This window comes from Rhodosalinus halophilus (assembly GCF_003298775.1).
Taxonomy (GTDB): Bacteria; Pseudomonadota; Alphaproteobacteria; order Rhodobacterales; family Rhodobacteraceae; genus Rhodosalinus; species Rhodosalinus halophilus.
In genome coordinates this window covers 163347-275148 of record NZ_QNTQ01000002.1, presented here as the reverse complement: position 1 = coordinate 275148, position 111802 = coordinate 163347, and the positions used below count along the sequence as shown (strand labels likewise).

Sequence of the window (111802 nt, the reverse complement as noted above, 5' to 3'; positions counted from 1 at the left end):
AGCGTGATGCGGCAGGGCGAGATGACGGCCACGGTGCCGACCTCAGAGACCAGCCCCGAGCATCTGGCCGAGCTGATGGTGGGCCGCAAGGTGCTCTTGCGGGTGGACAAGACGCCGGCGCGGCCCGCGCAGACCGTGCTCGAGATCGAGAAGCTGCGCGTGACCGATCAGCACGGCGTCGAGCGGCTCAAGGGGATCGACCTTGCGGTCCGCGCGGGCGAGATCGTGGGCATCGCGGGGGTCGCCGGCAACGGGCAGTCGGAACTGCTCGAGGTGCTGGGTGGCACGCGCGAGGCCACGGGCCGCGTGCGGATCAATGGCGAGGAGATGGCGCTGACCGGGCGGCACGCCGACGGGCGAACGCGGCGGGGCCAGGGCATCGCCCACGTTCCCGAGGATCGCCAGCGCGCGGGCCTCGTCATGCCCTTCGCCGCCTGGGAGAACGCGGTCTTCGGCTATCACCGCGATCCCGCCTACAACCGCGGCGTTCTGATGGACAACGAGGCCATCCGCCGCGACGCCGACAACAAGATCGACCGCTTCGACATCCGGCCCGCGAACTGTCGCCTCTCGGCGCGCAGCTTCTCGGGCGGCAACCAGCAGAAGATCGTGCTGGCGCGCGAGATCGATCGCAACCCGGACCTGCTGCTGGTGGGCCAGCCCACCCGCGGCGTGGACATCGGCGCCATCGAGTTCATCCACCAGGAGATCGTGCGCCTGCGCGACGCCGGCAAGGCGATCCTGCTGGTCTCGGTCGAGCTCGACGAGATCTTCTCGCTCGCCGACCGCATCGTGGTGATGTTCGACGGCCGCGTGATGGGCGAGCGCGACCCGGCGCAGACCGACGAGCGCGAGCTCGGCCTGCTGATGGCCGGCATCGAGGGCGAGCCCGACAAGCCCGAATGGCAGGCCATCGACGAGCAGTGGGAACGCGTCGAGGCAGAGGAGGAGGCCGCGCGCCATGGATAGGATGCCCGCCTGGGCGGATGCCGTCCTCGTGCCGCTGATCTCGCTGCTGCTGGCCGCGATCCTTTCGGCGCTGGTGATCCTCGCCATCGGGGAGAGTCCGGTGGAGGCCTTTCGGCTCATGGTGGAGGGCGCGCTGATGCGCTCGGCCGGCTGGGGCTATACGCTCTACTACGCCACGAACTTCATCTTCACGGGGCTCGCCGTCGCCGTGGCCTTTCACGCGCGGCTCTTCAACATCGGCGGCGAGGGGCAGGCGATGCTGGGCGCGCTGGGGGTCGCGCTCGTCTGTCTCTACATTCCCTGGCCGCACTGGTCCCTGGCGCTCCTGGCCGCCAGCGCGAGCGCGGCCCTCTTCGGTGCGCTCTGGGCCTTGATTCCCGCCTACCTTCAGGCCACGCGCGGCAGCCATATCGTCATCACAACGATCATGTTCAACTTCATCGCCGCGGCGCTCCTGAACTACCTGCTCGTCAACGTGATGAAGCCGGCGGGCATGATGGAACCCGCCACCGCCACCTTTCCGCAGGCGGTCCATCTGCCGACCTTTCAGGACATGTTCTCCACCGCCGCGACGCCGCTCTTCCGCGGCTCGCCGGCCAACGTCACCTTCTTCGTGGCGCTGCTCGCGTGCCTCTTCGTCTGGGCGCTGATCTGGCGCACGCGGCTGGGCTACGAGATCCGCGCGCAGGGGCATTCCGAGACGGCGGCGCGCTACGCGGGCATCCGGCCCGTGCGCATCGTCGTGATCGCCATGCTGATCTCCGGCGCGCTCGCGGGCCTCATGGGCATCAATTCGACCATGGGCGAGGCCGAGCGGCTGATCCTCAACTCGACCGAGGGCGCAGGCTTCATCGGCATCGCGGTGGCGCTGATGGGCCGCAACCATCCGCTGGGGGTGCTCCTGGCCGCGATCCTCTTCGGCTTCCTCTATCAGGGCGGGGCCGAGCTCGCGCTCTGGACGAATATCCCCCGCGAGCTGATCGTGGTGATCCAGGCGCTGGTGATCCTCTTCACCGGGGCGCTCGACAACATGGTGCGGATGCCGCTCGAACGCGCCTTCCTGGCCGCGCGCCGGCGCCGGACGCGCCGCGCCGAGCCGGCGGAATAGGAGACGCGCGCAGATGGATTTCCTCACCGCCCTGCAGGTGCTCGACTCCACCGTCCGGCTTTCCACGCCGCTGCTGCTGGCCTGCCTCGCCGGCCTGTTCTCGGAACGCTCCGGCATCTTCGACATCGGTCTCGAGGGCAAGATGCTGGCCGCCGCCTTCTTCTCCGCGGCGGTGGCCTTCACCAGCGGCTCGGTCTGGATGGGCCTGCTGGCGGGCACCGCGGCCTCGATCGCGCTCTCGGCCATCCACGGCTTCGCCTCGATCACCTTCCGCGGCAACCAGCTGATCTCGGGCGTGGCGATCAACTTCCTCGCCGCCGGCACCACCGTCGTCGTGGCGCAAAGCTGGTTCGCCCAGGGCGGCCGCACCCCCTCGCTGCCGCCCGAGGGTCGGTTCCAGACCATCACGCTGCCCTTCGCCGAGGCGCTGCGGGACGTGCCGATCGCGGGCCCGATCTACCATGAGCTCATTTCCGGCCACTCGATATTGGTCTACGTCGGCCTGCTGGCCGTGCCGCTTACCTGGTGGGTGCTCTTTCGCACCCGCTTCGGCCTGCGCCTGCGCGCGGTGGGCGAGGCGCCCGAGGCGGTCGATACGGCCGGGATCTCGGTCGTGGGCCTGCGCTACGCGGCTGTCGCCATCGCAGGCGTGCTCTGCGGCATCGCCGGGGCCTACCTCGCCACCGGGCTGCAGGCGGGCTTCGTCAAGGACATGACCGCCGGGCGCGGCTTCATCGCGCTCGCGGCGCTCATCTTCTCGAAATGGCGCCCCTGGCATGCGCTGGGCGCCTGCCTGCTCTTCGGCTTCCTGCAGGCGATCGCGCTGCGCTACCAGAACATCGACCTCGGCGCCTTCACCGTCCCGGTTCAGGTGATGGACGCCGCCCCCTACATCCTCACGGTCGTGATTCTTGCAGGCTTCGTCGGCCGCGCCATCCCGCCCCGCGCGGGCGGCGAGCCCTACGTGAAGGAGCGGTGAGCCGCAGCGGGCCTGCCCGCCGGCGGCGGCTGTCGTCGGTCCTTCCTCTTGCGGGAAATACCCTCGGGGGGTGAATTGGCCGAAGGCCAAGAGGGGGGCAGACAGCCCCCCTTCGCGACGCCGGCCGTCGCGCCGTCTTCGCTGCGGCGCGGCAGCTTGCCAAGCGCGGGGCCGGGACGCTAGGTAGACACATGATGATCTACCTCCCCATCGCCGAGGTCTCGGTGAACGCCTTTCTCCTTCTGGGGCTCGGCGGTCTGGTGGGGGTGCTTTCGGGCATGTTCGGCGTCGGCGGCGGCTTCCTGATGACGCCGCTTCTGTTCTTCATCGGCATCCCTCCGGCGGTGGCCGTGGCGACCGAAGCGAACCAGATCGTCGCCTCCTCCTTCTCCGGCGTGCTGGCGCATTTCCGACGCAAGACGGTGGATCTGCGCATGGGGCTCGTCCTGCTCGTGGGGGGGCTGATCGGCGCGGCGCTGGGCGTGTGGGTGTTCAACATCCTCAAGGCGCAGGGGCAGGTGGATCTGCTGGTCCGGCTCTCCTACGTCGTCTTCCTCGGCGTGGTCGGCGCCTTGATGTTCGTCGAGAGCCTGCGCGCGATCCTGAAGTCGCGGCGTCCGCCCGTGCCGGGCGCGGCCGCGCGGCGCAGGCAGCGGGGTTGGATCCACGCGCTGCCCTTCAAGATGCGCTTCCGCACCTCGGGCCTCTACATCTCGGTGATCCCGCCGTTGCTCGTCGGTGTGGCCGTGGGGGTTCTGGCCGCGATCATGGGCGTGGGCGGCGGCTTCATCATGGTGCCGGCGATGATCTATCTGCTGGGGATGCCCACCAAGGTCGTGGTGGGCACCTCGCTCTTCCAGATCATCTTCGTCACCGCCTTCACCACGCTGCTGCATGCGACGACCAACTACACGGTGGACATGATCCTCGCCGTGCTGCTGCTGATCGGCGGCGTGGTGGGCGCGCAGCTCGGCGCGCAACTGGGCACCCGGCTCAAGGCGGAACAGCTCAGGATCCTGCTCGCGCTGATGGTGCTGGCGGTCTGCGGCAAGCTGGCGGCGGATCTCCTGCTCCAGCCGGCGGAACTCTACTCGGTCGGCGAGGCAGGGGCGCATTGATGCTGCGGCTGGCGCTCCTCCTGCTCGTCGCCCTGGCCGCGCCGCTCAGGGCCGAGGAGGTGGTGCTGGGCCTGTCGCGCGACACGGTGTCGATCACGACCAATTTCGAGGGGTCCGAGATCCTCATCTTCGGCGCGGTGAAGCGCGAGGGTCCGATCCGCACTGACCCGCCGCTCGAGGTGGTGATCACCGTCGCGGGGCCGAGCGCGCCGGTCACCGTGCGCCGCAAGGAGCGCGTGGCCGGCATATGGGTGAATACCGACGCGGTCGAGATCGATCGCGCCCCGAGCTTCTACGCCGTGGCGACCAGCGGACCGATGGAGGAGGTGGTGCGCGACACCGAGGATCTGCGCCACAAGATCTCCATCCCGCGCGCGATCCGCTCGGTCGGAGCGCCCGAAGAAGTGCAGGACGCCGCGGCCTTCACCGACGCGCTGATCCGGATCCGCAAGCGCGAGGGGCGCTATGCGCTCGCCGAGGGGGCGGTGGACGTGACCGAGCAGACGCTCTTTTCCACCGCGATCGACATGCCGGCGAACCTGACCGAAGGCGACTACGCCACCCGGATCTTCCTCACGCGCGACGGGCGCGTGGTGGCGGATTTCGAATCGGTCATCGGGGTGCGCAAGGTGGGGCTCGAGCGGTTCCTCTTCACGCTCTCGCGCGAGCAGCCGCTGGTCTACGGCCTGTTGTCGCTGACGATCGCGATCGCGGCCGGCTGGGCGGCCTCGGCGGCGTTCAGGATGCTCCGGCGCGGCTGAGCGCGCTCATCGGCCCTGGCGGGCCTCTTCGCCGGCAAGCCCCGCGCGCAGGGCCGACAGCACCTCCTGCGCGTTCCGGTCAGGCGGGAAGACCGGGTAGAAGACGCGTGCGATGTGGCCCCCGCGCGCGATCAGCGTAAGGCGCTTCAGAAGCGTCGCGCCCGCGGCCTCGAAAGTCGGCAAGTGCAGCGCACGGGTGAACCGGAGATCCGCGTCCGAGAGCAGCGGGAAGGGCAGGGCGAGCCGCTCGGCCGCCTCGCGCTGATACTCGGTGTCCTGCGTGGACAGGCCGAAGACATGCTCGGCGCCCGCCGCGCGCAACTCCGCGAAGTGGTCGCGGAAGGCGCAGCTCTGCGGCGTGCAGCCGCGCGCGCCGGGGATGGCGTCCCAGCCCTCCGGCAGGGGCTGGCCTGGGCGGCCGGTGCGCGGATAGGCATAAAGGACCACTGTGCCGTCCAGGGCAGCCAGATCGACCGTGCCGCCCGCGGTCGAGGCGAGGGGCACCGTGGGAAGCGCGGCGCCCGGCAGATGCGCCGCCGCCCCGTCGTCGTGCGGCGCGGGGATCGTGGACCAGTCCGGCGCCTCGGGCATCAGGCCGCGACCGTCTCGGGCATGCGCAGGCCGAGGATCTCGCGCGCCTCGCGCCAGCTCGCCACCGGGCGCTCGTACTTCTCGCAGAGTTCGACCGTGCGGCGGACCAGCGCCGCGTTCGAGGGCGCGAGCGTCTCGCGGTCGAGCCGCACGTTGTCCTCGAGGCCCGTCCGGGCGTGGCCGCCCGCGGCGATGCACCATTCGTTCAGCTCGATCTGATGGCGGCCGATGCCGGCGGCGCACCATTCGGCGTCGGGCACGAGGCGCTTCACCGTGTGCAGGTAGTAATCGAAGACGTCGCGGTCGGCCGGCATGGCGTTCTTCACGCCCATGACGAACTGGATGTAGAGATGGCCGGGGATCTTGCCCTCGCGGTTCATCTTCGCCGCCTGGAAGATGTGGGAGAGGTCGAAGGCCTCGATCTCGGGCTTGATGTCGTACTCCCGCATCTCGCCCGCCAGCCAGTCAACGAGGTCGGGCGGGTTCTCGTAGACGCGGGTGGGGAAGTTGTTGGACCCCACGGTGAGCGAGGCCATGTCGGGCCGGAGCGGGAGCATCCCGCCCCGCGCCTTGCCCGCGCCCGAACGGCCGCCGGTGGAGAACTGCACGATCATGCCGGGGCAGTGCTTCTCCAGCCCCTCCTTGAGGCGGGCGAATTTCTCCGGGTCGGAGGTCGGCGTCTCGTCGTCGTTGCGCACATGCGCGTGACAGATGGCGGCGCCCGCCTCGAAGGCCTCGTGCGTCGATTCGATCTGCTCCTCCACGGTGATCGGCACGGCCGGGTTGTCGGCCCTGGTGGGCACCGAGCCCGTGATCGCGACGCAGATGATGCAGGGTCGTGTCATGTCAGATATCCAGGAAAACGGTTTCGTGGTCGCCCTGAAGCCGGATGTCGAAGCGATAGAGCGGCTGGCCGTCGCGCTCTTCGCGCTTGGCCACCAACGTGTCGCGGCGGTGGGTCTGCTCGACCAGGTTCAGCACCGGGTCGGCGGCGTTGGCCTCGCCCTCGTCGGAGAAATAGAGGCGCGTCGCAAGGCCGAGGTTGATGCCGCGGGCCACGATCCAGAGGCTGATGTGCGGCGCCTGAACCGTCCCGTTGCGGCCCGGCACCGTGCCCGGCTTCACGGTCTCGAAGCCCCACAGGCCGGTCTCGAAGTCCGAGATCGTGCGCCCCCAGCCGCGAAAGCCGTCCTCGACTTCCGTGTGTCGCGGATCCTCGGGGTGGGGGTAGATGCCGGCGGCATTGGCCTGCCAGGCCTCGATCAGCACGTCGCGCACCGGCGCGCCGGTGCCGTCGAGCACCATGCCCTCGATGCGGATGCGCTCGCCTGCCGCGTTCGGCCCGGCGATGTCCCAGCCCAGTTCCTGATCGAAGATGGAAAAGCCCGCCGCGCCGGGCGCGAGGCCGATGTGGACGTAAGGCCCGGCCGTCTGCGAGGGGCTCTCCTTGAGGTAGGCAAGCGGCTGCCGCATGGCTCAGTTTCCTTCCAGCCGGTTCTCGAAGAGGGTCGAGCGGCGCCCCCTGAGCACGATGTCGAAACGGTAGGCGAGGCAGTCGAACGGGACGCTGGCGTTCATGTCGAGCCGGGCTGTCAGCATGTCGATCGCCTCCGGGTCGGGGATCGTGCTCACGATCGGGCAGCGCGGGATCAGCGGATCGCCCTCGAAATACATCTGCGTGATCAGCCGCTGCGCCCAGCCCGTGCCGAAGACCGAGAAATGGATATGCGCCGGGCGCCAGTTGTTCTCCCAGTTGCGCCAGGGATAGGCCCCGGGCTTCACCGTGCGGAAGTAGTAGTAGCCCTCGGCATCCGTCAGCGTGCGCCCGCAGCCTCCGAAGTTGGGGTCGATGGGGGCGAGGTAGGTGTCGTTGCGGTGGCGGTAGCGCCCGCCGGCGTTGGCCTGCCAGATCTCGACGAGGGTGTTGGGCACCGGGCGCGCCTCTTCGTCCAGCACGCGGCCGTGCACGATGATCCGCTCGCCCACCGGCTCGCCGTCCTGCGCGTAGTTCAGGATCAGGTCGCGGTCGATCTTGGCCACGTCGTCGGGGCGAAAGACCGGGCCGGTGATCTCGGAGCGCGTGTTCTCGATCGAGAGCGCGGCGAAGCGCGGGCTGCGCGCGACCGAGGACTTGTACTGCGCGGCATGCGCGGGGGGATGCCACTGCCGGTCGCGCTGGAAGAACTCGCCGTCGTGTTTCCTCATACCTCCACCCCCATGTCGGCATAGGTGCGCCGGGCGATGCCGATGGCGTGGTTGGCCCGCGGCACGCCGGCGTAGATCGCGACGTGCAGCATCGCCTCCATCACCTCTTCCGGCGTGGCGCCCGTGTTGGCCGTGGCGCGGACGTGCATCGCCACCTCGGCATCCGATCCCTGCGCCGCCAAGAGCGCCAGCGTGATCAGCGAGCGATCCCGCAGGCTCAGCCCCTCGCGCGACCAGACGTGGCCCCAGGCCGCCTCGGTGATCATTTCCTGGAAGGGCGCGTCGAAGCTCGTCTTCTTCGCCTCGGCCCGGTCCACATGCGCGTCGCCCAGCACGCGGCGGCGCGTGGCCATCCCCTGATCGTGGCGTGCGCTCAAACCGCGGCCTCCGTGTCCGAATGCGCCCAGTCCCAATAGAGCTCGCGCACCCGCCGCGCGACCGGCCCCACCTGATATTCCCGCTCGTCGAAGGCCGTGACCGGCGTGACCTTGTTCATGTTGCCGGACATGAAAACCTCGTCCGCATCGCGGAAATCGTCGAAGGACAGGACTTTCTCGTGCACGGTCATGCCATCGGCGCGCATGTTGCGGATGTGCCGCGCGCGCGTGATCCCCGCCAGGAAGGTGCCGTTGGGGATCGGGGTGAAGACCTCGCCGTCTTTCACCATGAAGACGTTGGCGGTCGCCGTCTCGGCCACATTGCCCAGCGCGTCGGCCACCAGCGCGTTGCCGAAGCCCTTGGCGCGCGCCTCGGCAAGCATCCGCGCGTTGTTGGGGTAAAGGCAGCCCGCCTTGGCGTTGACCACCGCATCCTCCAGCACCGGGCGGCGGAAGCGGGTGGTGGTCAGCGTGGTCGCGGCCTCGGGCGGGGCCATCGGGATCTCTTCCAGCGAGACGCAGAAGCCGGTCTCGGTCTGCTTCGGCACGATGCCGAGGTCGCCGCCCTCGATCGCCCAGTACATCGGGCGGATGTAGACGGCGGCCTCCTTGGGATAGGCGCGCAGCCCCTCGCGCACGATCTCGACCATCTCCTCGGTCGTGACGGTGGGGCGGATCATCAGCGCCTCGGCCGAGCGGTTGACCCGCGCGCAATGGGCGTGAAGGTCCGGCGCGATCCCCTGCACGTAGCGCGCCCCGTCGAAGACCGTGGTACCCAGCCAGGCGCCGTGGTCCGCGGCGCGCATTACCATCACGTCGCCCTCGTGCCAGGCGCCCTCGAACCAGGTGCGAAGATTCGTTCCCGTCGCCATGGCGCGCGCCTCCTCCTCCCCATGCCCTTGAATGCCGCCGGAGCCTAGGCCCGCCCCGCGCCGAGGTCCAGACGCGAAATGCCCCCGGCGGGGGAACGCCGGGGGCGGATATCGCCGGGTCTGTTCCGGCACGCGGCGGCATGACGGTGTCGGGGGACCTGCGCCGCGACGGGCAGTGCGAGTCGCCCGAGCCGACCCTAGCGACGAGAGGAGTCGGTTTTGTGACTGCAACCATGCAGGCAAAACAAGAACACCGCTTGGTGTCATGAGCATGATCTGGTTCATGCAGGAATTCTCGGCAGATGCTGCGTGCCGTGCCCGCGTGGAAGCGCAGCGATGGCCGGAGGGTCCGGTCTGTTCCGAATACGGGTCGGTGGGCGGCCACTGAACGAGGAACTGACGGTAAACGGCGGCCCCGGTGTCAGGTCTTGATCTTCTCGATCAGGGATACGCCGGGCAGTCCCTCGAAATGTGCGTCGCAGGTCAGGAGCGTCGCCCCCTGCGCGCGGGCGGTTGCGAAGATGATCGCGTCTGCGGTCGCAAGCTTGTACGCCCGGCAAGCCTCTGCAGCCGCCAGCGCAATCTCGGTGTCGAGTGGCACGACAGTGCAGACCTGCGTGAAGGCGATGACCTGATCTGCCTTGTCCTCGCCGACCTCGCGGGTCAGCCATTTGGCCAGCTCGAGCTGGACCATGGTCGGGACGAGCCATTCGGCCTGTTCGGGCAACTGCCCGGAGAGTTTCTCGCCCGTGGGCGAGCCGATGAGCCATTCGATCCACGCCGACGTGTCGACGAGGATCATCAGACCCGGTCCGAGCGGTCTCGATAGTCGTTGGCGGATGCTCCGCGCGCGAGACCTTTCAGCGCCTCCCGCTTCGGTACCGGCACCAGCAGGACGCCGGTGCCCTTCGGGATGAAGGCGAAGGTCTGGCCCGCTTCCCAATGCTGCGCGGTGCGGATCGCCTTGGGGATCGAGATCTGGAACTTCGAGGACAGGGTCGCGGTCTCGGCCATTTTCATACTTTCATGTGATCGATGGCGAAAGCGTAAGAAGCTAATGTGGCGAAAGCAAGGGATGTGACGGCGCTTCAGGCCGCCTCTGCCAGAAGGCCGCGCAGATCGAGCGGCGCGGTGATCATCGCGAGGCTGCCGTCGGCGCTGCGCGGCCATTCCGCCTTCGGCCGGTCGCGGTAGAGCTCGACGCCGTTGCCGTCCGGATCGGTCAGATAGACTGCCTCGCTCACCCCGTGATCCGACGCGCCATCGAGCGCGATCCCAGCATCGAGCACCCGCTGCACCGCCCGCGCCAGCGCCGCGCGGTCGGGATAGAGGAACGCCGCGTGATAGAGGCCGGTCGTCCCGGCGGGCGGTGCCGCGCCTCCGCGGCTTTCCCAGGTGTTGAGGCCGATGTGGTGGTGATAGCCGCCCGCAGAGAGAAAGGCCGCCTGATCCCCGATGCGTTGAGTCACCTCGAAGCCGAGCACGCCGGAATAGAAGCCGATCGCGCGGTCGAGGTCCGCGACCTTCAGGTGGACGTGGCCCACGCGGGTGCCAGGCGGTGCTGTGTAGGTCATCGCAGTCTCCCTTTTCGGGAGAAGCTGGGCGCGTCGCGAACCTGCCGCAAGCGGCACGGGCGCACCACGCCTGTGCGCAGCTTGTCCTGGTCGCGCGGGGGCCGGCTCAGGCCCCCACCATCCCCACGATCTCGTAGGTGCGCTTGAGGATCGGCGCGGCGATGGCGCGGGCGCGCTCGGCGCCGCGGGCGAGGATGGCGTCGATCTCGTCGGGCGCTTCCATAAGGCGGGCCATTTCGGCCGAGATGGGCGCGAGCTGCTCCACCGCGAGTTCCGCGAGCGCGGGCTTGAACTCGGAGAACTGCTTGCCGCCGTATTCGGCCAGCACCTGCTCCACCTCCATGTCGGCGAGACCCGCGTAGATGTTGACGAGATTGCGCGCCTCGGGCCGTTCCTCCAGCCCCGCGTGATCCGAGGGCAGGGGGTGCGGATCGGTGCGCGCCTTGCGGATCTTCTGCGCGATGGCGTCCGCGTCGTCGGTCATGTTGATCCGGCTCATGTCCGAGACATCGGATTTCGACATCTTCTTCGACCCGTCGCGCAAGCTCATCACCCGCGTCGCGGCACCCTCGATCACCGGCTCGGTGAGCGGAAAGAAATCCACGCCGTAGTCGTGGTTGAACTTCGCCGCGATGTCGCGCGTGAGCTCGAGGTGCTGTTTCTGGTCCTCGCCCACGGGAACATGGGTCGCGTGATAGGCGAGGATGTCGGCCGCCATGAGCGCGGGATAGGCGAAGAGCCCGAGGCTGGCCTCCTCCTGGTTCTTGCCGGCCTTGTCCTTCCATTGCGTCATGCGCTTCATCCAGCCCATGCGGGCGACGCAGTTGAAAATCCAGGCCAGCTGCGCGTGTTCGGCCACCTGGGACTGATTGAAGAGGATCGAGCGTTCGGGGTCGATGCCGGCGGCGATGAAGCCGGCGCACAGCTCGCGCGTGGCGCGGGCGAGGCGCGCGGGATCCTGCCAGACCGTGATCGCGTGCATGTCCACCATGCAGTAGACGGTCTCGATCCCCTGTTCCTGCGTCTCGACAAAGCGCTTGAGCGCGCCCAGGTAGTTGCCGAGATGCAGGTTGCCCGAGGGCTGGATGCCCGAGAACACGCGCGGCGTGAAGCCGGCGAGGTGATCCGTGTCGGACATGCCGCGAAACTCCGTCTGGCGTTCTGGTCGCGGCTCGCTTACCCACGGGGGCTGGGACCGTCAAGCAAGCGAGGGAGAGCGGCATGCGCCACGGGCCCGGACCCGCCCCCGTGAATCCGCTGCCGCCCGTCGTGGCGGCACTGTTTCTCGTCATCGTCGCCGTCGAGGCGGCGTTCTCGCTCGGCGCGCGGGGCCTCCTGGGCGGCCCCGGCGCGGTGGGCTGGCGGCCCATGGCGATCGAGAGCTACGGTTTCAACGTCGCGATCCTCGACTGGATGATCGGGACGGGGCGCTGGCCGCTGGAGCATGTCCAGCGCCTCGTGACCTACCAGTTCGTGCACGCGAGCTTCACCCATGCCCTTTTCGCCGGGATCATGCTGCTCGCGCTGGGCAAGATGGTGGGCGAGGTCTTCGGCGCGCTGGCGACGCTGTCCGTCTTCGTGGTCCCCGGCATCGCCGGCGCGCTGGTCTTCGGCCTCCTGCTCGGCGATCCGCAATGGCTGGTCGGCGCCTTTCCCGGGGTCTACGGGCTGATCGGGGCCTTCACCTATCTGCTGTGGACGCGGCTGGGCGAGATGGGCGAACAGCAGATCCGGGCCTTCACGCTGATCGGTTTCCTGCTGGCCATCCAGCTGATCTTCGGCCTGCTCTTCGGCGCCTACAACGACTGGATCGCCGATCTGGCGGGTTTCGCCACCGGCTTCCTGATGTCCTTCTTCGTCAGCCCCGGCGGATGGGCGCGGCTGCGCGCCCGGCTGCGCCACGACTGAGTCAGCCGCCGCGGCGCAACGCCCCGCGCACCTCTGAGAGCCGGAGCGCGCCCAGCACCTGCGCGGCGGCCAGATAGACGGCCGCCCCGCCCCCCACCAGCGCCAGGAGCGCCAGCCAGCGCCAGCCGCCCATGCCGAGGAACGGCCCCAGCGCGAGCTCGAGTGCCCAGAGCGCCGCGCCCATGACCGCCGAGGCCGCGAGGATGCGCCAGAGGCGGCTGCGGAAGCGGGCGTCGAAGCGGGCCACCTCGCCCATCCGCCGGCCGCCCGCGGCCAGCATCCAGACCATCGCCCAGCCTGCGGCGGTCGTGGCGATCGCCGGCGCGATCCAGCCCAAGAGCGGCGCGAGGCCGATGGCGAGCACGGCATTCACGACCATCGCCCAGACGGCGTAGCGGAAAGGCGAGCGCGTGTCCTCGCGCGCGAAGAACAGCGGCTGCAGCACCTTCTGCAGCACGAAGGCCGGAAGGCCGAGGCCATAGATCGCCACGGCCACCGCGATCGCCGCGCTGTCGTCGGCGGTGGCCTGCCCGCGTTCGAACAGGACCGAGACGATGGGAAGCGGGATCAGCACCAGCGCGACGGCGCATGGAATGGTCAGCGCGAGCGCGATCTCGCCGGCCCGCGAGAAGGCGGCGCGCCCGCCCGCGTCGTCGCCGGCGCGCAGGCGGCGCGAGAGATCGGGCAGCAGCACGATCCCCACGGCGATTCCGACCACGCCCAAGGGGAGTTGGTAGAGCCGGTCGGCGGCGTAGAGCCAGCCCACCGCGCGGTCGAAATAGCTGGCCACCTGCTGGCCCACCAGCAGGTTGATCTGCACCACCCCGCCGGCGAGCGCGGCGGGCACGGCGATGCGCACCAGCCGCTTCAGTTCCGGCGTGAGCCGCGGGCGTTGCAGCCGCATGGTGAAGCCGGCCGCGCGCGCGGCGAACCCCACCAGCAGCAGTTGCGCGACGCCGGCCACCGGGATCGCCCAGATCAGAGCGCGCGCCACGTCGCCGCCCAGGTAGTGCGCGCCGGCCATCGCGCCGATCAGCAGCACGTTGAGCAGCACGGGCGCAGCCGCGGCGGCGGCGAAGCGGCCGGTCGCGTTGAGCACGCCCGATAGCAGCGCGGCGAGCGAGATGAAGAGGATGTAGGGGAAAGCGATCCGCCCGAACTCGACCGAGAGGCCGAATTCCTCGCGGCCCGCGAAGCCGCTCGCCATGCCGTAGACGAGCCAGGGCATGGCGAGCTGCGCCACCAGCGTCAGCGCAATCAGTACCGACCCGAGCCCCGCGAAGGCCTCGCGCGCGAAGGCCTGCGCGTCTTCCTCGCCCTCGAGCTTCTTCGAGAACATCGGAACGAAGGCCGTGTTGAAGGCGCCCTCGGCGAAGAAGCGGCGGAACATGTTGGGCAGGCGGAAGGCGACGACGTAGGCCTCGTAGAGCGGCCCGGTGCCGAGAAATGCGAGGATCATGGCGTCGCGTGCGAAGCCCAGCACGCGGCTTGCCAGCGTCCAGACGCCGACCGTCAGGAACCCGGCCATCAGGCGGATGGGCCTCATCGGCGGCGGCCCGTCATCGCCCGGGGCGCCGCGGCATGCCCATGCAGCCGTGTCCTGCATCGGCCTCGGCCGGCACGGAGGCGATCCGTCCCGGCCAGTCGTTGCCCCGACAGGACGCACGGGCCTGGGAAGCCGCGCGCGGCTGCGCGGGCCTGGGGTTCGCCGGTCTCCGCGGCGCGCTCATCCCTCGGCCCTCGCGGCGCCGTCCTCGATCGCCTTGCGCAGCCGCGCCTCGAGCGTGCGTTGCCTGGCGGCGGAATAGAGCTTCAGCCCGAACATGTCCTTGACGTAGAAGCTGTCCACCGCCTGCTCGCCGTAGGTGGCGATGACGGCCGAGGCGATGTTGACGTTCGCGTCCGCCAGCGTGCGCGTCAGGTCGTAGAGAAGGCCGGGCCGGTCGCGCGTGTCCACCTCGATGATGGTGTAGATGTCCGAGCCGTCGTTGTCGAAGGTGATCGAGGTCGGCACGCGGAAGGCACGCTCGCGCTTCTTGAGCTTGTCCTTCGGCCGGATCGCCTCGCGCGGGATCACCTCCCCCTTGAGCGTCTTCTCGATCGTGCGCGACAGCCGCGGCAGGCGCTCGCTCTCGTAGGGGCTGCCGTCGGCGTCCTGCACCCAGAAGACGGCCGTGGCGTAGCCGTCCTTCGAGGTATAGGTGCGCGCATCCACCACGTTCGCGCCGGCGAGCGCGAGCGCGCCCGCGAGGCGCGAGAAGATGCCGGGATGATCGGCCAGCGCGAAGCAGATGCGCGTCGCGTCCCGGTCCTCGTCGGGGTGCAGGTCGATGCGGATGTCGCCCTCGCCGATGTCGCGCAGGAGCTTCGCGAAGACCTCGTGCGCGGTGACGTGCAGCCCCTGCCAGTAGGCGGGGTAATGCCGCCCGAGTTCGCGGCGCAGGGCGGGGGCGTCCCAGCCCCGCAGGCGCTTGCGGAGCGCCTTCTTCGCCTCCGCCTCGCGGTTCTCGCGGTTGAGCGCCTCCATGCCGCCTTCGAGGGCGCGGCGCGTCTGGCGGTAGAGCGCGCGCAGCAACGCGGCCTTCCAGTTGTTCCAGGTATTGGGGCCGACCCCCCGGATGTCGCAGACGGTGAGCACCGTCAGCAGATCCAGCCGGTCCTTGGTGCGCACCGCCTTGGCGAAGTCGCGCACGGTGCGCGGGTCGGCGATGTCGCGCTTCTGCGCCATGTCGGACATCAGAAGGTGATAGCGCACGAGCCATTCCACCGTCTCCGACTCCCACTTGCGCAGGCCCAGCCGGGGCGCCACGCGGCGGGCGATCTGCGCGCCGAGGACCGAGTGATCCTCCTCGCGGCCCTTGCCGATGTCGTGCAGCAGCAGCGCGACGTAGAGCACGCGGCGGTTGACCCCTTCCTCGAGGATGCCGGAGGCCACCGGCAGGCTCTCGGTCAGCTCGCCGCGCTCGATCCGCGCGAGCTGGCTGATGCACTGGATGGTGTGTTCGTCCACCGTGTAGTGGTGGTACATGTTGAACTGCATCATCGCCACGACGGGGGCGAATTCGGGGATGAAGGCCGAGAGCACGCCCAGCTCGTTCATCCGCCGCAGCGCGCGTTCGGGGTTGCCGTGCTTGAGCAGCAGGTCGAGAAAGATCCGCCGCCCCTCGCGGCTGTCGCGCACCTCGTCGTCGATCAGATGCAGGTTGGCGCGCGCGAGGCGCATCGCGTCGGGATGGATGAGAAGCCCGGTGCGCAGCCCCTCTTCGAACAGCCGCAGCAGGTTGAGCTTGTCGGCGAGAAACGCATCGTCGTCCGCTATGGCGAGCCTGCCGTTGACCACCGCATAGCCCTTGCGCACCCGCGGCGTGCGGCGGAAGAGCCGCTCCAGAAGCGGCGCGCCCTTGCGGTGTTCGGCCTCGAGCGCGGTGAGAAAGATGCGCGTGAGATCGCCCACCGCCGTGGCGTGCAGGAAGTATTCCTGCATAAAATGCTCCACCGCCCGCCGCCCGCGGCTGTCCTGGTAGCCCATCGCCTCGGCCACATCGACCTGCATGTCGAAGGTCAGCTGCTCGACGGCGCGGCCCGCGATCAGATGCATGTGACAGCGCACCGCCCAGAGGAAGTTCTCGGCCCGGCGAAAGCGGTCGTATTCCTCCGGCAGGAAGACCCCGAGATCGACCAGCGCCGCCGCGGCATCGACGTGATGGACGTATTTCGCGATCCAGTAGAGCGACTGCAGATCCCGGAGCCCGCCCTTGCCCTCCTTGACGTTGGGCTCGACCATATAGCGCGCGCCCTGCTTGGTGTGGCGCGAGTCGCGCTCGGCGAGCTTGGCCTCGATGAACTCGCGCTCGCTGCCCTCGAAGAGCTCCGCGCGCAGCCGCTGGTCGAGCTCGGCCGAGAGATCGGCGTTGCCGCAGAGGTGACGGTGTTCGAGCAGCGCGGTCCGGATCGTGATGTCCTCGGCGCCCAGACGCAGGCAGTCCTTCACCGTGCGCGAGCTGTGGCCGATCTTCAGTTTCAGATCCCACAGGATGTAGAGGATGGATTCGGTCACGCTCTCCGCCCAGGCCGTGATCTTCCACGGCGACAGGAAAAGAAGATCGACGTCCGAGTGCGGGCTCATCTCGCCCCGCCCGTAGCCGCCCACGGCGAGCACCGCGATGCGCTCTCCCTCGGTCGGGGTGGGGCGCGGGTGCAGGCGCTCCGTCGCGACACGCCAGGCGGCCGTCACCAGACGGTCGGTCAGCCAGGCATAGGCGCGGATCGTGGCGCGCGCCTCGAAGGGGCGCGCGCGGAAGGCCTCTGCGATGGCCGCGCGCCCCCGCTCGCGCGCCTCGCGCAGCAGTCGGACCGCCGCCGCGCGCAGCGCGCCACCATCGGCCGCGGCCGCGGCCGCAGCCGCCAGGTCGCGCTCGAAGGCGTCCGCGTCGAAGATCGCCTCGGGCGCGCAGACGAGCTCTTCGGCTGCGGGGACTGCGAGGACGGGATCAGAGTCCGGCACCGCGGAAGCTTCTCGGCGCGGGGTCGAGAATCACCACCTGGCCGTCGCGGACCGTCGCCACCGCGAGGGCGCGCTGGTTCGTGCCGTCGGGCAGCAGCCGGAAGGCGCCGCCGGTGCCCTGGAAACCGGCGGATTGCGTGAGCGCGCCGCGCGTTAGGGCGTCGCGGTTGCCCTGTTCCACGAGCGCGCCGATCGCCGCGATGCCGTCATAAGCCAGGCCGGCCAGCGGATGCGGCTGCCCGCCGTAGGCGGCGGCGTAGCGCGCGCGGAAGCTCGCCGCGGTGGTCTCGTCCGGCAGGGCGAACCAGCCCCCCTGCAGGCCCGGCAGCCGCAGCGTCTGCGGCGGCACGTCCCACCGCGCGAGGCCGATGTACTGCGTCTGCGCCGGATCCAGCCCGCGCTCGGGCAGAAGCTGCGCAAGAAGCGGCAGCGCGCCGGCCGAGGTGGAGGTCAGGAAGACCGAATCCGCGCCGGTGGAGCGCACCGTCGAGACCGTGCGGTTCGCCGCCTCGACCGCGCCGGTCTCGGAGAAGGGGAAGGGCACGGTGCCCGCGACCGAAAGCCCGCTGCTCGCCGCCGCGGTCTGGATCGCGTTGCGGCCGAACTGGCCTTCGACGGTGTCGGGGTGCACGATGACCACGCTGCTGCGCCCCTGCCGCGCGGCATAGGCGGCGAGGCGGTTCGCCGTGTTCTCGAAGGTGGGTCCGAGCACGAAGAGATTCCCGCCCGCGATCGAGGCGTTGTTCGAGAAGCTCAGCACGTTCAGCCCGTCGTCCGCCACCTGCACGGCCGCCGCGTTTGCCGCCTCGGCGAAGAGCGGCCCGAGAATGATCCCCGCGCCCTCGTCGGCGGCTTGCTGCGCCACCGCCGATGCGTTGGCGGCCGAGCCGGCGGTATCGTAGACCCGCAGGTCGATCCGCACGTCGCCGAGATCCGCGATCGCCAGCCGCGCGGCGTTCTCGAGGTCGCGGGCGACGGTCGTGGTGCCTTCCGCGCTGCGCGGGACCAGCAGCGCCACGGGCACCGGGCGCGTCGTGTCGATCGACGGCCCCTCGGACAGCCCGGGAACGGTGACGCCGACCGGCTCGCAGGCCGCGAGCCAGAAGATCGAGAGCGCCGCGAGCACGCGGGCGGCGAGCTTGCGGGGCGAAGCGAAAACAGCGAACATGGACGAAAGCCTCCCTCGGTCGGGACCGGCGGTGCTGGCTGTCGGCCACCGGCCTGTGGGCGCGGCCGATAATAGTCACGAGGCGAGGCGGGTCCAGTGCCGAATCCCGAAACAGGCGCTCTCGCGCCGGGCCTTCATCTGGTCTCGGTGCCGATCGGCAATGCGCGCGACATCACGCTGCGCGCGCTCGACGTGCTCCGCGATGCCGAGGTGCTGGCCGCCGAGGACACGCGAAGCCTGCGCCGCCTGCTGCAGATCCACGCGGTGCCGCTCGAGGGCCGCAGGATCCTGGCCTACCACGACCACAACGGCCCCGCCGTGCGGCCGAGGCTTCTGCGCGCGCTGGCCGAGGGGCGGTCCGTCGCCTATGCCGCCGAGGCCGGCACCCCGCTCGTCGCCGACCCGGGCTATGCGCTCGCGCGCGAGGCCATCGCCGCGGGCCATCCGGTGACGGCGGTTCCCGGCGCCTCGGCGCTGCTCGCCGCGCTCGCGGTGGGCGGGCTGCCGACGGACCGCTTCTTCTTCGCAGGCTTCCTGCCGGCGGCGAAGGGCCAGCGGCATCGTGCGCTGGAAGGGCTGCGCGCCGTGCCCGGCACGCTCGTGATCTACGAATCGCCGCGGCGGGTCGCGGGGATGCTGGCGGATGCTGCGCAGGCGCTGGGCGCCGACCGGCCTGCCGCGCTCTGCCGCGAACTCACGAAACGCTTCGAGACGGTGCGCCGCGGCACGCTGGGCGCGCTCGCGGCCATGCTCGCGGAAGAACCCGCGCCCAGGGGCGAGATCGTCGTGCTGATCGGGGAGGGGGATTCGCGAAACGTTAGCGAATTGGACGTAGAAGCGATGCTGGACGCGGCGCTGAACCGCGGCTCGGTGCGCGACGCGGCGGCGGAGGTCGCCGCGGCGACGGGCCTGCCGCGGCGACGGCTCTATCAGATGGCGCTGCGGCGCACGGCGGAGGAGCGGAACGATGACGGTGATGACGATGGCGGCTGAGGCCGCGGCGCCCTCCTGCGCGGCGGGGCAGGCCCGGCGGCGCGGACGTGTCGCCGCGCTCTCCGGGCGTGCGGCCGAGGCTGCCGTGGCCCGGCACTACCGGCGAAGCGGCAGAAGCATCGCCGCCGAACGCTGGCGCGGCACCGCAGGCGAGATCGACCTCGTGGTCCGCGAGGGCGCGCGCGTCGTCTTCGTCGAGGTCAAGGCGGCGGCGAGCTTCGAGGTCGCTGCGCTGCGGCTCGGCCGGCGGCAGATGGACCGGCTCTGTGCCGCGGCCGAGGAATTCGTCGCCGGCGAGCCGGCGGGCCTGCTCACCGAGATGCGCTTCGACCTGGCGCTGGTGAACCGCGCGGGCGAGGTGCGCGTGATCGGGAACGCCTTCGGCAGCGACTGGTGACGCGGAGGGCGGATGCGCTGCCCGGTGCGATTGCGCGCGGCGCCGGGCTGGGCCATGTAGGGGCATCTCCAGCGGAGCGCGCCCATGAAAGTCGCCATTCAGATGGACCCGATCGCCGGCATCGACATCGAGGCCGACACCACCTTCCGGCTCGCCGAGGAGGCGCAGGCGCGGGGGCACGACCTCTTCTACTACACGCCGGACCGGCTCGCGTTCGAGGAGGGTAGGATCACGGCGCGCGGGCGCCCGTTGCGCGTGAAGCGCGTGCGCGGCGATCACGCGGAGCTGGGCGAGGAGGCGCATGTCGATCTGGCCGAGTTCGACGTGGTCTGGCTGCGGCAGGATCCGCCGTTCGACATGCACTACATCACCACCACCCATCTCCTGCAGCGGCTCGCGGAGACGACGCTGGTGGTCAACGACCCCTTCTGGGTGCGCAACTTTCCCGAGAAGCTGCTGGTGCTCGATTTCCCCGACCTCACGCCGCCCACCACCATCGCGCGGGATCTGGCCACCATCCGCGACTTCAAGGCGCGGCACGGCGACATCATTCTAAAGCCGCTCTACGGCAACGGGGGGGCGGGCGTTTTCCGGCTCGACGCGAACGACCGCAACCTTTCCGCGCTGCACGAGCTCTTCACCGGCTTCACCCGCGAGCCGCTGATCGTGCAGAAGTTCCTGCCCGAGGTGGGCAAGGGCGACAAGCGGGTGATCCTCGTGGACGGCGAGGCGGCGGGCGCGATCAACCGCGTCCCGGCCGCCGGCGAGACGCGATCCAACATGCATGTGGGCGGCCGCCCCGAGCCCGCGACGCTCTCCGAGCGCGACCGCGAGATCTGCGCGCGCATCGGCCCGCTGCTGCGCGAACGGGGGCAGGTCTTCGTGGGGATCGACGTGATCGGGCCCTACCTGACCGAGATCAACGTGACCTCGCCCACCGGCCTGCAGGAGCTCGAGCGCTTCGACGGCGTGAACGTCGCCGCCCGCGTCTGGGAGGCGATCGAGGCGCGGCGCGCCGGGCGATGAGCCGGCGGCTGGCGCTCGCCAACGCGGGGCTGCGCGCGCTGGTCAAGCCCGCGCTCGCCCGCACCGCAACGCCCCAGCGTGCGCGGCGCGACTTCGAGCGGATCGCCGTTCTGTTGCGCCGCCCCCCCTACCTGCGCGAGATACGCAGCCCGGGTCCGCCGCCGCTCACCTGGCTTTCGGCCGGTCCCGTGGCGCCGGGCCGCGTGCTGCTCTGGTTTCACGGCGGCGCCTATGTGGCGGGCAGCGCGCGCACCCACCGCGGCATGCTGGGCCGCCTCGCCCGGACGGCGCGGACCGAGGTCTGCGCGCCCGACTACCGCCTCGCGCCCGAGGCGCCGCTTCCGGCCGCCTTCGAGGACGCGCTCGCCGCCTGGGATGGCCTGATGGCGAGGGGCTACCGGCCGGCGCACGTGGCGCTCGGCGGCGACAGCGCCGGCGGCGGGCTCGCGCTCGCGCTCATGTCGGCGCTGCTCCGGCGCGGGCAGCGCCCCCGCGCGGCGGTGCTCTTCTCGCCCTGGGTGGACCTGACGCTTTCGGGCGATTCGCTGCGGACCAACGCGCGCGCCGATCCGCTGCTGCCGGTGTCGCGGGTCGAGGAACTGGTGGACATCGTCGCAGGCCCGGCCGACCGGCGCGACCCGCGGCTGTCGCCGCTCTTCGCGCCTTATCCTGCGCCGCCACCCACCCTGATCCAGGCGAGCCGGACGGAGATCCTGCTCGACGATTCGCGGCGCATGGCGACCCGGCTGCGCGCGGCGGGCGGGCAGGTCCGGCTCGATCTGTGGCCCGACACGCCGCATGTCTGGCAGATCCTCGACGGCTGGATCCCCGAGGCGCGCGCGGCGCTGACCCAGGCCGGCGCCTTCGTTCAGAGCGCCTTCGCCGAGACGATCCGGTAGCTGACGGCCTCGGCGACATGCGGGCGGCGCACCGTCTCTGCGCCGTCGAGGTCGGCGAGCGTGCGCGCGACACGCAGCACGCGATGATAGCCGCGCGCCGACAGGCCGAACCGCTCCGCCACACGATTGAGCAGATCCCGCCCCTCGGCGTCGGGCGTCGCGATCTCTTCGAGCGCCTTGCCCTCGGCGTCGGCGTTCTGCCGCGCGGTGCCCGTGCCCCCGAAGCGCGCGGCCTGCACGTCCCGCGCCCGCACGACGCGCGCGGCAACCTCCGCGGAGCTTTCGCCCGAGGGCGGCAGATCGAGATCGGCGAAGGCCACGGGCGGCACCTCGACCCGGAGGTCGAAACGGTCCATGAGCGGCCCGGAGATCCGCCCCAGATAGTCCTCGCCGCAGGCGGGCGCGCGCCCGCAGGCGCGACCCGCGTCCGACAGATAGCCGCAGCGGCAGGGATTGGCCGCGGCGAGCAGCAGGAAGCGGCAGGGATAGCGGACATGGGCGTTGGCGCGGGCCACCATGACCTCGCCCGTCTCGATCGGCTGGCGCAGGGTCTCGAGCACGGCGCGGGGGAATTCCGGCAGTTCGTCGAGGAAGAGCACCCCGTTGTGCGCGAGGCTGATTTCGCCCGGCTTGGCGCCCTTGCCGCCGCCCACGATCGCGGCCATCGAGGCGGTATGGTGGGGTTCGCGGAAGGGGCGCACCCGGCTGATCCCGCCCTCGTCCAGCAGCCCCGCGAGCGAGTGGATCATCGAGGTCTCGAGCGCCTCGCCGGGCGTGAGCGGCGGCAGGAGCCCCGGCATGCGCGCCGCCAGCATGGACTTGCCCGAGCCCGGCGTGCCCACCATCAGCATGTGATGCCGGCCGGCGGCGGCGATCTCGAGCGCGCGCTTGGCCCGCTCCTGGCCCTTGACGTCGCGCAGATCGCGGGCGGAAGGGTCGCCCGTGACCTCGCCCGGCTCGGCGGGCGCGATGGGCGCCTGCCCGGTGTAGTGACGCACCACGTCGCCGAGGCTGGCGGCACCGATCACCTGCGCGCCGCCCACCCAGGCGGCCTCCGGGCCAGAGGCGCGCGGGCAGAGCAACGCGCGGTCGGCCTCGGCCGCCGCCATCGCCGCGGGCAGGGCGCCCAGCACCGGCGCGAGCGCGCCGTCGAGCGACAGCTCGCCCAGGGCGACCGTGCTCTCGGCCGCGTCGGCGGGCACGATCTCGAGCGCGGCGAGCAGCGACAGGGCGATGGGAAGGTCGAAATGCGAGCCTTCCTTGGGCAGGTCGGCGGGCGCGAGATTGACGGTGATTCGCTTCGAGGGCAGCGCGATCGACAGCGCGGTGAGCGCACTGCGCACCCGGTCGCGCGCCTCGCTCACGGCCTTGTCGGGGAGGCCGACGATGGAGAAGCCGGGCGTGCCCGGCGTGACCGCGCACTGCACCTCGACGCTGCGCGCCTCGACGCCCTCGAACGCCACGGTGTAGGCGCGTGCGACCATCCCGACCCTTGCCGACCCGACCGCGCGCAGCCTTAGCGCGCGCGTGGTTGACGAAAGCTTAACGCTCGCCGCGCGGGTGCTGCGGACATCCGATGACGAAACCGTGATGATCCATGCCGCGGGGGGCTGCGAAAAGGGATTTGTCCTTCAGGGCAAGGGGTTGAAGCGGCCTATCTGACACGTTCCCCAACCCCTGAGCCTTCGGAACGCCGTCTGCGCCATCCGCGTTCCGTCACAGGGAATGATCCGGGCGCGCGGTGTCCGCGTATCAGGGACAAACCGCGCCAGGAGTGCGCCGAAGCAGACAGCGGAGTGATCATGGCCCTCGATTCCCAGACCGACACCAGCCTCTCGCGCCACGCCATGAAGGCGGAGCTTCTGGACGCCGAGACCGAGCTGCAACTCGCCTACGCCTGGCGGGATCACCGCGACGAGGCGGCGCTGCATCGCCTCATCAACGCCTACATGCGGCTGGCGATCTCGATGGCGGCGAAGTTCCGCCGTTACGGCGCGCCGATGAACGACCTCATCCAGGAGGCGGGTCTCGGCCTGATGAAGGCGGCCGACAAGTTCGACCCCGACCGCGGCGTGCGCTTCTCGACCTACGCCGTCTGGTGGATCAAGGCCTCGATCCAGGACTACGTGATGCGCAACTGGTCGATGGTGCGTACCGGCTCCACCTCCAGCCAGAAGTCGCTGTTCTTCAACATGCGCCGCGTGCAGGCCCGGCTCGAGCGAGAGGCGGCGCAGCAGGGCGTCGAACTCGACCGCCACCAGCTGCACCAGCTCATTTCGAGCGAGATCGGGGTGCCGCTTTCGGATGTCGAGATGATGGAGGGTCGGCTCTCGGGCAGCGACTTTTCGCTGAACGCCACCCAGTCCACCGAAGAGGACGGCCGCGAGTGGATCGAGACGATCGAGGACGAGGGGCTTCAGGCCTCGGACTCCGTCGAGCGCGATCACGACCTCGCGCAGCTGCGCGAATGGCTGGTGGAGGCGATGGGCGCGCTCAACGAGCGCGAACGGTTCATCGTCCGCGAGCGCAAGCTGCGCGACGAGCCTCGGACGCTGGAAAGCCTCGGCGAGGAACTGGGCCTGTCCAAGGAGCGGGTGCGCCAGCTCGAGGCCGCGGCGTTCCAGAAGATGCGCCGCGCGCTCGAGACGCAGTCGCGCGAGGTGCACGCGCTTCTGGCATGACCAAGCCCTTCGTCGCCCTCGCGCGCGCGCTGCGCGGGCCTCTCGCGGGGCTCGCGCTCTTGCATGCCGCGCCGGGCCTGACGGACGAAGTGGGCCGGGATGCGCTGACCGATCTGCCCGCCGCCGAGGTGGTGATCCTCGGCGAGGTGCACGACAACCCCTGGCATCACGAGAACCAGGCGGCGGCGGTGGCGGCGCTCGGGCCGGCCGCGATCGTCTTCGAGATGCTCACGCCGGAGCAGGCCGACCGCGTGACGCCGGAGCTGATGACCGATGCGCCGGCGCTCGCCGAGGCGCTCGACTGGGCCGAAAGCGGCTGGCCCGATTTCGCGATGTATGCCCCGATCTTCGCGGCCGCGCCGCAGGCGCGGGTCTTCGGCGCCGCGGTGCCGCGCGAGGCGCTGCGCGAGGTTGTCGCGGGCGAGGGCGGGCTGCCGGAAGACGCGCCGCGCTGGGGCCTCGACGCGGCGCTGCCGGCCGAGCAGCAGACCGCGCGCGAGGCGATGCAGGCCGAGGCGCATTGCGACGCGCTGCCCGAATCGATGCTGCCGGGGATGGTGCGCGCCCAGCGCGTGCGCGATGCGGCGCTCGCGCGGGCCGCCCTGAGGGCGCTCGACGAGACGGGCGGTCCCGTGGCCGTGATCACCGGCAACGGCCATGCACGCACCGACTGGGGCATTCCGGCCAAGCTCGCGCGGGCCGCTCCCGGGATTTCGGTGCTATCCGTGGGCCAGCTCGAAGCCGCGCCGGAGGCGGATCCGCCCTATGACCTGTGGCTCGTCACGCCGGAGGCGGAGCGTCCCGATCCCTGCGCCGCGTTTCGCGGCTGAGAAGCCGCCGCCAGCGGCGCTGCCGGTGGGCGTAGAAGATCCGCGCGAAGAGCCGGATCGCGGGCGTGAGCCAGCCCGCCTCGACGGTCACGCGATCGGTGTAGCGCGTGCCCGCGCCCTCCGGCGCGATCTCGATCACGTGGTCCCAGCGGCGCGCGAGCGCACCGCGCCCCGCGTCCCGCAGCCGGCGCATCGGCGGCGGCGCCTCGGGAAAGCTCACCCGGATCTCCTGCCAGCCGAGCGGCAGGCCGAGCGGGCCGCGCAGGCGCACCCGCCACGCGCCCTCTTGCCATCGCTCCGGCAGCGGCGGCCCCTCCGGCCGGAAGCGCAGGAGCGGCGCGGCCACGTGTTCCAGCGTCGCGGGTCGCATCAGCAGCGCCCAGACCTCTTCGGGCGGCGCGGACAGATGGGTGGAGAGGATCACCGGGCGGTCGGACATTGTGCGGCAGGGAGCGCGGGGCTAGGAAGAGGGCGCAGGCAGGAGACGGGCGATGCTGGCGGGCAGGCGAATCCTCTTGATCATCGGCGGCGGCATCGCCGCCTACAAGACCCTCGACCTGATCCGTCGCCTGCGCGCGCGCGGCGCGGCCGTGACGCCGGTGATGACCGCGGCGGCGGAGGAGTTCGTCACGCCCCTCTCGGTGGCGGCGCTGGCCGGCGAAAAGGTCTATCGCGCGCTCTTCGACCTCACCGACGAGGCGGAGATGGGCCACATCCAGCTCTCGCGCGTGGCCGACCTCGTCGTGGTGGCGCCGGCCACGGCCGATCTCATGGCGAAGATGGCGCAGGGGCATGCGGACGATCTCGCCTCCACGCTGCTGCTGGCCACCGACACGCCGGTTCTGGCCGCGCCCGCGATGAACGTCCGCATGTGGGCGCATCCCGCCACCCGTCGCAACGCCGCGACGCTGCGCGCCGACGGGCTGCGCTTCGTGGGGCCCGACGACGGCGACATGGCCTGCGGCGAATACGGCCCCGGCCGGATGGCCGAACCGTCGGCCATCCTCGCCGCGATCGAGGCGGCGTTGGGCGAGGGGCCGCTCTCGGGGCGCCGGATCGTGGTGACCTCGGGGCCCACGCACGAGCCGATCGACCCGGTGCGCTACATCGCCAACCGCTCCTCCGGCGCGCAGGGGGCGGCGCTCGCCCACGCGCTGGCCGCGCTGGGCGCGCATGTCGTCTTCGTCACGGGCCCGGCCGCCGTGCCGCCGCCCGAGGGCGTCGAGGTGCGGCGGGTCGAGACCGCCCGCGAGATGCTGGCCGCCGTCGAGGCGGCTCTGCCCGCGGATGCGGCGGTCTTCACCGCCGCCGTGGCGGACTGGCGCGTGGAAGGCGCCGCGCAGGAAAAGATCAAGAAGGTGCCGGGGGGCGATCTGCCGCAGCTGACCTTCCGGGAGAATCCGGACATCCTCGCCCATGTTGCTGCGCTCGGCCCGCAGCGTCCGCGGCTGGTCGTGGGCTTCGCGGCCGAGACGCAGGACGTGGTGGCCAACGCCACGGCGAAGCGCGACCGCAAGGGCTGCGACTGGATCGTGGCGAACGACGTCTCGCCCGGCACGGGGATCATGGGCGGGCCGGAAAACGCTGTCACGCTGGTGACCGAGGACGGCGCGGAGAGCTGGCCCCGCATGCCGAAGGCCGAGGTGGCCGAGCGGCTGGCGGCGCGCATCGCCGAGACGCTGGCGTGAAGGAACGCGCCTGCGGCGCGTGCCTCCGGCGGGGATATTGGGGCAAGAGGAAGGACCTTGAGAGGGATGATCGTGCTGCGGGTCCTGCGCACTGACGAGGCGGACCCTGAGGTGCCGCTGCCGGAGTATGCCACGCAAGGGGCGGCGGGGGCCGATCTGCGCGCGAACTTTCCGCCCGAGGCGCGGGCGGCGGGGCTCGTGCTCGCGCCGGGCGCGCGGGCGTTGGTGCCCACCGGGCTGCGGCTCGAGATCCCGGAGGGCTACGAGGTGCAGATCCGGCCGCGCTCGGGGCTCGCGTTGCGCCACGGGGTGGTACTGCCGAACGCGCCGGGCACGATCGACGCCGACTATCGCGGCCCGCTCGGCGTGATCCTGATGAATCTCGGCGAGGCGCCGGTGCGGATCCGGCACGGCGAGCGCGTTGCGCAGATGGTGGTGGCGCCGGTGGTGCGGGCGGCGTTCGAGCTTTCCGAGGCGCTGTCGGCGACGTCGCGCGGCGCGGGCGGCTTCGGCTCGACGGGGCGCGGCTGATGCTTCTCGTCTTCGGTCTGGCGGCGCTGATCTGGTTCGGCGGCGGCCTCGCCGGCCTGCCGCGGCAGGCGCGCGGGCTCATGCTGGGGCTGCTCTACGTCGCCGTGCTGATGGTGCAGGTGGCGCTGCCGGAGGGCCATCCGCTGCGCCTGGCGACCGGCGGCTCGCCGGCCGTCTGGCTGATCCTGGGGGGCTTCGGCGCGCTGGCCACGGCCTATGCCCTGGGCGTCCGGCGGCTGAAGGGGCGCGCCGCGGCGAAGGAGGCGGCCGAGGCGCCCGCGCCGCGGCCGGGCGCCATGGCCGAGGCCGAGCTCGAGCGCTACGCGCGCCACATCGTGCTGCGCGAGCTGGGCGGGCCGGGTCAGCGGGCGCTGCGCGAGGCGAAGGTGCTCGTGGTCGGCGCCGGCGGGCTCGGCGCGCCGGCCCTGCAATACCTCGCCGCGGCCGGCGTGGGCACGGTGGGCGTGATCGACCAGGACCGGGTGGAGAACGCCAACCTGCAGCGGCAGGTGATCCACCGGGACGCCGATATCGGGATTCCCAAGGTCTTCTCGGCGCAGGCCGCGATGGAGGCGCAGAACCCCTACGTCACGGTGCGGCCCTATAACAGGCGGCTCACGGAGGAGATCGCGGACGCGCTCTTCGCCGACTACGACGTGATCCTCGACGGTTCGGACAACTTCGAGACCCGCGAGCTGGTGAACCGCGCGGCGGTGGCGGCGGGCCGGCCGCTCGTCTGGGGGGCGCTCACGCAATGGGAGGGGCAGCTCGCCGTCTTCGATCCCGCGCGGGGCGGCCCCTGCTATGCCTGCGTCTTCCCCGAGCGGCCCGCGCCGGGGCTCGCGCCCGCCTGCGCCGAGGCCGGCGTGCTGGGCCCCTTGCCCGGGGTGGTGGGCGCGATGATGGCCGTCGAGGCGATCAAGCTGATCGCCCAGGCGGGCCAGCCGCTCACGGGGCGGCTGATGCTCTACGACGCGCTCTACGCCGAGGCGCGCGTCATCGCGGTGGCGCGGCGGCCGGGCTGCCCGGTCTGCGGGGCTGGCGACGGCGCGCTGAAGGCATAGATCGGCAGGGACAGGAGAGACGCCATGACCAATCCGCTGCTCGCGCCCTTCGAGGCGCCCTACGGCCTGCCGCCCTACGACCGGATCGAGGATGCGCATTTCGCGCCCGCGCTCGACGCGGCGCTCGGCGAGGCGCGCGCCGAGCTGGCCGCGATCGCGGAGAACCCCGCGCCCGCGGATTTCGCCAACACGATCCGCGCGCTCGAGGGCATGGGCGCGGCGCTCGACCGGGTGCTCGGCGCCTTCTTCTCGGTCGCGGGGGCGGACGCCACGCCAGCACGGCAGGCGCTGCAGCGCGATTTCTCGCCGAAGCTCGCGGAGTTCTCGTCGGATCTCTACGGCAACCGCGCGCTCTGGGACCGGGTGCGCACAGTCTGGGAGGCGCGCGAGACGCTGGACCTCGGCGCTGAGGATGCGCGTCTGCTGGAGCTCACGCATCGCGCCTTTCTGCGCGCCGGGGCCGCGCTGGAGGGCGAGGCGGCCGCGCGGATGCGCGCGATCAAGGCACGGCTCGCGGTGCTGGGCACGCAGTTCACGCAGAACCTGCTCGCCGACGAGGCGGGCTGGCGGATGGAGCTTGACGAGGCCGATCTGGAGGGGCTGCCGGATTTCGTGATCGAGGCCGCGCGCGCGGCGGGGCGCGAGGCGGGGCTCGACCGGCCGGTGATCACGCTCTCGCGCTCCTTGATCGTGCCCTTCCTGCAGTTCTCGACGCGGCGCGATCTGCGCGAGCGGGCCTGGCGCGCCTGGGCCGCGCGCGGGGCCAACGGCGGTGAGACCGACAACCGCGCGATCGCCGCGGAGGTGCTGCGCCTGCGCGAAGAGCGGGCGCGGCTACTCGGATACGACAGCTTCGCGGCCTACAAGCTGGAAACCGAGATGGCCAAGACGCCCGAGCGGGTGCGCGCGCTTCTGAAGCAGGTCTGGGCGCCCGCGCGGGCGCAGGCGCTGGCCGACGAAGCTGCGCTGACCAGGATGATGCAGGCCGAAGGGGTGAACGCCGATCTCGCGCCCTGGGACTGGCGGCACTACGCCGAGAAGCGGCGGCAGGCGGAGCATGATTTCGACGAGTCCGCGCTCAAGCCGTATCTGCAGCTCGACCGGATGCTCGAGGCCGCCTTCGACACCGCACACCGCCTCTTCGGGCTGGAGTTCCGCGAGGTCGACGTGCCGCTCTACCACCCGGACGCCCGCGCTTGGGAAGTCACGCGCGACGGGTGGCACATGGCGCTTTTCGTGGGCGATTATTTCGCGCGCGCGACGAAGCGGTCGGGCGCCTGGTGCAGCGCGGTCCACGGACAGCGGCGCTGGCCGGACGAACGGCGGGCGATCGTCGTCAACGTCTGCAACTTCGCCAGGCCTGCCGAGGGGCAGCCGGCGCTTCTGGGCTACGACGACGCGCGGACGCTCTTCCACGAGTTCGGCCATGCGCTGCATCACATGCTCTCGGAGGTGCGCTACGGGTCGATGTCGGGCACCTCGGTGGCGCGCGACTTCGTCGAACTGCCGAGCCAGCTTTTCGAGCATTGGCTGGAGGTGCCCGAGGTGCTCACGCGCTACGCCACCCATGCGACGACCGGCGCGCCGATGCCGCAGGCCATGCTGGAGAAGGTGCTCGCCGCCGCGAATTTCGACATGGGCTTCCAGACGGTGGAATACGTGGCCTCGGCGCTGGTCGATCTGGAGTTTCACGCCGGGGCCGCGCCGGCCGATCCGATGGCGCGACAGGCCGAGGTGCTGGAAGAGATCGGCATGCCGCGCGCGATAGGCATGCGGCATGCCACGCCGCATTTCGCCCATGTCTTCGCCGGCGATGGATACTCCGCCGGCTATTACAGCTACATGTGGTCCGAGGTGATGGACGCCGACGCCTTCGACGCCTTCCGCGAGGCGGGCGATCCCTTCGACCCCGAGACCGCGGCGGCGCTCGAGCGCTGGGTGCTTTCCGCGGGCGGCCGGGCGGAGCCCGAAGAGCTCTACGAGGGCTTCCGCGGGCGTCTGCCGGGTGTGGAGGCCCTGCTCAGGGGGCGCGGGCTCGCCGCCTGAGCGCGGGTTCAGAAGTCGAGGCGGGTGAGGGTGTAGCCCTCGCGCTCAAGCAGAGCGAGGACGCCCGCCTCGCCGAAGAGATGGGCGGCGCCGAAGGCGAGGGCGATCCGCTCCGCCCCGGCGGATTCGATCACCTCGATCCACGCGCGGTTGCGCGCGGCCAGAAGCTCCTCGGCGAGTTCGTCGTAGAGCGCGTTCACCTCCTCTTCCGGCAGCGCCACGGTTTCGGTCGCCAGGAGTCGCGAAAGCTCCCAGGCCTCGGCATGGGTTTCGTCGAAATAGCTCTCGACCAGCGTGGCGAAGATGTCCTCGCCGCGTCCCTCGGGCAGCAGGCTCGCCTGCATCAGCCGCACCTGCCGCTCCAGCGGTTCGTCCTCGAAGAGCGAAAACAGCGTCTCGGGATCCTCGAGCGAGCGTATGGGCACGCCCGTCTCCTTCGCCATCCCCGTCACGCGATGGTCGAGCCCGCGGGCGCCGGCGGCGATCGTCTCGGCCGCGCAGGCCGGGATCGCCAGCTGCAAAGACAGATACCAGGGCTGCATCCGTGCGCCCATCGCCGGCGGGATGCCGCGGGCGCGCAGCTCCTCCGCAAGGCGCGCCCAAGCCGCATCAGGCATCAGGGCGGGAAGCGTCTGCGCGCCGGGCAGCAGCAGGCGCCCGGGATCCGAGGCGAAGTTCCGCCGCAGCGCCGCCTCATCCTCGGGCGACATCTCGACCAGCAGCAGGTCGGCCCTGGCCAGCGCCTGGCGGAAGTCCTCGGCGATCCGGGCGAGGCGCGGGTCGTCGAGATGGATCGTCCCAAGGATGTCGATCACCCGGCCGTCGCGCTCTGCGCGCCAGCGGTTGCCCTCGGGATAGGGGTGGCGCGCGGCCGCGGCCGCGACGGCCGCCTGCGTCTCTTCCGACAGCGTGGCGCGCAGATCGCGGCCCTCGCAGGCCGCACGGGCCGCGAGCGGGGCGAGACACAGAAGGGCAAGAAGGGCGAGGCGGCGCATCTGCATGCTCCCGAACAGGCTTTCCCGCGAGCTAGGACAGCCGACGTCCGCGAGCAAGGCGCCCGCCCGGCGTACAGGGAATTTTGCGCAGGGCCATATTGACAGACGGGGCGCGGTTTTCTAATTCACCCGCGTTAGCACTCGACCGCAGTGAGTGCTAATACCCCGGGAGCGAGGGGTCACCTGTAACCCTTTGAGCAAGGAGCCTCAAGGATGGCATTCAAACCGCTTCATGACCGTGTGCTGGTCCGCCGCGTCGAGAGCGACGAGAAGACCGCCGGCGGCGTGATCATCCCCGACAGCGCCAAGGAAAAGCCCCAGGAGGGCGTGGTCGTTGCGGTGGGCGCCGGCGCCAAGGACGACGACGGCGACCGGATCGCCATGGACGTGAAAGAGGGCGATCACATCCTCTTCGGCAAGTGGTCGGGCACCGAAGTGACGGTCGACGGCGAAGAGCTGCTGATCATGAAGGAAAGCGACATCCTCGGGATTCTCGAGGGCAAGGCCGAGGCCAAGGCCGCCTGAGGGCGGGACTGACGATCACTTCCCTTCGGATCAACCCTGACATCAGGAGAGAACACGCATGTCTGCAAAGGACGTGAAATTCGAGACGAACGCTCGCGACAAGATGCTCAAGGGCGTCAACACGCTCGCGGACGCGGTAAAGGTCACGCTCGGCCCCAAGGGCCGCAACGTGGTCCTTGAAAAGTCCTTCGGCGCGCCGCGCATCACCAAGGACGGCGTCACCGTCGCCAAGGAGATCGAACTCGAGGACAAGTTCGAGAACATGGGCGCGCAGATGGTGAAGGAAGTCGCCTCGCGCACCAATGACGAAGCGGGCGACGGCACCACCACCGCCACCGTTCTGGCCCAGGCCATCGTCAAGGAAGGCATGAAGGCCGTGGCCGCGGGCATGAACCCGATGGACCTCAAGCGCGGCATTGACTCGGCCTGCGACAAGGTCGTGAACCACATCAAGTCGGCCGCCCGTCCCGTCGAGGGCTCGGACGAGGTCGCGCAGGTGGGTACCATCTCGGCCAACGGCGAGGCGGAGATCGGCCGCATGATCGCCGACGCGATGCAGAAGGTCGGCAACGAGGGTGTGATCACCGTCGAAGAGAACAAGGGCATGGAGACCGAGGTCGAGGTCGTCGAAGGCATGCAGTTCGACCGCGGCTATCTCTCGCCCTACTTCGTCACCAACTCCGAGAAGATGGTGACCGAGCTCGAGGACTGCATGATCCTGCTGCACGAGAAGAAGCTCTCGTCGCTGCAGCCGCTGGTGCCGCTCCTCGAGCAGGTGATCCAGAGCCAGAAGCCGCTCCTCATCATCGCCGAGGATGTCGAGGGCGAGGCGCTGGCCACGCTGGTGGTCAACAAGCTGCGCGGCGGCCTCAAGGTCGCGGCGGTCAAGGCGCCCGGCTTCGGCGATCGCCGCAAGGCCATGCTGCAGGACATCGCGATCCTGACCGGCGGCCAGGTGATCTCGGAAGATCTCGGCATGAAGCTCGAGAACGTCACCATGGACATGCTCGGCCAGGCCAAGAAGGTCGACATCACCAAGGACGAGACGACCATCGTCGACGGTGCCGGCGACAAGAGCGAGATCGAGGCGCGCGTCAGCCAGATCCGCCAGCAGATCGAGGACACCACCAGCGACTATGACCGCGAGAAGCTCCAGGAGCGCGTGGCCAAGCTCGCCGGCGGCGTCGCCGTGATCCGCGTCGGCGGCATGACCGAAGTCGAGGTCAAGGAGCGCAAGGACCGCGTGGACGATGCGCTCAACGCGACCCGCGCCGCGGTGCAGGAAGGCATCGTCGTGGGCGGTGGCGTCAGCCTCGTGCAGGGTGCCAAGGCGCTCGAGGGCTTCACCGGCGACAACCCGGACCAGAACGCCGGCATCACGATCGTGCGCAAGGCGCTCGAGGCGCCGCTGCGTCAGATCGCCGAGAACGCCGGTGTCGACGGCTCGGTCGTCGCGGGCAAGATCCGCGAGTCGGACGACCTCAAGTTCGGCTACAATGCGCAGACCGAGGAATACGGCGACATGTTCAAGTTCGGCGTGATCGACCCGGCCAAGGTGGTGCGCACCGCGCTGGAAGACGCCGCCTCCGTCGCCGGTCTGCTCATCACCACCGAGGCGATGGTCGCCGACAAGCCCCAGAAGGAAGGCGCCGGCGCCGGTGCCGGCGGCGGCATGCCCGACATGGGCGGCATGATGTAAGATCGTCCGAACGGACGGCTTTCCGGGGGGCCGCGGCAACGCGGCCCCCTTTTTTCGTGCGGTGCCCTTTGATCGCGCGCAAGGCCCCTGACACAGTCGGGCGATATCTTCGGTGGCGTGTCGGTGTGAGGGGATCCTTCGATGATTCGGATATTCGTGACGATATTGGCGCTGGGCCTTGCCGGCGGCGCGGTGGCGCAGTCGGAGGACAGCGTCGCGCAGGACGTGGGCGGCGACGTCTTCACGGCCGGACAGACAGTGCGGCATGTGGCGGAGGGCGCCGACGACCTTCTCATGGCGGGAGAGACCGTGGAAAGCGCCGCGGCGCTGGGCGGCGACGCCATGATCGCGGGCCGCAACGTCGAGGTGACCGCACCGGTCGGGGGGGACGTCTATGCCGCCGGCATGTATGTGACGCTCGTCGCGCCCGTATCGGGCGACGCCTCGCTGCTGGGCTACCGGATCGAGACGGGCGAGATCGGCGGCGACCTGCGCGCCACCGGCTCGGAGGTGCGGATCGAGGGGCCGGTCGCGGGCTACGCCGCCGTCACCGCCGAGCGGGTCGTGCTGGAGGCCGAGGTGGCGGGCGAGATGCATGTCGCCGCGCGCGAGATCGAGTTCGGCCGCAACGCCCGGATCGGCGGGCATCTCTTCCTCTACGAGGCCGAGGGCGAGGCGGCGGAGGTGCCGGCAAGCGTGATCGCCGCGGATCGCATCACCCGCCGCGAGGTCGAGGAATGGGAGCCGCCGATGGAGGAGTTCCAGCCGATCGACGCGGGCCGGGTGCTTGCGAGCTTCATCGCGGGGATCATCGGGCTGACCGCGCTCGCCACGCTCGTCGCGGCGCTGATCCCGGAGTCGCTGGCCGAGATGCGCCGGCGCCTGCTGGCCGCGCCCTTCGGCTCGCTCTGGATCGGCTTTCTGGGCCAGTCGGTTATTGTGGGCGCCATGGTCGTCTTCGCCTTCACCATCATCGGCATCTTCGCCATCCCCGCCTTCGTGCTGCTCGCCATGGTCGCCGGGATCGCGGGCTATGTCGTGGGCGTCTATTCCTTCGGCGTGGGGCTTCTGATGGCCTTCGGGCGGCCCGAGCCCGGCAGCATCGGGCAGAAGGCGCTCTCGGCCGGCGTGGGCGCGCTGGTCGCGGGGATCATCGGCGCGATCCCCTTCCTCGGCTGGCTCTTCGTGCTGGCGCTCTCGCTCGCGGGGCTGGGCGCCATCGTGGAAAAGCTCTTCCGTCCCCGTTTCCTGGGCCGGACGAGCTATTGACGGCACGTTCCGCGCGCGGGGGGCTTCTGCCCGGGGCCGGGGCTGTCTATCTCGGCTCCATGCGCCGTCTCGCCGCCCTCGCGCTGCTGCTGATCCTGCCCGCCGCGGCCCCGGCGCGCGCGGAGTGCGTGGTCCTGCTGCACGGTCTGGCGCGTTCCGAGGCGTCCTTCGTTCTGATGGAGACCGTGCTGCAGGCCGCGGGCTACCGCGTCGTCTCGCCCGGATACGAATCGACCCGCGCGCCGGTCGAGGATCTGGTGGGCGACGTGCTGCCCCGCGCGCTGTCGCGCTGCGGCGACGAGCGGGTCCATTTCGTCACGCATTCCATGGGCGGAATCCTGCTGCGCGTCTGGGCGGAAGAGCATCCTCTCCCCGAGGGCAGCCGCGCCGTCATGCTCGGCCCGCCCAACCAGGGCACGGCGCTCGTGGATGCCCTGGGCGGGCTCGAGCTCTTTCAGTGGCTCAACGGCCCGGCCGGCGCGCAGATGGGCACCGACGATCTGCCCGGCAGCCTGCCGCCCGTGGGCTTCGAGCTGGGCGTCATCGCCGGCGACCGGTCGCTCAATCCCTTCTTTTCGGCGATCATCGACGGCCCCGACGACGGCAAGGTCGCGGTCGCCGCGACCCGGGTCGCGGGGATGGACGACCACATCGTCCTGCCGGTCACGCATACCTTCATGATGAACAGCCCGCTGGTCATCGCGCAGGTTCTGACCTTTCTCGAAACCGGGCGCTTCGACCCCGGCATGGGGTTCGGCGACGCGGTGCTGAAGCTGCCCGAGGCCTGTGTCGCGCCGGTCTGCGGGCCACCGGCGGGCGGGCGGTGACACCGCTCGTCCTGACCGGCGCCGACGTGCTGCGCGCGGGGCGCCTCGCGCGCGACGTCCTCGCCGTCTCCGGCGGTCGGATCGTCGCTGATCCGCCGACGGGGGCGCGGCGGGTCGACCTGTCGGGCTTTCGCCTGCTGCCCGGAATCGTCGACGCGCACGGAGACGGTTTCGAGCGGCATCTCGCGCCGCGCCGCGGCGCGATGGCGGACCTGGGCGCGGGGCTCGATGCGGCCGAGGCCGAGCTCGCGGCGAACGGGATCACCACGGCGGTGCTCGCGCAGTTCTGGAGCTGGGAAGGGGGCATGCGCGCGCCCGCTTTCGCCCGCCGGGTGCTTGCGGCGCTTGACGCTCGGGCGGAAGAGGGCACCGACCTGCGCGCGCAATTGCGGTTCGAGACGCACATGCTGGACGACTACGCCGATTTCGAGGCGGCGGTTGCAGCGCATCGGGTGGCCTACGTCGTCTTCAACGACCACTTGCCGCACGCGCGCCTCGCCGAGGGGCGCAGGCCGCCGCGCCTGACCGGCCAGGCGCTGAAGTCGGGCCGCAGCCCCGAGGCGCATCTTGCCCTCATGCAGCGGCTGCACGCACGCGGCTCGGAGGTGCCCGCCGCGCTCGACGCGCTGGCCGCGCGGCTGACCGCGCGCGGGATGCTTCTGGGCAGTCACGACGACCGCACTGCCGAGGATCGCGCGCTCTGGCGCGCGCGCGGCGTGCGGATCGCCGAGTTTCCCGAGACGCGCGCGGCGGCCGAGGCGGCTGCGAGCGCAGGCGACGCGGTGGTCATGGGCGCGCCCAATGTCGTGCGCGGCGGCTCGCACGACGGCAAGGTGGCGGCAGCGGATCTGGTGGCCGACGCGCTCGTGACGGCGCTTGCCTCCGACTATCACTTTCCGGCGCTGAAACAGGCGGCGATGCTGCTCGCTCCGCGCCTTGGCCTGGCGGCGGCCTGGGCGCTGATCTCGGAGCGGCCGGCCGCGATGCTCGGGCTCGCCGATCGCGGGCGGCTTGAGCCGGGGATGCGGGCCGACCTTGTGGTTCTGGACACGGCCGGGCGGGTCGGCGCGACCTTCGCCGACGGCGTGCCGCGCTACATGGCCGGAGAGGCCGCAGCGCGTTTCCTGATGTGACGGCCGCCCGTCCGGGCGCTCCTCGCGAAGAGGCCCGTCAGGACCGATGAGCGGGCCCCGTCACCCGATTCACATGCCCCATCTTGCGACCAGGGCGGGCCGTTCCCTTGCCGTAGAGGTGGATCGAGACCTCGGGCTTGCGGGCGAGCTCCATCACGCCTGCGACCTCCTCTCCGATCAGGTTTTCCATCACCACGTCCGAATGCCGCGTCCCGTCGCCCAGTGGCCAGCCCGCGATCGCGCGGATGTGCTGCTCGAACTGGTCCACCGCGCAGCCGGCCTGCGTCCAGTGCCCCGAATTGTGTACCCGCGGCGCGATCTCGTTGACCAGGAGACCCTGCGGCGTGACGAAGAGCTCGACGCCCAGAACGCCCGCGTACTCCAGCGCGTTCAGGATCTTCCCGGCGATCAGCGCCGAATCCGCCCGCTCCCAGGCGCTCAGCCGGGCCGGCACCGTGGTCCGGCGCAGGATGCCGTCCCGGTGCGCGTTCTCGCCGGGGTCGTAGGCGGCCACGTCGCCGGCGAGATCGCGCGCCGCGATCACGCTGATCTCGCGCGTGAACTCCACCACCCCCTCCAGGATGGCCGGCGCGCCCTGCATCGCGGCCAGCGCCGCATGGGCGTCCTCTGCCCGGTCGATACGCGCCTGGCCCTTGCCGTCGTAACCGAGCCGGCGGGTCTTGAGGATGGCCGGCAGCCCGATCTCTGCCAGCGCGAGGGCGAGCTCGCCGTCGTCGGCCACCGCCGCGAAGGGCGCCGTGGCAAGGCCGAGGTCGGCGAGAAAGGTCTTCTCCGTCAGCCGGTCCTGGCTCACCGACAGTGCGCGGCGCGACGGGCGTACGGGCGCCTCCGCCTCCACGGCGTCGAGCGCGGCCTCGGGGACGTTCTCGAATTCGTAGGTCACCACCGCGCAGGCGCGGGCGAAGGCCGTGAGCGCCTCGGCGTCGTCCCAGCCCGCGGTGGTGACCGCATGGGCCAGATCCCCGGCCGGCGGCTCGGGCGCCGGGTCGTAGATGCGACAGCGGTAGCCTAGCCGCCCGGCGGCCACCGAGAGCATCCGGCCCAGCTGTCCGCCGCCGAGAATGCCGATCACCGAGCCCTGCGGGAGCGGGTCACTCATCCTGCGGCACCTCCGGGATCGCGGCGGAGAGCTCTTCGCGCCAGCGCTCGAGCCGCTCGGCCAGCGCCGGATCGCCCAGCGCGAGGATGCCTGCCGCCATCAGCCCCGCGTTCGCCGCGCCTGCCGCGCCGATCGCCATGGTCGCCACCGGAAAGCCGCGCGGCATCTGGACGATGGAATAGAGACTGTCCACGCCCCTGAGCGCGCGGCTCTCGACCGGCACGCCGATCACGGGCAGGCGGGTCTTGGAGGCCATCATGCCCGGCAGATGCGCGGCCCCGCCGGCACCCGCGACGATCACCTTCAGCCCGCGCGCCACGGCGGTGCGGCCGTAGTCCCACAGCCTGTCCGGTGTGCGGTGTGCCGAGACGATGCGCGCCTCGTAAGGCACCTCCAGCGTCTCCAGCAGCGTCGCGGCCTCCTTCATGGTCGCCCAGTCCGACTGGCTGCCCATGATGATGCCCACTTGCGGCTCCGGCATGCGCTCCTCCGCGGCTAGAGCCGTGCACTATAGAGACCGGCATGCCGGGCGCAACGGCCGGGGCTCACGCGATGATGTCGGGATAGAGGAGATCCTCGATATAGGCGATGCGGTCCTTGAGCTGGAGCTTCTTCTTCTTGAGCCGCTGGAGCGTGAGACGGTCGGCCGTGCCCCGCTCCTGCAGCGCCGCGATCGCTTCGTCGAGGTCGCGGTGCTCGCGCCGGTAGACCTCCAGCTCGTGGCGGAGAACCTCCTCGGTTTGCATCGACAGATCGCTGGGAGCGTTCATTTCAACCATCTTCCCTGTTGCGCGCGGTCACAGGATACCGCACCGCCGCTGCCCGGCAAAGACCTTGCGCGGGGTAGGACACGCCCCCATATTTCCGCTGTGCGCGGTCGCCGGAACGGGGCCGCGCAGCGGACTGTCGCTTGTGCAAAGGACGTGTCGATGAGCAAGATGGGATTGGGGGGCCACCCCCATATGCTGGGCTTCGACCAGCTGGAGCAGCTGCTCGAACGCTCCGCGAAGTCGGGCAACGACGGATACCCTCCCTACAACATCGAGCAGACTTCGGACTGTTCGTGGCGCATCACCCTCGCTGTCGCGGGGTTCTCGGAGGACGATCTCGCCATCACGGTCGAGGATCGCCAGCTCGTGATCCGCGGGCGGCAGGGCGACACCGGCGAAGACCGCGTCTTTCTCCATCGCGGCATCGCCGCCCGGCAGTTCCAGCGCAGCTTTGTCCTGGCCGACGGAGTCGAGGTGGGCGAGGCGGTGCTCGAGAACGGGCTTCTGCATATCGACCTGGCGCGCGAGCGTCCCGAGAACGTGGTGCAGACGATCAGCATCAGGAAAGGGGGAGCGTAATGGATACCAGATTCGATTTCGGCGGCGCCGACGACCAGAGGATCGTCTACGTCCGCCCCGTGAAGGTGGCCGATCTGCCCGAAGAGGTGCGTGAGCAGGCGAGCGGCATCGACACGCTCTATGCGGTGCATAACGCCGAGGGCGAGCGCCTCGCGCTGGTGCGCGACCGGCGGCTGGCCTTCGTGCTGGCGCGGCAGAACGACCTGGCACCCGTCACGGTGCACTGACGAAAGCAATCGAGGATACTCAGGCCGACAGGGTGTCGTGCCGGAGTTGCGGCTTCCGACCCGTCACTATTCGGCAGGCACTGCACGGGACGCCTCGGTCTCGGAACCTTCGCGATTGATTTCTGGCGGCGTGCGCCGGTAGGCGCGCGGCGTCAGGGCGTAGGTCAGTTGCGAGGTCAGGGTGGGCGCGATCGGGTCGTGCACGCCGAGGCGCCCCTCGTGTGGTCCTGGAACGTAGTGGGTGCCGAACGCCCGGTCGAAGACCGAGAACACCGTGGCGAAATTCTTGTCGAAGGCGCGTTCGTCGGCCGAATGGTGCCAGCGGTGCATTGCCGGCGACACGAAGATCCGACCAAGCGGCCCGTAGGTCCACGGCAGGTCTGCGTGTATGAAGCTGCCGTAGTAGTGCCGAACGAGATAGTTGGCGACGACGGCGAAGGGTGGAAGGCCCATCAGGATCAGCACGCTCGCGTCGATGAAGAAGGTGCTGCAGCGGTTGATCGGGTGGAAGCGCTCAATGGCTGTCCAGGTCATCTGGGTGTCCGAATGATGCACCGCATGCGCGGGCCATAGCAGCCGCGTATGCTCCAGCCGGTGACGCCAGTAGGCGGTGAAGTCGCCAATGAACACGGCGGCAAAGATCACGGCCGCCGGGTGCATCCGGTCCCAGGCTGAGGCGGGAACTAGCACGAGACCGTGCGCCGCACTGAAGTTCGCCAAGGCCTGTCCCGCCATGGCGATCAGTGGAACCACGAAGACCAGGTTGAACGCCATGAGCTGAAGGTTCAGGCTGGCCTCGCGCAGCGCGCGCCTGATGTCGCCGGCCAGCCGGCGTCTCTTGACCGCGAGGCCGAGCAGCAAGAAGAAGAGTGCCGGCCAGACGAGGCCCTTCGCGGCGATGATGAGGCTCGCCAGGCTCTGCACCAGGAACTCCTGTAGAGTCGCGATCACGGCCCTCTCCTTCCACCACGTTCGCCTGATTGCGCGTCTTCTCAGACAAACCCGGCAAAATCATGGCCAGTCACGACCGTCGGGACGCACTGATGCAGGGCTGCAACGGGAAAGGGCGCCGGTGGTCCGTCGCCCTCCGTTTCATGGTGGCGCTTTCGGCCGGCAGCCGCGCCGAAGCCGGCGCTCAGCCCGCGATGAGACCCATCGACTCGAGCTTGAGCAGCACCTGGTGGGCGCAGTTGTCCACGTCCACGCCCTCGGTGTCGACGCGCAGCTCGGGGGCCTCGGGCACGTCGTAGGGGTCGGATATGCCGGTGAACTCCTTGATCTTGCCCTCGCGGGCGAGCCGGTAGAGCCCCTTGCGGTCGCGCCGCTCGCATTCCTCGAGGCTGGTGGCGACATGGACCTCGACGAAGGCGCCGTATTGCTCGATCTCCTCACGCACGGCGCGCCGGGTGGCCGCGTAGGGCGCGATGGGCGCGCAGATCGCGATGCCGCCGTTCTTGGTGATCTCGCTGGCGACATAGCCGATGCGGCGGATGTTCAGGTCGCGGTGCTCCTTGGAAAAGCCGAGTTCGGAGCTGAGGTTCTTTCGCACGATGTCCCCGTCGAGCAGCGTCACCGGGCGGTCGCCCATCTCCATCAGCTTGATCATCAGCGCGTTGGCGATGGTGGATTTGCCCGAGCCGGAGAAGCCCGTGAAGAAGACAGTGAAGCCCTGCTGCGAGCGCGGCGGGTAGCGCCGGCGGAGTTCCGACACGACCTCGGGGAAGGAGAACCAGTCGGGAATCTCCAGCCCCTCGCGCAGACGGCGCCGCAACTCGGTGCCCGAGATGTTGAGCACCGTCGCGCCGTCCTCGATCTCGTCGGCGGCCTCGTATTGCGCGCGGTCCTGGACGTAGACCATGTGTTTGAAATCGACCATCTCGATGCCGATTTCGTCCTGGTGCTTGCGAAAGAGCTCCTGCGCGTCATAGGGGCCGTAGAAATCCTCGCCCTGCGAATTCTTGCCCGGGCCGGCATGGTCGCGGCCGACGATGAAATGGGTGCAGCCGTGGTTGCGCCGGATGATGCCGTGCCAGACGGCCTCGCGCGGGCCGGCCATGCGCATGGCGAGGTTGAGCAGCGACATCGTCGTGGTCGCCGAGGGATACTTGTCCAGCACCGCCTCGTAGCAGCGCACGCGGGTGAAGTGATCCACGTCGCCGGGCTTGGTCATGCCGACGACGGGATGGATCAGCAGGTTCGCCTGCGCCTCGCGCGCGGCGCGGAAGGTCAGTTCCTGGTGCGCGCGGTGCAGGGGGTTGCGCGTCTGGAAGGCGACGACGCGCCGCCACCCCAGCTTGCGGAAGCGCGCGCGCAATTCGTTCGGCGTGTCCCGCCGCGCCTTGAAGTCGTAGTGCACCGGCGGCTGGATGCCGGTCACGGGGCCGCCGAGATAGACGCGGCCCGCCGCGTTGTGCAGGTAGTTCACCGCGGGATGGGCGGCGTCATCCGCACCGAAAACCATCTCGGCCTCGCGCGCCTTGTCCGGCACCCATTTGTCGGTGACGGTCATCGTGGCGAGGATCACGCCCTCCTGGTCGCGCAGCGCGATATCGTGGCCCGGCTCGATTGTCTCGGCGAAGGCGTCGGAGACGTCGAGCGTGACGGGGATCGGCCAGAGGGTGCCGTCGGCCAGCCGCATCCTGTCCACGACCGAGTCGTAGTCTGCCTGCCCGAGGAAACCCTTGAGCGGATGGAAGCCGCCGTTCATCAGCAGTTCCAGGTCGCAGGTCTGCCGCGGGCTGAGATCCCAGCTCGGCAGATCCGCCGCCTCGGCCTTCAGTTTCTGCGCGCTTTCGAACGAGACGTAGAGTTCCGGCAGAGGGACGAGGTTTTCGGTCATGGGGGCTCTGGTTACGTGCGGTTGGAGGTCGGAGAGCGCTTTCGCGCGCGCTCTCTGGCCCGGCGCGCGGCCGGATGCAAGCGCGAGATCGCGACTTGTTGCCGCCGCGCCACGACGGTTGCACGCGGACTATTCGGCCGCCTGCGCGCCCTCGGCCACGCCCTGTTCGGCAAGGAACTTTTCGGCGTCGAGCGCGGCCATGCACCCCATGCCGGCGCTGGTCACCGCCTGCCTGTAGATGTGATCGGTGATGTCGCCGGCGGCGAAGACGCCCGGAATCGAGGTGCGCGTGCTGCCCGGCTCGACCTTGACGTAGCCGCCGTGGTGCGTCTCGAGCACATCCTTGACGAGCTCGTTGGCCGGCGCGTGCCCGATGGCGATGAAGACGCCCTTCGCCGGAATCTCGGTGATCTCGCCCGTGCGCACGTCCTTGACCCGCACACCCTCGACACCGAGCGGATCCTCGGTCCCCACAACCTCGTCCAGCGTGTGGAACCAGAGCGTCTCGATCTTCGGGTTACGGAAAAGCCGCTCCTGGAGCACCTTTTCCGCGCGCAGCTCGTCGCGGCGGTGGATGAGCGTGACCTTCGAGGCGAAGTTGGTCAGGAAGAGCGCCTCCTCGACGGCGGTGTTGCCGCCGCCCACCACGACGATCTCCTGCCCGCGGTAGAAGAAACCGTCGCAGGTCGCGCAGGCCGAGACGCCGAAGCCCTTGAACTTCTCCTCCGACGGCAGACCCAGCCATTTCGCCCGCGCGCCGGTGGCAAGGATCACCGCGTCGGCGGTGTAGGTGGCGCCGCTGTCGCTCTCGGCCACGAAGGGACGGGTCTGCAGGTCGAGCGAGGTGATGATGTCGCTCACGATCTCGCAGCCCACGGCGCGCGCGTGGGCCTCCATGCGCACCATCAGGTCCGGGCCCTGCACTTCGGTGTCGCCGGGCCAGTTCTCGACCTCGGTGGTCGTGGTCAGCTGCCCGCCCGGCTCGATCCCCTGCACGAGAAGCGGCTCGAGCATGGCGCGTGCGGCGTAGACCCCGGCGGTGTAGCCAGCCGGGCCGGAGCCGATGATCAGAACCTTGGTGTGCCGTGTCTCGCCCATGGCGCCCTCCACTTATTCGAGGCCGAGCATATATGCCAACCGCGGCCGCGGAGAAAGCCCCGCGGCGGGGACGGCGGCATTGCGTCTCGTGCAAGCCGGGCGTCGCGGCTAAGAATATTGCGCTGCAGCGAAACTTTATTGCGCGCGCTCAGGTTGTTGCTATAAGAACCGCAAAACGAGGGGAGGGCAGGATGCCGGGTTCGCGGCTCGATCCGATCGACCGGAAGATTCTCGCAGAGCTCCAGGCCGACGGCCGGATGACGAATGTCGAACTCGCGCGCCGGGTCGGGATCTCTGCGCCCCCCTGTCTGCGCCGCGTCCGCACGCTCGAGGAGCAGGGATACATCAAGGGCTACCACGCCAGGGTGGACGCGCGCGAGCTCGGCTTCGAGGTGCAGGTCTTCGTCATGGTGGGGCTCGTCAGCCAGGCCGAGGCCGACCTTGTCGCCTTCGAGGACCGGTGCCGCGCCTGGCCGCTCGTGCGCGAGTGCCACATGCTCAACGGCGAGGTGGACTTCATCCTCAAGTGCGTGTCGCCGGATCTCTCCACTTTCCAGAGCTTCCTCACCGGAGAGCTCACCGCGGCCGAGAACGTCGCCAGCGTCAAGACTTCCCTCGTGATCCGCGCGGCCAAGGAGGAACCCGGCGTGCCGTTCGACGTGCTCGAGGACCGGCTGAGCCGGTCGGCCTGACGCTCAGGCGGCGGTGAGCCGGGCGAGCGTCTCGCCCGAAACGCGCGGCCAGGCCAGCGCGCCGAACCCGGCGAAACTGGTCAGATGCGGGAAGAGCGACAGGAAGCGCGCGCGCAGGCTCGGGTCCAGGATGTCGGCGGTCCGCAGCCCGGGGTGGAAGCTCTCGACCGCGAGGCCACCCGCGTCGAAGGCGCAATGACGCGCCAGCAGGATGTGGTAGACGCGCACGCTGCTGGGCGGCGTCACCTGGATCACCGTCTCGCCGTCGCGGAAATCGGCCAGCGGGGTCAGCACCTCCGCCGCGCCGGTCAGCGGCATGAGCTCCGGGCGTGCATGCAGGATGCGCGCCGCCGGGCCGGCCAGAACGTCCGCGGCGGGCCGGCCGAGGCCGAATGCCTCGGGCATCACACGGGTGAGCGACGGCGTGGGCTGCGCGCCGCCGGCGACCAGCGTCGAGCCGATCCAGAGAACCTGCTCGCTCCGCCCGCCCGCGCAGCAGAGCGCGTCGCCCGGCATGAGATCCTCGACGGCGACCGGGCCCGCGGTGGTGCGCAGGAGCGTACCGCGTGCGATCGCGCCGGCCGCCTCCAGGAACAGCGGATGGTCGGGGACCGTGTGCTTTCTGACATCGATGCTGCCGTCAGGAAGCAGAGAGGCGGCCTCGATCCCGCGCGAGAGAGAGGAATCGCATCGAGGCCGCCCGTCCGGCTGAGCAAACCGACCCGCCCGGGCCGGTTCGGATAAATTGTAGCCCGCGGACAAGGCGCGGATCGTGTGGGTCGACATGTGAGCACCCGAACAGGTTGATCACATCCGTGCCGGCCCCCACCAGCGACGCCAGACATGTCTGCGTTGCCTTCGTTGGAGCGAGAGATAGCCACATTTCCACAATGCCGTCAAAGATCCATGCGCATTGCAGCGCGCAGATGGCCAATGTGAGGGGCTTTTGGGGGATTGTTCCCTGATCGGCGCCAGTCGGCCCAGATCCTCGCCGGTCCGCGCGTCGAAAATGCGACGGGCCGCCCGAATCGCCGGACGGCCCGCGACGGGCGCTCGGATGTCGCGGTCAGGCGCGCTTGAGCTTCTGCGCGGCTTCCCGGCGGCGGGCAATGCGCGCGGCACGACGTGCGCCGCGCGCCCACGGCAGTTCGAGCCTTTCCTGCGCCCGCGCGTTGCGGATGACGGATTCGATGAAACGGGTGCGCGCCTTCATATGCTCTGCTCCTTGCCCGGGCCTCGGCCGAGCCCGTCCTGCGCATCATGCTGGCCGGTCTTTGCGGCGGTGATTGGGCCTCGGCGCGGCAATCCGCGGTCCGGAAGATAACACCAATCCACATTCGGGCCGCCCCAGAAATTCTTGCTTTGAAACGTTTTTCAGCGGCATCCACAGCGCGGCGGACGGCTGGATCAGAGGCGGATCGCGGATATCAGCCGACCGTAATCGGCCTCCTGCGCGTGACGCGAACGGCGGTAGGAGTAGAAGCGCGCCGGGTCGGCATAGGTGCATTGGCGGAGCCATTCCACATGCGCCACGCCCGCTGCCCGCAGCCGGGCCGCGCCATAGCCGGGGAGGTCGAAATGCGCCCGGTCCCCGTCGCCGCCGGCGAAGAAGCGCGCGTTGTCCGGATCCTCGTCGACGAACCTTTCCACGAGTTCCGGCCCGACCTCGTAGGCGGTCTGGCTGATCGCCGGTCCGATCACGGCGACGATGCGCGACGGCTCCGCCCCGGCCGCGCGCATGGCAGAGAGCGTCGCCTCGAGGATCCCGGCCTGCGCGCCGCGCCAGCCTGCATGCGCCGCGCCCACGACCCCGGCCGCGTGGTCGGCGAAGAGCACCGGCAGGCAATCCGCGGTGAGCACGCCGATGGCCAGCCCCGGCTCGGTCGTCACGAGCGCGTCGGCGCGGGGGCGCTCGGCGAAGGGGGCACTCACGGTGACGGCCTCGGCCGAATGCACCTGATGCAGGGTGAGCAGCCGGTCCGGGGCGACGCCGAGCGCCTCGGCCGCGCGCGCCCGGTTGAGCGCCACGACCTCGGTCTGATCCGACGAGCCGGGTCCGCAGTTGAGCCCCGCGAAGATCCCCGACGACGCCCCGCCGCGCCGTGTGAAGAAGCCGTGGCGAAGCGGCGAGAGCGCGTCGGAGGTGAGAATTTCCAGCGTCATGGGTCGACTCCGGGGGGCGGCGCGGCCCGGCTGGGATGAAGGGCGAGACACTTGAAAAGCGTTCCCATTTCCTCGGGATGCGTCAACCGGCGATGGGCGGCGACATGCGATTCGAGCCCCGCGCCGGACAGGCTGCGGGCCAGAATCCGGGCACGCGCCGTGAGTCCGAGGCGCTCCAGAAAGACGCCCTGCGGCGTGAGCCGCGCGTGCGCGCAGGGCGCGGCGCGGGCGATCGCCTCGAAATCGACATGCGCGGTCAGATCCGCCTCGCCGGGCGCCTCGAAAGGATCGGCGGCGGCGTGTCCTGCCACGGCCTGAAGCGTGTCGCCCCGCGATCGCCAGCCTCCGTAGTCGACGATCAGTGCCACCCCGCCGTGCCGCTCGATCCGCGCGCCGATCTCCTGGGCGATCGCCGGGGCCGCCGGGCAGATCTCGACCACGTCGCCCGGCGCGGTGTCCTCCAGCCGGTGGGCGAGTTCGGGCTGGGGCGCGGGCCCCGCCAGCCCCGGCACGAGCCGGCCGTCGCGCAGGCCGACGCGCCGCTCCTGCCAGGCCTCGCCCTCGGCCCGCTGGAACTGGCGGATCGGCAGCGCGTCGAAGAACTCGTTGGCTACCAGGAAGAGCGGGCGGTCGTCGGGCAGATCGGCCGCCGCCGCGTGCCAGGTGACGCCGTGGCCGGCGAGTGTCTCCTGCTGGCGGGCGCGCAGGGTCGGCGAGGTCTCGACCAGATGCAGCGCGGCAGCAGCGCGCGCCCCCGGCACGGCGCGCAGGGCGCGCAGGATGTCCGCCATCAGCGTGCCGCGGCCCGGGCCGAGCTCGGCCAGGGCGATGCGCTCGGGCGCGCCCTGATCGAGCCAGGCCTGCCCGAGCGCCAGCCCCACCATCTCGCCGAACATCTGGCTGATTTCGGGGGCTGTGGTGAAGTCCCCGCGCTCGCCCAGCGGGTCGCGGGTCGCGTAGTAGCCGTGCGCGGGGTGCATGAGGCATTCGGCCATGTAGTCGGAGAGCTTGAGCGGCCCCTCCGCCGCGATCCGGGCGGCCAGGGTTTTCGCGAGCGGCGTCATGCCGCTGCCGTGCGCCCCCGCCTGAGCGCCCAGAGCGCGAGCGCGAGCCCCCCGAGCAGCATCGGCAGGGACAGGATCTGCCCCATCGTCAGCCCCCAGCCGCCGACATGCCAGGCGAGCCCCAGCGGATTGCCCTCCGAGACGAATTGCGGATCGGGCTGGCGCACGAACTCGACGAGGAACCGGGCGAGCCCGTAGCCGGCCAGGAACACGCCGGTCACAAGGCCCGGCCAGCGGAAGGCGCCGCGCCGCCAGACCAGCCAGATCAGCACGGCGCCGAGGATCGCCCCCTCCAGCGCGGCCTCGTAGAGCTGCGAGGGATGGCGCGCGCAGAGCTCGCCCAAGGGCTGTCCGCAGGCCTGCGCGAGCCGGCCGGGAAAGACGACGCCCCATGGCAGGTCCGTGGGCCGGCCCCAGAGCTCGGCGTTGATGAAGTTCGCGATCCGGCCCAGCAGCAGGCCGGGCGGCGTGGCCAGCGCCATCACGTCGGCCGCACGCAGCGGCGACACTCCCTGCCGCCGGCACCACAGCAGCGCCGCGACGGCCACGCCCAGAAGGCCCCCGTGAAAGGCCATGCCGCCCTGCCAGAGCATCAGGATCTCGCCCGGGTTCCCGAGGTAGTATCCCGGGCGATAGAACAGCACGAAGCCGAGCCGCCCGCCCAGGATGACGCCCAGGATCACCCAGGTCAGCAGGTCGTCCACCTGTTCGGCACTCATCGGCGCCGCGCCGCCCGGCCAGAGCCGCGGCCGGTTCACGGCCATGACCGCCAGCCGCCAGCCGATCAGGATGCCCACGATATAGGCCAGCGCATACCAGCGCAGCGCGAGCTCCACGCCGAAGAGCTCGACCGAGAAGAGCTCCGGCGAAATCTCCGGGAAGGGGATCATGGCCAGCATCGCCGCCTCTCGTGCCCGTTGTCCCGCGGCCCGTCAAGCGAGGAGGCCCGCGAGGGCCGACGAGCGGCTCATCGGCCCTTGCGGGCCTCTTCGCCGCAGCCGCCTTGAGCCGGAGGCCGCAGGGGTCCATATAAGCCACGAAGGCAACGGCGGAGAGTCAGATGCAGAGCCGCAGCAAGGTGTTCGACGATCTCTCGCAGCTCATGACCAACGCGATGGGCGTGGCGCAGGGCGCGCGGGAAGAGGCGCAGACGGCGATGAACTCGATGATCGACCGCTGGCTGGCCGAGCGCGATTTCGTCACGCGCGAGGAATTCGACGCGGTGCGCGCCATGGCGCAGAAGGCGCGCGAGGAGAACGAGGCGCTCAGGGCCCGGATCGACGCGCTCGAGGCGAAGCTCGCCGCGGGCGAGTGACGCTCAGAGGTCGTCCGGCCGGGGCATGGTGAAGACCTCGTCCACCTTGGTGTAGTCCCTGTAGCCCAGCCGCGCGAGCGGCTGGTATCTGGTGACGTCGAAGATGCCGTTCACCAGGCAGTCGTCGCGCAGATGGATGCCGACGACCTCGCCGAAGACGACGAAATTGGCCTTCCCTGGCAGGCGCGTGATCTCGGTGAGCCGGCATTCCAGCGCCGCCGGCGCGCCGGCCACCCGGCTGCAGTCGATCCGCTCGCAGGGCGCGCGCTCGACCCCGGCGTGGGCGAATTCGTCCACCTCCCGGGGCAGCGTCTGCGAACTGGCGTTCATCGCGTCGCGCATGGCGTATTCCACGATGTTCACGCAGAACGCGCCGGTCGCGCGGATGTTGCTGAGGCTGTCCTTGGTGCCCTCCTGATCCGGCTTCGCGCCGGTCGAGGCGAACATGATCTGCGGCGGCACATAGGCCACGCCGTTGAAAAAGGAGTAGGGCGCGAGGTTGTCCACGCCCGCCGAGTCCCGGCTCGAGACCCAGGCGATGGGCCGGGGCGTGATGATCGCGTTGAAGGGATTGTGCGGCAGGCCGTGGCCGTCCTCGGGGCGGTAGAACATCTCGCGCCTCTCCTCTCTCTGCGCGGCTGCAGCTAGCGCAACGGCGGCCGGGGCGCCAGACGCCGCAGGGTGCATGAGCGCAGAGGTCCTGCGCAGCGCGCGCTCAGCCGTCCCGCCGGGCTTTCTCCTCGATGCCCGAGGTGCCCTCGCGGCGGTCGAGTTCCGCCAGCACCTCCGTCAGGGTCACGCCGCGCGCCTGCAGCATGACCAGAAGGTGATAGAGCACGTCCGCCGCCTCGGCGGTCAGGCGCGCGCGGTCGCCGCGGACCGCCTCGATGACGGCCTCCACGGCCTCTTCGCCGAACTTCTCCGCGCATTTCTCCGGTCCGCGCGCCAAAAGCCGCGCGGTCCAGGAGCCTTCCGGGTCGGCGTCGGCGCGCCCCGCGATGGTCTCGGCCAGCCGCTCCAGCGCGTTCATGTCAGCCTCATGGGCACGCCCGCCGCGGCCATGTGCGCCTTGGCCTCGGCGATGGAGTAGGTGCCGAAATGGAAGATCGAGGCGGCGAGAACCGCGCTCGCCCCGCCGCGGAGCACGCCCTCCACCAGGTGATCGAGCGTGCCCACACCGCCGCTCGCGATCACCGGGATGCCGACGGTTTCTGAGATCCGTCGCGTCAGCTCCAGGTCGAAACCCGATTTCGTCCCGTCGCGGTCCATGGAGGTGAGCAGGATCTCACCGGCGCCTTCGCGCTCGGCGCGCGCCGCGAACGCCAATGCGTCCACGCCCGTCGCGCGCCGCCCGCCATGGGTGAAAATCTCCCAGCGGCCCGGCGCCACCTGCTTGGCGTCGATGGCGACGACGATGCACTGGCTGCCGAAGCGGTCGGCCGAGCGGGCCACCACCGTCGGATCGGCCACCGCCGCGGAATTGAAGCTCACCTTGTCCGCGCCGGCCAGCAGCAGCGCGCGCACGTCCTCCGGTCCCTTCACGCCGCCGCCGACGGTGAGCGGCATGAAGCAGTGCTCCGCCGTGCGGCGCACCACGTCGTACATGGTGCCGCGATTCTCGTGCGTGGCGTTGATGTCGAGAAAGCAGAGCTCGTCCGCGCCCGCGGCGTCATAGGCGATGGCCGCCTCCACCGGGTCGCCGGCGTCCACCAGATCGACGAAGTTCACGCCCTTGACCACGCGGCCCTCGGCCACGTCGAGACAGGGGATAAGCCGGGTCTTGAGCATCCGCGCGCTCCTTTCGCGCCTTCCTTGCCACGCGCGGCGCCGGCGCGCCAGTCCACGGCGCGCGGCGGGCCCACTCAGCTGCCGCGATAGGTCGCGTAGCCGTAGGGCGAGAGCAGGAGCGGGACGTGGTAGTGCGCCTCCTCGGCCATGCCGAAGCGGATCGGGATCTCGTCGAGGAAGAAGGGCTCGGGCGCATCGTGGCCCCGGGCGCGCAGGTAATCGCCTGCGGCGAAAAGCAGTTCGTAGGTGCCCGGGGCGAAGCGCGCCTCGGGCAGGATCGGCGTGTCGGTGCGGCCGTCCGCGTTGGTCGTGGCGCGGGCGATCTCCTGCCGCGTGCCGCCCTCGATCCGGTAGAGCGTAACGCCCAGGCCCGCGGCCGGCGCGCCCCGCGCGGTGTCGAGGACATGGGTGGTGAGATAGCCGGCCATGCCGAGCCCCCTTTTCTTCCGTGCCGCTTTCCGGTGTCATCCCGGGCGCGTTGCGTCAAGACGGAGGCTTCCCAGTGCTGCGCTATCCCCGCGACATGACGGGCTACGGCCCCAATCCGCCCGACCCGCGATGGCCGGGGGGCGCGAAGATCGCCGTGCAGATCGTCGTCAACTACGAGGAGGGCGGCGAGAACTGCCTGCTGCACGGCGATCCGGCCTCGGAGGCGTTCCTGTCGGAGGTCGTGGGCGCCGCGCCCTGGGAGGGCGAGCGGCACTGGAACATGGAATCGGTCTACGAATACGGCGCGCGCGCCGGGTTCTGGCGGCTCTACCGGCTGCTCTCCGACCTGCCGGTGACGGTCTTCGGGGTGGCGAGCGCGCTCGCCCGCGCGCCGGAGCAGGTCGCCGCGATGCGCGACGCGGGCTGGGAGATCGCGAGTCACGGGCTGAAGTGGATCGAGCACCGGGGGATGCCCGAGGCCGAGGAGCGCGCGCAGATGGCCGAGGCGATCCGCCTGCACGCGGCCGTCACCGGCGCGCGGCCGCGCGGCTGGTACACGGGGCGGTGCTCGATGAACACCGTGCGGCTGGCGGCGGAGCAGGGCGGCTTCGCCTATGTCGCCGACAGCTACGCCGACGATCTGCCCTACTGGTTGCGGACGGGCGGGCGCGATCAGCTGATCGTGCCCTACACGCTCGAGGCCAACGACATGCGCTTCGCGGTGCCCGCGGGCTTCGGCGCGGGGGACCAGTTCGAGACCTACCTGAAGGACAGCTTCGACGCGCTCTACGCCGAGGGGGTCGCGGGCGCGCCCAAGATGCTCTCGATCGGGCTGCACTGCCGGCTCGCCGGGCGGCCGGGCCGGATCATGGGGCTCAAGCGCGCGCTCGACCACATGCGCGCGCACGAGGGCGTCTGGTTCGCCACGCGGCTCGCCATCGCCGAGCACTGGGCGGAGACGCATCCGCCGGTCGAGCGGCGGCGGCCCTCGGAGATGGATCTCGACGAATTCGTCGCGGCCTTCGGCGGCATCTTCGAGCATTCGCCCTGGATCGCGGAGCGGGCGCACGCGATGGAGCTGGGGCCCACGCACGACACCGCGCGGGGCGTTCACGCCGCGCTGGCGCACGCCTTCCGGGAGGCCTCCGAGGAGGAGCGGCTGGGCGTGCTGCGCGCGCATCCCGACCTCGCCGGCAAGCTCGCGGCGGCGCGGCGGCTGACGGCCGAGAGCGCGGCGGAACAGGCGAGTGCGGGGCTCGACGCGCTGACCGACGACGAGCGCGCCCGCTTCACCGCGCTCAACGATGCCTATACGGCGAAGTTCGGCTTCCCCTTCATCATCGCGGTGCGCGACCACGACAAGGCCGGCATCCTCGCCGCCTTCGAGCGGCGGCTGGAACAGGACCGCGAGACCGAGTTCGCCGAGGCCTGCCGACAGGTGGAGCGAATCGCGGAGCTTCGGCTGCTGGAGAAGCTCGGGTGAGCCGGGAGATCGTCGCCGAGCCGCTGACGGCGGAGGCCTTCGTGCCCTTCGGCGACGTGCTGGAGGCGGCCGGCGCGCCGGACAAGGTCATCAACCAGGGCCGCTGCGGGCGCTGGCACGACCTCGCACGGCTCGACTTCGGCGAGGGGCGCGCGGGCATCAGCCTCTTCGAGGCGGAGGCGCGCGCGCTGCCGCTCCAGCTCGGAATGATGGAGCGGCACCCGCTGGGCGCGCAGGCCTTTCTGCCGATGAGTGCCGACCCCTTCCTCGTCGTGGTCGCGCCGGACGCCGGCGGTGCGCCGGGCCGGCCGCGCGCCTTTCTGACGAGCGGCGCGCAGGGGGTGAACTATCTGCCCGGGACATGGCACGGGGTGCTCGCGCCGCTCGCCGCGCCGGGCCGCTTCGCGGTGGTGGACCGGATCGGGGCGGGCGCCAACCTGGAAGAGCACTGGTTCGAGACGCCCTGGGTCATCCGCGCGCCCTGACGCGCCCCTCACGGGGCGCGCGCTGCGCGGCGGGTATTTGGGGACCATTGAAAGAACGGTGCGCCGCTCCTGCGTCTTTCAATGGTCCATAAATACCCCGTGTCGCGGATCCGCGGCCGGGGCCGGCGTCAGGACGGGTGCGGCCCGCGCTCCTCCATCAGATGCGTGAGCCAGTCCGGGTCCATCTCGGGCACGGAGGACAGCAGAAGCTCCGTGTAGTCGGGGTGGGGCGGCGAGAGGATGCGGTCCTTCAGCCCCTGTTCCACGACGCGCCCCTGGTACATCACCACGATCTCGTCGGCGATCGCCTCGACGGTGGCGATGTCGTGGGTGATGAACAGATAGGCGATGCCCTTTTCCTTCTGCAGCCGCATCAGGAGCTTGAGGATGCCCTCCTGCACGATCTGGTCCAGCGCCGAGGTCACCTCGTCGCAGAGGATCACGTCCGGATCGGCGGCGAGCGCGCGGGCGATGCAGATGCGCTGCTTCTGCCCGCCCGACAGCTCGCCTGGAAGGCGGTCGTAGAACCCCTCGTCGAGCTCGATCTGCTCCAGCAGTTCGACGACGCGCTTCTCCAGCGCCTTTCCCTTCAGCCCGTGGTAGAAGGTGAGGGGCCGGCCGATGATCTCGCCCACCGTCTGGCGCGGGTTCATGGCTGTGTCGGCCATCTGGTAGATCATCTGGATGCGGCGGAGCTGCTCCTTGCTCCGGTCCTTGAGCTTCGGCGGCAGCGTCTCGCCCTCGAAGGAGATCTCGCCCCGCACGGGGGGCAGCAGGCCGGTGATGACCTTCGCCATGGTGGACTTGCCCGAGCCGGACTCGCCCACGATCGCCACGGTGCGTCCCCTTGGCAGGTCGATGCTCACGTCGTGGAGCACCTGCACCTTGTTGCCGTAGGCCGCGTCGATTCCTTCCGCGCGCAGCACCACGTCCTCTGACGGGTCGGCCTCCTTGCGCAGGCTGCGGACGGACCAGAGGCTTTTGGTGTAGTCCTGTTTCGGGTGCGCGAGCATCTCGCGCGTCTCGGCCTCCTCGACCTCTTCGCCGTAGCGCAGCACCTTGATGCGGTCGGCCATCTGCGCGACCACGGCGAGATCGTGGGTGATGTAGATCGCCGCCGTGTCGAACTCCTCGACGATCTTGCGCATGGACATCAGCACCTCGACCTGCGTCGTGACGTCGAGCGCGGTGGTGGGCTCGTCGAAGACGATGAGGTCGGGGCGCGGCGACATCGCCATCGCGGTCATCACGCGCTGAAGCTGCCCGCCCGAGACCTGGTGCGGATAGCGCGAGCCGATGTGCTCGGGGTCGGGGAGCTGAAGCTGGGCATAGAGATCCTTGGCATCGGCGATGGCCTCCGACTCGGATTTCAGCCCCTCGCGCACGGCCGCCGCCACGGTCTGTTCGATCAGCCGGTGCGCAGGGTTGAAGGAGGCCGCGGCCGACTGCGCGACATAGGTCATGCGCGTGCCCCAGAGCTTGCGGCGCTTGCGCTCGGGCATCTTCAGAAGGTCCATGCCGTCGAAGGTCACCGAGCCGCCGGCGAAGCGGACGCCGGCGCGCGCGAAACCCATCGCGGCGAGGCCCAGAGTGGACTTGCCCGCGCCGGATTCGCCAATGAGGCCAAGCACCTCGCCCTTGTGCAGGGTGAGGTCCACGCCCTTTATGATCGGGTTCCACTTCTCGTCGGCGAAGCCCTCGATCTTCAGCCCGCGGATCTCCAGCAGCGGCGTGTCCTGCGGCTTCGGCGCCGGGTTGGCCTCGGACCCCGTGACTTCGGAAAGCTCAGTGTTCATCGCGCAGCCCGCTCGTCTTGTGCAGGAACCAGTCCACCACGAAGTTCACCGCCACCGTCAGCAGCGCGATGGCCGCCGCCGGCAGGAGCGGCGTGAGCCCCGCCTTCAGGTCGAAGCGGGCGAACTGGATGAGGTTCGCGGTCTCCCGCACCATGGTGCCCCAGTCGGCGGTGGGCGGCTGGATGCCGACGCCGAGGAAGGAAAGCGCCGCGATGGTCAGGAACACGAAGCAGAAGCGCAGGCCGAACTCCGCGACCAGCGGCGGCATGATGTTGGGCAGTATCTCGCGCCGCATGACCCAGCCCAGCCCCTCGCCGCGCAGGGTCGCCGCCTCGACGTAGTCCATCACCGCCACGCCGACCGCGACCGAGCGCGTCAGACGGAAGACGCGGGTGGAGTCGAGCACCGCGATGATGAGGATGAGCGACAGCGCCGAGGAGCCGAAGATCGACAGCAGCATCAGCGCGAAGATCAGCGACGGGATCGCCATCAGCACGTCGACGCCGCGGCTGATCACCTGATCGAGCCAGGAGCGGTTGATCGCCGCGATCAGGCCCAGCGAGACCCCGATGAAGAAGGCAAGCAGCGTGGTGAGGAAGGCCAGACCGATGGTGTTGCGCGCGCCGTAGATCAGCCGGGTGAGGATGTCGCGGCCGATCTGGTCGGTGCCGAGGGGGTGCTCGGCGCTCCAGGGCGCGTAGGACTGTGGGAAAACCTCCGCCTCGCCGTAGGGGGCGAGCAGGGGCGCGAAGAGCGCGACGAAGATGTAACCCGCGATCACGATCAGCCCGAAGATCGCCGTGGGCGGCGCCTTCTTCAGCTCGATCCAGGCGCGCTGCCGCCAGGTGCGGCGGGTGCGGAACTGGCCCACCTCGGCGGCGGCCGAATAGCCTTCGGTCTGGTCGGTCATTTGGGATGCAACAGCCGGGGATTGGTGACGATGCCGATGATGTCGGCGATGAGATTGAGCAGGATGTAGGTCGCCGCGAAGATCAGCGCGCAGGCCTGCACGACCGGAATGTCGCGCGAACTCACCGCGTCCACCATCAGCTGCCCGATTCCCGGATAGACGAAGACCACCTCGACCACCACGACGCCCACCACGAGATAGGCCAGGTTGAAGGCGATCACCGCGGCGATCGGCGCCCAGGCATTGGGCAGCGCGTGGCGCAGGATCACGCGCGCGGGCGGCTCGCCCTTGAGCCGCGCCATCTCGATGTAGGGCGAGGCCAGCAGGTTGATGATCGCCGCCCGCGTCATCCGCATCATGTGCGCCACGATCACCAGCGTCAGCGTCAGCGCCGGAAGCGCGGTGGTATAGACACGGTCCCAGAAGGGCATCTCGCGGCTGACGTCGGCGAGGCTGGGGAAGACGGGCCAGAGCGTGCCGAGAAGCAGGATGAGGATATAGGCCACGAAGAACTCGGGGAACGAGATCGTCGTCAGCGTCGAGGTGCTCACAGCCTTGTCGTAGAAGCTGTTGCGCTTGAGCGCGGCGGTGATGCCGAGAAAGAGCGCGAGCGGCACCGCGATGATCGCCGTCATGCTGGCGAGAAAGAGCGTGTTCATGAGCCGCGGGCCGACCAGCTCGGCCACCTCGCGCGAGCGGTCCACGCCCGAAGCCGCGCGCCCCGAGAAGGAGGTGCCCAGATCGCCCTGCGCCAGCGCGCCGATCCAGTCGAAGTAGCGGATCACCGGCGGCTGATCGAGGCCCAGCTCGCGTCGGAAGGCGGCGACCGTCTCGGTCGTGGCGGCCTGCCCGAGCACGGCTTCGGCGAAATCGCCGGGCAGCATCTGCACGGATGCGAAAATGATGATCGAGACGATGAAGAGCGTCAGAACGCCGAGCGCGAGTCTCTGGAGCACCGTCCGGAGCACCGGATGCATCTGGCTCATCCCCTTGTTTCTTGCCCGTCCGCGTCGGCAGGCCATCCGCGACATCGCCCGGCGATCCGTCAGGCCGCCTCGGCCGACTAGGGCTTGTTGGCGGGCCGCGCCCGCCGACTAACCATAGTCGAGAGCCCGCGCGGATTCCAAAAGAAAAAAGCCTTACGGAACGACACGAAGATTTTGGTGGGCCTTTCCGGGCTGCGCTTGTAGTCTTGCGGCATCGGCGCTCCACGGGAATGCGTCATCCGAAACGACTGGACGGGAGGGATTCGACATGAAGGAAAAGTTCATCGAGCGTCAGCGTGCGCTGCTGCGCCAGGGACGGCTTTCGCGGCGCGAGTTCGTCTCCTCGGTGCTCTCCGCCGGCGTCGTGCTGCCCACCGCGCTCACCATGGCGGACCGCGCGATGGCCGCCACACCCAAGCGCGGCGGCGACGCGCGCTTCGGCATGGGCCACGGCTCGACCACCGACAGCCTCGACCCGGCGACCTACGAGAACGGGTTCATGCTGAACGTGGGCTATCTCTGGGGCAACTCGCTCACCGAGGTCGCGCCTGACGGCACGCTGCGCGGCGATCTGGTGCAGGGGTGGGAAGCGACGCCCGACGCCAAGACCTGGCGCTTCCCGCTCAAGCAGGGAGTGACCTTCCACAACGGCAAGACGATGACCGTCGAGGATGTCATCGCCTCGCTCAACCACCATCGCGGAGAGGACACGAAGTCCGCCGCCAAGGGGCTGCTCGCGGATGTCGTCGAGATGTCGGCCGACGGCGATACGCTGGTCGTCACGCTCGCCTCGGGCAACGCCGACTTCCCCTTCATCCTGTCGGACTATCACCTGCTCATCATGCCCTCGGATGGGGGGGCCGTGGATCCGACGGCGGCGATCGGAACCGGCCCCTATCGCATCGAGACCTTCGAGCCCGGCGTGCGGGTGATCGGCGCGCGCAACGACAACTATCACATCGACGATGCGGCCTGGTTCGACACGGTCGAGATCCTGTCGATCGTCGATCCGACCGCGCGGCAGAACGCGCTGATGAACGGCTCGGTGCAGCTGATCGACCGGGTCGATCCCAAGACCGCGAACCTGCTGGGCCGGGCGCCCAACATCGATATCCTCGAGAAGACGGGATACCTGCATTACACCTTCCCGATGCGCGTCACCATGGCGCCCTTCGACAACTACGACCTGCGCATGGCGCTCAAGCTCTCCGTGAAGCGGCAGGAGCTCGTGGACAAGATCCTCATGGGCTACGGCGCGGTCGGCAACGACCACCCGATCTCGCCCGCGGTGCCCTTCCACGCCGAAGGGCTGAACCAGCGCGAGTTCGACCCGGAGAAGGCGGCCTTCCACTACAAGAAGTCCGGCCACAGCGGGCCCATCCAGCTTTCGGCCTCCGACGCGGCCTTCGCCGGCGCCGTGGACGCGGCGCAGCTCGTCGCCGCCTCGGCCGCCGAGGCGGGGATCACCGTCGAGGTCGTGCGCGAGCCCTCGGACGGCTACTGGTCGAACGTCTGGAACAAGAAGGCCTGGTGCGCCTGCTACTGGGGCGGCCGGCCGACGGCGGACTGGATGTTCTCCTCGGCCTATGTCGACGACAGCGAGTGGAACGACACCGACTGGCGCACCACCGAGGCCGCGGTCAAGTTCAACTCGATCGTGGACGAGGCCCGCGCCGAGCTCGACCAGCAGAAGCGCGCCGAGCTCTACTTCGAGGCGCAGCGTCTCATCCACGACGACGGTGGCGCGCTGGTGCCGATGTTCGCCAACTATATCATGGGCGTGTCCAACGAGCTCGCCCACGGCGAGAGCGTCGCCGCGAACTGGGAGTTCGACGGCGGCAAGGCCAGCCAGCGCTGGTGGATGGCCTGATCGCCTGACGCGCGGGCCCCGCCCGCGAGATCGCCCGCGCGCCGCCCTTCCGGGGCGGCGCGCCTTTCGTTTGCGAAGGCGGCAGGCGTCGCGCACGAAAGTTTCGCGGCCCGCAGGGCAGATCGCTTGCGGCCGCCCTCGGATCGATCCCGGAGCGCAGTTGGGGGCTTTCTGCGGGTGCCCGCGCAGAGGTTGCGTCACGCCCCCCCCCGCGACCGGGACTTCCGGGAGCAGGGCAGACGGGGCATGGCAGGGCGTTCCGTCGTCCGCTCAGAGCGATTGCCGTGCGAGAAAGGCCCCCAGCGCCTCCGCCGTCTCTGCGGGCATCTCGTCAGGGAAGAAATGGCCACCCGGGATCGCGCGTGCCTCGATCTGCGACAACCACGGCGCCCAGGTCCCGGGCACGTCGTAGGCGCGGGCCATCGCGCCCTCGGCGCCCCACAGGACGAGGCAGGGGCAGTCGATTCGGCCCGCTTCGGCGCGGTCGAGGGCCGCGTCGTGATCGAGCGCGGCGCGGTAGTCGTCGCACATGGCGCGGATCGCCTCCGGGTCGCGCCAGGCGGCGCGGTAGGCGTCCAGGAGCCTGGGGTCGAAGGCCGAGAGCCCCGCGCCGCCCCAGCCGCCCAGGCAGCGCTCGAAGAAGGCGTCGGGATCCGCGCCGATCATCCGCTCGGGCACGGGCTGCGGCTGGGCCAGGAAGAACCAGTGGTAATAGGCCCGCGCGACCTCGGGCGTCAGCCTGTCCAGCAGGTGGGCGGTGGGCACGATGTCCATCAGCGCGAGGCTCGCGATCCGCCCGGCCGCGTCGAGCGCCATGCGGTGGGCCGTGCGCGCGCCGCGGTCGTGGCCGGCCAGATGGAAGCGCTCGAACCCCAGCGCGGACATCAGCGCGAGCTGGTCCGCGCCCATCGCGCGGAAGGTCATCGCCCCGGTGCCCGAGGGTTTGTCGGAGGCGCCGTAGCCGCGCAGGTCGGCGCAGACGACCGTGTGGCTCCGCGCAAGCACGGGCGCGATATGCGTCCACATCGCCCGGGTCTGCGGAAAGCCGTGCAGCAGGAGCAGGGGCGGACCCTCTCCGCCGATCTCGCAGGCGATCGTCGCGGCGCCGCACTCGACCCGGCGGGCGTCGAAGCCGGGGATCATGCCCGCGCGAGTGCCCCCAGGATACGCGCCCAGCTGCGCGCGCCCTTGTGGAAGCTCGCCAGATCATATTTCTCGTTTGGCGAATGCAGCCCGTCGTCGTCGTGCGAGAAGCCGATGAGCATGGATTCGAGGCCGAGGATCTCCTTGAAGTAGCCCGCCACGGGGATCGAGCCGCCGACGCCCGCGAAGACCGCCGGTTTCGGCCACTCCTGCGAGAGCGCCGCGCGCGCGGCCTCGAACTCGGGGCGGTCTATGTCCATGCGCGTGGCCGGCGCGCCGTCGCCCATCGGGAACTCGGCGGTCACGTCCTCGGGCAGGCGCTGCTCGACATGCGCCACGAAGGCGCGATGCACGGCTTCGGGATCCTGCGTGCCGGTGAGGCGGAAACTGACCTTGGCGCGCGCCTGGGCCGGCAGCACCGTCTTGAAGCCCGCGCCGGTGTAGCCGCCCTCGATGCCGTTGACCTCGGCGGTGGGGCGCGCCCAGAGCCGCTCGAGCGGGGTGCGGTCCTGCTCGCCCGCAGGCTGTGAGAGGCCCACGCGGCCCAGAAATCCCTCCGCGTCGAAGCCCAGCCCCGCCCATTGTTCGAGCACCTCGGGCGGGGTCTCCGGCACGCCGTCGTAGAAGCCCTCGAGCGTCACGCGCCCCGACGCGTCGTGCAGCTCGGCGAGGATGCGCGCGAGCACGTGGATCGGGTTGACCGCGAGCCCGCCGTAGAGGCCGGAGTGCAGATCGCGCGAGGCGGCGCGGAGCACCACCTCCTCGCGCAGCATGCCCCTGAGCTGGGTGGTGATCGAGGGCGTCTGGCGGTCGTACATGCCGGTGTCGCAGATCAGCGCGATGTCGGCTTTCAGCTCCTCCGCGTTCTCTTTGAGGAACGGCACGAGCGAGGGCGAGCCCGATTCCTCCTCGCCCTCTAAGAAGAAGGTGACGCGGCAGGGCAGCGCGCCGTGCTCGGCGATCCAGGCACGGCAGGCCTCGACGAAGGTCATCAGCTGGCCCTTGTCGTCCGATGCGCCGCGGGCGCGGATCACCTCGCCGTGCTCGGTCTCTTCCAGGGCGGGATCGAAGGGGTCGCGGCGCCACAACTCCAGCGGATCGGCAGGCTGCACGTCGTAGTGGCCGTAGAACAGCAGGTGCGGCGCGCCTTCGCCGATATGGCCCACCACCATCGGGTGGCCGGGCGTGGCCCGCTTCTCCGCGGTCGCGCCGAGGCTCTCGAGGTCCGCCACGAGCCAGTCGGCCGCGCGGTCGCAGGCCTCGGCATAGGCGGGGTCCGTCGAGATCGACGGGATCCGCAGCAAGGCCATGAGCCGGTCGAGCGCCTGCGGAAGATCGGCATCGATTCGGGCAAGGACGGGATCGGCGGACATTGGCGCTCCTGTCGGTTCGGCGTGACGCCGACGGTATCAGAGCGGCGCGGGCTGTCCAGACGGGGGCAATTCATTGACGCAGATCAATGATCGGGCGGCGCGGCAATCTGTAGCCTGTTGTCACGGGCTTCGCCCAGTTATATCCATTCTAAACTTACGGGGCGGCGCGTCCGGCCCGACAGTCTGAAGGAATGCCGACGTGGACTATACGGCCAAGCTCGACCAAGCGATCCGGCGCCTGCACGACGAAGGCCGCTACCGCACCTTCATCGACATCGAGCGCAAGCGCGGCGCCTACCCCCACGCGACCTGGCGGCGCGCCGACGGCGAGGAACGGCCGATCACCGTCTGGTGCGGCAACGATTACCTGGGCATGGGCCAGCATCCCGTGGTGCTCGAGGCGATGCACGAGGCGATCGAGGCGACCGGCGCGGGTTCGGGCGGCACGCGCAACATTTCGGGCACCACGGTCTACCACAAGCGGCTCGAGGCCGAGCTCGCCGATCTGCACGGCAAGGAGGCGGCGCTGCTCTTCACCTCGGCCTACATCGCCAACGACGCGACGCTCTCGACGCTGCCCAAGCTCTTCCCCGGGCTGATCATCTATTCGGACGAGCTCAACCACGCCTCGATGATCGAGGGCATCCGCCGCAACGGCGGCTCGAAGCGCGTCTTCCGGCACAATGACGTGGAGCACCTGCGCGAGCTTCTGGCCGCCGACGACCCGGAGGCGCCCAAGCTCATCGCCTTCGAATCGATCTACTCGATGGACGGCGACTTCGGCCCGATCGAGGCGATCTGCGATCTCGCCGACGAGTTCGACGCGCTCACCTACATCGACGAGGTGCACGCCGTGGGCATGTATGGCCCCCGCGGTGCCGGCGTGGCCGAGCGCGACCGGCTCATGCACCGCATCGACATCATCAACGGCACGCTGGCCAAGGCCTATGGCGTGATGGGCGGCTACATCGCGGCGAGCGCGAAGATGTGCGACGCGATCCGCTCCTATGCACCGGGGTTCATCTTCACGACCTCGCTGCCGCCCGCGGTGGCGGCCGGCGCGGCGGCTTCCGTCCGCCACCTCAAGACCGATCAGGCGCGGCGCGAGCAGCACCAGACGCAGGCGCGCATCCTCAAGACCCGGCTCAAGGGGCTCGGCCTGCCGATCATCGACCACGGCAGCCACATCGTGCCGGTGATCGTGGGCGACCCGGTGCACACCAAGATGATCTCGGACATGCTGCTGGAGCACCACGGGATCTACTGCCAGCCCATCAACTTCCCCACGGTGCCGCGCGGAACCGAGCGTCTGCGCTTCACGCCGTCGCCGGTGCACGGCCCGGACGAGATGGACCGGCTGGTCCGCGCGATGGACGATCTGTGGTCGCACTGCGCGCTGAATCGCGCCGAAAAGACCGCATAGGCAGCGGCGTCGCTGACGCCTCTCGCCCGATGTGCTATGATTCGTTAAATAACGAGTGCGAGTCGAATCGCACCCTTGGCAGGCGGCATCTGGGGATAGGCGGCAGGGATGATCGGGCGGAGGACACCGCGTAGCGACGGCGAACCCGACATAAGGCTGAAGAGTTTCGACGACTTCGACCTGCGCCTCGGCGACGTGATGCGGGGCGAGCGTGCGACGATGGGCAAGTCGCTGCTCGACGTGCAGCGCGAGTTGCGCATCAAGGCCAGCTACATCGCCGCGATCGAGAACTGCGACCCGTCGGCCTTCGACACGCCGGGGTTCATCGCGGGCTATGTCCGCTCCTACGCCCGCTATCTCAACATGGATCCCGACCGCACCTTCGAGGCGTTCTGCGCCGAGAGCGGCTTCTCCCCGGCGCACGGGATGTCGGCCGACGCCTCGATCGGCCGTTCCAGACCCGAGGCGCGGCGCGCGCCCGAGCCTGTCGCCTCGGCGGCCCGCGATCCTCTGGCGGAGTCGCGCTTCGCCTTCGGTGCGCCGCAGGACTCCCTGCTTTCGCGCATCGAGCCCGGCGCGATCGGTTCGCTTCTGGTGCTCCTGGCGCTGGTCGGCGCGATCGGCTACGGCGGCCTGAGCGTCCTGCGCGAGATCCAGCGCGTCCAGCTTGCGCCCGTGGACCAGACGCCGGTCGTGCTCTCGGATCTCGACCCGCTGGAGGCCGCGAACGGACCCGTCGAAGAGGCGATGAACGGCGGACCGGAGGCGCCTTCGCCCGACGCGCTGGATCGTCTCTACCGCCCGCAGGCGCTGGACACGCCCGTGCTCGTCGCGCGGGACGCGCCGATCTCCACGCTCGACCCGGATACTCTCGGCGCCTTCGCGCGGTCCGACCGGCCGGCGGAGCCCGAGATCGCCAGCGCCGAGCCCGGACCGGAGCCTCCCGCCCCCGACGCTGCACCGATGCCGCAGGTCGTGGCCGAAGGCCCCGAGACCGTGACGCTCTTCGCGATCCGGCCCGCATGGGTGCGGGTGCGCGCCGGGGACGGGTCGATCATCTTCGAAAAGATCCTCGACGCGGGCGAGGAATACACGTTGCCCCGCGATGCAGAGGCGCCGACGCTGCGTGCGGGCATGTCCGGATCCATCTATTTCGAGGTGGGCGGCGACCTTTACGGTCCGGCCGGGCAGGGCACGAATGTTGTGCGCAGCGTCGCGGTCTCGGCTGACGCCGTGCGGGAGAGCTATCAGCTCGCCGATTTCAGCCAGGATCCCGAGCTCTCCAAGGTGATCGCCCGGCTCGAGGCCGAGTCCGGCGCCGACGGCGACGCCGAGTAGCGCCGCGCACGGATTGCCCCGCGCCGGGGTGAAGCCTATTCTGTGCCAAAGACAGCTTCGCCCGGAAAGGCCAAGGCTCCATGACGCTCAACCACGTCCGCCCGTGGCGCAACATCTACCGCCGCGCCTGCCGCCAGATCCATGTCGGCCCGGTGCCGATCGGGGGTGACGCACCGATCGCGGTGCAGAGCATGACCAACACCGCCACCACCGACGTGAAGGGCACCGTCGAGCAGATCCAGCGCTGCGCCGATGCAGGCGCCGACATCATGCGCGTCTCGGTGCCCGACGAACCCTCGGCCCGCGCGCTCAAGGAGATCGTGCGCGAAAGCCCGGTGCCGATCGTCGCGGACATCCATTTCCACTACAAGCGCGGGATCGAGGCGGCCGAGGCCGGCGCGGCCTGCCTGCGGATCAACCCCGGCAACATCGGCGACGAGAAACGCGTCAAGGAGGTGATCCGCGCGGCCAAGGATCACGGCTGTTCGATCCGGATCGGCGTGAACGCCGGCAGCCTCGAGAAGCACCTGCTGGAAAAATACGGCGAGCCGTGCCCCGAGGCGATGGTCGAGTCGGGCCTCGAGCACATCCGCATCCTGCAGGACAACGACTTTCACGAGTTCAAGATCAGCGTGAAGGCCTCCGACGTCTTCCTCGCCGCCGCGGCCTACCAGGGCATCGCCGACGCCACTGACGCGCCCATTCACCTCGGGATCACCGAGGCGGGCGGGCTGATGTCCGGCACGATCAAGTCGGCGATCGGCCTCGGCAACCTGCTGTGGATGGGGATCGGCGACACGATCCGCGTCTCGCTCTCCGCCGATCCGGTGGAGGAGATCCGCGTGGGCTACGAGATCCTGAAGTCGCTCGGCCTGCGCCACCGCGGCGTCAACATCATCTCGTGTCCGTCCTGCGCGCGGCAGGGCTTCGACGTGATCGAGACGGTGAAGGTGCTCGAGGAGCGGCTCGAGCACATCAAGACGCCGATGAGCCTGTCGATCATCGGCTGCGTGGTCAACGGCCCGGGCGAGGCGCTGATGACCGATGTGGGCTTCACCGGCGGCGGGGCCGGGCACGGCATGGTCTATCTGGCCGGCAACCAGAGCCACAAGATCTCCAACGCCGAGATGATCGACCACATCGTCGAGCAGGTCGAGAAGAAGGCCGCCGAGATCGAGGCGCAGGAGGCTGTCGAGGCGGCCGAGTAGGTCGAGTAGGCCGCCGCCCTACCGCAGCGGGAAGTGGCAGGCGTGCACCCGCCCGTCGGGCTGCACCCGGTGCTCCGGCTTCTCGATCCGGCAGCGCTCCTGCGCGTAGGGGCAGCGCGCGACGAAATCGCAGCCCTTCGGCCGGTTCATCAGGCTGGGCACCTCGCCGGAGATCGAGACATGCGTGCGTCGCCGGTCCGGGTCGGGCTGCGGCACGCCGCGCACCAGCGCCTCGGTGTAGGGATGCGCGGGCTGGGCGAAGATCTCCTCGGCGTCGCCCTGCTCGACGATCCGGCCCAGATACATGATCGCCAGACGGTCGGCGATGTGGCGCACCACGGGCAGGTTGTGGGTGATGACGAGATAGCCGAGCCCGTGCTCGGCCTGCAGTTCGGCCATCAGGTTCAGGATCTCGCCCTGCACCGAGACGTCGAGCCCGGCGGTCGGCTCGTCGGCTATGATGAGCCGCGGGTTGAGCGCGAGCGCGCGCGCCACGCCGACCCGCCGCGCCTGACCGCCCGAAAGCTCGTGCGGGTAGCGCGAGAGAAAGGCCTTCGGCAGGCGGACGAGACCCGCAAGCCGCTCGGCTTCGGCGTCGAAATCGACGCCGCGCACGCCATGAATCTGCAAAGGCTCGGTGATGAGCGCGCGCACCGACTTGCGCGGGCTGAGCGAGCCCACCGGATCCTGGAACATCATCGCCATGTCGCGGCGCAGCGGCTTGAAGCGCGCCTCGGGCAGGGTGCGGATCTCCTGTCCCTCGAAGCGGACGGAGCCGGCCTGTGCCTCGACCAGCTTGAGGACCGCGCGGCCCAGCGTCGTCTTGCCCGAGCCGCTCTCGCCCACCAGGCCCACCGTCTCGCCCTGGCGCACGCCGAGCGAGACGTCGAGCACGGCGTCCACGAAGGGATCCTCGATGCGCCTGACGAGCGCCGGAAGCGCGCCGGCCGTGCGGAAGCGCACGTTCAGTTCCTCGACCTCCAGCACAGGTGCGGCGTGCTGGTCGGGCGCCGCGCGGCGCGGCCCGCCCTCGCCGGTGCGCACCGTGAGCACGTCGAGCGGCGGCGGCCAGTCGGGATCGGCGTGGGGGCCGCCCACCAGATGGCAGCGCGCCACGCCGCTCGCCGTGGGTTGGTCGGGCGGCGTATCCGTGCGACAGACCTCCATCACGCGCGGGCAGCGGTCGGCGAAGATGCAGCCGCCCAAGCGGCGGGTCAGATCCGGGATGTCGCCGGGAATCACCGGCAGCTTCGCGCTGCGCTCCGGGAGTCGCGCCGGATCGCATTCGAGAAGCGCGCGCGTGTAGGGGTGCTGCGGATCGTGGAAGATGTCGTGGACGTCGCCGGTCTCGACCACCTCGCCGGCATACATCACCACCACGTCGTCGCAAAGCTCGGCGATCAGGCCGAGGTTGTGCGATACGACCACGACCGTCGCCTCGAACTCCGCCTGCAGCTCCTGCAGGAGGTGGATGATCTGCGCCTCCATCGTGACGTCGAGCGCGGTGGTGGGCTCGTCGGCGAGCAGCAGCTTCGGCTCGGTCAGCAGCGCCATCGCGATGCCGGCCCGCTGGCGCATCCCGCCCGAGAACTGGTGCGGGAACTGGTCGAGTCGGCTCTCCGGGTCTGGGATGCCCACCCGCTCCAGCATCCCGATGCCCCGGCGGCGCTTTTCGCGGTCGGACATCTTCTCGCGGCGGTAGAGGATGTCGCGCATCTGCCGCGCGTAGCTCAGCACCGGGATCTGGCTGGTCATCGGATCCTGGAAGACGACCGAGACCTCCTCGCCGCGGGCCGCGCGCAGCTCATCCTCCGACATGCGCAGCATGTCGCGCCCCTCGAAGTCGATCCGCCCCGAACTGACCCGGGCGTTGCCCGACAGCAGCCCGAGGATCGCCCAGAGCACGGTGCTCTTGCCAGAGCCGCTCTCGCCCACGACACCGACGATGCGGCGGCGGGGCACCTCGAAGCTCACGTTGCGCAGGGCCTTCACCCGGCCCCGCGGCGTGCGGAACTCCACCGAGAGATCCCGGATGTCGAGCAGCGTGTCCTGCGCGGTCTGTGCGTCCTTCGGCATGTCTCAGCGCCCCCTGCCCATCCGCGGGTCGAAGATGTCGCGCAGCGCCTCGCCCAGGAAGGTGAAGCCCAGCGTCGTGAGGATCAGCGGGATGCCGCCCGCGATCACCATCCAGGGCGTGTCGCGGATCACCAGATACCCCTCGTTCAGGATCGTCCCCCAGCTCGCCGTGGGTGGCAGGACGCCCAGCCCGAGAAAGCTCAGCCCCGCCTCGACGGTGACGACGACCGGCACCTCCATCGCCGCGAGGATCAGCAGCGGGCCCACCACGTTCGGCATGACGTGGTGGAACAGGATGCGCGGCGTCGAGGCGCCGAGCGAGCGTTCGGCGAGGATGAAATCCGCCGCCTTGAGCGAGAGCGTCGCGGTGCGCGCGACGCGGGCGTATTGCGGGATCGAGGTGATGATGACGATGGCCAGCACCAGCTCGAGGCTCGGCCCGGTCAGCGCCACGGTGGCGAGCGCGAGGATGATCGTCGGGAAGGCGCGCACCGTGTCGAAGAGCAGCAGCAGCAGGTTGTCGAGCCAGCGCGGCCCGTAGCCCGCGATCATCCCGAGGATCAGCCCGACGACGAGCGACACCGAAACCCCGATCGCCGCGATCTTCAGCGCGACGCGGCCTCCGTAGAGGATGCGGGAGAACGTGTCGCGCCCGAGCTGGTCGGTGCCAATCCAGTGCGCGGCCGTGGGGCCTGACAGGCGATTGGCAATGTCGATGGCGTTGGGATCGTAGGGCGCGAGCCAGGGCGCGAAGATCGCCGAGGCGAAGAAGACCAGCACCAGGATCAGACCCGTCATGCCCTGCCAGCTGGTGAGAAACATGCGCAGCTTCTCGCGCCGCTCGCGGGCGGCGGATTCGCGCATCGTGTCCTCCAGCGCCTCCTCCGGCAGGCGGCTGGAGTCCACGGCCGGCTGGCCGACGTCGAGCTCAGAGCGATTCACGGACACGGGGATCCAGCCATGCGATGACGAGGTCGGAGATCAGCACGACGACGATGTAGAGGCCCGTGGCCACCAGCACCCCGCCCTGCACGATGGGGAAGTTGCGCGCCATGACGGCGTCGAAGATCATCTTGCCCAGGCCCGGCCGCGCGAAGATGATCTCGGCGAAGACGGTGGAGGAGATCAGCCCGCCGAAGCCCATGCCGATCAGCGTGATGGTTGGCAGGATCGCCACCCGCAGCGCGTAGCCGAAGACGACCTTGTTGGGCCTGAGCCCGAAGGCCCGGGCGGAGCGGATGTAGTTCTCGCCCATCACCTCGAGCATCGAGGCGCGGACCATGCGTGCGAGATAGCCCACCCAGCTCAGCCCGATGGCGAAGGCGGGCAGGATCAGGTGGCTGATCTGGTCGCCCAGATCGCCGGGCTCGCCCGCACCGATCGCGGGCAGCCAGCCGAGCCCCACGGCGAAGATCAGCAGCGCCCAGATCGAGACGAGGAAGGAGGGCACCGCGATGGTGCCCACCGAGAGCACGCCGGTGATCCGGTCGAAGACGGTGTTGGGCCTGACCGCGGCGAGGCAGCCGAGCGGCACGCCCAGCAGCACGGCCCATCCGAGGCCGGCGGAGACCAGCGCGAGGGTGAAGCCCAGCCGCTCGCCGATGATCTCGGCCACCGGCCGGTCGGAAAAGACGTCGACGCCCAGATCGCCGGTCAGCGCGTTGCCGACGTAGATCAGGAACTGCGCCCAGACGGGCTCGTCCAGGTGCATCTTCTCGGCGTAGCGCGCGACCGCCTCGGGCGTGGCGCGGGGGCCGAGCGCGATGGTCGCCGGGTCGCCGGGGATCAGGTAGAGCAGCGAGAACAGCACCAGCACCACCAGCAGGATCACCGCGGCGGAAAGTCCCAGGCGTTTGGCGAGGTAGAAGGCCATGCGCTCTCGCGTGAGGTCGGGGCCGCCCCGGCGCGGGGGCCGGGGCGGCGACGGGTCAGGCGCGCTCGAAGCGGCGGTAGTTCAGCTCGCCCGAGGGCGCGGCGTTCACCACCACGTCGCTGGAGTGCACGAAGGCCTCGGGCTCGTGGTTGATCCAGACGTATGCGCCGGTCTCTTCCATGATCTCCTGCATCCGCACGTAGATCTCGTGGCGCTTCTCGGGATCGGTCTCCCGGATGCCTTCCTCGTAGAGACTGTCGTATTCCTCCGAGGTCCAGCGCTCCCAGTTCCAGATGCCCACCTGGTCCGAGGTGAACCACTGCGTGGCCTCGTAGGGGTCGGGCGTGGTGCCGAAGCGCATCAGCCACAGCTCCAGCTCCTGCCAGGTGTCGCCCTTGCTCTCCTGCCCCATCTCCCAGAAGGGGCCGGAGTCGAGCGGCAGGACGCGCACGTTGATGCCGACGCCGGCGAGGTTGGCCTGGATGATCTGCGCCGCGAGCATGCGCTCCTGCGTGTTGAGCGTGCGCAGCGTCAGGTCGAGGCCCGTGATCCCCGCCTCGGCCAGCAGGTCGCGCGCCTTCTGCGGGTCGTACTGATAATACCGCGTGGAGTCGCGCTTGCCGATGAGCCCGGGGCAGATGATCCCGTAGGACCGCGTCGTGGTCCCCGAATAGGCGCCCTGCAGGATCGACTCGACGTCCACCGCGTGCTGGATCGCGCGGCGCACGGTCTTGTCGGCGAGCTTGGGGTGGTCGGTGTTCATGCCGAGCCACATGTACTGCAGCTCGCCGCCCACGGTGATCTCGGCCCCCTCGGGCATGTTGGCGCTATAGCGCGCGAGCGTGTCCGCGCCGACCTCGGTGCAGTGCAGCTCGCCCGCCTCGAAGGCGAGTTCGGCGGCCTTGACCTCGGTGATGATGGGGCACTCCACGCGCTCGTAGGCGGGCGCGGGGCCGGTCCAGTCCGGGTTGGGCGTGTAGAGCGCGCGCTGGCCCGGCGTGAGCTCGAGCTGATAGGGGCCGCAGATCGCCGGGAACTTCGTGGTGAAGCGCTCGCCCACCTCCTTCATCGCGGCCTCGGACAGAACCGCGCCGGGGCCGTGGCAGAGCGTGACCATGATGAAGGGCGCGAAGGGCTTGTTGAGCACGATGGTGCCCGAGCGCGCGTCGGTGACCTCCACGCGGTCGAGCGCCTCGAAATAGCCCGACCAGTCGGTGCCCTTCATCCGCTCGTAGGAATACTTCACGTCCGAGGCCGTGACAGGCCCGTAGCCGCCCGACCAGACCAGGCCTTCGGCCAGCGTGAAGTCGATGTGGGTGGAATCGCGCTGCTCCAGGCGCTCGACGAAATAGGTCGGCTCCCAGGTGAAGGTGCCGCCCTCGCGCTTGTATTGCGCGAGGAAGGGCAGGCACTGTTTCTGCGCCTCGATCTCGATTCCGCCGGTCATGTAGCCGGGGTCGAGGATGTCGATGTCGCCGTCGAGCCGCAGCCGCAGCGTGCCGCCGCCCGACTGCGCGAAGGCCGGCATCGGCAGCATCGCGGCGGCGCCGGCCGCGGCGGTGCCGGCCAGGAAGGCGCGTCGTGTCTGGTTGAAGCGGGTCATCTTCGTTCCTCCGATCCTGTTGCTTGCAGTCGATCCGGCCTCGTCCCGGTCAGGGGGCCGTGACCCGGCCCCCGAAGCGTCGCCTCGCGGACGTCAGCAGAGGTGACGCGGAATGCGCTCGTCCCAGCTTTCCTCGTGAACGAGCGAGTCGCCCTCGAACACCTCGACGCGCGCCTGGATGCGGAAGTGTTCGGCCTCGGAGGACAGCAGGGTATGCGTCCGGCTCGACATTTTCCACTCTCCGCGCGACATCGCGTGATCCCAGGTCGCCTCGGCCACGGCCGAAAGCGGGTCGTCCGGCGCGATGCGGTAGCTCTCCTCGCCGTGGCTGTGCACCGTCAGGTCGCTGCGGACGAGGCGGAAGCTTTCGGCGCCGTCGGTGAACCGCATCTCCCAGGCGCCGGTGATCGCGTCCTCGACGATCTCCCAGCAGTCCTCGTGCGCGGTGATCGTCTCTGTCTCGGGCGGTGGCGCGGCCTCGGCCGGGCCGAACTCGGGCAGGGCGGCGTCCGCCTCGGTGAAGGGGCGCAGCGGCAGCTCCAGCGCCGACCCTTCGGTGTGCAGCGTCAGCCGAACCGGCTCTGGCGCGGGCCAGATCATCGGGAAATAGCTGGTCGAGATCGCCACGCGCAGCCGGTGGCCGGCCGCGATGCGCTGGGCCACGTGCTTCATCGGCACGGTGACGCTGTAGCGCCGGCCCGGCTCAAGCGGCTCGGGATGCTCGTGCCCGTCGCGGTGGGTGAGGTTCAGCACGCCGAAGCTCACCCGCGTGCCGCGCCCGTCGGGGTGCACGTCCACCAGCCGGACGGCGACCTGCGCCACCGGGCGGTCCACCTCGATGTCGAGCACCATGTTGGGGTCGCCCGCGAATTCCAGCGGCTCGGCCAGCGGCGCGGTGTCGAAGCAGAGGCTTCCCGTGTCCTCTCGCCGCTGGTCGAGCGGCGCGTCGCCCGGCTTGGAGTAGCCGCACCACTTGCCCGAGGCCATGCCCACCTCCGTCGGCGAGGTGATCGAAAGCGCGCCGCCCGGCAGATCGCCCCCGGCGGCAAGCCGCCCGTCCGCGCCCAGACGGAAGACGGTGCGCGTCACGTTGGGCGAGGGCCAGGAGGGCTCGGCGATCCAGCGGCCGGGGCGATGGGTGTAATGCCCCGCGGGCGCCACGCTGTCCTGCATGTAGAGACGCAGCATCGGCTCCTCCATGATGCCGGTGTCGCGCCCCTTCAGCCAGTGATCCCACCAGCGCAGTTCTTCCTTCAGAAAGCCGATCGCCGGCCCCGGCTCGCCGATGTGCGGATACTTGTGCGCCCAGGGGCCGACGAGGCCCTTCCTGGGCCCCTTCAGGTTTTCCATCAGCCGGAACACGCTGCGGCAGTAGCCGTCAGCCCAGCCCGAGACGGCATAGACCGGCACCTCTACGTCGTCCCAGTTCTCGCAGATGCTGCCGTGCTTCCAGAATTCGTCCCGCACCTGGTGCGAGAGCCAGGTCTTGAGCCACAGCCCGCTGCCCTTGAGCCGCTGCATCCACATCTGGCGCCAGTTGTCGCCCACGTTGCGCGGGTCGGGCGGCAGCGTGTTGCGGCCGAACATGATCGAGGCCCAGGAGAGCTGTTCGCCCAGCGGGCAGCCGCCCATGTAGTGAATGTCGTCGGCATAGCGGTCGTCGGTCGAGCAGAGCGTGACCACGGCCTTCAGCGCGGGCGGCCGCAGCGCCGCGACCTGCAGCCCGTTGAACCCGCCCCAGGAAATGCCGATCATGCCCACCTTGCCGTCGCACCAGTCCTGCCCGGCGATCCAGGCGATGGCGTCGCAGCCGTCCTGCAGCTCCTGCGGCAGGTATTCGTCCTCCATCAGGCCTTCGGAGTCGCCCGCGCCGCGCAGATCGAGCCGCACGACCGCATAGCCGTGACCGGCGAGATAGGGCTGCATCGTCGCGTCGCGCAGCAGCGTGTGATCGTTCTTGCGATAGGGAATGTATTCAAGGATCGCCGGCACCGGCGCCGCCTCCGCCCCTTCGGGCATCCAGATCCGCGCGGCCAGCCGCGTGCCGTCCGGCATCGGCACCTCGACATGCTCGAGCTCTCGCACCTGGTGGGGGAAGTCGGTGACGATCTTCATGCCTGCCTCTCGATGGTTGCCGACCCAGACAAGCAGGCCCGGCCCGCGTCCGCAATTTCGCTTGCCTTCGCGGGTTGACACTCCTGGCGCGTCTCTGCGCTAAATCGGGCATGCCCGACGATCTGTCAGAAAACCTCGCCTTCCTCTGTTCGCACTACCCCTCCATCGCCGAGATCTGCCGGCGGATCGGGATCAACCGCCAGCAGTTCAACAAGTATCTCGCCGGCCAGTCGCGCCCCTCGCGGGCGAACATGCGCCGGCTCTGTGACTTCTTCGGCGTCACCGAGGCCGAGATGCTGTCGGAGCCCTCGCAGCTGCGCAGCCTCGTCGCGGTCCGCAGCCAGCCGCTGGCCGCGCCCGAGCTCGCGGGGCCGATGACGCATGTCGAGCGGCTGCTCCGCGCGAGCGCCAGCCTGCGGCGCTACGAAGGCTTCTACTTCCGCTACTTCTACTCCTTCAGCCAGCCGGGCCGGATCATGAAGTCCTTCGCGCGGCTCTATCACGTCGACGGGCGCTTCTACTGGAAGAACCTCGAGCCGATCCGGGAGGACGGGCGCGGTCCGGCCACGGCGATCAACAAGTACGAGGGCGCCGCGCTGTTCCTGACGAACCGCATCTATATCGTCGAATACGAGACGATGCAGGCGAACTGCATCACGCAGGTGACGCTCTATCCCAGCTATCACAGTCGTATCGGCCGGCTGACGGGCGTGCAGACGGGCGGGCCGACGCGCCGCGGCCGTCGGCCGGGCGCCTCGCTCGTCGCGCTCGAGCACCTGGGGCACAACGTGGACGTTCGCAAGGCGCTCTATGCCTGCGGCCTTTTCCGCCCCGATGCGCCGGAGATCCCCGAAGGTATCCCGCGACTCGTCCGGAACGTGATCCCCGACGAGGGCCATGTTCTGGAGGCGGAAGAGCCCTGACGCGAGCGCTCCCTACCGCGCCGGCAGGTAGCGCGCCAGCAGCGGCACCGGCACGTCGCCCCGGATCAGCGTGCCGTCCACGACATAGGACGGGGCCACGTCGAAACCCAGCGCCTCGACCAGTTCGCTCGTCCTTTGCAGGCGCGCGCGCGTTCGCTGCGCGGTCATGGCGGCGAGCACCCGGTCCGCAGGCCAGCCCATGACCTGCGAGAGCCGCCGCAGCGCCGCAGGATCACCGGGGTCCGGCAGCTCGGGCAGCGCGACGCGCGCTTCGCGCCAGGCGGCGGGGCCGGCCTCGGCCAGCAGCGCGGAGAGGAAGGCCGCGGCGGTGCGCTGACGCTCGTCCGCGCCGGGCAGATCCTTCACGATCAGCCGGGTCGCCCCGTTTTCCCGGACCAGCGCGCGCAGGTCCTCGATCAGATCCGCGCAACCGTCGCAGGCCGGCGGCAGGAAGGCCACGAGCGGCGCGGCGTCGGCGGGGCCCTCGCGATAGTCCGCGTCGTCGCCAAAGAGCTTCGGAGCCAACCTGTCGAGCAGCGCGGTGTCGCGCGCGGCCTCTTCGGCGTAGGACGGCGCGGGCGAGAGCGCGCGCGCGACGATCTCGGGTTCCTCGAGCAACAGCGCGCGCACCTCGGCGCGGAAGGCCGCGCGCTCCGCCTCCGTCAGGTCGAGCGCGGCGGCCGGGCCGGCGGCGAGGGTGAGAGCGACGACGGTGCTAGCTCGCCTCGCGCACATCGGCCACGATTTCGCGCATGTTCTCGAGCGGCACGTAGCCGCGCACCATCCGGTCGGGCAGCACGAAGGTCGGCGTGCCGCTGATGCCCAGCCGCTGCGCCAGCGCGCGGGTCCGCGCGATGACCTCGTCCACGTCGGGGCTCTGCATCTGCAGAAGGATCTCGTCCGCGTCGAGGCCGAGCGACTCGGCCAGCCGCGTGAGCGTCACCTCGTTGACCTCGCCGGTCATGCGGATCAGCGCCTCCTTGGCGGCGTGATAGGCCTCGTCCCCGGCCACCTGCTTGGTGGCGATGGCGAAGCGGGAGGATGCGAGCGAGTCCGGCCCGAGGATCGGAAACTCCTTGATGACGAGCCGGATGTCGCCGTCGCTCTCGACCAGTTCGTTGACCTCGTCGTGCGCGCGCCGGCAGTAGCCGCAGCGGTAGTCGATGAACTCCACCAGCGTCACGTCGCCGTCGGGGTTGCCGCCTACCCAGGAATACCCGTCGTCGAAGATCTCCTCGGCGTGCGCCTTGACCATCTCGCGGTCGGCCGCTTCCTGCGCGGCGGCCTCGCGTTCCTCGAGCACCGCGACGGCCTCCATGATGACCTCGGGGTTGTCGAGCAGATAGGCGCGCACCTCCGCGCGGAACGCCTCGCGCTCCGCCTCGGTCATGTCGGTGAGGTCGAGGGCGGCTGCAGGCGCGGCCGCAAGGGCGGCGGCCAGGACGGTGCCCGAAAGGGGGCGGAACAGGGTCATGCGCGTCTCCGTGTCTTGGGTCGCCGGGACCAGAGCACATCCTGCCCGCGCCGCCAAGGCCGGGCCGGATTGACCTCTTCGCTCCCGGCTGGGACAAGCGATTGCGGACACTGTGCGAGGGCGCGATGCGGAACTCAAGACGGGGAGAGGTCGATCCCTTCATTGTGATGGACGTCATGGAGGCCGCGCGCGCCGCCGAGGCGGCGTGCCGCCATGTCGTCCACATGGAAGTGGGCCAGCCCGGAACGCCCGCGCCCGCCGCCGCGCGCGCCGCGCTCGCCCGCGCGATGGAGGCGGGGCCGCTGGGCTACACGGTCGCGCTGGGCCTGCCCGAGCTTCGCGCGCGGATCGCCCGGCTATACGGCGAATGGTATGACGTGGACCTCGATCCGGCGCGCGTGGTCGTCACCGCGGGCTCCTCGGGGGCCTTCGTCCTGGCCTTCACCGCGCTTTTCGACGCGGGCGAGAAGGTGGGCGTCGGCGCGCCGGGCTATCCCAGCTACCGGCAGATCCTGCGTGCGCTCGACCTCGAGCCGGTGGACATCCCGACGCGGCCCGAGAACCGCTATCAGCCGGTGCCGGGCGAGCTGGCGGGGCAGGGGCTCTCCGGCCTGCTGGTCGCCTCGCCCGCCAACCCGACGGGCACGATGCTGGGCCGCGACGACCTCGCCGCGCTGATCGGCTGGGCCGAGGCCGAAGGCGCCGCCTTCGTCAGCGACGAGATCTATCACGGCATCGAATACGAGGCGAAGGCCGTCACCGCGCTGGAGCTTTCCGACGACCTCTACGTCATCAACTCCTTTTCCAAGTATTTCTCCATGACCGGCTGGCGCGTGGGCTGGATGGTCGTGCCGCCCGACCATGTCCGCCGGGTCGAACGGCTGGCGCAGAACCTCTTCATCTGCCCCTCGCACGCCGCGCAGGTCGCAGCGCTGGCCGCGATCGACGCGCGGGAAGAGCTGGAGTCCAATCTCGCCGTCTATGCCGAGAACCGGCAGCTGCTGCTCGACGGGCTGCCGAAGGCCGGCTTCGCCGACATCGCGCCGCCGGACGGCGCCTTCTATGTCTATGCGGACGTGAGCCGTATCACCTCCGACTCGCTGGGCTTCGCACGTGCCATCCTCGACGAGGCCGGAGTCGCCGTGACGCCCGGGCTCGACTTCGATCCGGCGCGCGGCGGCGGCACGCTGCGGTTTTCCTACGCGGCGAGCACCGCCGACATCCGCGAGGGGCTGGCGCGGCTCGAACGTTTCATGCGCGGGCGGGGGCATATCGCCTGACGCTCGGTCGCGCCCGGGCGGGCGCTCCTCGCGAAGAGGGACCGGAGGGACCGATGAGCAGCGGCGGTTCCGCGCGGGCTCCGCTTGTTGTATGCTGCCGACAAAACACCCAGAGGCCGGGCAGGGCTCGATACATGCGATGGATTGCGACACTGGCGCTCACGCTTGCGCTGGTCGCCGGCGCGGCGGCCGCGCAGTCGCTGGGCGGTCTCGCCCGCGCGCTGCCGGACGCCAGCGGCGCGGAGACGACGGCGAAGGGCGTGCGCCTCGAGCTCGCGCTTAGTCAGGGTGTGCCCTGGCGGGTGTTCACCCTGTCCGATCCCGACCGCCTCGTTCTCGACTTCCGCGAGGTGGACTGGTCCGCGCTCGCGCCCGAGGACTTCGCCGCCGAGGGGCTGGGGGAGGTCCGCTTCGGCGCATTCCGCGAGGGCTGGTCGCGGCTCGTCGCCGATCTCGAGCGTCCTCTCGGGGTGGCCGAGGCCGGGCTCTCGGTCAGCGACCTCACCGGCACGGCGACCCTCGCCGTCTATCTCGAACCCGTGAGCGCCGCCGCCTTCGACGCCGCTGCCGGCGCGCCCCAGGATCCGCGCTGGGATCTGCCCCAGCCCGCGCCCGTCGAGCCCGCGCCGCGCAGCTCGGGCGAGCCGCGCCCGCTGCGCGTGGTGCTGGATCCCGGCCACGGCGGCATCGACCCCGGCGCCGAGGCCGGCGCGGTGAACGAGGCCGCGCTGATGCTGACCTTCGCGCGAGAGTTGCGCGACGTGCTCCGGCGCGCCGGCTTCGAGGTTGTGCTCACGCGCGACGCCGACATCTTCGTGTCGCTCGAGCGGCGCGTCGCCATCGCCCACCAGGCAAAGGCCGACCTCTTCATCTCGTTGCACGCCGATTCCCTGGCCAGCGGCGTCGCCCATGGCGCGACCGTCTATACCCTGTCGGAGAGCGCCTCGGACGCCGCCTCGGCGGCGCTCGCGGAGCGGCACAACCGCTCGGATCTGCTGGCGGGTCTCGATCTCGCGGGGACCGACGACGTGGTCGCCGACGTCCTGATGGACCTGGCCCGCCTCGAGACCCAGCCCCGCGCCGAAAGCCTCGCCCGCGCGCTGGTGGAGGGGATCGCCGCGGCCACGGGCCACGTCAACTCGCGCCCGCTGCGCTCGGCGGGCTTTTCGGTGCTCAAGGCGGCCGACATCCCCTCGGTCCTGCTCGAGGCCGGGTTCCTCTCGACGCCGGAGGATCTTCAGCGTTTGCAGGATCCCGCCTGGCGCGCGGCGCTCGCGGAGGGCGTGTGGCAGGGCATCGGCGCCTGGATGGCCGAGGACGCGGCCGAGGCGCCGCTGCGGCGGCAATGATCCGCCGGGCCGCACCGCGCCTCTGGCATCGGCCATGGTGCGGTCACATATCGGCGACGACACGCGCGGGCTTTTGACCGCCACGCCGCGCGGGTGTAACAAGGCGGCCACAGAGGCAGGAGCGCGGCGTGCTCAGGTTCATCCTTTCCTTCTTCGGCGCGATCTTCAGCTTCCTCACGCTGGGGCTGATGGTCGTGGCGCTGTCGATCGGCGGCGTCTTCTGGGTCTACGGCCGCGACCTGCCCAGCCATGAAAGCCTTGCCCAGTATCAGCCGCCGACGATCAGCCGGATCTATTCCGTCGAGGGCGAGATCGTGGACGAGTTCGCCCGCGAACGCCGCCTCTTCGCGCCGGCCGAGGAGATCCCCGACCTCGTCAAGCACGCCTTCATCTCGGCCGAGGACAAGAACTTCTACCAGCACGGCGGCTACGACGCGCGCGGGATCGCCGCGGCCATTGTCGAGGCGGTGCGCACCCGCGGCGAGACGCTGCGCGGCGCCTCCACGATCACCCAGCAGGTGATGAAGAACTTCCTGCTCTCCGGCGACCGCCGGATCGAGCGCAAGATCAAGGAGATCATCCTCGCCACGCGCCTCGAGCAGACGCTGAGCAAGGAGGAGATCCTGGAGCTCTACCTCAACGAGATCTACCTCGGGCAGAATTCCTACGGCGTGATGGCCGCCGCGCAAACCTTCTTCAACAAGACGCTGCGCGAGCTTGCCCCGCACGAGGCCGCGACGCTCGCCTCGCTGCCCAAGGCGCCGTCGGACTACCATCCGGTGCGCAACGCCGACCGGCTGCTCGCACGGCGCAACTTCGTGCTCAAGGAGATGTACGAGAACGGCTATCTCGACCGGGCCACCTGGCAGCGCGAGCGCGAGATGCCGCTGCGCACGGTCATGGCGGGCGATTTCGACAGCTTCCGCGAGAAGCTGCCGCCGCGCGACTATCCCACCGACGAGATCCGCCGCCAGCTGTCCCGCGACTTCGGCGAAGAGCAGTTCTTCACCGGCGGCTTCACGGTGCGCGCCACGATCGACCCCGAGATGCAGGAGGTCGCGGCGCGCGCCCTGCGCCGCAAGCTCGAGGACTACGACCGCCAGCAGGGCGTCTGGCGCGGCACGGGCGAGCGCATCGACCCCGCGCTGCTCGACGACGAATCCGCCTGGCGCGAGGCGCTGGCCGCGGCGGAGGTGCCGCGCGACATTGACCTCGACGGCGAATGGCTGCCGGCCGTGGTGCTGGGCGTCGAGGAGCAGCGGCTGCTTGTGGGTATCGAGGGCGTGCCCTTCTCGGGCGACGCGCCCATCGCCATCCCGCGCGAGGACATCCGCTGGCTGCGCGGCGACTTCTTCGACAATTTCGAACGCGGCGACATCGTGCATGTCCGCCGGATGACCTCGGACGACGACGGCAGCTTCCTCCGCTGGACGCTGCGGCAGGTGCCGGAAGTGCAGGGCGCCTTCATGGCGATGGACGTGAACACCGGCCGCGTGATCGCCATGCAGGGCGGTTTTTCCTACCAGGATTCGGTCTTCAACCGCGCGACGCAGGCGATGCGGCAGCCCGGCTCGTCCTTCAAGCCCTTCGTCTATGCCGCGGCGCTCGATTCGGGCTATTCGCCCGCGACCATCGTGGTGGACGCGCCGATCGAGGTGGACACGCCGCAGGGCGTCTGGCGGCCGCGCAACGCCTCCAACCAGTTCTACGGCCCGACGCCGCTGCGCACGGGCATCGAGCGGTCGCGGAACCTGATGACCGTGCGGCTGGCGCAGGAGATCGGGATGGACACCGTGGCGCGCTACGCCGAGCGCTTCGGGGTCTACGACGACATGGGCCGCTATCTGGCGAACGCGCTGGGCTCGGACGAGACGACGCTCTACCGCATGGTCGCGGCCTACGCGATGTTCGCCAACGGCGGCGAGCGGGTCGAGCCCACGCTGGTGGACCGGATTCAGGACCGCTACGGGCGCACCATCTACCGCCACGACCAGCGCGACTGCGTGGACTGCACGGTGCCCTCGCTCGAACCCGGGACGGGTCCGCGCATCGTCTCCGACCGCTGGCGCGTGATGGACGCGATCACGGCCTATCAGCTCACCTCGATGATGACCGGCGTGGTCGAGCGGGGCACGGCGGCCTCCACCGTCGATCTGCCGGTGCCCACGGCGGGCAAGACCGGCACGACCAACGACGCGCGCGACGTCTGGTTCATCGGCTTCACCTCCGACATCGTGGCCGGCTGCTACATCGGCTACGACCAGCCCGAGCCGCTGGGGCGGGGCGCCTCGGGCGGCGCCTTCTGCGGGCCGGTCTTCACCGAATTCATGCGCGAGGCGGTGGACAAATACGGCGGAGGCCCGTTCGAGGTGCCCGAGGGCGGCCGCTTCATCAAGATCGACCGCTACACCGGCCAGCGTCTGCCCGACGAGGCCAGCGGGCCCAATGTCGTGGCGGAGTATTTCCGCGAGGGCGAGGAGCCGCTCTTCGGTGTGATGTTCGACGGCGGTTTCGCCATGGGCAGCGATTTCGACATGATCCGGCCGGACGGCGAAGGCGGGCGCGAGGTGACGACCTCGACGGGCGGCACCGCCGTCGTCGGGCCGCGCGCGAGCTTCGGCTCGATGAGCTCGGGCGGCCTGTATTGAGCGCCGCCTTGCCGCGCTGCGCCGTCTCGCATATCTAGCCGGTCTGACGTTTTCCTGACTTTCGGGGTTTTGCGCATGCGTGCCGAGGCACAGAACGCGGTGGAAGAGATCGAGAAATCGCTGACGCTCCTGCGGCAGCGGATGGACTGGGAGACCGCGGCCCACCGGCTCGAGGAATACGACGCACGCGTCGAGGATCCCGAACTCTGGAACGATCCCGAGCGCGCGCAGAAGCTCATGCGCGAGCGTCAGTCGCTCGTGGACCGGATCGAGACGGTGACGTCGCTCGAACAGCAGCTGTCGGACAACGTCGAGCTGATCGAGATGGGCGAGGCCGAGGGCGACGAGGAGGTGATCGCCGAGGCCGAAGCGGCCCTGACCGAGCTCGCGCAGACGGCGCGCGCGAGAGAACTGGAGGCGCTGCTCGACGGCGAGGCCGACGGCAACGACACCTACCTCGAAATTCACGCCGGCGCGGGCGGCACGGAAAGCTGCGACTGGGCGGCGATGCTGGCGCGGATGTATGTCCGCTGGGCCGAAAAGCGCGGCTACAAGGTCGAGCTTCAGGCCGAGACGCCGGGCGACGAGGCGGGCATAAAGTCGGCCACCTACAAGATAAGCGGCCCCAATGCCTATGGCTGGCTCAAGTCCGAGTCGGGGGTGCACCGGCTGGTGCGCATCTCGCCCTACGACAGCTCGGCGCGGCGGCACACCTCGTTCAGCTCGGTCTGGGTCTATCCGGTGGTGGACGACAACATCGAGATCGAGGTGAACCCGGCCGACATCCGTGTGGACACCTTCCGCAGCTCGGGTGCGGGCGGCCAGCACGTCAACACCACCGACTCGGCGGTGCGGATCACCCACATCCCGACCGGCATCGTCGTCACGAGTTCGGAGAAGTCGCAGCACCAGAACCGCGACATCGCCATGAAGGCGCTGAAGTCACGACTTTATCAGATGGAGCTCGACCGCCGGAACGAGGCGATCCAGGCGAGTCACGAGGCCAAGGGCGAGGCGGGCTGGGGCAACCAGATCCGCTCCTATGTCCTCCAGCCCTACCAGATGGTGAAGGATCTGCGCACCAACTACGAAACCTCCGACACCAAGGGCGTGCTCGACGGCGACCTCGACGGGTTCATGGCCGCCGTTCTGGCCCATGACGCCGCCGGCAAGAGCCGCAGCGAGGCGCAGGCGGAGGCGTGAGCGGCGCCGATCCGCTCGCGCTCGACGCCGTCGATCTGTCGGAGGCGCTCGCGCGCGGCGCGCTTTCCGCCGAAGAGCTCATGCAGGCGACGCTCGCGCGGATCGAGGCGGAAAATCCGCGCGTGAACGCCATCGTCGCGCTGCGCGACGCCGAAGACCTGCTGGCCGAGGCCCGCGCGGCCGACGCCGCGCCGCGCAGGGGCTGGCTGCACGGCGTGCCGCTCGCGGTGAAGGATCTGGCCAACGCCGCCGGGCTGCCCACGAGCATGGGCTCGCCGCTCTTCGCGGGGGAGGTGGCGAAGACGGACGATCTGCCGATCGCGCGGCTGCGGGCGGCGGGGGCCATCGTCATCGGCAAGACAAACACGCCTGAGTTCGGCCTCGGCAGCCACAGTTTCAATCCGGTGTTCGGCGTCACCCGAAACCCCTACGACACGGCGCGCACCGCCGGTGGATCCTCGGGCGGCGCGGCGGCGGCGCTCGCCACCCGGATGGTCGCCGTCGCCGACGGCTCCGACATGATGGGGAGCCTGCGCAACCCGGCGGCCTTCTGCAACGTCTACGGCTTCCGCCCGAGCTGGGGCCGCGTGCCGGGCGAGCCCGAGGGCGACAGCTTTCTCCACCAGCTCGCCACCGCCGGTCCGATGGCCCGCAGCCCCGCCGATCTCGCGGGCCTGCTCGAGACGATGGCGGGGCGCGATCCGCGCCAGCCCCACGGCCTGCCTGCGGAGCGCTTCTCCGACGCGATCGGGCAAGACGTGCGGGGCCGCCGCATCGGCTGGCTGGGCGACTGGGGCGGAGCCTATGCGCTGGAGCCGGGGATCGCCGAACTCTGCGAGGCGGCCCTGCAGCGCTTCGAGGATCTCGGCGCGCAGGTCGAGCCCCTGGCGCCGCCATTTCCGGCCGGTGATCTGTGGCAGAGCTGGACGACACTGCGCGCCTGGGCCGTCGCCGCGGCGCTCGCGGAACTCTACGCCTGCGCCGACAAACGCGCGCAGATCAAGCCGGAAGCGCTCTGGGAAGCGGAACGCGGCCTGAAGCTCTCCGCGATGGAGGTGCACAGGGCCTCTGTCATCCGTTCGCGCTGGTTCGCGCAGGCGGCGTCGCTTTTCGAGCGCTTCGACGCGCTCGCGCTGCCCTCCGCCCAGGTCTGGCCCTTTCCGGCCGACCGGCGCTGGCCCGAGCGCATCGGAACGCGCGAGATGGACACCTACCACCGCTGGATGGAGGTCGTCGTCCCGGCGAGCCTCGCCGGGCTTCCGGCGCTGGCTGTGCCCGCGGGCTTCGGCGCCGCGGGGCTGCCCATGGGCCTGCAACTCGTCGGGCCGCGCGGGGCGGATGCCGATCTGCTCGCCCTCGGCCATGCCTACCACGAGGCGACCCGCTGGCCGCAGCGTCACCCGTCGCGGGCTTGATCTCGGGCGTGGTTCGCTGTTCTCATTGCGACGAGGCGCCGCAGGGGAGGGGAGGCCCATGCCGGACGACACGCCGCCGCTCGGAGTGCCGCCGCTCGGTCAGGTGACGGTCAGCATGCTGCGCGAGGCGCTATCGCGGGGCTGGCGCGACTTCCGGCGCGCGCCGGCCTTTGGCCTGGCCTTCGCGGGGGTCTACGTTCTGGGCGGCTGGCTGATGGTCTTCGTCACCCAGTGGACGGGACAGACCTACTGGCTGATCTTCGCCGCCATCGGGTTCCCGCTCATCGGTCCCTTCGCCGCCACGGGCGTCTACGAGGTCAGCCGCCGGATCGAGTCCGGCCGCGCGCTGGAATGGCCGGGCATCGCGGGCGTGGTGCTGCGGCAGAGCAAGCGGCAGCTGCCCTCGATCTCGGCCGTCATCATCATCGTCTTTCTGTTCTGGTTCTTCATCGCCCACATGATCTTCGCCCTCTTTCTGGGGCTCTCGACGATGACCAACGTCTCCACGAGCTACGATATCTATTTCACCTCCAACGGCCTCGCGATGCTGACCGTGGGCACGCTGGTGGGCGCGGGCTTCGCCACGGTGCTCTACGCCATCACGGTGATCGCGCTGCCGCTGCTGCTCGACCGCGAGGTGGATTTCGTCACCGCCATGATCACCAGTTTCCAGACCGTGACCGACCGCCCTCTGCCCATGCTCGGCTGGGGCGTCTTCATCGCGGTCTTCACATTCGCGGCGATGGTGCCGTGGTTCCTCGGCCTCTTCGTCGCGCTGCCGCTTCTGGGCCACGCGTCCTGGCACCTCTACAGCCTGCTCAAGGCCGAAGGCGCGGAGGAGGTCGTCGCGCCTCCGGCGGATGCGGGCCGACCAGCCTGAAGACACCGGGAGCATGTCCAGGACCCGGCGTGCAGGCGAATTCTCCGGGCGCTAAGCCGTTCTGCGGCCGGCAGATGGGCGTTCACACCGGCTGCCTCTTCGGCGGCTAGCTCGCGCGCCGCTGCCGCTCAGGCCTCCCGCCCCTCGGCCTTGAGCCTGGCGTGCAGCGCCGCCGCCTCGGGGGCGCCCGCCTCGAGCGCGAAGACATAGGCATGCGTGAGGTAGAAGCCCGCCGCCTCCCCATCGTCCGCCGCCTCGGCCGCCTGCGCGTAGAGACGGATCAGCGCCGCCCGGTCGCCCGCGGCATGCGCCTCGAGCAGCGCCGCGTCGAGCGCGCTCACTCCGCTGCCTGCGCCGTCCCGCGCCATGTCTCGATCCGGTCGGCCGCCCAGGCGTGGAAGCAATGCGTCGGCCCGTCCATCTCCGGGCTGAAGCGTCCGCCGTCGAAGCCGGCCGCGTGCCGGCCCCGCTGCATGCCTTCGACCACGAAGATGTCCTCGGCGAAGACCTCCTGCCATTGCGCGGTGTTCTTCGCCCGAAGCGCCGCGTCCGTCTCCGCAGCAGGGTAGAAGAGATGCACCCGCTCCAGCGTGCGCTCCGGCCCCTCGGGGATCAGCAGGATGGCGAAGGCATGATCGCGGTGCACGCCGAGCAGAACGTTGGGATAGACGGCGAGATACTCCGCCGCCGTGTCCCAGGCGGGCGACAGACCGGGGAAGTCGGGAAAGACCTCGCCCGCATCGCCGCGCAGCTGACGATAGACCCGCGTGCCCTGTCCCGAGAAGCGCCCGGGCGCCTCGATGTTGTAGTGATCCTCCAGCCGCGAATAGCTGTTCAGGCCCGGATGCACCCAGGGCAGATGGTAGCTCTCGCAGTAGTTCTCGACCGCGAGTTTCCAGTTCGCCGCGACCCTCAGATCCCAGCGGCTGTCCTCGCCGCCATGCACCCAGTCGCGGTCGAACTCGGCCCAGCGCGCCAGCACCTCGGCCATCGCCTCCTCGAAGGGCGGGGCGTCGCCCGAGACGTTGACCCAGACCACGCCGAAGCGCAGCGCGCTGCGCACCTCGATCAGCCCCAGCTCCTCGCGACGGATCGCGTCGTGGGTGTTGCGCCCCGGCCCGCCGACATGCGGCGTCGAGACCAGCCGCCCGTCGGTGCCGTAGCACCAGGAATGATAGGGGCAGCGGATCGCGCCCTCGATCCGCCGCGGCGCGTCCACCAGGATCATGCCTCGGTGCCGGCAGGTGTTGAGAAAGACGCGCACCGCGCCCGCCCGGTCGCGGATGAGCAGAAGCGGCATGCCCATGAAGTCGATCGGCACGGCATCCCCCGGATGGGGCACGTCGGCGGCCACGGCGAGCCCGGCCCATTGCGCGAAGATCAGCGCCTCGCGTTCCTCGGCGTAGAGCGCGGGGTCGGTGTAATGGGCATTCGGCAGCCCCTGGGCCTCGGACACGGGGCGACGGACGGGGGACAGATCGGTGATCGCGGGCATCGGCACTCTCCTCGCAGGTGACGCGAGGATAAGGTTTCCGCCGCGGCGTGCGCGCCTTTTTGCGACCTCAGTTTTCCGGCGCCGACAACGACGGCTATTCCGCCCCGCGCGAGAGCGCCGCGATCCCGGTGCGCGCCATCTCGATGAGCCCCAGCGGACGCATCAGCTCGGCGAAGGCGTCGATCTTCTCCGGGCTTCCGGTGATCTGGAAGACGAAGCTCTCGAGCGTCGAGTCCACCACGTTGGCGCGGAAGATGTCGGCCAGGCGCAGCGCCTCGACCCGCTTCTCGCCCTGGCCCGCGACCTTGAAGAGCGCGAGCTCGCGCTCCACCGCGTGGCCCTCCACCGTCAGGTCGTGCACCTCGTGCACCGGCACGATCCGGCCCAGCTGCGCCTTGATCTGCTCGATCACCTGCGGCGTGCCGGTCGTCACGATGGTGATCCGGCTCAGATGCCCGGTATGGTCCACCTCGGCCACGGTCAGGCTCTCGATATTGTAGCCGCGCCCGGAGAAGAGGCCGATCACCCGCGCCAGGACGCCCGGCTCGTTGTCCACCAGCACGGCCAGCGTATGCCGCTCCTGCACGTCCGAGAAGGTGGGCCGCAGGTTGTAGGCCGAATGCTTGCTCGACCCCTTCTTGATCTTCAGTGCGGACATCTGCCTCGTCCCTCCGCTGCGGCGCGCGGCCTGCGCGCCGGGTCCTTCTTCTTGGCTCAAATATCCTCGGGGGGTGAATTCGCCGCAGGCGAAGAGGGGGGCAGACAGCCCCCCTTTTCACGACGCCTCAGACCAGCACCGAGCCCTTCTCGTCGATCGCGCCCTGCGTCTCCGCCTCGCCCAGCAGCATCTCGTTGTGCGCCTTGCCCGAGGGAATCATCGGGAAGCAGTTCTCGTGCTTCTCCACCAGGCAGTCGAAAACCACCGGCCCGTCGTAGGCCAGCATCTCGGCGATCGCGTCGTCGAGATCGGCCGGGTCGTCGCACTTGATTCCCTTGCAGCCGAAGGCCTCGGCCAGCTTGACGAAGTCGGGCAGGGCCTCGGACCAGGAATGCGAATAGCGCTCGCCGTGCAGCAGTTCCTGCCACTGGCGCACCATGCCGAGGCGCTCGTTGTTGAGGATGAACTGCTTGACCGGCAGGCGATACTGCACCGCCGTTCCCATCTCCTGCATGTTCATCAGCCAGGACGCCTCGCCGGCGACGTTGATGACCAGCGCGTCGGGATGGGCGATCTGCACCCCGATCGAGGCGGGCAGGCCGTAGCCCATGGTGCCGAGCCCGCCGGAGGTCATCCAGAGGTTCGGCGCCTCGAAGCCCATGTATTGCGCGGCCCACATCTGGTGCTGGCCCACCTCGGTGCAGATGTAGCGGTCCGGCCGGCCCTTGGTCAGCGCCTCGAGGCGCGCCAGCGCGTGCTGCGGCTTGATGGTCTTCTCCGAGGGCTTGAAGCGCAGGCAGTCCACCTTGCGCCACTCCTCGATGCGCGACCACCATGTCGCCACCGCCTCGCGGTTCACCTTGCGGCCGCGCGCCTTCCAGACCTTCAGGATGTCCTCGAGCACATGGGCGATGTCGCCCACGATGGGGAAATCGGTCTTGACCACCTTGTTGATCGAGGAGGGGTCGATATCGACATGCGCCTTCTTCGAATGCGGCGAGAAGGCGTCGATCCGGCCGGTGATCCGGTCGTCGAAGCGCGCGCCGAGATTGATCATCAGGTCGCAGCCGTGCATCGCCAGATTGGCCTCGTAGAGACCGTGCATCCCCAGCATGCCGAGCCAGTTCTCGCCCGAGGCCGGGTAGGCGCCGAGCCCCATCAGCGTGGAGGTCACGGGAAAGCCCGTCGCGTCCACCAGTTCGCGCAGCAGCTGGCTCGCGGCGGGGCCGGAGTTGATGACGCCGCCGCCGGTGTAGAAGACCGGCCGCTCGGCGCGCTCCATCGCGGCCACCAGGTCGGTGATCCCCTCGATGTCGCCCTTCACCTGCGGCTGGTAGTGGCTGAGCTTCGCCCGCGAGGGCGGCGTGTAGCTCTCGGTGGCGAACTGCACGTCCTTGGGGATGTCCACCAGCACCGGGCCGGGCCGGCCCGAGGTGGCGACGTGGAACGCCTCGTGGATCGTGCCAGAAAGCCGCGCGGGATCCTTCACCAGCCAGTTGTGCTTCGTGCAGGCGCGGGTGATGCCCACCGTGTCGGCCTCCTGGAAGGCGTCCGAGCCGATCAGGAAGGTCGGCACCTGGCCCGTGAGCACGACGATGGGGATCGAGTCCATCAGCGCGTCGGTCAGCCCGGTCACCGAATTGGTCGCGCCCGGCCCGGAGGTCACCAGCACCACGCCCGGCTTGCCGGTCGCGCGCGCGTAGCCCTCGGCCGCGTGCACCGCGCCCTGCTCGTGCCGGACGAGGATGTGGCGGATGTCGTTCTGCTGGAAGATCTCGTCGTAAATCGGCAGAACGGCGCCCCCGGGGTAGCCGAATACCGTATCCACGCCCTGATCCCTCAGCGCCTGGACCACCATCTTCGCTCCGGTCATCGCCCTTGTCATGCCGTCACTCCACTTCGGCAGTTGCATCGCTGCGGTCTGTCGCCGCGCACAAAAAAGCCCCCGTCGATCCGATCGGGGGCGCATGGGGAACCCTGAGGGTGTCCGGCTTACCGGCCCATGCGCCACGTATCCACGATTACGACGAGAGTAGCCATTCCGGCGCGCTCCTTTCGCTCTGGGGCTGACCTATACACGCGCGCGGGACAGCGTCAACCGCAAACGGCGGAGAAAATGTCGCGGGCGTGCGGTCGGGCGACATTTTCTTTCGCCGGAGGCCCCGCCGCCGAAGGGCATCGGGTGGCCGCGTCAATTCGCGGCAAGATGTCCGGACAGGCTGCCGGCTGGAAAAGAGACGGCTGCGCTTTCCGCCGGGAAAGGCGAAAAAAACCTGTTCCAAAGGCGGGACTCCGCCGCTAGTGTCCCGCCACGGTTCGACTTGGCCCGTCCGAACCATGTGGCGGGCCGACAGCAAGGGAGGACAGAGAAACAATGGATCGTCGCTCGTTTCTTCGGAATTCGGCGCTCGGGGGCACGGCCGCGGCCGCGTCGACCCTCGCGGCGCCGGCCATCGCGCAGAGCGCCCGCACGCTCACCTTCGTGACCACCTGGGGCCGCGGCCTCGCCGGGGTGCATGACAGCGCGCAGTATTGCGCGGACTCGATCAACGCGCTCTCCGACGGCACGCTCAACGTCGATCTGCGCGCCGCGGGCGAGCTCGTCGGCGCCTTCGAGGTGTTCGACGCCGTCTCGGCCGGTCAGGCCGACATGTATCACGGGGTGGACTACTACTTCCTCGGTCAGCATCCGGCGCTGTCGTTCTTCTCGCAGATTCCGTTCGGCATGACCTTCATGGAGTTCAACAACTGGTATTACCACCAGGGCGGCATGGAGCTCGCCGAGGAACTCTACCCGATCTTCGGGCTCAAGGCCTTCCCGGCCGGCAACACCGGCCCGCAGTCCGGCGGCTGGTTCGCCAACGAGATCAACGGCCCCGAGGATTTCCAGGGCCTCAAGTTCCGCATGCCGGGCCTGGGCGGCCAGGTGCTCGGCAAGCTCGGCGCCAGCGTGCAGAACCTTCCGGGCGCGGAAGTGTATCAAGCGCTTGCCTCCGGCGCGATCGACGGCACCGAGTGGATCGGCCCCTGGGCGGACGAGTCGGCCGGCTTCCAGGAGATCACGAACATCTACTACACGGCCGGCTTCCACGAGCCCGGCCCCAACCTGAACCTTGTCGTCAACCGCGACGTCTGGGACGACCTGACCCCGGCACAGCAGTCGGCGATCGAGCAGACGGCCAGGGCCTCGAACATCTGGACCATGACGCTCTTCATGGCGAACAACTCCTCCGCGCTGCAGCGGCTGCAGGCCGGCGGCGTGCAGGTGCGCGAGTTCCCCGACAGCGTCTGGGACGCTTTCGGCCAGGCGGCCGAGGAGGTCATCCAGGAGTCGATGGACGACCCGATCTACGCGCAGTGCTACGACAGCTACATGGAGTCGCTGCGCAGCTCCGCGTCGTGGATCAGCCGGTCGCAGGGCACCTTCTCCGAGCAGCGCAACCGCGTCCTCGGCATCTGAGCCCAGCGCAATCGCAAGCGATCCGGCCTCCCGCCACCGGCGGGAGGCCTGCCCGTTCCGAGCGCCAAGCCGCAGGCGACCCGGCGCTCGCGTCTCTGACTGGATAACGCGATGCTCGACGCCCTCGTCTGGTTGGTCACGAATATCGGCATGGCCTTCTACAACCTGGCCTATGCCGTCACCCATCCGCAGCTCTGGCTGGACTGGTCCGATCCGGAGGCGGTGATGCGGGTCGTCTACTACGGCGGCTCGGTGGAATTCTTCTTCGTGGCGTTCACCACCATCCTCGTGCTCACGGCGCTCGGCATCTGGCGCAACTCGATCATGTGGACCGGGGTGATCGTGCTCGAAGGTTTCGCCAACGCGGTCGGCCGCTTCTTCGCCTGGGCCGGCCTCATCATGGTCATCCAGCAGGTCGTCATCGTCTTCGTGCAGCGCATCTTCGCGGCCTCGGAGATCACGCTGGGCTTCGGCCAGGCCTTCAGCTTCGACGTGTCCTGGTGGTCGGAGGAGCTCAAGCTCTACAACGCGATGATCGTGGCGCTCTGCGTGAGCTACACCTTCGTCCAGCACGGGCATGTCCGGGTGGACCTGTTCTATTCCGCCGTGCGCTTCCGCACGCGGAAGATCATCGACATGGTGGGCGCGCTCGTTTTCATGCTGCCGATGGCGGTGATCGTCTGGATGTACGGCTGGTTCTTCCTCTGGCGGCACCTGATCACGCCCAAGCCCTCGGCCTCGGAAGATCTGGACCGCCTGCTGATGAAGGCGCGCGCCTTCCGCTGGAACGTCGAGACCATCGGCTTCAGCCCGAACGGCTTCAACGCCTACTTCCTCTTCAAGGTGCTGCTCGTGGCCTTCGCGGGGCTGATCTTCCTGCAGGCGGTGGCGGTGCTCTGGCGCTCGTGGCTGGAATTCCGCGAGGGCGAGGAAAGCGAGGGCAAGCATCTCGACCGCGACCGCCTCGAGGGCGGCACGGCCGAGAGTGCCGAGCACGTATTCGAATCACGCTGAGGGGCAGGGACAGACATGCTTTTCGGACTGGACGGCGTCGAGATCGGCCTGATCATCGTCTTCCTTTGCCTCTTCGCCGGAATCCTGTCGGGGTTTCCCGTGGCCTTCGCCATCGGCGGCGCGGGCGTCATCGCCTTCGCGATCATCGCCGCGCTCGACAGCGCCGGCCTGCTGATCCACCAGGCGATCGACACCGGCTCGCAGGCCTACAACGCCCTGATAAATCAGGGCGTCCGACCAGACACGATATCCATATTCCGATACCCGGAATTGCCGCGCGTCGAGGTGCCGGTCTTCCCGCAAGGCTGGGAGACGGCGGTCGACCGCAACATCAGCTTCATCGTCAACAGGATCAACGAGCGGGTGCTCGCCGGCCAGTCGATCGAGACGCTGCTCGCCGTGCTCATGTTCGTGATGATGGGCATCACGCTCGAGCGGTCGCGCATCGCCGAGGATCTTCTGACCACCATGGCGCGGGTCTTCGGTCCCCTGCCGGGCGGGCTCGCCGTCTCCATCGTCGTGGTGGGCGCCTTCCTCGCCGCCTCGACCGGGATCGTGGGCGCGACCGTGGTCACCATGGGCCTGCTCGCGCTCCCGACCATGCTGCGCGCCGGCTATTCGCCCAAGCTCGCGACGGGGGTGATCTCCGCCTCCGGAACGCTGGGGCAGATCATCCCGCCGTCGATCGTGATCGTGCTGCTCGGCACGCTGGCAGGCGACATCTACGCCCGCGCACAGGAGCAGCGGGCGCAGAGCGTCGGATGCCGGGACGCGCTGACGCTTCTGGGGGAGCCTGCCGTGGTCTCGGTGGGCACGCTCTTCCAGGCAGCGCTCCTGCCGGGGATCCTGCTCGCCGGTCTCTACGCGGCCTATGCCTTCGGCTTCGCGCTCTTCAATCCCTCGAAGGCGCCTCCGGTGCTGAGCGACGGCGGCGACGGCAGCGAGCCCACCACCCCGGCCGAACGCTGGACGTGGTTCGCCGCCGTGCCGGCCGCGCTGATCGGCGGCGTGCTCATCGCCGGACAGATCGGCATCGTCGGCAGCCAGGACGTGAGCGTCGCGCGCTACTCGGAACAGGGCGAGACCGCCTCGCTGCGCACCAATGTCTCGGAGGAGTGTCAGGCCGCGATGATCGAGGTGCACGGCCAGGAGGCCTGGGACCGCGCCGTGGCCGAGGAGCAGGCGATCGAGGCCGCGGGCGGCGTCGAGCAGGCGCACGAACTCAGCGAGGAGGAGCGCGCGGAGCGACTGCAGCAACAGCTGGCGGATGCCGCGCCCATCGGGACCGGCATCGCCACGGGCTTCCTGCTTCTGGCCCTGATCCTGACCACGGCGCGCGGCATCGCGCCCTCGGCTGATCCGCTGCCCATCGCGGTCGGACTCGGCGGGGTGGCGCTGGCCTTGCTGATCGACATCGTCGCGATCTCGCCGCTGACCTCCCCCGCGGTCACCGTCCTCTGGCTCGCCATTCCGATCGCGCTCACGATCTACGGGCTCCGGCACGCCTTCGCGCGGCTCGCGCAGAACGAGCTGCTGCGGGTGGTCTTCCCGCCGCTCGTTCTGATCGTGGCGGTGCTGGGCTCGATCCTCGGCGGGATCACGAATCCGACGCCCGCCGCGGCGCTGGGCGCGGGCGGGGCGATCATGCTCGCCGCCTACCGCAAGCTCCGCGACGAGAACCGCTCGGGCAAGATCATCATCTGGTCCACCTTCGCGCTGATCATCATGCTGCTGGTGGGCATCAACTTCGATCTGCGCGTGGGCATCGAGGAAACCGGCTTCGACACCTGGGTGGCCTACATCGTGGCGCAGGCGGCCTATCTCTACGCGATCTTCGGCCTTCTCTACGCCTGCTTCGTGCTTTTCCGCGGCGGGGTGCTGGCGCCGGTCGTGCGCGAGACGGCCAAGGTCACCTCGATGGTGTTCACCATCCTGATCGGCTCGCAGCTTCTGAACCTGGTGCTGATCTCCTTCGGCGGCGAGCACTACATCCAGCAGTTCCTCAAGAGCTTCGACAACGAATACACGGTCTTCCTGATCGTGATGCTCGTGCTCTTCCTGCTGGGCTTCGTGCTCGACTTCCTCGAGATCATCTACATCGTCGTGCCGATCGTCGGCCCGGTGATCTACGGCGGCGGCTTCGACCCGAAATGGGTGACGATCATGATCGCAGTGAACCTGCAGACCTCGTTCCTGACGCCGCCCTTCGGCTTCGCGCTGTTCTATCTGCGCGGGGTCGCGCCGCGGAGCATCACGACCGGGCAGATCTACCAGGGTGTGCTGCCCTTCGTTCTGATCCAGGTCGTGGGGCTCGCGATCCTGTGGTACTTCCCGGGCATCGTGACCATCGTGCCCGACCTGATCCCGAACTGAGGCGTGCCGCCGGGGCGTCAGCCGGCCCCGGCCCGCCGCGTCTCGATCGCGTCGAGCAGCGCGACAAGTTGCGCCCGGGCCTCCGGGCTCATCTGCTCGGTCAGCCGCATGTCCTGTTCGGCCACGGCGGCGCGGGCCCGGGCCGCAAGGGCGGCACCGCGCGGCGTCGCGGCCAGCGCATGGGCGCGGCGGTCGTCGTCCGCGGCGGCGCGGGCGATTAAGCCGTCGCGCACGAGACCCTCCACAACGGGCGTGAGATTCGAGCGCTCCATCCCCAGCGCCTCGGCGAGCTGCGAGGACCGCAGGCCCGGATTGTCCGCGATCACCACGAGGACGGAGAACGGCACCATCCGCAGCCCCAGCGGCGCGAGCGTCTCGTTGACCTCGGCCTGCACAACGGCCATGGCCCGCCGCAGGTGATAGCCGGTGAAGGCCCGAAGCCCGGCGTCGAGCGGCGTCGCGGCAGGCGGGGCAGGGCGGCGCGGCATGATCTCAGCGGAAGCGCGGCGCGCGCTTTTCCAGAAACGCGGCGAGGCCCTCCTGCGCATCGGGACTGGTCTGTGTCACGGCCGCGCAGAGGCTCTCGGCAAAGAGGCCGTCGGCCTTCGACATGTCCTCGATACGGGCGATCGCCTGAATCATGATGTAGTTCGACAGTTGCGCGTTCTCGGCGATCCTGCCCGCCAGCTCGCGCGCCTTCACCATGGCCTGGCCCTCGTCCACCACGTAATGGGCAAGGCCCAGCGCCAGCCCCTCCTGCGCGCCGTATTTGCGGCCCGTCAGCATCATCTCGATCATGCGGTCGGCGCCCAGGATGCGCCCCACGCGCACGGTGGCGCCGCCGCCCACGAAGATGCCGCGCCGCCCCTCCGGCAGCTGGAAGATCACGTCCGGCTCCGCCACCCGCACATGCGTCGCGGTGGCGAGTTCCAAGCCGCCCCCGATCACCGCGCCCGTCATGGCCGAGACCACCGGCAGCCCTCCGAACTGGATCCTGTCGAGCGCCGCGTGCCAGCCGCGCGAGTGATACATCGTGTGCTCGGCATCGCGCTGGACATGTTCCGAAAGGTCCAGCCCCGCGCAGTAGTGCCCGCCCTTGCCGTGCAGGATCGCGACCCGGACACCGGCGGGCGGCTTGCGAAAGAAGCGCTCGATTTCCTCCAGAAGCGCGTCCGACATCGCGTTGCGCTTGTCCGCGCGATTCATCGTCAGGGTGGCGACGGGACCGTCGGTCTCGACGATCAGCAGCGGCTCGGACATGGGCTGGCCTCGTGCTCTCGGGAGGGAAAGTTATGCGACATAATCAATGGCACGCAAGCGCGGCGCGCGAGGGTCGCGCGCCGCAGGCCTCAATCGGGCAACAGGAAGAGTGTGATGGCCGGGAACATCACGAGGATCGCCACGCGCACCACGTCGGAGCCCACGAAGAAGAGCACCGACTTGTAGGTGGCCGACATCGGCGTCTCCCGGTCCATGTTGTTGATGATGAAGAGGTTCAGCCCCACAGGCGGGGTGATGAGGCCGACCTCCACGACGATCAGGACAAGAATGCCGAACCAGATGGCCACATGCTCCGCGGACATGCCGAAATCGAGCGCGGAGATCACCGGAAAGAAGATCGGCACCGTCAGCAGGATCATCGACAGCGAGTCCATCAGGCAGCCGAAGAACAGGTAGAGCGTCAGGATCACCACCAGCACGAGCCAGGGGCTGAAGCCCTGTTCGACGACGAAGCGCGACATCTCCTGCGGCACCTGCGTGAGCGCGAGAAAGCCGTTGTAGAAGCCTGCGCCCAGCACGATGAAGAAGATCATCGCCGTCGATTTGGCGGTCGCGGTGAAGCTCTCGCCCAGCGTCCGGACCGTCAGCCCGCCGTTGACCAGAGCGATCAGCCCGGTGCCGAAGGCGCCGACGGCCGCGGCCTGGGTTGGCGTGAAGATGCCGCCGTAGATGCCGCCCACGACGGCGACGAACACAAGCAGGACGGGCCAGACGGCGAGCAGGGCCGAGATCCGCTCGCCCCACGGCACCGGGTCGCGCACGCCGGCCCGGTCGGGGTAGAGGCGCACGTAGAGCGAAATCGCCAGCATGTAGCCGATCGCCGCGAGGATGCCGGGGATGAAGGCGGCGAGGAAGAGCTTGGCGATGTTCTGCTCGGTCAGGATCGCGTAGATCACAAGCACGACCGAGGGCGGGATCAGGATGCCCAGCGTGCCGCCCGCCGCGAGCGTCGCCGTCGAGAACCCGCCCGAGTAGCCGTAGCGCTTGAGTTCCGGCAAGGCCACGCGGCTCATGGTGGCCGCGGTGGCCAGCGACGAGCCGCAGATCGCGCCGAAGCCCGCGCAGGCGCCGACCGCCGCCATCGCCACGCCGCCCCTGCGGTGGCCGAGGAATCCCTCGGCGGCGCGGAAGAGCGCCTGGCTCATGCCGCCCAGCGTGGCGAAATAGCCCATGAGCAGGAACATCGGCACGATGGTCAGCGAGTAGTTGGAAAAGGTCGTGTAGGCCTCGGTCTTGAGGCGCGCCAGCGCCATGAACGGCCCGTTCATCACCAGCCACAGCCCGCCGAAGCCGGTGACGAACATCGCCAGCCCGATCGGCACCCGCGCGAAGATCAGCAGCAGCAGGACCGGAAAGGACCAGATACCGATCTCGAGATTGCTCAATGTTCCGCTCCCTCGCCGGCGCCGATCAGGTCATGGTTGGTCAGGAGTTCCCAGCCGCGCGCGAGCGCCGTCCAGACGCCCACGATGGCCGCGGCCACAGCGCCCACGAGGCTCGCGGCGTAGGACCACCAGACCGGAAACTGCAGCAGGAAGGTGGTCTGCCCCGACCGGATGCGCCCGTCCATGCCCTCCTTGAGCTGCACCGCGATGGTGATCAGCACCGCGGCGAAAAGCACCTCGATCGCGAATTGCAGAAGGCGGAAGCGGCGCCCGGTCAGCCAGTTGGTGAAGATGTCCACCGTCGCGTGGCCCGCGGTGATCTGACACAGCGGCAGGAAGGCGAAGATGGCGAAGGCCATGCCGGCCTGGACCAGTTCCTCCTCGCCGGGGATCGGACCGAGGGACGTGAGGCCCGAGAGGATCGAGGCGACGGTCAGCAGGATCGTGGCCGACAGCACGAGGCCGCCGATCGTCGCCATGACCCAGGCGAAGCCGTAGAAGACGCGGTGAAGGCGCTGCACGGATGACTCTCCGGTGGGGCTGACGCGAAAGGGCCGCGGCGGAGCGCTCCGCCGCGGCCCGTCAGTGACACGACGGGCTCACTCGTAGGAGCCGTCGTAGGACTCGTGGTACTCTTCCATGAGGGCGCGCGCCTCGTCGATGAGCTGCTGGCCGTCCTTGCCGCGCTCTTCCATGTCGGCGACCCAGTTCTCGTAGATGGGCTCGGCGAGGTCGTACCAGACCTGCGCATCCTCCTCGGAGATGGTCACGATGTTGTTGCCGGCCTCGACCGCGATTTCGCGCGCGGGACCGTCCGCGTCGGCCTGCGTGCCGCCGGCGAAGACCGAGAAATCGACACCCGAGTTCTGGTCGATCACCGCCTTGAGGTCGTCGGGCAGGCTCTCGTAACGGGCCTTGTTCATCGCCAGCACGAAGGTGAGGTTGTAAAGCGCCGGACCCTCGAACTCGGTATGGTTCGACACCAGCTCCGGCACCTTGAGCGCGGTGGTCACCTCCCAAGGGATGGTGGTGCCGTCGATCACGCCCTTGGAGAGCGCCTCCGGCACGGCCGGCACCGGCAGGCCGACGGGCTCGGCGCCCACGCGCGTCAGCAGCTCGTTCACCAGCCGCGAGCCGCCGCGGATCTTCATGCCCTCGAGGTCCGAGGGCTCGGTCACCGGATCCTTGGTGTGGAACATGCCGGGCCCGTGCACCCAGGTGCCCACGATCTTCACGTCGGCGAACTCGGTGTCCGCCATGTATTTCTCGTAGAGCTTCCAGTAGGCATAGGAAGCCGCGCGCGCGTCCGCGACCATGAAGGGCAGCTCGAACACCTCGGTCGAGGGGAAGCGGCCGGGGGTGTAGCCCACCACCGTCCAGACCACGTCCGCGATGCCGTCGATCGCCTGATCGATCAGCTCCGGCGGGGTGCCGCCCAGCTGCATGGAGGGATAGCGCTCGACCTTGATGCGGCCCTCGCTGTCCTCTTCCACGTTGTCGGCCCAGACGTCGAGCACCAGTTTCGGCACGTTGGCCTGTGCCGGCAGGAACTGGTGCAGGCGCAGCGTCACCTCCTGCGCCGCGGCCTGGCCGGCGAGGCCGAGTCCCAGCGCCGTGGCGGCGGCAAGGCCGATGAGATTTCTCCGGTCGATCGTCATAGAGCTCCTCCCCGTTTCCGATCTGGGCGTCAGTTCTAGCAGGTCGCTGCCACGTTGCACGCGTTTTCCGAAAGCGCGCGGCAAAAAGTTATGTCTCATAACGGTCGGGCGTCGGAAGCCGTGCGAAGATCGCGCATGCGACAAGCTCAGGTTGAATTGGGGGCGTCAAGGTCACGCTTTGCCAAAGCAAATCCGGGACTGCGCTTTTCAGGGCGAATCGGCTCTGGTAGCGTCGTGCCAAAGAGATAAACGAGGCAAGAGCAGGAAGTAGCGGCATGCGGACGGGCTTTCGCGGCACGTTCGTCATCTGCTGGTCACAGACCGAGGTCGACGGGCTCGACAATGCGGCGATCGCCGATCTCGACATCGGCTCGGTCTGGTGCTGGCGTGGCGACGCGATCCGCATAGACGGTCCAGACGGTCTGTTGCGGCTCGACGGCGCGCAGGGTGAGGCCGAGCTGCGCCGCCGTGCGGCAGGCATGGTGCGGCGTCTGGTCGGCGCGGCGCTGACGCGTCGCCCGGCAGCCGAGGCGCTCGCGTTTGCCGGCGATGCGTCGCCGCACCCCATGGCCGACAACACCTTCGTCGTCACCGACGGCGCCCGCAGCTTCACCGTCACCCTGATCGAGACGGCCGGCGGTCGCCCTCCGCTCTTGATGTTCCTCGATTCCATGCCGCCGCGCGATTCCGACCTCTATGTCGTGCGCCACAGCCTGCCGCGCCTCCCGTCCGCGGATCCCGCGCGCGCGGCCGCGGAGGTGATCTGTTTCACGCCGGGCACTCGCATCGCGACGCCGCAGGGGCCGCAGCCCGTCGAGGATCTGGTCGAGGGCGACCGCGTGGCGACCAAGGACGACGGCCCGCAGGAGATCCTCTGGATCGGACGCCGGCGCATCGGCGGTGCGCGGCTTTTCGCGATGCCCGCGCTCAGGCCGGTGCGCATCGGCGCCGGCGCGCTCGCGCTGTGCCAGCCCGAGCGCAGCCTGCTCGTCTCGCCGGCCCACCGCCTCGTCGTTCGGGGCGCGCGGGCGCGGGCGCTCTTCAACACGTCCGAAGTCCTGGTCGCCGCGCGCGACCTGGTCGACGGCCGGCAGGTGCGCCCGGACCAGACCGTGCGGGAAGTCGATTACATCCACCTCCTGCTGCCCCGGCACGAGGTGCTCTGGGCGAACGGCGTCGAGACGGAGAGCTTCCACCCGGCGAGCACGCGGCCCGAGGCCATCGCCCCGGAGGACCGTGCGCGGCTCTTCGCCGGCATCCCCGAGGCCGAGACGGACCCCTTCCGCTACGGCCCCTACGCGCGCCGCACCCTGAGCCGCTCCGAAGCGGCGCTGCTGTTCGGCGAGGCGGCCTGACCGGGCAGGGACGCGATCAGTTGCCCGGCACCAGCTTGCCGGGGTTGAGGATGCCTTGCGGGTCGAGCGCGGCCTTGATCGCGCCCATGACCGCCCAGCCTTCGCCGTGCTCCTCGGCCATGTAGCCGGTCTTGCCCATGCCCACGCCGTGCTCGCCCGTCACGGTGCCGCCCAGCCGCAGCGCCCGCTCGGCCATCCGGTGCGCGAGCCCCTTCGCGGTGTCCAGATCCCCCGCATGGTCCGGCCGGACGATCAGCGTGGCATGGAAGTTGCCGTCGCCCACGTGGCCCAGGATCGGGCCGGGCATGCCGCTTGCCGCGATGTCGGCCTGCGTCTGCTCCACCGCCTCGGCCAGCCGAGAGATCGGCACGCAGATGTCGGTCACCAGCGCCCGCGCGCCCGGATGCGCGGCCATGATCGCGTAGTAGCCGTTGTGCCGCATCCGCCAGAGGTGGCGCCGCTCTTCCTCGCGCGTGGACCATTCGAAGGCGTCGCCGCCATGCTCGGCCACCAGCGCGCCGAACAGCTCCGCCTGTTCGGCCACGGCCGTCTCCGAGCCGTGCAGTTCCACCAGAAGGTGCGGCCGCTCCGGCAGGTCGGTGCCGGCATAGGCGTTGAAGGCCGCGGCCGAGGCCGCGTCCACGAACTCGATGCGCGCCATCGGCAGGCCCATCTGGATCGTCTCGATCACGCAGTCCACCGCGCCGCCGATGCCGGGAAAGGCCGCGACGCCCGCCGCCACCGCCTCGGGCCGGCCGTGCAGCCGCAGCGTGAGCTCGGTGATCAGCCCCAGCGTGCCCTCGCTGCCCAGCATCAGCGCGGTGAGGTCGTAGCCTGCCGCGGACTTGCGGGCGCGGCTGCCGGTGCGGATCACCCGCCCGTCGGCCAGCACGACCTCGAGCGCCAGAACGTTGTCGCGCATCGAGCCGTAGCGCACGGTCGTCGTGCCCGAGGCGCGCGTCGCCGCCATCCCGCCGATGCTCGCGTCGGCGCCCGGATCGACCGGGAAGAAGAGGCCGGTGGCGCGCAACTCCTCCTCCAGCGCGCGGCGCGTGAGGCCGGGCTGCACCGTCACGTCCATGTCCTCGGGCCGCACATCCAGAACCCGGTTCATCCGCGTGAAATCCACCGACACGCCGCCCCGCGCCGCCAGCGCGTGCCCCTCGAGCGAGGTGCCCGCGCCCCAGCCCACAACCGGCACGCCGTGGCGCGCGCAGAGTCGCACGATCTCCTGCACCTCCCGCGTCGTCTCGGGCCAGGCCACGGCGTCCGGCGGCGTCATGGCGAAATGGCTCTCCGACCGGCCGTGCGCCTCCAGATCGGGCTTGGACCGGCTCAGCCGTTCGCCTAGTAAGGCGGAAAGCGCGTCGAGAGCGTCCTGAAGGGCCATGAGTTTCCCCGGCAGTTCCAGCCCCAGCCTAACCCCGCGGCCCGCCGGGGAAAAGACGGGGCGGAGGCGCGGCAGATGAGGGCGCCGCCGCGTAACCCGCTTCTGGCGCAGATCGTCCACACCCGCCATGCCTTCCGCCGCGGCTGGCAACTGCTGCGCCACCGCGGGCCGGGGCAGGTGCAGTTCTGGTTCATCGCGCTGGGCGTCGGGATCGCCGCAGGCTGTGCCGCCGTGATCTTCCGCATCGGGATCGAGACGCTGCAGGAGCTGGCCTATGGCGCCGACGATCTGCACCGCCTGCACAGCTTCGCCGAAACGCTGGCCTGGTGGTGGATCGTTGCCGTGCCGGTCGCGGGCGGCCTGGTGGTGGGGCTGCTGCTGCATTTCTTCACGCCCGACGGCCGCGTGCGCGCGGTGGCCGACGTCATCGAGGGCGCGGCGCTCAACGACGGCCGGGTCGAGACCAAGGCGGGGCTCACCTCCACCGGCTGCTCGCTCGTCACCCTCTCCACCGGCGGCTCGACGGGGCGCGAGGGGCCGGTCGTCCACCTCGCCGCGCTGCTCTCGTCCTGGGTATCGAACGCCATCCGCGCCGACGGGGTCACCGGGCGCGACCTGCTGGGCTGCGCGGTCGCGGCCGCCGTCTCGGCGAGCTTCAACGCGCCCATCGCCGGCGCGCTCTTCGCGATGGAAGTGGTGCTGCGGCACTTCGCGCTGCACGCCTTCGCGCCCATCGTCATCGCCTCGGCCGCGGGCACGGTGATCGGCCGCATGGCCTTCGGCGACGTCACCAACTTCGTCCTGCCGGGAGGCTCGGCACTGGAATTCTACGCCGAGATCCCGGCCTTCCTCCTCCTCGGGCTCGTCTGCGGGCTGGTCGCCGTGGTGACCATGCGCGCGATCTTCTGGGGCGAGGACGCGGGCAACCTCGTGCAGCGCCGCACGCGCATGCCGCTCTGGCTGCGCCCCGCGCTGACCGGCGCCCTTCTGGGCGGCATCGCCGTGGGCTTTCCGCATATCATCGGCGTGGGCTACGAGACGACGACGCGCGCGCTCACCGGCGATCTGCTGCTCCACGAGGCGGTCGTCTTCTGCATCGTCAAGGTCGTGGCGGTGGCCGTCACCATGGCCGGCCGGATGGGCGGCGGCGTCTTCTCCCCCTCGCTGATGCTGGGGGCGCTGACCGGCCTCGCCTTCGGCCTCGTCGCCACCGGCCTCTTCCCCGAGATTTCCGGGGCGCCCACGCTCTACGCGCTGGCCGGCATGGGCGCGGTGGCCGCCGCCGTCCTCGGCGCGCCGATCTCGACCACGCTCATCGTCTTCGAGCTCACCGGCGACTGGCAGACGGGCCTCGCGGTGATGGTCGCGGTCTCCACCTCAACCGCGCTCGCCTCGCGGCTGGTGGACCGCTCCTTCTTCCTCAGCCAGCTCGAGCGCCGCGGCGTGCACCTCGCCGCGGGCCCGCAGGAATACCTGCTGCAGATGTTCCGCGTGGCGGGCGTGATGCGCGGGCCGCTGGACGAGCGCGCGCCCGAGGAGGCGCGGCTGTGGGAGCTCATCGGCAACGGCGTCTACGTCGATGCCAACGCCACGCTCGAGGCGGCGATGCCGATCTTCGACAAGTCGGGCCTGCCATTCATCCCCGTCGTCCGCCTCACCGGTGCGGGCAAGTCGCCCGAACTGCAGGGCGCGCTCTTCCATGTCGACGCGCTCAAGGCCTACAACCGCGCCCTCGCCGCCACCGCCGAGGAGGAGCATTCCTGACCGCGCGCAGCGTCAGCGCGCCGCGATCCGGTGTCCCGAGTCCGTCCCCTTGCCGGAAAGACCCTCGGGGGGTGAATGCCGCGCGAGCGGCAGAAGGGGGCAGACAGCCCCCCTTGACGGCGCCACCCCCGCGCGCAGGCGCTCAGATCCGCTCGACCGTGACCTGGTCGCTCTCGTGGAAGGCCACGTGCCCCGCGATCTCGCCCGCGCCGTCCACCGGGCTCTCGTAGCTCCAGGCTGCATCCGGAATCGTCGTCGACTTCGTGACGATCGAGAACCAGCGCGCGTCGCCCTTCCAGGGGCAATGGCTGGACTTCTCCGAGGGTTCGAGGAACGCCATGGCGAGGTCGCCGCGCGGGAAGTAGATCACCGGCGCGTGGCCTTCCTCGTCCAGCTCCAGCGCGGCAGAGCTTTCGCCCAGAACGGCGCCGCCGGCGCGGACGCTCCATTTGCCCTCGGCGGGCCGGATGGTGATGCGCTTGGCCATGTCCCTCTCTCTCCTTCAGATCGGCGCCGTGGCGGTGGTCAGCCAGTCCCGCGCCCGTGGTGCAAGTCGCTCCGCCAGCTTCCGCCGGCAGAGCGCGTGATAGGCATCGAGCCAGGCGCGCTCCGGTGCCGTCAGCATCTCCGCCACGATCAGCCGCCGGTCGAAGGGCACATAGGTCAGCGTCTGGAACCGCAGCATCTCGCCCACCGTGCCCCCGGGCAGCGGCGGCGCTTCCTCCACCACGATCAGGTTCTCGAGCCTTATGCCGTATGCACCCTCCCGATAGAACCCCGGTTCGTTCGAGAGGATCATCCCCGGTTCCAGCGGCACCTCGCCCGTCCGCGCCAGCCGCTGCGGCCCCTCGTGCACCGACAGGTAGCTGCCCACGCCGTGGCCCGTGCCATGCGCGTAGTCCTGCCCCGCGAGCCAGAGCGGCATCCGCGCCAGCGCGTCGAGGTCGCGCCCGGCGAGGCCCCTGGGCCAGCGCAGCCGCGAGATCGTGATCAGCCCCTGCAGCACGCGGGTGTAGGCCGCGCGCTCCTCCTCGCCGGCCGGGCCGACCGGCACGGTGCGGGTGATGTCGGTGGTGCCGTCGGGATACTGCCCGCCGCTGTCCACCAGGAAAAGCTCGCCCGCGCCCAGCGCGCGGTCGGTCTCTTCCGTCACGCGGTAATGCACGATGGCGCCATTGGGCCCGCTGCCCGCGATCGTGTCGAAGGCGATGTCGCGCAGCTCCGGGTGCGCGCGGCGGCAGTCCTCGAGCTTGGTCGCGGCGGCGATCTCGGTCACGCTGCCCGGGGCTTGCGCGTCGAGCCAGCAGAGGAACTCCACCACGGCCGCGCCGTCGCGCAGATGGGCGGCCTCGGCGCCCTTGCGCTCGGTGGCGTTCTTGCATGCCTTGGGCAGCAGGCAGGGGTCGCGGCCGCGCACCGGCTCGGCCGGGCCGTGCTCGAGCGCCCGCAGCGCCGCGAGCGGCGCGCTGGCCGCGTCGATCCGGATCCGGCCCTCGAGCGCCCCGAGCGCCTCGGCGAAGGCGTCCGGCGGCGCGCACCGCACGCCGGGCCCGAGATGATCGCGCACTGCGTGGAGCTTCGCCTCGGTCATGAAGAGATCCACCGACCCGTCAGCGTGCAGGATCGCGAATCCCTGCGCGACCGGGATGCGGGGCACGTCTGCGCCGCGGATGTTGAGCAGCCAGCAGATCGAATCGGGCAGCGTGAGCACGGCGGCCGCCTCGCCCTTCTCATGCAGCGCCTCGCCCAGACGCGCGCGTTTCTGCGTGGCGGCCTCGCCGGCGAGCTCCACGGGATGCGCCGTGACCTCTCCCGCGGGCGGATCCGGCTGATCCTCCCAGATCCGGTCCACCAGATTGGGCGAGGGCAGAAGATGCACGCCGCTGCGGTCGAGCGCCGCCTCGAGCGTCTCGATCTCCTCCACGGTGTGCAGCCAGGGGTCGAAGCCCACCGCGCCGCCATGCGGCAGGCGCGCGCGCAGCCACGGGCCCAGTTTCGTCCCGGGCCAGTCCACCGGCGTGAACGCCGCCGCGACCTGGTCGCGGACCTGCACGCGATAGCGGCCGTCCACGAAGACGCCGGCCTCCTCCTGAAGCACGGCGCAGAAGCCCGCGGACCCGGTGAAGCCCGTGAGCCAGGCCAGCCGCTCGTCGTGCGGGGCGACATATTCCCCCTGATGCGCGTCCGCGCGCGGCACGAGGAACCCGTCCAGCCCCTCGCGGGCCATTTCCTCGCGCAGGAGCCGCAGGCGCGGCGGTCCCTGTTCGGGCCGGCTCGTGGCCTTGAAGGACTGGAACATGCCGGCGCTCCCCACACTCGCCCGACGGCAAAGAACAGGCTACGGCGCCTGGATGCAAGCCCGCGCCGCCCGTAGGGTGCGTGCTTGTCACGCACCGATCTGACGCAATCGCCGGTCGCGGTGCGTGCCGAGCACGCACCCTACGGTCAGCTCGCCTTTCGGATCCCCATCATCCGCGCCCGTGCGCGGGGGTCGGAATCGAAGAGGCTCGCGAGCTGCTCGGTCATCGCGCCGGCGAGCTGCTCGACATCGGTGATCGTGACCGCGCGCTTGTAGTAGCGGGTCACGTCATGGCCGATGCCGATGGCGATCAGCTCCACCTGGTTCTTGCGTTCGACCATCGCGATGACGTCGCGCAGATGCTTCTCGAGGTAATTTGCCGGGTTCACCGACAGGGTGGAATCGTCCACGGGCGCGCCGTCGGAGATCACCATGAGGATCTTGCGCGCCTCGGGCCTGACGACGAGACGGCGATGGGCCCATTCGAGCGCCTCGCCGTCGATGTTCTCCTTGAGAAGGCCCTCCTTCATCATCAGGCCCAGGTTGACCCGTGCGCGGCGCCACGGCGCGTCGGCGGACTTGTAGACGATGTGCCGCAGGTCGTTCAGACGCCCCGGCGCCAGCGGCCGGCCCGCGGCCAGCCAGGCCTCGCGGCTCTGCCCGCCCTTCCAGGCACGCGTGGTGAAGCCCAGGATCTCGGCCTTCACGCTGCAGCGTTCGAGCGTCCGGGCGAGCACGTCGGCGCAGATGGCGGCGATCGAGATCGGCCGCCCGCGCATCGAGCCGGAGTTGTCCAGCAGCAGGGTCACCACGGTGTCGCGGAACTCGGTGTCCTTCTCGACCTTGAAGGAGAGCGGGGTCGTGGGATTCGCGACCACGCGCGCCAGCCGCCCGGCGTCGAGGATGCCCTCGTCACGGTCGAACTCCCAGCTGCGGTTCTGCTGGGCCTGGAGCCGCCGCTGCAACTTGTTGGCGAGCCGGCCGACAGCGCCCCTGAGCGGTTCGAGCTGCTGGTCGAGATAGGCGCGCAGGCGCTCCAGCTCGACCGGATCGGCGAGGTCGAAGGCCCCGATCTCCTCGTCGAAGCTGCGGTCGAAGACGCGGTAGTCGGGGTCGGCGTCGGACACCGGGGCAGGGGGCGGCGGCTCGAGCGGGGCCTCGCCCTCGGGAAGCTCCGCCTCCTCGCCGAGTTCCTGGTCGGCGAGCTCCTCCATGCTGACCTGCGCCTGGCTCTCGTCGTCGGTCTGCTCCTGCGACTGTTCGGGCGAGGCCTCGGCCTCGTCGCTGCTGTCCTCCTCGCCGGTGCTCTCGGGCTCTTCCTCCTCTTCGGCGCCGTCCTCGGCCTCGTCCTGCTGATCCTCTTCGAGATCGGGATCGTCGCCGAGCTGGTCGCCGTAGCCAAGATCCTCGATCACCTTGCGCGCGAAGCGGGCGAAGGCGGTCTGATCGGCGAGCTTGTCCTCGAGCCCCTCGAGGGTCTCGCCCGCCTGTTCCTCGATGAAGTCGCGCCAGAGATCCATGACGTTGCGCGCCCCTTCGGGCAGCGCGCGGCCGGTGGCGAGATGGCGGATCAGATAGCCCGCCGCGACGGGCAGCGGTGCCTCGGAGGCCTCGGTGATGCCGGCATAGCCGCGGCGGGTGGCCTCGGCGCCGATCTTGGCGTCGATGTTCTGCGCCGTGCCCGGCATGTCGCGCGCGCCCATCGCCTCGCAGCGGGCGACCTCCATCGCCTCGTAGAGATCGCGTGCCATGTCGCCGCGGGGGGCGTAGCGGGCATGGGTGCCGGCGTCGTGATAGCGGCGGTGCAGCGCCAGCGCGTCCGCCGTGCCGCGCGCCACCAGAACCTCCTCGCGCGTCATGCGGCGGCTGATCTGGGGCAGGCGCATGGTATCGCCCGACACGCCGGAGGGATCGACCGAATAGCTCACCGTAAGGTCCGGATCGTGGGCCATCACCTTGGTGGCCTCGGCGAGCGCCTTCTTGAAGGGGTCGGCAGGGTTGTCGGAGTTCTTCGTCATGCGGCCGTCCGGGCACTGGGCTTCGCCGGGAAGCTAGTGCTTCGGCGCGGAAATGGCCAGTGGGTCAGCTCGTTCCGCCAAGGATCAGCGAGCGGCACTCGGCCAGCCGCGCCGCGAGCGCGGCGTTGGCCCGCTCGGCGCGCCGGGCGTTGAAGCTGTAGTCGGCGAGCGCCAGCAGATGCGCCGCCTCGCCCCAGCCGGAGGCACGCCAGCGCTCGGGCTGATTCTCCGGCACCCCGGCCTCGAGCGCCGCCGGCATGCTCGCCTCGAGCAGGACCGAGAAGTCCGCCGCGAGGCCACGCGCCTCGACCGCGGCGGGGTCGCCTTCGGCCTCCAGCCGGGTGGCGAGCGCCGCGAGCCTGCCCGAACACACCGCGAAGATCTCGGCGCGCTTGTAGGGCTCGACCGGGAAGGCGTGGCCGGCGGCACCCAGGAAAGCGAGCGCCGCGCCGGCCAGGGCGGTGATCGCAGATCTTTTCATGTAACAAGTCTATGACAGAGCCGGCATGTGTCAACATTGTATATACGAAATATATTTCCGGTATTGCACTGAAGGCCACCCGCCGCTTGCGCCGATCCCCCGACGGAACAGGACTCGGGTCCGCGCGCTCCTGCATGAGGGCGGTCGGTCGTCGGCCGCCCGGGAGTCTCTAGGGAGGATGCGATGCATTCGATCACGATGTCGCGGACCGGCCGGGCTGCCGCCACGGTCCTGGCGCTCGGCGCCGCCGCCCCGCTCGCCGCGCAGAGCCTTGCCGGCGACTTCGAAACTGTGAACAGCTTCGGCGCGGCGGAGCCGTCGGGACAGATCGCCGTTACGCAATCGGACGACGTGCTCACCGTCACCGTTTCGGCGCGCGGGCTCACGCCGGGGATGCATCTGATGCATCTGCACGGCTTCGAAGGCCCCGATCCCGAGGACGCCGCCTGCCCGACGATGGAGGCGGACGCCAACGGCGACGGCTACGTCGATCTGATCGAGACCCGCGAGGCGGCAGGCGTCACCATGATTCCGCTGACCGAGGATCCGGCGAGCCTGACGATCCAGACCGACACTTATCCCGCGGCACGCGAGGACGGCAGCCTCGACTACGTCCGCGAGGTCGACGCCCAGGCGCTGGAAGAGGCCGTGCAGGAGAAATTCGGCGGCCCGGTGGCCGCAGGGCAGCGCGTGGTCTTCATCCACGGCGCGCCGGAGGAAGCCGATCTGCCCGACAGCGTGCAGTCGCTCGAAGGTGTGCCCGCGCGCGTGACGATCCCGATCGCCTGCGCGGAGCTCGACTAGGGCTAGAGCGTGTTGCAGCGGATGGCAGTCACCTGCCCGTCGCGCCCGCGACGGGCACGCGCCCGCCCCCCAAGGCGGGCGCGTTCCGCGCCCACCCGGGCGGGCGCGCGCCCGTCGTCGAACCGTTTCCGGTGAAATGCAACACACTCTACACGGCGCGCGCCGTGCAAAGCTTCGTCATGCGAGCGCGAAAACCCCGGCGCATCGCGCCGCCGGGGCTCTTCCTGCTGCCCGCGTCGCTCAGGTCAGGCTGACGCTCGCCGCGCTCTCGGGCAGTTCCTCGTTGAAACAGCGCTGGTAGAACTCGGCGACCGTCTGCCGCTCCAGCTCGTCGCACTTGTTGAGAAAGCTCACGCGGAAGGCGTAGCCCAGGTTGCGGAAGATCTCGGCGTTCTGCGCCCAGGCGATCACGGTGCGCGGGCTCATCACGGTGGAGAGGTCGCCGTTCATGAAGGCGGTGCGCGTCAGATCGGCGACCGTCACCATCTGCTTGACCGTCTTGCGCCCCTTCTCGGTGTTGTAGTGCGGCGCCTTGGACAGCACGATCGACACCTCCGCGTCGATCGAGAGGTAGTTGAGCGTCGCCACGAGGCTCCAGCGGTCCATCTGGCCCTGGTTGATCTGCTGGGTGCCGTGATAGAGGCCGGTGGTGTCGCCGAGGCCCACCGTGTTCGCCGTGGCGAAGAGGCGGAAATACTTGTTCGGCGTGAGAACCTCGTTCTGGTCGAGAAGCGTGAGCTTGCCGTCGGCCTCGAGCACCCGCTGGATCACGAACATCACGTCGGCGCGGCCCGCGTCATATTCGTCGAAGACGATGGCGGCCGGGTTGCGCAGCGCCCAGGGCAGGATCCCTTCCTGGAACTCGGTGATCTGCTTGCCGTCGCGCAGCTTGATCGCGTCCTTGCCGATCAGGTCGATGCGGCTGATGTGGCTGTCGAGGTTGACGCGGACGGTGGGCCAGTTCAGCCGGGCGGCCACCTGTTCGATATGGGTGGACTTACCGGTGCCGTGGTAGCCCTGGATCATCACGCGGCGGTTGTGCGCGAAGCCGGCGAGGATCGCGAGCGTGGTGTCGGGGTCGAACTTGTAGGTTGGATCGGTATCCGGCACGCGGTCCGTGCGCTCGGCGAAGCCCTTGACGATCATGTCGGTGTCTATGCCGAAGACCTCCCGGACCGAGATCTCCTCCGTGGGCTTCGCATTGATGTCGATACCGCCGTCCGCCATGTCCGTCCGTCTTTCCTGACTGCCTGCGCCCGAGCGCGCGCCCGTGCTGCAACATATTCCGCCGGTGCGCAAGGGGAAGGGCGGCGCCCGGCCGCAAGGGCGTCAGGGGGGCTGTCTGCCCCCCTCGGCCCGTTCCGGGCCTCACCCCCCGAGGATACTTGTCCCCAAGAAGAAGGGCATCAGGCGGCTGTCATCGCCTTCTGCGCGCAGAAGCAGGAGGCGGCGACGGCGCGGTCGGCGCGTGCCGCGGCGATGTCGAGCGCCTGGGCCACCGGCGCGATCTCGCCCGGCGGGGCGTCGCGCGCGCGCAGGCAGTCGTGCAGGCCGCGGAGCGACCAGACGTTGTTGGGGTGGACCTGCGCGCGCGGCAGTTTCGCGCCGAGGCCCAGATCCTCGCGGTAGACCGCCTCGGCCTCGTCGATGCGGCCCTGCTCGAAGAGCAGCGCGCCCAGCGCGTGGCGCGAGGGCTGCATCCAGCCCCAGGGCTCGTCGTAGGGCAGGGCGTCCTCGGCCGCGATGGCCGCGCGCAGGGCGGCGAAGGCCGCTTCGTGCGCGCCCTGGCGGTAGAGGATCTCGCCGCGCAGCATCGCCTTCGCGATCTCCATGAGCTCCACGACCCGGTTGTTGTGCAGCAGGCGGCTTTCGGGGAGGCGGGCGAGCGCGTCGAGAAAGCGGGCTTCTTCGGCCTCCGCCTCGTCGGGGCGGCCGAGTGCGGCGAGCGCCACGCCGCGGGCGTAAAGGCGCGTCGCCTCGTGCGTGCAGAAGAGCGCCGTGTCCTCGCGCGCCGGCAGCTTAAGGCAGTCGTCCCAGCGGCCGAAGCGGATTAGGACATGCGGCTCCATCGCCAGGTAGCTTTCGAAGTAGTCCGCCATCGGCGGGGAGTCGAGCCGCAGCATCTCTTCGGGGATCGTCTCCTCCATCCCGCGGATCGCCTCGAGCGCGGGCGCGATGCGTCCGAGGAAAAGCGCGCCGTAGATCACGAAGTGATAGTCGTGCAGCCGGTAGCCCGAGTAGATGTTCATCGCGCCCTCGCGGGCGTAATATTTCTGATCCGCCTCGACGGCCCTTTGGTTCCAGTGCACCACGTCGTGATACTGGCCGCAGAGCACGTCGATATGGGTCGGCATGTGCACGAGGTGGCCCGCGTCCGGCACCAGCCTGCGCAGCACGTCGGCCTGCGGCAGCGCGCGTTCGGGATGCGGCGACATCTCCATCAGATGCACCCAGAGATGCAGAAGGCCGGGATGGGTCATCCCGCCGGGGCGGCGCATGGCCTGTTCCAGCACCTCCATCGCTTCCTCGGTGGCGGCGCCCTCTGCCGCGCATTCGCGCCGCAGATCCCACATCTGCCAGGGCGTGCAGGTCATCAGCGCCTCGGCGAAGAGCGCGGCGATGTCGAGATCCTCGGGATAGGCGGCATGCACGGTGCGCATCGCGTCGGCATAGGCGCGGTCCCAGCCGGACTGGTCGGGCAGGGGGCTGCGCTGCGGGTAACGGGCGGCGAGCGCGGAAATCAGAGCCGCCTCGGCCGGCGTCGCGCCATCGCGGCGCCCGAGCGCCGCCTGCGTGGCGTCGTGGGCAGCGGCCAGCGCCTGCGCCTTGCCGGCCTCGTCCATGATCTCCCATGGCAGGTTGTAGTTGGGCCCCAGCGCATAGGCCTGCCCCCAATGCGCCATGGCGCAGTCCGGGTCGGCCTCCGCCGCGCGGCGGAAACACGCGATCGCCTCTTCGTGGTTGAAGCCGTAGGTCCACACCAGACCGCGGTCGAACCAGCGCTGTGCCGCCTCCGAGCCGGTAGAGACCCGCCGACCGTGATCTCCGAGGTCGTAGGGGTAATCTTCGTTCATCCGGGCCTCCCTTGCGTGCGCGAGAGCCTAGCATGCCGGTCCTGCGCGCGCACGGCCGGCGTTCACGCGATCTTGCCCGGCGCGATCTTGATGCGCCGCGGCAGGTGCCCACCTGTGCCCGGAAAGGAGACGATCTCATGCAACGCAGATGGTTTCTCGGCACTGTGGCGGCCGGCCTTGCGCTCGGCCCGCGATTGGTGACGGCGCAGGAGGACTTCGAGGTGACACGCACGAAAGAGGAGTGGAAGGCGCGGCTGTCCGACATGGAATACCGCGTGATGCGCGAGGAGGGGACCGAGCCCGCCTTCTCCTCGCCGCTGCACGACCTGAAGGCGGCAGGCACCTATCGCTGCCGCGGCTGCGACCAGCCGCTCTATTCGTCGGAGCACAAGTTCGACAGCGGCACCGGCTGGCCGAGCTTCTACAAGCCGATCTCGCAGGATGCGGTGGCCACCAAGCGCGACTGGAAGCTCATCATCCCCCGCACCGAGGTGCACTGCGCCCGCTGCGGCAGCCACCTGGGCCACATCTTCGACGACGGCCCGCCGCCCACCGGCAAGCGCCATTGCATCAACGGCGTGTCGCTGAAATTCGTCGAGGCCTGAGGCTGGGAAGAATCTTCGATCGAAGCTTCTTCTTTTCTGAGCCCGAGGGATTGCCCCCGAGTTTTCGATCGAAAATTCGGGGGCTTCGTCATTTGAAGTGGCGGCTGTCCTTGAGCTGCTCCCAGGCCCACATGACCTGCTGCAACTGCTCCTCCTGGCTGCGGTCGCCGCCGTTCATGTCGGGGTGCAGTACCTTGATCAGCGCCTTGTAACTCTTGCGGATCTCCGCCTTGGTCCAGTCGTCACGGCCGTCGAGGATCTCGAGCGCGCGGCGCTCGGTCGGCGGCAGCCGCCGCCCGCTGGCCGCGCCGTTGCCCGGATTGCGCGTCGCGTTGTCGCCCAGCACCTGATGGGGATCCTCGATTCCCAGCCGCGACCAGGCGCGCGCCTCCGGATCGCGGAAATCGCGCGTCTTGCGGTCCCAGACCTTGTCCTTGGACATCTGGGCGTTGAGTTCCGCCTCGGTCGTGCCCTCGAAGAAGTTCCACTTCGTGTTGTATTCGCGCACGTGCTGCTTGCAGAACCAGTAGAAATCGTCGAGCACGTCGGGGGCCTTGGGCGCGCGGTAAAGCCCCGGCTCCTCGCAGCCGTCGTGGTCGCAGATGCGCGTCGATGTCTCCGACGCGCCGGACATGGCGCGTCGGCCGCGGGGGTTCTTCTTCTTCGCGGCGGACACGGAAATGTCGAATCCGAAGGGGTCCGGTTTGCGCATCGTCTCACCTTTTCGACTCGGAGGCGGAAGTTTAGACTCCGACGAGCAGTTTTGAAGGGGTCGGGAGAGGGAAAAAGTGTCACGCACCGAAGAGATCCGCCGCGCGCTCGAAGCCGCCTTTCAACCCGAGCGGCTGGAAGTGGTGGACGAGAGCGAGCGCCACCGCGGCCACGCGGGCTACCAGGAGGGCGGAGAGAGCCACTTCCGCGTGACGATCCGCGCCCCCGCCTTCGCCGGCCAGTCGCGGCTGGCGCGCCACCGGGCGGTCCATGCGGCGCTCGGTCCCGATCTGGTCGGCCGC

The 111802-nt window shown here is 69.9% G+C and carries 106 protein-coding genes (2 of these 106 only partly in view); 46 read left to right on the top strand and 60 right to left on the bottom strand.

Annotated elements, in window-relative coordinates; genetic code table 11:
- From DRV85_RS03445 to DRV85_RS03425, 5 genes are all read left to right on the top strand, one after another.
- Nucleotides 1-969, top strand: partial view of an ABC transporter ATP-binding protein gene (locus tag DRV85_RS03445; protein WP_113288038.1) — the 3' portion only. Its footprint begins 639 nt before the window's first position; only the last 969 of its 1608 coding nucleotides appear in the window; its start codon lies beyond the left edge, outside the window; it ends in the stop codon at nt 967-969.
- Complete coding sequence (locus DRV85_RS03440) at nt 962-2077, top strand: ABC transporter permease (RefSeq protein ID WP_113288037.1); 1116 nt, start codon at nt 962-964, stop codon at nt 2075-2077. Before DRV85_RS03445 ends, DRV85_RS03440 begins: the two co-directional genes overlap by 8 nt.
- A 13-nt stretch (nt 2078-2090) precedes the next feature.
- Nucleotides 2091-3056 carry an ABC transporter permease gene (locus DRV85_RS03435; RefSeq protein WP_113288036.1) on the top strand — a complete coding sequence of 322 codons (966 nt, stop codon included), beginning with the start codon at nt 2091-2093 and terminating at the stop codon, nt 3054-3056.
- Between the two features lie 191 nt (nt 3057-3247).
- Nucleotides 3248-4174, top strand: coding sequence for a sulfite exporter TauE/SafE family protein (locus tag DRV85_RS03430; RefSeq protein ID WP_113288035.1), 927 nt, complete (start codon nt 3248-3250; stop codon nt 4172-4174).
- Nucleotides 4174-4935, top strand: a complete 762-nt coding sequence (locus tag DRV85_RS03425) for a TIGR02186 family protein (RefSeq protein WP_113288034.1) — start codon at nt 4174-4176, stop codon at nt 4933-4935. Before DRV85_RS03430 ends, DRV85_RS03425 begins: the two co-directional genes overlap by 1 nt.
- A 6-nt stretch (nt 4936-4941) precedes the next feature.
- Here the strand turns inward: DRV85_RS03425 and DRV85_RS03420 are convergent, their stop codons facing one another.
- From DRV85_RS03420 to trpS, 10 genes are all read right to left on the bottom strand, one after another.
- Nucleotides 4942-5526: a peroxiredoxin gene (locus tag DRV85_RS03420; protein ID WP_113288033.1), complete on the bottom strand. Its 585-nt coding sequence runs from the start codon at nt 5524-5526 to the stop codon at nt 4942-4944.
- Nucleotides 5526-6371, bottom strand: coding sequence for a 3-oxoadipate:acetyl-CoA acetyltransferase (locus tag DRV85_RS03415; RefSeq protein ID WP_113288032.1), 846 nt, complete (start codon nt 6369-6371; stop codon nt 5526-5528). Before DRV85_RS03415 ends, DRV85_RS03420 begins: the two co-directional genes overlap by 1 nt.
- A gap of 1 nt (nt 6372) precedes the next feature.
- Nucleotides 6373-6999 (bottom strand): protocatechuate 3,4-dioxygenase subunit alpha, encoded by a 627-nt coding sequence (gene pcaG, locus DRV85_RS03410; protein WP_113288031.1) that lies wholly within the window; start codon nt 6997-6999, stop codon nt 6373-6375.
- 3 nt (nt 7000-7002) lie between these two features.
- Complete coding sequence (gene pcaH / locus DRV85_RS03405) at nt 7003-7731, bottom strand: protocatechuate 3,4-dioxygenase subunit beta (RefSeq protein WP_113288030.1); 729 nt, start codon at nt 7729-7731, stop codon at nt 7003-7005.
- A complete protein-coding gene (pcaC, locus tag DRV85_RS03400) occupies nt 7728-8108 on the bottom strand; it encodes a 4-carboxymuconolactone decarboxylase (RefSeq protein WP_199525796.1) in 381 nt (126 codons plus the stop codon). The genes pcaH and pcaC overlap by 4 nt, the downstream gene beginning before the upstream one ends.
- Complete coding sequence (locus DRV85_RS03395) at nt 8105-8980, bottom strand: branched-chain amino acid aminotransferase (RefSeq protein WP_113288028.1); 876 nt, start codon at nt 8978-8980, stop codon at nt 8105-8107. The genes pcaC and DRV85_RS03395 overlap by 4 nt, the downstream gene beginning before the upstream one ends.
- Before the next feature lie 421 nt (nt 8981-9401).
- Entirely contained in the window at nt 9402-9782 is a 381-nt protein-coding gene (locus DRV85_RS03390) for a type II toxin-antitoxin system VapC family toxin (protein WP_113288027.1), read from the bottom strand.
- Nucleotides 9782-9994, bottom strand: coding sequence for an AbrB/MazE/SpoVT family DNA-binding domain-containing protein (locus DRV85_RS03385; RefSeq protein WP_113288026.1), 213 nt, complete (start codon nt 9992-9994; stop codon nt 9782-9784). The genes DRV85_RS03390 and DRV85_RS03385 overlap by 1 nt, the downstream gene beginning before the upstream one ends.
- Before the next feature lie 74 nt (nt 9995-10068).
- Nucleotides 10069-10554, bottom strand: a complete 486-nt coding sequence (locus DRV85_RS03380) for a VOC family protein (protein WP_113288025.1) — start codon at nt 10552-10554, stop codon at nt 10069-10071.
- Nucleotides 10555-10660: 106 nt separating this feature from the next.
- Nucleotides 10661-11692, bottom strand: coding sequence for a tryptophan--tRNA ligase (trpS, locus tag DRV85_RS03375; protein ID WP_113288024.1), 1032 nt, complete (start codon nt 11690-11692; stop codon nt 10661-10663).
- Between the two features lie 83 nt (nt 11693-11775).
- Between trpS and DRV85_RS03370 the strand changes: the two genes are divergently transcribed.
- Nucleotides 11776-12462 carry a rhomboid family intramembrane serine protease gene (locus tag DRV85_RS03370; protein WP_113288023.1) on the top strand — a complete coding sequence of 229 codons (687 nt, stop codon included), beginning with the start codon at nt 11776-11778 and terminating at the stop codon, nt 12460-12462.
- 1 nt (nt 12463) lies between these two features.
- On the opposite strand, the gene murJ is transcribed toward DRV85_RS03370, so the two are convergent.
- From murJ to DRV85_RS03355, 3 genes are all read right to left on the bottom strand, one after another.
- Nucleotides 12464-14008: a murein biosynthesis integral membrane protein MurJ gene (gene murJ / locus DRV85_RS03365; protein WP_113288022.1), complete on the bottom strand. Its 1545-nt coding sequence runs from the start codon at nt 14006-14008 to the stop codon at nt 12464-12466.
- Between the two features lie 180 nt (nt 14009-14188).
- Complete coding sequence (locus tag DRV85_RS03360; protein WP_113288021.1) at nt 14189-16966, bottom strand: [protein-PII] uridylyltransferase; 2778 nt, start codon at nt 16964-16966, stop codon at nt 14189-14191.
- Nucleotides 16953-18134 (bottom strand): penicillin-binding protein activator, encoded by a 1182-nt coding sequence (locus DRV85_RS03355; protein WP_113288020.1) that lies wholly within the window; start codon nt 18132-18134, stop codon nt 16953-16955. Before DRV85_RS03355 ends, DRV85_RS03360 begins: the two co-directional genes overlap by 14 nt.
- Nucleotides 18135-18230: 96 nt before the next feature.
- Between DRV85_RS03355 and rsmI the strand changes: the two genes are divergently transcribed.
- From rsmI to DRV85_RS03335, 4 genes are all read left to right on the top strand, one after another.
- A complete protein-coding gene (gene rsmI / locus DRV85_RS03350; RefSeq protein ID WP_233495384.1) occupies nt 18231-19127 on the top strand; it encodes a 16S rRNA (cytidine(1402)-2'-O)-methyltransferase in 897 nt (298 codons plus the stop codon).
- A complete protein-coding gene (locus tag DRV85_RS03345; protein WP_338066952.1) occupies nt 19111-19524 on the top strand; it encodes a YraN family protein in 414 nt (137 codons plus the stop codon). Before rsmI ends, DRV85_RS03345 begins: the two co-directional genes overlap by 17 nt.
- 84 nt (nt 19525-19608) lie before the next feature.
- On the top strand, nt 19609-20550 hold the full coding sequence (gshB, locus tag DRV85_RS03340; RefSeq protein WP_113288019.1) for a glutathione synthase: 942 nt from the start codon (nt 19609-19611) through the stop codon (nt 20548-20550).
- Nucleotides 20547-21449, top strand: a complete 903-nt coding sequence (locus DRV85_RS03335; RefSeq protein WP_113288018.1) for an alpha/beta hydrolase — start codon at nt 20547-20549, stop codon at nt 21447-21449. Before gshB ends, DRV85_RS03335 begins: the two co-directional genes overlap by 4 nt.
- Here the strand turns inward: DRV85_RS03335 and DRV85_RS03330 are convergent.
- Nucleotides 21419-22933, bottom strand: coding sequence for a YifB family Mg chelatase-like AAA ATPase (locus DRV85_RS03330; RefSeq protein WP_113288017.1), 1515 nt, complete (start codon nt 22931-22933; stop codon nt 21419-21421). The genes DRV85_RS03335 and DRV85_RS03330 overlap by 31 nt on opposite strands.
- Nucleotides 22934-23251: 318 nt before the next feature.
- On the opposite strand from DRV85_RS03330, the gene DRV85_RS03325 reads away from it, so the two are divergent.
- Nucleotides 23252-24130 carry an RNA polymerase factor sigma-32 gene (locus DRV85_RS03325; protein WP_113288016.1) on the top strand — a complete coding sequence of 293 codons (879 nt, stop codon included), beginning with the start codon at nt 23252-23254 and terminating at the stop codon, nt 24128-24130.
- The gene (locus DRV85_RS03320) at nt 24127-24960 is read left to right on the top strand and encodes a ChaN family lipoprotein (RefSeq protein ID WP_113288015.1); all 834 of its coding nucleotides are present in this window, start codon (nt 24127-24129) and stop codon (nt 24958-24960) included. The genes DRV85_RS03325 and DRV85_RS03320 overlap by 4 nt, the downstream gene beginning before the upstream one ends.
- Here DRV85_RS03320 and DRV85_RS03315 read toward each other — a convergent pair.
- A complete protein-coding gene (locus tag DRV85_RS03315; protein WP_113288014.1) occupies nt 24911-25399 on the bottom strand; it encodes an SRPBCC family protein in 489 nt (162 codons plus the stop codon). The genes DRV85_RS03320 and DRV85_RS03315 overlap by 50 nt on opposite strands.
- Nucleotides 25400-25451: 52 nt before the next feature.
- On the opposite strand from DRV85_RS03315, the gene coaBC reads away from it, so the two are divergent.
- From coaBC to DRV85_RS03295, 4 genes are all read left to right on the top strand, one after another.
- Nucleotides 25452-26648 carry a bifunctional phosphopantothenoylcysteine decarboxylase/phosphopantothenate--cysteine ligase CoaBC gene (gene coaBC, locus DRV85_RS03310; RefSeq protein ID WP_113288013.1) on the top strand — a complete coding sequence of 399 codons (1197 nt, stop codon included), beginning with the start codon at nt 25452-25454 and terminating at the stop codon, nt 26646-26648.
- 66 nt (nt 26649-26714) lie between these two features.
- On the top strand, nt 26715-27179 hold the full coding sequence (dut, locus tag DRV85_RS03305) for a dUTP diphosphatase (RefSeq protein WP_113288012.1): 465 nt from the start codon (nt 26715-26717) through the stop codon (nt 27177-27179).
- Nucleotides 27179-28243 carry a HesA/MoeB/ThiF family protein gene (locus DRV85_RS03300; protein ID WP_113288011.1) on the top strand — a complete coding sequence of 355 codons (1065 nt, stop codon included), beginning with the start codon at nt 27179-27181 and terminating at the stop codon, nt 28241-28243. The genes dut and DRV85_RS03300 overlap by 1 nt, the downstream gene beginning before the upstream one ends.
- A 24-nt stretch (nt 28244-28267) precedes the next feature.
- Entirely contained in the window at nt 28268-30289 is a 2022-nt protein-coding gene (locus DRV85_RS03295; RefSeq protein ID WP_113288010.1) for a M3 family metallopeptidase, read from the top strand.
- Between the two features lie 8 nt (nt 30290-30297).
- On the opposite strand, the gene DRV85_RS03290 is transcribed toward DRV85_RS03295, so the two are convergent.
- Complete coding sequence (locus tag DRV85_RS03290) at nt 30298-31284, bottom strand: TraB/GumN family protein (protein WP_158540095.1); 987 nt, start codon at nt 31282-31284, stop codon at nt 30298-30300.
- Between the two features lie 213 nt (nt 31285-31497).
- On the opposite strand from DRV85_RS03290, the gene groES reads away from it, so the two are divergent.
- The 5 genes from groES to DRV85_RS03265 all read left to right on the top strand — a co-directional run bounded on the left by groES (nt 31498) and on the right by DRV85_RS03265 (nt 36737).
- Nucleotides 31498-31809 (top strand): co-chaperone GroES, encoded by a 312-nt coding sequence (gene groES, locus DRV85_RS03285; RefSeq protein WP_113288008.1) that lies wholly within the window; start codon nt 31498-31500, stop codon nt 31807-31809.
- Between the two features lie 58 nt (nt 31810-31867).
- Entirely contained in the window at nt 31868-33508 is a 1641-nt protein-coding gene (gene groL / locus DRV85_RS03280) for a chaperonin GroEL (protein ID WP_113288007.1), read from the top strand.
- Between the two features lie 141 nt (nt 33509-33649).
- Nucleotides 33650-34777 (top strand): DUF8173 domain-containing protein, encoded by a 1128-nt coding sequence (locus tag DRV85_RS03275; protein WP_147238803.1) that lies wholly within the window; start codon nt 33650-33652, stop codon nt 34775-34777.
- A 59-nt stretch (nt 34778-34836) separates the two neighbouring features.
- On the top strand, nt 34837-35604 hold the full coding sequence (locus tag DRV85_RS03270; RefSeq protein WP_113288075.1) for an alpha/beta hydrolase: 768 nt from the start codon (nt 34837-34839) through the stop codon (nt 35602-35604).
- Nucleotides 35601-36737, top strand: a complete 1137-nt coding sequence (locus tag DRV85_RS03265; protein WP_113288005.1) for an alpha-D-ribose 1-methylphosphonate 5-triphosphate diphosphatase — start codon at nt 35601-35603, stop codon at nt 36735-36737. The genes DRV85_RS03270 and DRV85_RS03265 overlap by 4 nt, the downstream gene beginning before the upstream one ends.
- A gap of 37 nt (nt 36738-36774) precedes the next feature.
- Here the strand turns inward: DRV85_RS03265 and DRV85_RS03260 are convergent, their stop codons facing one another.
- The 3 genes from DRV85_RS03260 to DRV85_RS03250 form a co-directional block, all read right to left on the bottom strand.
- On the bottom strand, nt 36775-37857 hold the full coding sequence (locus DRV85_RS03260; RefSeq protein WP_113288004.1) for a 5-(carboxyamino)imidazole ribonucleotide synthase: 1083 nt from the start codon (nt 37855-37857) through the stop codon (nt 36775-36777).
- Nucleotides 37850-38338 (bottom strand): 5-(carboxyamino)imidazole ribonucleotide mutase, encoded by a 489-nt coding sequence (purE, locus tag DRV85_RS03255; RefSeq protein ID WP_113288003.1) that lies wholly within the window; start codon nt 38336-38338, stop codon nt 37850-37852. The genes DRV85_RS03260 and purE overlap by 8 nt, the downstream gene beginning before the upstream one ends.
- A gap of 64 nt (nt 38339-38402) precedes the next feature.
- Nucleotides 38403-38627: a YdcH family protein gene (locus DRV85_RS03250; protein ID WP_113288002.1), complete on the bottom strand. Its 225-nt coding sequence runs from the start codon at nt 38625-38627 to the stop codon at nt 38403-38405.
- 159 nt (nt 38628-38786) lie between these two features.
- Between DRV85_RS03250 and DRV85_RS03245 the strand changes: the two genes are divergently transcribed.
- Together DRV85_RS03245 and DRV85_RS03240 are read left to right on the top strand one after the other, a co-directional pair.
- On the top strand, nt 38787-39206 hold the full coding sequence (locus DRV85_RS03245; RefSeq protein WP_113288001.1) for an Hsp20 family protein: 420 nt from the start codon (nt 38787-38789) through the stop codon (nt 39204-39206).
- Complete coding sequence (locus DRV85_RS03240) at nt 39206-39433, top strand: DUF1150 family protein (RefSeq protein WP_113288000.1); 228 nt, start codon at nt 39206-39208, stop codon at nt 39431-39433. The genes DRV85_RS03245 and DRV85_RS03240 overlap by 1 nt, the downstream gene beginning before the upstream one ends.
- 66 nt (nt 39434-39499) lie before the next feature.
- Here the strand turns inward: DRV85_RS03240 and DRV85_RS03235 are convergent, their stop codons facing one another.
- The 3 genes from DRV85_RS03235 to trxB form a co-directional block, all read right to left on the bottom strand.
- Entirely contained in the window at nt 39500-40384 is an 885-nt protein-coding gene (locus DRV85_RS03235) for a sterol desaturase family protein (protein WP_199525792.1), read from the bottom strand.
- Between the two features lie 184 nt (nt 40385-40568).
- On the bottom strand, nt 40569-42272 hold the full coding sequence (locus tag DRV85_RS03230; protein ID WP_113287999.1) for a bifunctional sulfate adenylyltransferase/adenylylsulfate kinase: 1704 nt from the start codon (nt 42270-42272) through the stop codon (nt 40569-40571).
- 129 nt (nt 42273-42401) lie between these two features.
- Nucleotides 42402-43370, bottom strand: a complete 969-nt coding sequence (gene trxB, locus DRV85_RS03225) for a thioredoxin-disulfide reductase (protein WP_113287998.1) — start codon at nt 43368-43370, stop codon at nt 42402-42404.
- A gap of 191 nt (nt 43371-43561) precedes the next feature.
- Between trxB and DRV85_RS03220 the strand changes: the two genes are divergently transcribed.
- Complete coding sequence (locus tag DRV85_RS03220; RefSeq protein WP_113287997.1) at nt 43562-44062, top strand: Lrp/AsnC family transcriptional regulator; 501 nt, start codon at nt 43562-43564, stop codon at nt 44060-44062.
- A 3-nt stretch (nt 44063-44065) separates the two neighbouring features.
- Here DRV85_RS03220 and DRV85_RS03215 read toward each other — a convergent pair whose 3' ends face one another.
- The 5 genes from DRV85_RS03215 to lgt all read right to left on the bottom strand — a co-directional run bounded on the left by DRV85_RS03215 (nt 44066) and on the right by lgt (nt 48188).
- Complete coding sequence (locus tag DRV85_RS03215; RefSeq protein ID WP_113287996.1) at nt 44066-44848, bottom strand: Hint domain-containing protein; 783 nt, start codon at nt 44846-44848, stop codon at nt 44066-44068.
- Nucleotides 44849-45128: 280 nt separating this feature from the next.
- Nucleotides 45129-45275: a hypothetical protein gene (locus DRV85_RS19345; protein WP_199525790.1), complete on the bottom strand. Its 147-nt coding sequence runs from the start codon at nt 45273-45275 to the stop codon at nt 45129-45131.
- Between the two features lie 194 nt (nt 45276-45469).
- Nucleotides 45470-46225, bottom strand: a complete 756-nt coding sequence (gene pgeF / locus DRV85_RS03210; RefSeq protein WP_113287995.1) for a peptidoglycan editing factor PgeF — start codon at nt 46223-46225, stop codon at nt 45470-45472.
- Nucleotides 46222-47289: a class I SAM-dependent methyltransferase gene (locus DRV85_RS03205; protein WP_113287994.1), complete on the bottom strand. Its 1068-nt coding sequence runs from the start codon at nt 47287-47289 to the stop codon at nt 46222-46224. Before DRV85_RS03205 ends, pgeF begins: the two co-directional genes overlap by 4 nt.
- Nucleotides 47286-48188, bottom strand: coding sequence for a prolipoprotein diacylglyceryl transferase (gene lgt / locus DRV85_RS03200; protein ID WP_113287993.1), 903 nt, complete (start codon nt 48186-48188; stop codon nt 47286-47288). Before lgt ends, DRV85_RS03205 begins: the two co-directional genes overlap by 4 nt.
- A gap of 161 nt (nt 48189-48349) precedes the next feature.
- Here lgt and DRV85_RS03195 point away from each other — a divergent pair, with 161 nt between their 5' ends.
- Nucleotides 48350-48604: an accessory factor UbiK family protein gene (locus tag DRV85_RS03195; protein ID WP_113287992.1), complete on the top strand. Its 255-nt coding sequence runs from the start codon at nt 48350-48352 to the stop codon at nt 48602-48604.
- Between the two features lie 3 nt (nt 48605-48607).
- Here DRV85_RS03195 and DRV85_RS03190 read toward each other — a convergent pair whose 3' ends face one another.
- The 4 genes from DRV85_RS03190 to uraH form a co-directional block, all read right to left on the bottom strand.
- Nucleotides 48608-49216 carry a flavin reductase family protein gene (locus tag DRV85_RS03190; RefSeq protein WP_113287991.1) on the bottom strand — a complete coding sequence of 203 codons (609 nt, stop codon included), beginning with the start codon at nt 49214-49216 and terminating at the stop codon, nt 48608-48610.
- A 103-nt stretch (nt 49217-49319) separates the two neighbouring features.
- Nucleotides 49320-49634 (bottom strand): phosphoribosyl-ATP diphosphatase, encoded by a 315-nt coding sequence (locus tag DRV85_RS03185; RefSeq protein ID WP_113287990.1) that lies wholly within the window; start codon nt 49632-49634, stop codon nt 49320-49322.
- A complete protein-coding gene (gene hisF, locus DRV85_RS03180) occupies nt 49631-50392 on the bottom strand; it encodes an imidazole glycerol phosphate synthase subunit HisF (RefSeq protein ID WP_113287989.1) in 762 nt (253 codons plus the stop codon). The genes DRV85_RS03185 and hisF overlap by 4 nt, the downstream gene beginning before the upstream one ends.
- Before the next feature lie 74 nt (nt 50393-50466).
- The gene (gene uraH, locus DRV85_RS03175; RefSeq protein ID WP_113287988.1) at nt 50467-50820 is read right to left on the bottom strand and encodes a hydroxyisourate hydrolase; all 354 of its coding nucleotides are present in this window, start codon (nt 50818-50820) and stop codon (nt 50467-50469) included.
- A 74-nt stretch (nt 50821-50894) separates the two neighbouring features.
- Between uraH and puuE the strand changes: the two genes are divergently transcribed.
- Together puuE and DRV85_RS03165 are read left to right on the top strand one after the other, a co-directional pair.
- Nucleotides 50895-52304, top strand: a complete 1410-nt coding sequence (gene puuE, locus DRV85_RS03170; protein WP_420820902.1) for an allantoinase PuuE — start codon at nt 50895-50897, stop codon at nt 52302-52304.
- On the top strand, nt 52301-52789 hold the full coding sequence (locus tag DRV85_RS03165; protein WP_113287987.1) for an ureidoglycolate lyase: 489 nt from the start codon (nt 52301-52303) through the stop codon (nt 52787-52789). The genes puuE and DRV85_RS03165 overlap by 4 nt, the downstream gene beginning before the upstream one ends.
- A gap of 128 nt (nt 52790-52917) precedes the next feature.
- Here the strand turns inward: DRV85_RS03165 and DRV85_RS03160 are convergent, their stop codons facing one another.
- Genes DRV85_RS03160 through DRV85_RS03150 form a run of 3 tightly spaced genes read right to left on the bottom strand, consistent with a single transcriptional unit; the run spans nt 52918 to nt 56472 of the window.
- Nucleotides 52918-54585 (bottom strand): ABC transporter ATP-binding protein, encoded by a 1668-nt coding sequence (locus tag DRV85_RS03160; RefSeq protein ID WP_113287986.1) that lies wholly within the window; start codon nt 54583-54585, stop codon nt 52918-52920.
- On the bottom strand, nt 54575-55495 hold the full coding sequence (locus DRV85_RS03155; protein WP_113287985.1) for an ABC transporter permease: 921 nt from the start codon (nt 55493-55495) through the stop codon (nt 54575-54577). Before DRV85_RS03155 ends, DRV85_RS03160 begins: the two co-directional genes overlap by 11 nt.
- Nucleotides 55492-56472, bottom strand: coding sequence for an ABC transporter permease (locus tag DRV85_RS03150; protein WP_113288072.1), 981 nt, complete (start codon nt 56470-56472; stop codon nt 55492-55494). Before DRV85_RS03150 ends, DRV85_RS03155 begins: the two co-directional genes overlap by 4 nt.
- 277 nt (nt 56473-56749) lie before the next feature.
- Here DRV85_RS03150 and DRV85_RS03145 point away from each other — a divergent pair, with 277 nt between their 5' ends.
- Nucleotides 56750-58351: an ABC transporter substrate-binding protein gene (locus tag DRV85_RS03145; RefSeq protein WP_113287984.1), complete on the top strand. Its 1602-nt coding sequence runs from the start codon at nt 56750-56752 to the stop codon at nt 58349-58351.
- Nucleotides 58352-58621: 270 nt separating this feature from the next.
- On the opposite strand, the gene DRV85_RS03140 is transcribed toward DRV85_RS03145, so the two are convergent.
- Nucleotides 58622-59494 carry an alpha/beta fold hydrolase gene (locus DRV85_RS03140; RefSeq protein ID WP_113287983.1) on the bottom strand — a complete coding sequence of 291 codons (873 nt, stop codon included), beginning with the start codon at nt 59492-59494 and terminating at the stop codon, nt 58622-58624.
- Complete coding sequence (locus DRV85_RS03135; RefSeq protein WP_113287982.1) at nt 59491-60867, bottom strand: M20/M25/M40 family metallo-hydrolase; 1377 nt, start codon at nt 60865-60867, stop codon at nt 59491-59493. Before DRV85_RS03135 ends, DRV85_RS03140 begins: the two co-directional genes overlap by 4 nt.
- Nucleotides 60868-61066: 199 nt before the next feature.
- On the opposite strand from DRV85_RS03135, the gene hemA reads away from it, so the two are divergent.
- The 3 genes from hemA to ispG all read left to right on the top strand — a co-directional run bounded on the left by hemA (nt 61067) and on the right by ispG (nt 64836).
- Nucleotides 61067-62290 carry a 5-aminolevulinate synthase gene (hemA, locus tag DRV85_RS03130; protein ID WP_113287981.1) on the top strand — a complete coding sequence of 408 codons (1224 nt, stop codon included), beginning with the start codon at nt 61067-61069 and terminating at the stop codon, nt 62288-62290.
- A gap of 108 nt (nt 62291-62398) precedes the next feature.
- Complete coding sequence (locus tag DRV85_RS03125; protein WP_113287980.1) at nt 62399-63628, top strand: helix-turn-helix domain-containing protein; 1230 nt, start codon at nt 62399-62401, stop codon at nt 63626-63628.
- Between the two features lie 80 nt (nt 63629-63708).
- Complete coding sequence (ispG, locus tag DRV85_RS03120) at nt 63709-64836, top strand: flavodoxin-dependent (E)-4-hydroxy-3-methylbut-2-enyl-diphosphate synthase (protein ID WP_113287979.1); 1128 nt, start codon at nt 63709-63711, stop codon at nt 64834-64836.
- Between the two features lie 18 nt (nt 64837-64854).
- Here ispG and DRV85_RS03115 read toward each other — a convergent pair whose 3' ends face one another.
- The 5 genes from DRV85_RS03115 to DRV85_RS03095 all read right to left on the bottom strand — a co-directional run bounded on the left by DRV85_RS03115 (nt 64855) and on the right by DRV85_RS03095 (nt 72503).
- On the bottom strand, nt 64855-66912 hold the full coding sequence (locus tag DRV85_RS03115; protein WP_113287978.1) for a dipeptide ABC transporter ATP-binding protein: 2058 nt from the start codon (nt 66910-66912) through the stop codon (nt 64855-64857).
- A gap of 3 nt (nt 66913-66915) precedes the next feature.
- On the bottom strand, nt 66916-67854 hold the full coding sequence (locus DRV85_RS03110; RefSeq protein ID WP_233495383.1) for an ABC transporter permease: 939 nt from the start codon (nt 67852-67854) through the stop codon (nt 66916-66918).
- Nucleotides 67841-68785, bottom strand: a complete 945-nt coding sequence (locus DRV85_RS03105) for an ABC transporter permease (protein ID WP_113287977.1) — start codon at nt 68783-68785, stop codon at nt 67841-67843. Before DRV85_RS03105 ends, DRV85_RS03110 begins: the two co-directional genes overlap by 14 nt.
- 55 nt (nt 68786-68840) lie before the next feature.
- The gene (locus DRV85_RS03100; RefSeq protein ID WP_113287976.1) at nt 68841-70388 is read right to left on the bottom strand and encodes an ABC transporter substrate-binding protein; all 1548 of its coding nucleotides are present in this window, start codon (nt 70386-70388) and stop codon (nt 68841-68843) included.
- Nucleotides 70389-70481: 93 nt separating this feature from the next.
- Nucleotides 70482-72503, bottom strand: a complete 2022-nt coding sequence (locus tag DRV85_RS03095; RefSeq protein WP_113287975.1) for a CocE/NonD family hydrolase — start codon at nt 72501-72503, stop codon at nt 70482-70484.
- Nucleotides 72504-72613: 110 nt separating this feature from the next.
- On the opposite strand from DRV85_RS03095, the gene DRV85_RS03090 reads away from it, so the two are divergent.
- Nucleotides 72614-73426, top strand: coding sequence for a helix-turn-helix domain-containing protein (locus tag DRV85_RS03090; RefSeq protein ID WP_113287974.1), 813 nt, complete (start codon nt 72614-72616; stop codon nt 73424-73426).
- A 12-nt stretch (nt 73427-73438) separates the two neighbouring features.
- Here DRV85_RS03090 and DRV85_RS03085 read toward each other — a convergent pair whose 3' ends face one another.
- Together DRV85_RS03085 and DRV85_RS03080 are read right to left on the bottom strand one after the other, a co-directional pair.
- Nucleotides 73439-74161 (bottom strand): thioredoxin domain-containing protein, encoded by a 723-nt coding sequence (locus tag DRV85_RS03085; RefSeq protein WP_113287973.1) that lies wholly within the window; start codon nt 74159-74161, stop codon nt 73439-73441.
- Entirely contained in the window at nt 74142-74900 is a 759-nt protein-coding gene (locus DRV85_RS03080; protein ID WP_113287972.1) for a DsbA family protein, read from the bottom strand. The genes DRV85_RS03085 and DRV85_RS03080 overlap by 20 nt, the downstream gene beginning before the upstream one ends.
- 125 nt (nt 74901-75025) lie before the next feature.
- Here DRV85_RS03080 and DRV85_RS03075 point away from each other — a divergent pair, with 125 nt between their 5' ends.
- From DRV85_RS03075 to DRV85_RS03050, 6 genes are all read left to right on the top strand, one after another.
- A complete protein-coding gene (locus DRV85_RS03075) occupies nt 75026-76180 on the top strand; it encodes an aminotransferase class I/II-fold pyridoxal phosphate-dependent enzyme (RefSeq protein WP_113287971.1) in 1155 nt (384 codons plus the stop codon).
- A gap of 134 nt (nt 76181-76314) precedes the next feature.
- A complete protein-coding gene (locus tag DRV85_RS03070; RefSeq protein ID WP_113287970.1) occupies nt 76315-77529 on the top strand; it encodes an N-acetylmuramoyl-L-alanine amidase in 1215 nt (404 codons plus the stop codon).
- Nucleotides 77530-77657: 128 nt separating this feature from the next.
- Nucleotides 77658-80177, top strand: a complete 2520-nt coding sequence (locus DRV85_RS03065) for a penicillin-binding protein 1A (RefSeq protein WP_113287969.1) — start codon at nt 77658-77660, stop codon at nt 80175-80177.
- Nucleotides 80178-80252: 75 nt separating this feature from the next.
- Nucleotides 80253-81380, top strand: coding sequence for a peptide chain release factor 2 (gene prfB, locus DRV85_RS03060; protein ID WP_113287968.1), 1128 nt, complete (start codon nt 80253-80255; stop codon nt 81378-81380).
- Nucleotides 81377-82795, top strand: coding sequence for an amidase (locus DRV85_RS03055; protein ID WP_113287967.1), 1419 nt, complete (start codon nt 81377-81379; stop codon nt 82793-82795). The genes prfB and DRV85_RS03055 overlap by 4 nt, the downstream gene beginning before the upstream one ends.
- A 58-nt stretch (nt 82796-82853) precedes the next feature.
- The gene (locus DRV85_RS03050) at nt 82854-83675 is read left to right on the top strand and encodes a DUF2189 domain-containing protein (protein ID WP_113287966.1); all 822 of its coding nucleotides are present in this window, start codon (nt 82854-82856) and stop codon (nt 83673-83675) included.
- 128 nt (nt 83676-83803) lie between these two features.
- Here the strand turns inward: DRV85_RS03050 and DRV85_RS03045 are convergent, their stop codons facing one another.
- From DRV85_RS03045 to DRV85_RS03030, 4 genes are all read right to left on the bottom strand, one after another.
- Complete coding sequence (locus DRV85_RS03045) at nt 83804-84043, bottom strand: hypothetical protein (protein WP_113287965.1); 240 nt, start codon at nt 84041-84043, stop codon at nt 83804-83806.
- Nucleotides 84013-85170 carry an aromatic ring-hydroxylating oxygenase subunit alpha gene (locus DRV85_RS03040; protein WP_113287964.1) on the bottom strand — a complete coding sequence of 386 codons (1158 nt, stop codon included), beginning with the start codon at nt 85168-85170 and terminating at the stop codon, nt 84013-84015. The genes DRV85_RS03045 and DRV85_RS03040 overlap by 31 nt, the downstream gene beginning before the upstream one ends.
- A gap of 94 nt (nt 85171-85264) precedes the next feature.
- Nucleotides 85265-85828 (bottom strand): acetolactate synthase small subunit, encoded by a 564-nt coding sequence (ilvN, locus tag DRV85_RS03035; RefSeq protein WP_113287963.1) that lies wholly within the window; start codon nt 85826-85828, stop codon nt 85265-85267.
- Between the two features lie 127 nt (nt 85829-85955).
- Complete coding sequence (locus DRV85_RS03030) at nt 85956-87713, bottom strand: acetolactate synthase 3 large subunit (RefSeq protein ID WP_113287962.1); 1758 nt, start codon at nt 87711-87713, stop codon at nt 85956-85958.
- A 489-nt stretch (nt 87714-88202) separates the two neighbouring features.
- Between DRV85_RS03030 and DRV85_RS03025 the strand changes: the two genes are divergently transcribed.
- The 3 genes from DRV85_RS03025 (at nt 88203) to DRV85_RS03015 (ending at nt 92675) form a co-directional block, all read left to right on the top strand.
- On the top strand, nt 88203-89288 hold the full coding sequence (locus DRV85_RS03025) for a TRAP transporter substrate-binding protein (protein WP_113287961.1): 1086 nt from the start codon (nt 88203-88205) through the stop codon (nt 89286-89288).
- 111 nt (nt 89289-89399) lie between these two features.
- Nucleotides 89400-90302 carry a TRAP transporter small permease subunit gene (locus DRV85_RS03020; protein WP_113287960.1) on the top strand — a complete coding sequence of 301 codons (903 nt, stop codon included), beginning with the start codon at nt 89400-89402 and terminating at the stop codon, nt 90300-90302.
- A 15-nt stretch (nt 90303-90317) separates the two neighbouring features.
- Nucleotides 90318-92675, top strand: a complete 2358-nt coding sequence (locus DRV85_RS03015) for a TRAP transporter large permease (RefSeq protein WP_113287959.1) — start codon at nt 90318-90320, stop codon at nt 92673-92675.
- A 17-nt stretch (nt 92676-92692) separates the two neighbouring features.
- Here the strand turns inward: DRV85_RS03015 and DRV85_RS03010 are convergent, their stop codons facing one another.
- From DRV85_RS03010 to DRV85_RS02990, 5 genes are all read right to left on the bottom strand, one after another.
- Nucleotides 92693-93163, bottom strand: coding sequence for a MarR family winged helix-turn-helix transcriptional regulator (locus DRV85_RS03010; protein ID WP_158540094.1), 471 nt, complete (start codon nt 93161-93163; stop codon nt 92693-92695).
- Nucleotides 93164-93167: 4 nt separating this feature from the next.
- Nucleotides 93168-93935 carry a crotonase/enoyl-CoA hydratase family protein gene (locus DRV85_RS03005; protein WP_113287957.1) on the bottom strand — a complete coding sequence of 256 codons (768 nt, stop codon included), beginning with the start codon at nt 93933-93935 and terminating at the stop codon, nt 93168-93170.
- Nucleotides 93936-94024: 89 nt separating this feature from the next.
- The gene (locus tag DRV85_RS03000; RefSeq protein WP_113287956.1) at nt 94025-95341 is read right to left on the bottom strand and encodes a TRAP transporter large permease; all 1317 of its coding nucleotides are present in this window, start codon (nt 95339-95341) and stop codon (nt 94025-94027) included.
- A complete protein-coding gene (locus tag DRV85_RS02995) occupies nt 95338-95862 on the bottom strand; it encodes a TRAP transporter small permease (RefSeq protein WP_233495382.1) in 525 nt (174 codons plus the stop codon). Before DRV85_RS02995 ends, DRV85_RS03000 begins: the two co-directional genes overlap by 4 nt.
- 78 nt (nt 95863-95940) lie before the next feature.
- Entirely contained in the window at nt 95941-96999 is a 1059-nt protein-coding gene (locus DRV85_RS02990; protein ID WP_113287955.1) for a TRAP transporter substrate-binding protein, read from the bottom strand.
- A 275-nt stretch (nt 97000-97274) separates the two neighbouring features.
- On the opposite strand from DRV85_RS02990, the gene DRV85_RS02985 reads away from it, so the two are divergent.
- Nucleotides 97275-98354, top strand: a complete 1080-nt coding sequence (locus DRV85_RS02985) for a Hint domain-containing protein (protein WP_113287954.1) — start codon at nt 97275-97277, stop codon at nt 98352-98354.
- A 16-nt stretch (nt 98355-98370) separates the two neighbouring features.
- On the opposite strand, the gene DRV85_RS02980 is transcribed toward DRV85_RS02985, so the two are convergent.
- Nucleotides 98371-99744: an FAD-binding oxidoreductase gene (locus DRV85_RS02980; RefSeq protein WP_113287953.1), complete on the bottom strand. Its 1374-nt coding sequence runs from the start codon at nt 99742-99744 to the stop codon at nt 98371-98373.
- Between the two features lie 75 nt (nt 99745-99819).
- Between DRV85_RS02980 and DRV85_RS02975 the strand changes: the two genes are divergently transcribed.
- Complete coding sequence (locus DRV85_RS02975; protein ID WP_113287952.1) at nt 99820-101508, top strand: chloride channel protein; 1689 nt, start codon at nt 99820-99822, stop codon at nt 101506-101508.
- Nucleotides 101509-101650: 142 nt separating this feature from the next.
- Here DRV85_RS02975 and DRV85_RS02970 read toward each other — a convergent pair whose 3' ends face one another.
- The 4 genes from DRV85_RS02970 to DRV85_RS02955 all read right to left on the bottom strand — a co-directional run bounded on the left by DRV85_RS02970 (nt 101651) and on the right by DRV85_RS02955 (nt 106306).
- Nucleotides 101651-101995: a DUF427 domain-containing protein gene (locus DRV85_RS02970; RefSeq protein ID WP_113287951.1), complete on the bottom strand. Its 345-nt coding sequence runs from the start codon at nt 101993-101995 to the stop codon at nt 101651-101653.
- Between the two features lie 15 nt (nt 101996-102010).
- Nucleotides 102011-103807, bottom strand: coding sequence for an aminopeptidase P family protein (locus DRV85_RS02965; protein WP_113287950.1), 1797 nt, complete (start codon nt 103805-103807; stop codon nt 102011-102013).
- A gap of 146 nt (nt 103808-103953) precedes the next feature.
- Nucleotides 103954-105825, bottom strand: a complete 1872-nt coding sequence (gene cobT / locus DRV85_RS02960; protein ID WP_113287949.1) for a cobaltochelatase subunit CobT — start codon at nt 105823-105825, stop codon at nt 103954-103956.
- Nucleotides 105826-105889: 64 nt separating this feature from the next.
- Nucleotides 105890-106306: a hypothetical protein gene (locus tag DRV85_RS02955; protein ID WP_113287948.1), complete on the bottom strand. Its 417-nt coding sequence runs from the start codon at nt 106304-106306 to the stop codon at nt 105890-105892.
- A gap of 183 nt (nt 106307-106489) precedes the next feature.
- On the opposite strand from DRV85_RS02955, the gene DRV85_RS02950 reads away from it, so the two are divergent.
- Nucleotides 106490-107110, top strand: a complete 621-nt coding sequence (locus tag DRV85_RS02950) for a superoxide dismutase family protein (RefSeq protein ID WP_113287947.1) — start codon at nt 106490-106492, stop codon at nt 107108-107110.
- Nucleotides 107111-107350: 240 nt separating this feature from the next.
- Here the strand turns inward: DRV85_RS02950 and cobS are convergent, their stop codons facing one another.
- Together cobS and DRV85_RS02940 are read right to left on the bottom strand one after the other, a co-directional pair.
- Entirely contained in the window at nt 107351-108337 is a 987-nt protein-coding gene (gene cobS / locus DRV85_RS02945; RefSeq protein ID WP_113287946.1) for a cobaltochelatase subunit CobS, read from the bottom strand.
- A gap of 179 nt (nt 108338-108516) precedes the next feature.
- Nucleotides 108517-110184 (bottom strand): tetratricopeptide repeat protein, encoded by a 1668-nt coding sequence (locus tag DRV85_RS02940; protein WP_113287945.1) that lies wholly within the window; start codon nt 110182-110184, stop codon nt 108517-108519.
- A 137-nt stretch (nt 110185-110321) separates the two neighbouring features.
- On the opposite strand from DRV85_RS02940, the gene msrB reads away from it, so the two are divergent.
- Nucleotides 110322-110789, top strand: a complete 468-nt coding sequence (gene msrB / locus DRV85_RS02935; protein ID WP_113287944.1) for a peptide-methionine (R)-S-oxide reductase MsrB — start codon at nt 110322-110324, stop codon at nt 110787-110789.
- 88 nt (nt 110790-110877) lie between these two features.
- Here msrB and DRV85_RS02930 read toward each other — a convergent pair whose 3' ends face one another.
- The gene (locus DRV85_RS02930) at nt 110878-111501 is read right to left on the bottom strand and encodes a J domain-containing protein (RefSeq protein ID WP_113287943.1); all 624 of its coding nucleotides are present in this window, start codon (nt 111499-111501) and stop codon (nt 110878-110880) included.
- 76 nt (nt 111502-111577) lie between these two features.
- On the opposite strand from DRV85_RS02930, the gene DRV85_RS02925 reads away from it, so the two are divergent.
- Nucleotides 111578-111802: the 5' portion of a BolA family protein gene (locus tag DRV85_RS02925; RefSeq protein WP_113287942.1), read on the top strand. Its footprint extends 33 nt past the window's final position; 225 of the gene's 258 nt are visible here — the first part of the coding sequence; the start codon lies at nt 111578-111580; its stop codon lies beyond the right edge, outside the window.

Bases quoted from the DNA above. Each gene is read 5' to 3' on its own strand.
- prfB (WP_113287968.1), top strand. From the start codon at position 80,253: ATGCGTGCCGAGGCACAGAACGCGGTGGAAGAGATCGAGAAATCGCTG.
- DRV85_RS03075 (WP_113287971.1), top strand. From the start codon at position 75,026: ATGCGGAACTCAAGACGGGGAGAGGTCGATCCCTTCATTGTGATGGAC.
- DRV85_RS03395 (WP_113288028.1), bottom strand. From the start codon at position 8,980: ATGGCGACGGGAACGAATCTTCGCACCTGGTTCGAGGGCGCCTGGCAC.
- DRV85_RS03015 (WP_113287959.1), top strand. From the start codon at position 90,318: ATGCTTTTCGGACTGGACGGCGTCGAGATCGGCCTGATCATCGTCTTC.
- uraH (WP_113287988.1), bottom strand. From the start codon at position 50,820: ATGGCCGGCTATCTCACCACCCATGTCCTCGACACCGCGCGGGGCGCG.
- hisF (WP_113287989.1), bottom strand. From the start codon at position 50,392: ATGCTCAAGACCCGGCTTATCCCCTGTCTCGACGTGGCCGAGGGCCGC.
- DRV85_RS03440 (WP_113288037.1), top strand. From the start codon at position 962: ATGGATAGGATGCCCGCCTGGGCGGATGCCGTCCTCGTGCCGCTGATC.
- DRV85_RS03275 (WP_147238803.1), top strand. From the start codon at position 33,650: ATGATTCGGATATTCGTGACGATATTGGCGCTGGGCCTTGCCGGCGGC.
- DRV85_RS03205 (WP_113287994.1), bottom strand. From the start codon at position 47,289: ATGACGCCGCTCGCGAAAACCCTGGCCGCCCGGATCGCGGCGGAGGGG.
- DRV85_RS03080 (WP_113287972.1), bottom strand. From the start codon at position 74,900: ATGACCCTGTTCCGCCCCCTTTCGGGCACCGTCCTGGCCGCCGCCCTT.
- lgt (WP_113287993.1), bottom strand. From the start codon at position 48,188: ATGCTGGCCATGATCCCCTTCCCGGAGATTTCGCCGGAGCTCTTCTCG.
- DRV85_RS02980 (WP_113287953.1), bottom strand. From the start codon at position 99,744: ATGGCCCTTCAGGACGCTCTCGACGCGCTTTCCGCCTTACTAGGCGAA.
- groES (WP_113288008.1), top strand. From the start codon at position 31,498: ATGGCATTCAAACCGCTTCATGACCGTGTGCTGGTCCGCCGCGTCGAG.
- DRV85_RS03105 (WP_113287977.1), bottom strand. From the start codon at position 68,785: ATGGCCTTCTACCTCGCCAAACGCCTGGGACTTTCCGCCGCGGTGATC.
- DRV85_RS03325 (WP_113288016.1), top strand. From the start codon at position 23,252: ATGGCCCTCGATTCCCAGACCGACACCAGCCTCTCGCGCCACGCCATG.
- purE (WP_113288003.1), bottom strand. From the start codon at position 38,338: ATGCCGGAGCCGCAAGTGGGCATCATCATGGGCAGCCAGTCGGACTGG.
- trxB (WP_113287998.1), bottom strand. From the start codon at position 43,370: ATGGGCGAGACACGGCACACCAAGGTTCTGATCATCGGCTCCGGCCCG.
- DRV85_RS19345 (WP_199525790.1), bottom strand. From the start codon at position 45,275: ATGAAGGCGCGCACCCGTTTCATCGAATCCGTCATCCGCAACGCGCGG.
- DRV85_RS03430 (WP_113288035.1), top strand. From the start codon at position 3,248: ATGATGATCTACCTCCCCATCGCCGAGGTCTCGGTGAACGCCTTTCTC.
- DRV85_RS02975 (WP_113287952.1), top strand. From the start codon at position 99,820: ATGAGGGCGCCGCCGCGTAACCCGCTTCTGGCGCAGATCGTCCACACC.
- DRV85_RS03150 (WP_113288072.1), bottom strand. From the start codon at position 56,472: ATGCATCCGGTGCTCCGGACGGTGCTCCAGAGACTCGCGCTCGGCGTT.
- DRV85_RS03030 (WP_113287962.1), bottom strand. From the start codon at position 87,713: ATGACAAGGGCGATGACCGGAGCGAAGATGGTGGTCCAGGCGCTGAGG.
- DRV85_RS03190 (WP_113287991.1), bottom strand. From the start codon at position 49,216: ATGTTCTACCGCCCCGAGGACGGCCACGGCCTGCCGCACAATCCCTTC.
- DRV85_RS03345 (WP_338066952.1), top strand. From the start codon at position 19,111: ATGACGATGGCGGCTGAGGCCGCGGCGCCCTCCTGCGCGGCGGGGCAG.
- DRV85_RS03230 (WP_113287999.1), bottom strand. From the start codon at position 42,272: ATGACCGAAAACCTCGTCCCTCTGCCGGAACTCTACGTCTCGTTCGAA.
- pgeF (WP_113287995.1), bottom strand. From the start codon at position 46,225: ATGACGCTGGAAATTCTCACCTCCGACGCGCTCTCGCCGCTTCGCCAC.
- DRV85_RS02930 (WP_113287943.1), bottom strand. From the start codon at position 111,501: ATGCGCAAACCGGACCCCTTCGGATTCGACATTTCCGTGTCCGCCGCG.
- DRV85_RS03145 (WP_113287984.1), top strand. From the start codon at position 56,750: ATGAAGGAAAAGTTCATCGAGCGTCAGCGTGCGCTGCTGCGCCAGGGA.
- DRV85_RS03240 (WP_113288000.1), top strand. From the start codon at position 39,206: ATGGATACCAGATTCGATTTCGGCGGCGCCGACGACCAGAGGATCGTC.
- DRV85_RS03415 (WP_113288032.1), bottom strand. From the start codon at position 6,371: ATGACACGACCCTGCATCATCTGCGTCGCGATCACGGGCTCGGTGCCC.
- DRV85_RS02965 (WP_113287950.1), bottom strand. From the start codon at position 103,807: ATGTTCCAGTCCTTCAAGGCCACGAGCCGGCCCGAACAGGGACCGCCG.
- DRV85_RS03090 (WP_113287974.1), top strand. From the start codon at position 72,614: ATGCCCGACGATCTGTCAGAAAACCTCGCCTTCCTCTGTTCGCACTAC.
- DRV85_RS03025 (WP_113287961.1), top strand. From the start codon at position 88,203: ATGGATCGTCGCTCGTTTCTTCGGAATTCGGCGCTCGGGGGCACGGCC.
- coaBC (WP_113288013.1), top strand. From the start codon at position 25,452: ATGCTGGCGGGCAGGCGAATCCTCTTGATCATCGGCGGCGGCATCGCC.
- cobT (WP_113287949.1), bottom strand. From the start codon at position 105,825: ATGACGAAGAACTCCGACAACCCTGCCGACCCCTTCAAGAAGGCGCTC.
- DRV85_RS03215 (WP_113287996.1), bottom strand. From the start codon at position 44,848: ATGTCGACCCACACGATCCGCGCCTTGTCCGCGGGCTACAATTTATCC.
- DRV85_RS03100 (WP_113287976.1), bottom strand. From the start codon at position 70,388: ATGACCCGCTTCAACCAGACACGACGCGCCTTCCTGGCCGGCACCGCC.
- DRV85_RS03330 (WP_113288017.1), bottom strand. From the start codon at position 22,933: ATGGTCGCACGCGCCTACACCGTGGCGTTCGAGGGCGTCGAGGCGCGC.
- DRV85_RS03320 (WP_113288015.1), top strand. From the start codon at position 24,127: ATGACCAAGCCCTTCGTCGCCCTCGCGCGCGCGCTGCGCGGGCCTCTC.
- dut (WP_113288012.1), top strand. From the start codon at position 26,715: ATGATCGTGCTGCGGGTCCTGCGCACTGACGAGGCGGACCCTGAGGTG.
- msrB (WP_113287944.1), top strand. From the start codon at position 110,322: ATGCAACGCAGATGGTTTCTCGGCACTGTGGCGGCCGGCCTTGCGCTC.
- DRV85_RS02955 (WP_113287948.1), bottom strand. From the start codon at position 106,306: ATGAAAAGATCTGCGATCACCGCCCTGGCCGGCGCGGCGCTCGCTTTC.
- DRV85_RS03335 (WP_113288018.1), top strand. From the start codon at position 20,547: ATGAGCCGGCGGCTGGCGCTCGCCAACGCGGGGCTGCGCGCGCTGGTC.
- ilvN (WP_113287963.1), bottom strand. From the start codon at position 85,828: ATGTCCGCACTGAAGATCAAGAAGGGGTCGAGCAAGCATTCGGCCTAC.
- DRV85_RS03195 (WP_113287992.1), top strand. From the start codon at position 48,350: ATGCAGAGCCGCAGCAAGGTGTTCGACGATCTCTCGCAGCTCATGACC.
- DRV85_RS03140 (WP_113287983.1), bottom strand. From the start codon at position 59,494: ATGATCCCCGGCTTCGACGCCCGCCGGGTCGAGTGCGGCGCCGCGACG.
- gshB (WP_113288019.1), top strand. From the start codon at position 19,609: ATGAAAGTCGCCATTCAGATGGACCCGATCGCCGGCATCGACATCGAG.
- DRV85_RS03005 (WP_113287957.1), bottom strand. From the start codon at position 93,935: ATGTCCGAGCCGCTGCTGATCGTCGAGACCGACGGTCCCGTCGCCACC.
- DRV85_RS03425 (WP_113288034.1), top strand. From the start codon at position 4,174: ATGCTGCGGCTGGCGCTCCTCCTGCTCGTCGCCCTGGCCGCGCCGCTC.
- groL (WP_113288007.1), top strand. From the start codon at position 31,868: ATGTCTGCAAAGGACGTGAAATTCGAGACGAACGCTCGCGACAAGATG.
- DRV85_RS03115 (WP_113287978.1), bottom strand. From the start codon at position 66,912: ATGCCGAAGGACGCACAGACCGCGCAGGACACGCTGCTCGACATCCGG.
- DRV85_RS03040 (WP_113287964.1), bottom strand. From the start codon at position 85,170: ATGCCCGCGATCACCGATCTGTCCCCCGTCCGTCGCCCCGTGTCCGAG.
- DRV85_RS02950 (WP_113287947.1), top strand. From the start codon at position 106,490: ATGCATTCGATCACGATGTCGCGGACCGGCCGGGCTGCCGCCACGGTC.
- cobS (WP_113287946.1), bottom strand. From the start codon at position 108,337: ATGGCGGACGGCGGTATCGACATCAATGCGAAGCCCACGGAGGAGATC.
- DRV85_RS03420 (WP_113288033.1), bottom strand. From the start codon at position 5,526: ATGCCCGAGGCGCCGGACTGGTCCACGATCCCCGCGCCGCACGACGAC.
- DRV85_RS03270 (WP_113288075.1), top strand. From the start codon at position 34,837: ATGCGCCGTCTCGCCGCCCTCGCGCTGCTGCTGATCCTGCCCGCCGCG.
- murJ (WP_113288022.1), bottom strand. From the start codon at position 14,008: ATGAGGCCCATCCGCCTGATGGCCGGGTTCCTGACGGTCGGCGTCTGG.
- DRV85_RS03355 (WP_113288020.1), bottom strand. From the start codon at position 18,134: ATGTTCGCTGTTTTCGCTTCGCCCCGCAAGCTCGCCGCCCGCGTGCTC.
- pcaH (WP_113288030.1), bottom strand. From the start codon at position 7,731: ATGAGGAAACACGACGGCGAGTTCTTCCAGCGCGACCGGCAGTGGCAT.
- pcaG (WP_113288031.1), bottom strand. From the start codon at position 6,999: ATGCGGCAGCCGCTTGCCTACCTCAAGGAGAGCCCCTCGCAGACGGCC.
- DRV85_RS03135 (WP_113287982.1), bottom strand. From the start codon at position 60,867: ATGTCCGCCGATCCCGTCCTTGCCCGAATCGATGCCGATCTTCCGCAG.
- DRV85_RS03050 (WP_113287966.1), top strand. From the start codon at position 82,854: ATGCCGGACGACACGCCGCCGCTCGGAGTGCCGCCGCTCGGTCAGGTG.
- DRV85_RS03250 (WP_113288002.1), bottom strand. From the start codon at position 38,627: ATGAACGCTCCCAGCGATCTGTCGATGCAAACCGAGGAGGTTCTCCGC.
- DRV85_RS03295 (WP_113288010.1), top strand. From the start codon at position 28,268: ATGACCAATCCGCTGCTCGCGCCCTTCGAGGCGCCCTACGGCCTGCCG.
- DRV85_RS03370 (WP_113288023.1), top strand. From the start codon at position 11,776: ATGCGCCACGGGCCCGGACCCGCCCCCGTGAATCCGCTGCCGCCCGTC.
- DRV85_RS03125 (WP_113287980.1), top strand. From the start codon at position 62,399: ATGATCGGGCGGAGGACACCGCGTAGCGACGGCGAACCCGACATAAGG.
- trpS (WP_113288024.1), bottom strand. From the start codon at position 11,692: ATGTCCGACACGGATCACCTCGCCGGCTTCACGCCGCGCGTGTTCTCG.
- DRV85_RS03155 (WP_113287985.1), bottom strand. From the start codon at position 55,495: ATGACCGACCAGACCGAAGGCTATTCGGCCGCCGCCGAGGTGGGCCAG.
- DRV85_RS03290 (WP_158540095.1), bottom strand. From the start codon at position 31,284: ATGCGCCGCCTCGCCCTTCTTGCCCTTCTGTGTCTCGCCCCGCTCGCG.
- DRV85_RS03435 (WP_113288036.1), top strand. From the start codon at position 2,091: ATGGATTTCCTCACCGCCCTGCAGGTGCTCGACTCCACCGTCCGGCTT.
- DRV85_RS03245 (WP_113288001.1), top strand. From the start codon at position 38,787: ATGAGCAAGATGGGATTGGGGGGCCACCCCCATATGCTGGGCTTCGAC.
- DRV85_RS02970 (WP_113287951.1), bottom strand. From the start codon at position 101,995: ATGGCCAAGCGCATCACCATCCGGCCCGCCGAGGGCAAATGGAGCGTC.
- DRV85_RS03260 (WP_113288004.1), bottom strand. From the start codon at position 37,857: ATGAGTGACCCGCTCCCGCAGGGCTCGGTGATCGGCATTCTCGGCGGC.
- DRV85_RS03045 (WP_113287965.1), bottom strand. From the start codon at position 84,043: ATGGCGCGGGACGGCGCAGGCAGCGGAGTGAGCGCGCTCGACGCGGCG.
- DRV85_RS03020 (WP_113287960.1), top strand. From the start codon at position 89,400: ATGCTCGACGCCCTCGTCTGGTTGGTCACGAATATCGGCATGGCCTTC.
- DRV85_RS03070 (WP_113287970.1), top strand. From the start codon at position 76,315: ATGCGATGGATTGCGACACTGGCGCTCACGCTTGCGCTGGTCGCCGGC.
- DRV85_RS03220 (WP_113287997.1), top strand. From the start codon at position 43,562: ATGCCGGGTTCGCGGCTCGATCCGATCGACCGGAAGATTCTCGCAGAG.
- DRV85_RS03185 (WP_113287990.1), bottom strand. From the start codon at position 49,634: ATGAACGCGCTGGAGCGGCTGGCCGAGACCATCGCGGGGCGCGCCGAC.
- DRV85_RS03085 (WP_113287973.1), bottom strand. From the start codon at position 74,161: ATGTGCGCGAGGCGAGCTAGCACCGTCGTCGCTCTCACCCTCGCCGCC.
- DRV85_RS03390 (WP_113288027.1), bottom strand. From the start codon at position 9,782: ATGATCCTCGTCGACACGTCGGCGTGGATCGAATGGCTCATCGGCTCG.
- DRV85_RS03010 (WP_158540094.1), bottom strand. From the start codon at position 93,163: ATGCCGCGCCGCCCTGCCCCGCCTGCCGCGACGCCGCTCGACGCCGGG.
- DRV85_RS02940 (WP_113287945.1), bottom strand. From the start codon at position 110,184: ATGAACGAAGATTACCCCTACGACCTCGGAGATCACGGTCGGCGGGTC.
- ispG (WP_113287979.1), top strand. From the start codon at position 63,709: ATGACGCTCAACCACGTCCGCCCGTGGCGCAACATCTACCGCCGCGCC.
- DRV85_RS03385 (WP_113288026.1), bottom strand. From the start codon at position 9,994: ATGGCCGAGACCGCGACCCTGTCCTCGAAGTTCCAGATCTCGATCCCC.
- DRV85_RS02990 (WP_113287955.1), bottom strand. From the start codon at position 96,999: ATGACGATCGACCGGAGAAATCTCATCGGCCTTGCCGCCGCCACGGCG.
- DRV85_RS03315 (WP_113288014.1), bottom strand. From the start codon at position 25,399: ATGTCCGACCGCCCGGTGATCCTCTCCACCCATCTGTCCGCGCCGCCC.
- DRV85_RS03380 (WP_113288025.1), bottom strand. From the start codon at position 10,554: ATGACCTACACAGCACCGCCTGGCACCCGCGTGGGCCACGTCCACCTG.
- DRV85_RS02985 (WP_113287954.1), top strand. From the start codon at position 97,275: ATGCGGACGGGCTTTCGCGGCACGTTCGTCATCTGCTGGTCACAGACC.
- DRV85_RS03095 (WP_113287975.1), bottom strand. From the start codon at position 72,503: ATGAAGATCGTCACCGACTTCCCCCACCAGGTGCGAGAGCTCGAGCAT.
- DRV85_RS03300 (WP_113288011.1), top strand. From the start codon at position 27,179: ATGCTTCTCGTCTTCGGTCTGGCGGCGCTGATCTGGTTCGGCGGCGGC.
- DRV85_RS03160 (WP_113287986.1), bottom strand. From the start codon at position 54,585: ATGAACACTGAGCTTTCCGAAGTCACGGGGTCCGAGGCCAACCCGGCG.